This window comes from Methylocystis borbori, assembly GCF_036576025.1.
GTDB lineage: Bacteria > Pseudomonadota > Alphaproteobacteria > Rhizobiales > Beijerinckiaceae > Methylocystis > Methylocystis borbori.
Window position 1 is genome coordinate 1 of the sequence record NZ_JAZHYN010000004.1, and the last position, 107,825, is coordinate 107,825.

Consider the following 107,825-nt stretch of genomic DNA (forward strand, 5'->3'; position numbering starts at 1 on the left):
CGCGACGTTCTCTCGCCAATCGACGGCGGCGCGATCGGCCGCGTCGTCGAGGCGGACGCCGACGCCGCGCGCGCGGCGATGACGGCGGCGGCGCGTGGCTTTCCCCAATGGGCGGCGACGCCCGTCGAGGAACGCGCCCAAATCATCGAACGCGCCGCCGATCTCCTCGAAACGCGGCGCGGCGTGCTCATCGCGCTGCTGCAGAGCGAAGCCGGCAAGACGCTCGACGATGCGCTCGCCGAAGTGCGCGAAGCGGCGGACCTCTGCCGCTATTACGCGAATGAAGCACGGCGCATTTGCGCGCCGGCCGCGCTGCCGGGGCCGACGGGCGAATCCAACATCCTGCGCCGCTCCGGGCGCGGCGTCTTCGTCTGCATCTCGCCGTGGAATTTTCCGCTGGCGATTTTCATCGGCCAGGTCGCGGCGGCGCTTGTGACCGGCAACGCCGTCGTCGCCAAGCCCGCCGAGCAGACGCCGCTCGTTGCAGCCTTGGCGATCGGGCTTCTGCGCGAGGCGGGCGCGCCCAACGACGCGCTGCAACTCGCCCCCGGCGATGGCGCGGTCGGCACGGCGCTCGTCGCCGACGCGCGAACGGCCGGCGTCGTCTTCACGGGCTCGGTCGAGGTCGCGCAGCGCATCAATCGCGCGCTCGCCGAACGCGACGGCCCGATCGCGCCGCTCATCGCCGAGACCGGCGGGATCAACGCCATGATCGTCGATTCGACGGCGCTGATCGAACAGGTGGTCGACGATGTTCTGACGTCGGCTTTTCGCTCGGCGGGGCAGCGATGCTCGGCCTTGCGGCTTCTATGCTTGCAGGAAGAGATCGCGCCCGCCTGCATCGAAGCGCTGATCGGCGCGACGCGCGAATTGCGCGTCGGCGATCCGCGCGACATTGGCGCGCATGTCGGCCCCGTGATCGACGCCGAAGCCAAGGCGAAGCTCGACGCCTATATCGCAGGGCAGGCGGCGGCTGGCCGGCTTCTCTATGCCAGCGACGCGCCGGCGATGGGAACATTCGTCGCGCCGCATATTCTGCGGCTCGACCATGTCGCCGATCTGCGCGAGGAGATTTTCGGCCCCGTTCTCCATGTCGCGACCTGGCGGGCAGGCGGTTTCGCGCGTCTGCTCGCCGACATCGCGGCCTCTGGCTATGGCCTCACCGTCGGGTTGCATACGCGCATCGAACGGCGCGTTCGCGATGTTTCCGAGGCGGCGCCGGCAGGCAATATTTACGTCAATCGCAACATGATCGGCGCCGTCGTCGGCAGCCATCCCTTCGGCGGGTTCGGCTTGAGCGGGACGGGACCCAAGGCCGGCGGGCCCGACTATCTGCGCCGTTTCCTGCGCGAGACGACTCTGACCATCAACACCGCGTCTTCTGGCGGCGACGCCGGCCTTCTGTCCCTCGACGAATGATCGCTGGCGTCGCGACAAATTGGCGCGAAGCTTGGCGCTTGAAGTCACATGATCGTGTCGCCACCTCAGTAACGTCTATGAACCGGCTGCCCGCGACGGCGTTGACGAAACGCCAGGTAATGCTGGGCGGCCGTCATTCGCGAGGGAGATGAACAATGGCCGATACCGAAAACAAATTGCCTGCCTCCAAGGAAGCGACGCCGCCCACGGGCATTTTCGACTGGAGCCCTTTGGAATCTTTCCGGCGTCAGTTCGATCGCTTCTTCGACGACTTTCCGTCGCGCCGCAGTCTGCTCGATTTGCACCCTCTTGAGCGCCTGACGTCGGCCTTTCCGGCGAGTCCGCCCGTCGATTTCGTGGAGAAGGACGGAGAATATGAAATCTCCGCCGAATTGCCCGGCCTCGACGAAAAGAGCGTCGACGTGAAGCTTTCCAATGGCGTGCTGACGATCAGCGGCGAGAAGAAGGAAGAAAAGGAAGAGAAGAAGGAAGGCTATTACTTCTCAGAGCGCCGATATGGCTCCTTCCGTCGCGCCTTCCGCGTGCCCGAGGGCGTCGATGCGGACAAGATCGCGGCCACTTTCGAAAAGGGCGTGCTGAAGATCACGCTCCCTAAAACAGCGGAAGCGAAACAGCAGGAAAAGAAGATCGAGATCGCGGCGAAATAGCGCCGCGTTTCTTCCCCGGTTAGGACCTCGAGCCGGCGCGCCTTTGCGGCGCGTCCGGCGCATCGTTTCTTTCAGCCGGCCGGCGCATCAGCCGCGGCAGGACGAGATGCGGCAGCACGCCTTCCCGGATGACGGCGCGGCGCAGCGGCCCGAGCGCGGTCATGGCGATGAAGCCCGCGCCGCGCATCAGATCGACCGGCAGATAGGGAATGATGAGCGAGCGGTTGAGCACGTCGACGCCATGGGTGCGAAAGCCGATGTCGGCGCGCCGATGGCGGTCGTAGCGGGCGAGCGCGCGCGAAAGCTCGCGCCCGTTGCGCAGATCGACGCTCGCGAGACAGTCCTCGAGATCGGCTACGTCGCGCAGGCTCAAATTCAGGCCCTGCGCGCCGATCGGCGGAAACACGTGGCAGGTCTCGCCGACAAGCGCCAGCCGGCCGGCCGCATGTTTCGACACCTGCATGCCGCCCATGCGAAACTGGCCGACCTCGCCCTCGATCTTCATCGCGCCGAGTTCGGACTTGTCATAGTCCTCGATTTCAAACTCAAGCTCCTCGCGAGGCTTCGTCAGCCGGCGGCGCGCGTCGGCGACGCTCATCAGCCAGACGAGGCTTGAGCGATTTGGCGCATTCTCGCGGCCGGGCAGGGGCACGAGCGTGAAAGGTCCTGAGCGCGTGTGATATTCCGTCGAAATATTTTCATGCGGAAATTCGTGACGGAGCATCGCGGTGAGCGCGACCTGCGGATAGGTCCATTCCTTCACGTCGATCCCGGCCATGGCGCGCGCGCGGCTGTTGCGCCCGTCGGCCGCGACGAGAAAATCCCCCTCGAGCCGGCGCCCGTCGGCGAGAATCGCGGCGACGCCGTCGCCGTTAAGCTCATAATCGGCGATGTCCGCGTCGACCATCTCGATCTCGGGATGCGCGCGACAGAGATCGAGCAGAATGGCGACAAGCTCGTCGTTGGAAATATTGACGCCGAGCGCCAGCAGGCCGATTTCGCGTGCGCGCAGCGTCAACTCGGGCACGGGGAGAAGCTGATCCGTATCGTCGATCATGCGGATCGCTTCGATCGGACAGCCTTTCGCCTTCACGCGCTCCAGCGCCCCCAGCGCATCGAGAAAGCGCACGGAGGCCTCGAACAGCGCCACGGTGCGGCCAGGAAGCGGCGGCGGCACGCGCCCGACGAGGAGGGTTCTCAACCCCGCGCGGGAAAAGGCGAGCGCGGCGGCGAGTCCCGTCGAGCCCGCGCCGGCGACGAGAATATTCGCTCTCTTTGCTTCTTGCGCAGCCGCCATTTCTTTCTCCGCTCCTAATCGTCTTATAGCGGGCGAAAAGGCGAAGCGCGAGCGGGCGCTTTGGCGCAGCGGCGGCGAGGGTGTAGGCTGCCTTCCGTTTCGCGCTTTTCCCCAGAGTTTCATGTCGCCGCGTCTCATCGGCTTTCTCATCCATCTCCTCACGGCGAGCGGCGCGACGCTCGGCCTCGCGGCGCTTTTCTGCGCGGTCGAGGGCCGTTTCGCGCTGATGTTCGCCTGGCTTGGCGCGGCGCTCGTCGTCGATGCGGTCGACGGACCCCTGGCGCGGCGTTTCAGGGTGACGGAGACGGTTCCCCATATCGACGGCGTCGCGCTCGATCTCGTCGTCGATTTTCTTAACTATGTCGTCACGCCGCTTGTCGCGCTCTGGCGCTCCGGCCTTCTGGAGCCCTCGCTCGCCGGCGCGGTCTGCGCTTTCGTCGCGGGGGCGTCGGCGCTTTATTTCGCCGACCGCCGGATGAAGACTCCCGACCTGTGGTTTCGCGGCTTTCCGGCGCTATGGAATGTCGTCGTCTTCTACCTCCTGCTGCTGCGGCCCGAGCCAGTCTGGACGCTTGTCGTCGCCCTGGGCGCAGCCGGCCTGATGTTCGCGCCGATCGTCTTCGTGCATCCTCTGCGCGTCGCGGTCATGCGGCGCGTGACGCTGGCCGTCACCGCGATCTGGGGCGCGGCGGCGATCGCGGCCGTCGCTCAGGACCTTTCCGCCGCCTCGCCCGCCGTCAAGGCGGCGCTCGTCGCGACGGCCTGCTATTTTATCGTTCTGCCGCTGTTTCGGGAGCGTTCGGCAGTCAATTTTGGAGGCGTTGATGGTTAAGGCGATTCGCGTGCATCGGCCGGGCGGGCCGGAGGCTCTGCAACTCGAAGAGGTGGAGCTGGCCGCGCCGGGGCCGGGCGAGGTCCAGATCAGGCACCGCGCCATCGGCGTCAATTACATCGATGTCTATCGCCGCACCGGCGCCTATCCGGCGGATTATCCCTTCACGCCGGGGCATGAGGGCGCGGGAGAGGTGATCGCCGTCGGCGAGGGCGTCAAGGATTTCAAGGTCGGCGAGCGGGTCGCCTATGTCGGCGCGCTCGGCGGCTATTCGGAGGCGCGCAACATCGCGGCCGACTCCGTGGTCCATTTGCCTAAAGCTTTCAGCTATGAGCAGGGCGCCGTGCTGATGCTCAAGGGCCTCACCGCACAATATCTCCTGCGGCGGACTTTTAAGGTGAAGAAGGGCCATCGCCTGCTCGTCCATGCGGGCGCGGGCGGGGTAGGGCAGCTTCTCTGCCAATGGGCGGAGGGGCTCGGGGCCAAGGTCATCGCCACCGTCGGTTCGCCCGAAAAGGCGAAGATCGCCGAGGATGCCGGCGCGAAACATGTGATTCTCTACCGGGAGGAGAATTTCGTCGAGCGGGTGCGCGAGATCACCAAGGGCAAGCTCTGCGACGTCGTCTATGACGGCGTCGGCCGCGCCACTTTCCCCGCTTCTCTCGATTGCCTGAAGCCCTTCGGCATGTTCGTGAGCTTTGGCTCGGCCTCCGGCCCCATCGATTCGTTCGACATCGGCCTTCTGGCGCTCAAGGGCTCGCTTTATGCGACGCGGCCCTCGCTCTTCACCCATATCGCGCGTCGGCGCGATTACGAGGCGATGATGGAGGATCTGGTCCATGCCGCGAAGCGCGATCTCGTTCGAATCGGCGAGCCGGCGCGCTATCCCCTCGCCGAGGCCGCGCAGGTTCATGCGGCGCTCGAATCACGCGCGACGACGGGCTCGATCGTGCTGATTCCCTAGATTCCCGGGCGCAGCCCCTAAGAGGGGCTCCGCGTCAACAAAACTCGATATCTGTTGCATTTGAGACACTCCTTCAAATAGATGATTAATAAGACATTGATATTTAGATGATTTTCTTCGCATCAATCGCTAAGGCATAGGTCGAAGCGGGCGGTTTTCCTCGCTTTTCCCACTGTCCTCAGCCCTTAACTCGAAATTTGCCTCTGCCATTCGCGCGCAAATCGATTATGCTGAGCATGTTCCGGCTTTGAGGTTCCTCCCGCCTCTCGATTGGCCCGAACCGCCTTCCAAAACCCGGCGATCGAGCCGGGTTTTTTTCTTTTGCGCGCGCGCAACCCCGCAGTTTCTATTGCAATCTCGCGCGAAGCGCCCCATCCTTGGGTCGCGGCCAGCCCGTCGCGGGCTTGAGGCCGCGAAGCATGAGGGTTGCAACGCTGTCGACAAGTGTTCATCCGGGGGCGGGCTCCGTCCTGTCCCGGCCGGCGATCGGCGCCAATGCGCCGCTGACCGGCATGATCGTGCAAAAGGTCCTCGCCAGCCTCGATGAAACCAAGGCTGAGGACGTCGTCACCATCGATCTGCGCGGCAAGACCGCCCTCGCCGATGACATGATCATCGCGACGGGGCGTTCCACCGTGCATGTCGGCGCCATCGCCGACAAGGCGATCAAGGCTCTGAAAGTCGCCGGCGTCGTCGCGCCGCGCGTCGAGGGCCTGCCCCAATGCGATTGGGTGCTGATCGACGCCGGCGACGCGATCGTCCACATCTTTCGTCCCGAGGTGCGCCAGTTCTACAACCTCGAAAAGATGTGGGGCGGCGACCGTCCGGTGGAGATGCGGCTCGTCTGACGCATGATCCCCAAAAGCGCCCAGCGGTTTTGGGACAAGTTTATGCGTGAAGACTAGCCTCGCCGGATGCGACTGGGACTGATCTGCGTGGGCCGGCTGAAGGCCGGGCCCGAACGCGAACTTTACGCGCGCTACGCGGAGCGCGTCGCCGCCTTTCGGCGGCTCGGCCTCGAAGGGCTGGAGCTCAAGGAAATCGACGAGAGCAAAGCTGCTTCGCCCGCCGAGCGCATGGCGCGCGAAGGCGCGGCGCTGCTTGCGGCGCTGCCTGCCGAGGCGCGTCTTGCGGCTTTCGACGAGCGGGGGAGGGCGATAGCCAGCCCCGGCTTCGCCGAATTTATCGCGGCTGAGCGCGACGCCGGGCGCAAGGCCCTCTGGTTCGCGATCGGCGGCTCGGAAGGGCTGGACGAGAGCGTGCGCGCGCGGGCCGCGGCGAGTTTTTCCTTCGGCGCGATGACCCTGCCGCATCAGCTTGTCCGCATTCTCGCCGCCGAGCAAATCTATCGGGCGATGACGATATTGTCGGGCCATCCCTATCACCGGGGATAGGCCTCATGAAGCCTCGGGCGTCCAGGCCGCTTCAATATCCGTGCGAACGAAATCCTCGCCTCCGTCGCCAAGCGACGGCGATCATTTCGGCAGGCCGAATTCGTCGTACATCTCTTCGTCGGTCAGAATTTTCGCCGGCGCTTTCGCATGCGCCGCCGCGACGGCTTTCATAAGCGTCCGGTAATTCGTCTCGGCTTCCGGCGCTGTCATGCAGGCGCTCGCGCCGCGCTGTTGGGCTTGATATTCCCGCAAGGCCGATAGAACGACGTCAGTCGTCGTTTTGCCGAGCCGCTGCGCAATTTCATAGCCTTCGTCGCTACGGATATTGAGTTGGCGAACCATGAAGCATCCTATTCATGTCTGAAGGCGCTCATATTCAGCCCGCTTTACCGACAAGACGGGGAGCGGCTTTGCGGGCGTTTTGGCGAAGGACAGCGATCCTCGCCCTCATGCTGAGGAGCCTGCGCAGCAGGCGTCTCGAAGCACGAGGGCGAATTCGAAAGGGTCGGACATGAAGGTTTCCTTGTCCTTCGAGACACGGCCTTCGGCCGTTCCTCAGGATGAGGAAACCTTCACCCAATCTCCCGGGTGGCTTTACCGCAATCCCGCCATGCGCTAAACCCTGCCGGTAACGAGCCCTGCGTTACCGCGCGGGGCTTTTTCTATTTGACGCCGCGTTCGGTTGTATCGTTCGGATGTCATTCCCGACGCGCGCTTGCGCGCGATCGGGAATCCAGGGCCAAGCCAGCGATGTTGGACCCGCTCTGGATTCCTGGTTGGGCCTTCGGCCTGCCGAGAATGACAGCCCCAGCGAACTGCCAACCCGGTTCCGTATGAAGGCAGAGAAACGGCCATGGCGAATGTGGCGGTGGTCGGCGCCCAATGGGGCGACGAGGGCAAGGGCAAGATCGTCGACTGGCTGTCGCTCGAGGCGGACATTGTCGTGCGCTTTCAGGGCGGCCACAACGCCGGCCATACGCTTGTCATCGACGGCGTGACTTACAAGCTCGCGCTGCTGCCGTCCGGCATCGTGCGGCCGGGCAAGCTCTCCGTCATCGGCAATGGCGTCGTCGTCGATCCGCATTTTCTTGTCGGCGAGATCGACCGGCTGCGGGCGCAGGGCGTCGCCATTTCCCCGATGAATCTCAAGATCGCCGAGAACGCGCCGCTCATCCTCTCGCTGCATCGCGAGCTCGACGCCGTTCGCGAGGAGGCGGGCGCCGGCATCGGCACGACGAAGCGCGGCATCGGCCCCGCCTATGAGGACAAGGTGGGGCGCCGCTCCATCCGCCTCATGGACCTCGCCGAACCCGATAAGCTCGACGACAAGATCGCGCGCGCGCTCGCCCATCACAATCCGTTGCGGCGCGGACTCGGCCTTCCCGAGATCGCGCCCGCGGCCTTGCGCGAAGAACTGCTCAGCGTCGCGCCGCGAATCCTGCCCTTCATGGATGCGGTGTGGGAGCTGCTCGAAGACAATCGCCGCGCCGGCAAGCGCATCCTCTTCGAGGGCGCGCAGGGCGTGCTGCTCGACGTCGATCATGGCACCTATCCTTACGTGACCTCGTCGAACACCGTGGCGGCGTCGGCGGCGAGCGGCTCGGGACTGGGGCCGGGCGCCATCGGCTATGTGCTCGGCATCGCCAAGGCCTATACGACGCGCGTCGGCGGCGGGCCTTTCCCGACCGAGCTGCATGACGCCATCGGCGAATTGATCGGCGACCGCGGCCGCGAATTCGGCACCAATACGGGCCGGCGCCGGCGCTGCGGCTGGTTCGACGCGGTGCTGACCCGACAGGCGGTGAAGACCTCGGGCATCAATGGCGTCGCCCTCACCAAGCTCGATATTCTCGACGGTTTCGACGAGATCAAAATCTGCACCCATTACATGCTCGACGACCGCCGCATCGAACGCCTGCCGGCGTCGCAGGCGGCGCAGGCGCGCGTCAAGCCCGTCTATGAGAGCTTTCCCGGCTGGAAGGAGTCGACGAGCGGCGCGCGCTCCTGGGCGCATCTGCCGGCGCAGGCGATCAAATATGTGCGCCGCATTGAGGAGCTGATCGAGGCGCCGGTGGCCTTGCTCTCGACGAGCCCCGAACGCGCCGACACGATCCTGGTGCATAATCCGTTTCAGGATTGAGCGGCGCCCGCTCTTCCCTCGAGGCCTGGATCGTCTAGCTTTGCGATGCGGAGCGGATCGCGTCTGCGCCTCGCCGCGGGGGCCGCCCCGAATTTTTGGGAGCACGATGATGGATGCGCCACGCCCTCCTTTCCCCCCATTCTCGCAGGAAACCGCGATTGAAAAAGTTCGTCTCGCGGAGGATGGATGGAACAGTCGCGATCCCGAGCGGGTGGCGCTCGCCTATGCCGTCGATAGCCGATGGCGGAACCGCGCCGAGTTCCTCCATGGCCGCGACGCGATCGTCGCCTTTCTTCGGCGCAAATGGGACCGCGAACTGGATTATCGGCTCATCAAGGAGTTGTGGGCCTTCCACGACAACCGGATCGCCGTGCGCTTCGCCTATGAATGGCATGACGACAGCGGCCATTGGTTCCGTTCCTACGGGAACGAGAATTGGGAATTTGACGAGAACGGCCTGATGCGTTTGCGCATCGCCTCCATCAATGACGCGCCGATCGAGGAGGCGGATCGTCGCTACCATTGGCCGCTGGGTCGGCGGCCGGACGATCATCCGGGCTTGAGCGATCTGGGCTTTTAACCGCCCGCGTCCGTCCTGGCTCCCCCGTCGCCCTTTCCGCGAGGCGTAAGGAGCCATCATACCCTCTTGAGGGGAGACGTGTGGCCTTGCGCGTCGCGCGTCGCTTCGCCATATCGGGCGCAGGAGGAGAAAAATGGCGTCACCGAGCCTGCAAAACGGCCAATCCGCCTTGCGCCTGCATGCGCTCGACAGCGAAGACCTGCCGTTTCTTTCCGCGCATTTGCAGGACACGCTGGTGCGCGTCGGCGACATCGCCTTTCTGCCGGCCAAGCGCCGTTTCGCGCTCATCGGCTCCCGGTTCGATTGGGCCGCCGAGCTTGAAGGGCGCTTGGAGCGCTGCCGTTCGGGACTCCATTTCGAGGGCGTCCAGCGCGTGCGCTGCCAATGCGTCGCCCGCGACCGGCCCGACGCCATTCTGGAGCTTCTCGCGGTCACTTTCGAACCGGGCCCCGAGCCGCCTTCCGGCGTGGTGCGGCTGATTTTCGCGGGCGGGGCGTCCATCGCCCTCGATGTCGAATGCGTCGAGGCGCAGCTCGCCGACCTTGGCCCGCGCTGGAAAGTCGCCGCGCGCCCCGTCCATGACCTCGGTCGCGAGCTTGACGAGAACGCTTCTCAAGGGTCATGACAGCCGGACTTCCGGCTGGAGAGGATCATGACCCTGCGTCTGGACGCCGCGGCGCCCGATTTCGAACAGCGTTTCGTTTCCCTGCTCGCCATGAAGCGGGAGGCGTCCCAGGACGTCGACGACGCCGTCCGCGCCATCATCGCCGAGGTGGCGGCGAGGGGCGACGCGGCGCTCGTCGACTATTCCAAACGCTTCGACCGCATCGACCTTGACCAGACCGGCATCGCCGTCTCGCGCGAGGAAGTCGCGGCGGCCGAGGCGAAGTGCTCGGCCGAGCAGCTCGCCGCGCTCGATCTGGCGATGGAGCGCATCGCCGCCTTTCACGAACGCCAGAAGCCACAGGATTTGCGCTTTCGCGACGCGGCGGGCGTCGAGCTCGGCTGGCGCTGGACGCCGCTCGACTCGGTCGGGCTTTACGTGCCCGGCGGCACGGCAGCCTATCCCTCCTCGGTGCTGATGAATGTCGTGCCGGCCAAGGTCGCGGGCGTGAAGCGCATCGTCATGGTCGTCCCAACGCCGGGCGGCCATGTCGAGCCGCTGGTGCTCGCCGCGGCGAAACGCTCCGGGATAGACGAGATTTACCGCGTCGGCGGCGCGCAGGCCGTGGCCGCCCTCGCCTATGGCACGCAAACGATCGCGCCCGTCGCCAAGATCGTCGGCCCCGGCAACGCCTATGTGGCGGCGGCGAAGCGCCGCGTCTTCGGCCTCGTCGGCATCGACATGATCGCCGGCCCTTCGGAAGTGCTGGTGCTCGCCGACAAGACCGCCAACCCGGACTGGATCGCCGCCGATCTTCTCGCCCAGGCCGAGCACGACGAATCCGCCCAATCGATCCTCATCACGGACGACGTCGCGCTCGCGGACGCCGTGGTCGCCGCCGTCGAGCGGCATCTTGCGACGCTTTCGCGCAAGGACATCGCCGGCGCCTCCTGGCGCGACTATGGCGCCGTGATCGTCGTCAAGAAGCTTGCGGACGCGCTGCCGCTCGCCGACCGCATCGCCGCCGAACATCTCGAAATCATCAGCGAGGACGCGGAAGACCTCGCGGCGCGAGTCTCTAACGCCGGCGCGATCTTCATCGGCGCCTATACGCCGGAGGCGGTCGGCGATTATGTCGGCGGCTCCAACCATGTGCTGCCGACGGCGCGCTCGGCGCGCTTCTCGTCGGGCTTGAGCGTGCTGGACTTCGTCAAGCGCACCTCGATCCTGAAATGCGATGCGGAGTCGCTGCGCGCCATCGGCGCCGCCGCCGTGACTCTCGGCGACGCCGAAGGATTGCAGGCCCATGCGCGCTCGGTCTCGATCCGTCTCAATCAGTTCGGGGCGTAAGAGTGGGATCGAACGGGCTGAAGCGCCTGATTTCCATTACGCTCGATGAAAATTCGATCGGCCGTGGCTCGCCCGATCAGGAGCATGAGCGCGCCATCGCGATCTATGATCTTCTCGAAGAGAACAGTTTTGAGCCCCTTGGCCATGAGGGCGGTCCTTATGCGCTGTGCATTTCGCTCGTCGACGCCAAGCTCGTTCTCGACATTCGCGACGCTGAGGGCGCCCCCGTCGTCACGCATATTCTTTCGCTGACGCCCTTCAAGCGCATATTGAAAGATTATTTCATGGTCTGCGAAAGCTATTACGCGGCGATCCGCCACGCCACGCCAAGCCGGATCGAGGCGATCGACATGGGCCGCCGCGGCATGCACAATGAAGGCGCGCAGCTTCTTCTCGAACGCCTGAAGGGCAAGATCGAGACTGATCAGGACACGGCGCGCCGCATCTTCACGCTGATCACCGCGCTGCACTGGAAGGGTTAGCGGGCGTTTACGGGTTTTTGCCGCCGTGTCACGCTGCGTCACGCTTCTTGCTACGCATTGATCAACATGGACCTCCTCCGTATGTCCAAGCCACATAATCCGGAGCATCTCGCCGAGCTGCGGCTGTCGATGGAATCGGACGGCGGCGACCTTGTCCGCGCCTTCATACGCGAAGCGGCGCTTGCCGACGGGGTTTCCCCGACGATATCGAGCCTGATCGCCGCCGACGCCCAGGAAACATGGCTAGCCCTCTGCCAGTCTCACCCAGGTCGGGAGCGCGCCTCGGTCGTCCTGTCCTCTTCCCGAGGCGAGGTGCGGGCGCGGATTCAGCTCAAGGGACATTCCCGATTTTCCGCCATCGTCGCGTCGCTCGGCGACCGTATGCGACGGGACGCCGCACTGTCCTACCGCGAGCGCGGCGTCGACGGCTGGGAGATCACGCTGCACCGCGGCCTGGACCCGTCCAACGAACCGGCCGGACCCCTCGCGGAGCCGCCGGAAAAAGCCGCGGCGCCGACGGACGCGGTGCGGATCGACCTGCCCGAGGAGCGCGACTCGGCGGCGATCGCGCGCTGTTTCCTCGCCGTTTACGGACATAATTACCTTCATCCGGAAGTGTTCTCCCCCCGCCGCTACTGGCGGAAAGTCGAGAGTGGGGAAGTGATCCCGGTGGTGAGCCGGGACGAAACGGGCGACGTGATCGGCCATGTCGCGCTCGAACGCGAGCCCGGCGCGGCGATCGCCGAGCGCGGCGAAGCCGTCGTGCTCCCCGCCTATCGCGGGCGCCATTTGCTGGAGCGGATGACGGAGAGGCTGACGACGGAGGCCCTCAGGCTCGGGCTCGTCGGCATATACGCCGAGCCCGTCACGACTCATATTTTCTCACAGCGCAACGACGAGCGGGCCGGCATGCCGACATGCGCGATCCTGCTCGGCGCAAGTCCGGAGACGTCGCACGCCAAGGACCTCCCCGCGCCGCCGGCCGGCCAGCGACAGAGTTTCCTGCTGACGTTCCGATTTCTGGGAGCGGCGCCCAAGCGCGAGATCGTGGCGCCGAAGGAATATCTCGAGGTTCTTTCGGAGATCTATGCGAGCCTTGGCGTTGACGTTTCCATAAGCGAAGGCCGAACGCCGACGGCGGCTCAGTCGATGACGAGCGTCACGGTCAATGACCGGGGGTTTGGCAAGCTGCGCTTCGAAACGATCGGATCGAACATCGGGATCGAACTGACCCAAGCGATGAGCGACCTCGCCGGCCTTGGCGCGCGCACTGTGCAGCTCTCCGCGCATGTCGACGACCCAGGCTTGCCGCTCCTGACGGAGAGCGCGCGGCGCTTGGGATTTTTCTTTTGCGGTCTCGGACCAGCCTTCTCCGAAGGCCGCGACCTGCTGTTCATGCAGCGATTGAGCGAACCGCTCGACATCGAGGAACTCCAACTTTTCACGGATCGGACGAAGGAGCTTGCGGCGTTTATCGAACGCGACCGGCGGTCGGCGGCAAGCCAGCGATGAAACCGCGTTAGCGAAATGGCGAGCGTCGCGGCGCGCCCGCAATCCGTGCTTTTTGCCTGCACGCTGAACACGGTGCGTTCGCCCATGGCGGAGGCGATCGCCCGCCATTATTTCGGCCGCGAAATCTATTTCGCTTCGGCCGGCCTCAAACGCGGGGAGGCCGACCCGTTCGCCATCGCGGCGATGGAGGAAATCGGCGTCGATCTGACGCGGCACAAGCCGCATACATTCGAGGATCTCGAAGACTCCAATTTCGATCTCATCGTGACGCTGTCGCCCGAGGCGCATCACAAGGCGTTGGAGTTCGCCCGCGCCATGGCGGTCGACGTCGTCTATTGGCCGACTCCCGACGCAACCGCCGCGCAAGGCTCGCGCGAGGCGATCCTCGACGCCTATCGCGACGTTCGCGAGCGGCTGACGGCGCGCATCATGGAGCTGCTGGGACGCGCCCGGTCGCCGAGCGCATAAGTCGCAGGCTTACGTGGGGGATTGCTCGGCGCGTTTATTCCTCTCCCCGCGGGCAGGGAGAACGAGGCGACCGGAGCCGCGCGAAACGCCCCGCATGACGCGAGACGTTAAAGCGTCTTCTTCATCTGCGCGCAAAAGCGCTGCGCGAAGGCGATGAGCGCGCGGTCCGAGCCGCGCCGGCCGATGAAGGAGAGCGCCACGGGCGCTTCGGTCGTCGGCAAGGGCAGGCTGATCTGCGGGAGGCCGAAATAGCTCGCGATGAGAAACAGCCGCATCATCTGATAGCGTTTGGCGTCGAGCGCCTCTTCGCTTTCCGTCAGCAACGGCGCGCGAAAGGGCGTCGTCGGCGTCACAATGAAGCCGCGCGATCCGAGGATCGCGTCGATCCTCTCTCGCGCCTCGTCGCGAAAGGTTTCAGCGGCGCGCTTCTGTTCCGCCGTTACTTTGGCGGCGTATGCGAAGCGCTCCTCGACGCCCTTGCCGAAGGTGGGTTTCTCGGCGCCGATCCAGGCGCCGTGAGAGGCCCAGGCCTCATGCGCCTGCAAATTGCGAAAATGCGCGAGCGCCGTCTTGAAGAATTCCTCGTTAAGCGTCGCTTCGCTCCAGGGCGCGAAAATCTTCAAGGCGTCGATCGCCTCCGCCGCCGGCGACGCGAATTCGGTTTCGACCCCGATAAAGGCGTCGGTGAGCAGCACGGCCTCTTCGACGCCGCCGTCGGAGTCTGGCGGCAGCAAAGCCTCGCCGACCGAGGCCATGACGCTAAGATCGCGGGCGAACCACCCGATGGCGTCGAAAGAAGGCGCGAGCGGAATGACGCCCGTCATATCGATTGCGCCATGCGACGAGCGAAAGCCGTAGACGCCGCAAAACGACGCCGGCGCGCGGCAGGAGCCGGCGGTATCCGTGCCGAGCGCGAAATTCACGAGGCCGGCGGCGACGGCGACGGCGGAGCCCGACGAGGAGCCGCCCGGATGGCGATCCTGCGCGGCGGGATTGATCGGCGTGCCGTAATGCGGATTGGCGCCAAGAAGGCTGTAGGCCATCTCGTCCATATGCGTCTTGCCGACGAGGCGCGCGCCGGCGGCGAGAAGCCGGTCGACGGCAGGAGCGTTGTTATCGGCGGCCGGGTGGCTTGCCGCCCATTGCGGATGGCCGTTGGTCGAGACCTGTCCCGCGACGTCGATATTTTCCTTCACGACGAAAGTCGCGCCGGACAAGCGTCCCGGCGATTCCGCGTCCTGATTGAGAACGACGGACAGCGCGCCGAGATCGTCCTTCATCGCGGCATCCTTCCTGTGGCGAGTGTCAAGCGGCAGGGCGCCGGCTGGAATATTCTCGTAGAGCGCCTAGCCGAATATATAGCGAGATTGTGGCGAGGCGAGAGAGAAGGCGCCGCAAACGGCTGTCGCCGAGCGCCTGGATGGGCGCGATGCGGCGATGCTCAATTTTACGTCGCGCGGGCGTGGCCGTCTCTCTCTTGCCGACGCGCGACGGCGTCAAGGCTCGCGCCTATTGCCACGCCGCGCGGCCTGCGCCAGATTGTGCGCGCGGCGTCGGAGGGGCGGGAAATGGATGAATTCGGCGGCGGCTTTCTGCGCAACGCTCTGATCGGCTTTGGCCTCGCCATCGCTTTTTCCATCGTCTACGTCTGGTTCAAGTGATGCGCGTCTGCGTCGCGCTTTGATGGCGGACGACGAGCACCGAACATTTGGCGTGCCGGACGATGACGCCGGCGTTGGAGCCGATAAGAAAGCGGTCCATTCCCGGCCGGTGCGATCCCAATATGATCACATCGGCGCCCCAGTTCTCCGCTTCCGCCAGAACGTGCTGATACACCGGCCCAAAGACCACGACCGTTGAAACCCGTTCGGGCGGATAGTCTATTTGCGCCGCGACGGCCGCGAGCTCCTTTTCCAGACCGGCGCGAATTTCCTTATCGAAATCGTCCGGGACGTAGTCCATAAGCGTGATCGGCACGAGCGACTGCACATTGACGAGCCGCAATTCGCCGTCGAAGGCCCGCGCCAAAGGAGCCGCCTCCTCCAGCGCCCATTTGGTCATCGCCGCGTCTGTGAGATCGATCGGGAGCAGGATTCTCTTAAGCATGAGTCCTCCTTCGCCGCCGCACAGCAAGTTCCGAAAAAGTTGATCGACTTTCGATTAGAAGTTGCTCCAGCTCAATGATTTGGCGCGATCTCTGATCGATCAGACAATTCCGTCGGATCGGAAAAGCCCGCTAAAGCCTATCTGAGGAGACTTTGCTCTCCGGCAATGCGGGGCGCCGTGATTGTGAGGCGCTTATGCAAAAAAAGGCGGGGGCGCTTGAGAACGGCGCATTAGCTTTTTTTTAACGATTCTTCTTATCCGTTAGGAGCTTACAAGAGCAGTCGTTGCATACCTCAATGATTTTTTGTGATTATGTCGACTTTTGGCCGGATTCTTGAGCCAAGAAAGGTCTATATGACGACGCTCGACCAAAAGGAGGAGGGCGGGCGCGATGGCTGGAGGCAAGGCAATGGATGCACTCAATCTTGACCAGGTGCTGGACGAAATCGTCCCTCGCGGCGACGCCGTTCCGGCGCCGGCAGGCGACTTGACGCGCCAGCCCGGCGGCGAAAGCGATGACGCCGCGGCCGCGCTCGGTCTGGTTTCGGAAGCGGCGGCGGCGATCCGGGAGCTTGAGCGAGAATCGGCTCAGGCGGTGGCGCGCGCCCGCAATGTCGCTACTGCCGTAAAGGAGAAACTGGAGCGCGCCGAGGCTCGCGCCGATCGCGCCGAGACGGCGCTGCGGCTGGCCGAGTCCCAGGTTGAAGAGTTGAGCGCGGCCGTGGAGCAGACGCGCAATGAGCTTGAATTGCTGCAATCGCGACTGGCCGCGCGGGAAGAGGAATTGGCCGTCTCGATGCGCCGCGCCGACGACGCGGAAACCGCGATGCAGAGAGTCGTGGAAGCGATCCGCGCGCAGCTCCCCGTTAAATTAAACGTCCCGGGCGAATAAGCCGCGCGCCCGCGCCGGTTTTTCAAGCCGCTCACGACGCCCCGTACGCGCTTTCGCGGCGGGGCGTTTTATATTTGAGCGGGTCTCGCGTCTTTTCGGCGCTAAGCGCTGACCGCCGACGGCGGCTTCCGGCGCAAAGCGATTTAAGAGGAACTGTTCCTGAAGACGGGGCATGAAGGCGCGTCTCCCCGAAAAGCCGTGGACAGGATGCGCCAGGCCATTTGATCGCCCATAAATGAGAAATCGCCGTCGTCGCTATACTCAGCGGCGAGTTCGGCGACTTGCCGCCATTCGGCGCGCGTCGGGCTGCGCCAAATCGATTCCGGCGTCCGATCATCGCTGGAAAGCGAAAGAATCGCATGCACAATGACCAGATTGGTTTGGGGGTGTTCAGCCCACCACGCCGATGATGCAAATCGGGTCGTCGCTTTTTCGGTCATCGCCGCCGCTCCTTCGGCTCGCGCTTGCCGCCCGTGAAGTCTATTCACGACATGGCGTCGCTCGCAACGAAAACAATCTCTTTATTGGATTTACTTTTATCTCGATTGTTGAGGCTCAAGCCTGTCGCTGGCCAAGCCTTCGATTTGAAGAGGAGGAAGTTTGGCTTTTCGTCCTGAAGCTCGCGCGATGTCAGCCCTGCTGACGCTTGCGCGTCCCCCTACGGCGCAAGCCAAAGCGCGGATATGGCGAGAGCGCTTTAATCCGCCGCACCAATCGACGCGGCTGCTTGCAGGAAAGATATCTTGTAATTCGCGTAATATCCTCCTATCTATCCTTTATCGAACTTCGGCCGAACGATCTTGCTTTCTCGCCCTTGGGCGGTCGGCTCCTGACTTCCTCTCCAGAACTTCGATCCTCGAGCGCCCTGCAATTCCGTGTGGCGTCGAAAACTTGTTCTTGAAAGGACATGTCATGCAAACCGGCATCGTAAAATGGTTCAACGCCCAAAAAGGCTTCGGCTTCATTCAGCCGGAATCGGGCGGCGCCGACGTCTTCGTCCATATCAGCGCGGTTGAGCGCGCGGGCCTGCATGGCCTCGCGGAAGGCCAGAAGATCAATTACGAGATCGTCGTCGATCAGCGCAGCGGCAAATCGTCTGCGGACCAGTTGCAGGTCGCGGCCTAATAGCCGTTTTCGCCCCTGACGCGTCGTTGGCGGATTCGCCGGCGCCCGCCAGGGGCGACAGCCAATTTTCTTTTCGTCAATTTCTATTTGGAGAGTTCGAACGGCTCTCTTGACGCTATGCGGGGCGACGCCGTCGCGAATCCGGAGCGTCGCCCGTTCATAACGAGGACACCGACATGGCCAAAGGCCAACGGCGCGGTAATCGTGAAGTAAAAAAGCCCAAAAAAGACAAGCCGCATGACGTGGCGGCGACGGATAAGGGCTCGTCCTGGCTGACGGTGGAAAAGCTCCAGTCCCGCGAAATCGAAGCAAAGCGTCGGAAGTGACAGGGGATACGGCCGCGCCGGCCGCATCAGGACCGCGGCCGCCGATCCAATGAGGAGCGTCTCCACATGACGAATGATAACGACGCAAGACGACGCGTTCGCCAAAGAGTGCAACCGCTGACGCATAAATTTCCCATTGGCGGTCGCGTGATTCAAAAGTTCGGCGCGCAAATGAGCATGGACTTGTTTCGCGTAACGGGCCATCTGCCCGACGGAGGCTCGGGGCTGCAATATCGGATCAAAAGAGATCGCGATGGACAGGAGCGGGTTGCTGGCGAATCCACTCTGGCGCGCGCCGCGCAGGACGACCAGTTCCTATAAATTCAGGAGTCGGACGATGGACGCGAACGACTATCGGATAGAGGCCGCGCTCTTTTTCTCCAAGACCCCGAAATCGAGGGGCAAATCGCTAGTTTTTAGGCGTTTTCCCCGAGCGGCCGACGCTATTCAATACGCCGTCGAAGAACTCGCGCCAGCGGCGCTCGACAGTTGTTCGCTGGAAGTGAATGAGCAGCATTTTTTCGGCCGCGAGATTCGTCCGCTTTACGATAGCGCCGCCTATCCCTTGCGCCGGCGGTCGATAAAGGCGCGCACGCATAATGCGTGACCCGTCACAGCGAAAAGCTTTTATCTCGCATTCGAATAAGAATGAGGCGGGGCACGATAATTGCTGAATAAATCCGCCTGATCTCGAGCTGCGATCCTCACGGCGTCCCGACGACAGAAACGGCCTCCTCGGTCGGACATGCGCCATGAAGTCATTGAATCGCAGTCGCTCTATGTGTGAGTGGGAGCATTTTACCGATTCGGCTCCTCACATGCGCGCGCTCCTGGCGCGGAACGAAGCGGACAAGCTCCCGCCATTCCTGCTCCTCGCCGAACCGGGCATGTCCGCGCGCGAGCAGTTCGCCTGTTCCGAACTGTGGACGAGAGATCGTCTGGCGGCTAGCCGGATCAAGCGCGAACGTCTCGACTTTCGTTTCGACTTGGCGTCCCGAGAGAAAATCCGCGTCGGATATCTGTCGAGCGATTTTCATGACCATGCGACCGCGCTGCTGTTGATCGAAATGCTGGAAGCGCATGATCGCGCGCATTTCGAAGTTCACGCCTTTTCATATGGCGCCGACGACGGAAAACTGATGCGCGGCCGAATTCGCAGCGCCGTCGACGTATTTCACGACCTTTCCGCGATCACGGACGTCGACGCGGCCTGCGCCATCCATCAGGCCGGCATCGATATATTGGTGGATCTCAAAGGCTACACCCAAGGCGCCCGGACCGGGATCCTCATGCTGCGCCCAGCGCCGGTGCAGGTGAATTATCTCGGCTATCCGGGAACGCTCGGAGCCGGAATTTGCGATTACATCATCACCGACCCTTTCGTGACGCCATTGGCGAGCGCCGCGGATTATTCCGAATCCTTCGCCTATATGCCGAACTCCTACCAGCCGCGGGGGCGCAAGGGGACGATCGGCCCAAAGCCCAGCCGCGCCGACGTCGGCCTGCCGGAGACGGGCTTCGTTTTTTGTTGCTTCAATCAAGCTTTCAAGCTGACGCCGGACGTCTTCGACTCATGGTGTCGCTTGCTTGGAGCGACGACGGATAGCGTGCTCTGGTTGTTGCGGTCGGAATATGCGGAAGGCAATCTCAAAGGAGAGGCGCTCAGTCGCGGGATCGCCGGAAGCCGTCTCGTCTTCGCGCCCGACATGGGTCAGGAAGGCCATCTTGGTCGCTTGCAGCTCGCCGACCTCGTCCTCGACACGGCTCCCTATGGCGCGCACACAACAGCGAGCGACGCGCTTTGGGCGGGCGTTCCCATCGTCACGAATCCGGGAGAAACCTTTCCGTCGCGCGTCGCCGGCAGTCTGCTGCGCGCGGTCGGATTGCCGGAGCTCATCGCCTGCGGCGAGCAGGATTACTTCGACATCGCCTCGTCGCTCGCCGCCGATCCGACAAGACTTGAGACCTTCAAGGCGAGGCTTCAACAGGATCGCTTCACCGCGCCGCTGTTTGACGTGGCGGCTTATACGCTCGCGTTGGAAAATCTCTACGAGACGATGTGGCTGCGACGCGTGGCGGATCTGCAGCCCGCCGCTATTTGGGCCCGGACCCCTAGGCCTCACGCCTTTTGAGCAATTGCAGAACGGTCGGCGCGAGCTTGCGCTAACTTAGCCTCTACCGTTGTTTTATAACCTGTTTTCTGATGTTTAGAGCGTCATTATAGCTTCCGCCTTCCATCGCCGTCCGCTACAATCCGCGTCTTATTGTCCACTGGATCGGATGGCGGCGCTGTCGTAGCCTTTGTCACAACGCATAATATCGCGGGCGGACATCCTTCGTTTGGTCCCGTCGCAAAACCCCAACTTGTGGGCGTTTTGAAAGAAAACAAAAAAGTAGGAGGAAATCCATGGCCAATGTAACCTTCTCCTCTCCAGTGATGTCAAAGGACGTTACGGTGTACGCCGTCGCGGGCGACCGCGGGACGCTGCTGGCGGTGGCCAAAGCTCACAAGATTCCCATTCCCTTCGATTGCCAAGACGGCGAGTGCGGCTCCTGTCTTGTCGAGGTGCAGCACCTCAGCCGCAACAAATATGCGATCGCCTTGACCGAGAAGGAAAAGGAATTGCTGAAACAGCTCGGCAAGATCACCAAGGCGGAAGTAACCGACGCGGAGGTTAACGACATGCCGCCGCACTATCGGCTGGCTTGCCAATACTTCGTGCGCAACGAAGAGATATTGGTCACTTTCGAAGGCGATCAGACTCTCCCGCCTCAAGGGCCGCATATCACGCATGCCGCCAGCCGCTACACCGGGGGAATAAAAATCGGCTCGGTGGACGAATTTCTCGGCTATGCGGTGAAAGTCGAAGAGGACGCCGCCGTCCATTACGAGCAACTCGCTGCGGCGATGGATGACTGCGGAAACGAACGCGCCGCGGCGCTGTTTCGTCAGCTTGGCGGCTTCTCGCGCCTTCATCTCGCTGAAGCGAAATCGCGCGCCGGCTCGATCGACGTCACAAAGCACGTTCCGCCGGATTATGTCTGGCCCGATCACACGACGCCCGAACGCGCGTCTGTTTGGGCGGCCGATCCCTCGCTCTCGCGGCTCGACGCGTTGAAGGCGGCGCTGCAGGGCGAGCGGCGGGGTTACGAATTCTACTGCGCCGCCGCCGCGACCACCAACACGCCCGAAGTCGCGGCGATGGCCAAGGAGTTCGTCAAAGAAGAAGCCGAACATGTCAAAATTCTTGAAGCTTGGGTCACGCGGGAGGAATGGGATATGAAGCATTCGCCTGTGGGCGGGAGCGCTTGAGGGAAATGCGAAGGGCGGAACTGAGCGCCATGACGGTAAGCAGGGAATCGGGCATGCAATCAGTCGAGGAATTTCTTGCTTACGCCACCAAACTCGAGCAGGAAGCCGCGATCCGCTACGACCAATTGGCCGACGCCATGGAATCGTGTGGCAATCGCGAGGTCGGAAAGCTGTTTCGCCGCTTGGCGGATTATTCCAGATTGCACTTGGCGACGTCGCGAGCCAGATCAGGATTTCGCGACGTTCCCGAGATGAAACCCGAGGATTTCGTTTGGCGCGGGTTTGAAAGTCCGGAGACGGCGGCGATCTGGGCCGCCGATCCATTCATCGGGCGCGAGCAGGCTCTTGAGATCGCGCTCGACGCGGAAACCGCAGGGCTTGAATATTATCGGGACATTCGCGATACGACCGCCGATCCCGAGATCAAGGCGCTTGCGGCGGAGTTCGTCGCCGAGGAAAGCGGCCATGTGGCCCAACTTCACTATTGGCTTGCGGCGCACAAAGCCGGAGAGGCTCTGCCGGTCGAAGAATTAAATCTCGGCGCCCCAACTAACCAAGCGAGATAAATTCTCCGCGAACGCCACAGGAAGCTGCGACGCTTTGTTGTGACGCGCTGAGTTGGAAGCACGACGCGCTTGGCGCAGAGCGGGGGCCGCTTCGTTTTCGCGAACGAAGGCGCATTGCGCCTGCCGCCGTTAGATTAAATTTACCATAAAATTTACAAATCCCTGGTCGCGGGCGATCCGCGCCATGTTCGCCCACAATCCGGCCTCAACCCGAACCGACCCTGTTTTAGGGGCGCTGTTGAGGTAGGAAATATCAAAATGAGTGCGGTTCCATCGCCATCTCAGAAGGTCGCCGACGAAGTCGGGAAACAGCTCCGAGAACATTATGATGAGGTTCTTCGTGAGCCGCTTCCCGAAATGATGCTCGCGCTCTTGGACAAGCTACAAATGGACAAAGCCTTGCATTACGAGTCGAGCGATCCCTCGACGCCGGGCCTCTTCTCGAGGAGGACAATGCGTTGAGAAAAGCTATCGCCGTTCTCTAGGGAATGCTTCAGCATCCGCCGTTCTGATCGGCAGGCGTCGATGACGAGCGTTAGCCCGACCCAGATCAGCTGACGCCGCCTTCATTCTCCAGGGCGTCGACGACTTGCCAAGTCTGCGCGCCTACGACGCCGTCTATGCTGAGGTGAAAATCCTGCTGTAATTTTTTGACTGCAGCTTCAGTCACGGCGTCGAAGCGCCCGTCGACTCCGCCGGTGTTGTATCCGACTGCGCTCATACGGCTTTGCAGACGCCGGACGGGGAGGCCGGCCGAGCCGATCTTCAGCGCCGGGTGGCTTTGATCAGCTTCATCGATGTTGATCCACGTGATTCTGCCAACAACGCCGTCGACCGCGATCTCTTTCGCCTGCTGAAATTTCTTGACTGCGCTCTCAGTTTTCGCCCCGAAGACTCCATCAACTGGACCGACGTCATATCCGAGAGCTTTGAGCGCTTCTTGCAGGTCGCGCACAGCGGGATCGTTAGACCCTTGCTTCAGTATCGGTTCCGCCATAACGCGCTCTCCTGCCAAAAAACATGAGTACGATCTTGCGAAATGACCGCGTTGAAGCGGTCGCTAAAAAGAAAGCATGCCGCTCACCAGAGCTTGCCAAGTAACTGGACCAACGATCCCGTCCACCTTCACGGAAGGAATGTCGAGCGAAAGCGCTTGCTGAAAACCGCGAACCGACGCGTCTGTCACCGGTCCGAAAATCCCATCGATCTGCGGTCCCTTGCTCGGATCGCCAGACAGGTTGCGGAATTGAAACTCTTCTTGCACTCCCCTTACGGCATCGCCTTGACTGCCTTTTTTTACCTCCACGACAAGAGCCGTCCAGGTCTTAGGTCCGACAATCCCGTCCGCCGTCAGCCCCTGGCTTGCCTGAAACGCTTTAACCGCAGCTTCCGTCTTGGCGCCGAACGCGCCGTCGACGACTGCGTTATGTCCCCGCGCTCGAAGCAGATATTGCAGCGTCTTGACGGGATGCTCCTTCGAGCCGGTTTGGACTACGGGCCAAGGGCTTATGCCGCCAGACATGGATGACTCCCTGCGATGTCAATGGGCGTAAAAATCGATGAGTCTTCGGCGTGCGCGAAGGTTAAAGGATAAGACCGGAAAGGCTCTCGAGCGTCGCGCCGGCGGCGCCTGCGGGAGCCATCCAGGTCCGCTCGTCCATGATCCCGGTCATTGGAAGACCGGAGTTCTTCTGATACTGACGAACCACGTTCTCGGTAGCGGGGCCAAAAACGCCGTCGATCGCGCCGGCGTGACCGAAACCGGTCTTGAGCACGCGCTGCAGCATGGCCACCACGGGCCCAACGGCTCCGGCCTGAAGCGTCGGCGACGCCTCGCGATATGGATGGACATGGCTCCATGTGACCGGGCCGACGACGCCGTCCGCCGCCAGCGCGTTCGATTGCTGGAAATCCTTCACGGCCTGTTCCGTGCGTGGTCCAAAGACTCCATCTACGTCGTCCGGCCCCAAGACCTTGTTGCGCGCGAAGACCCGTTGAAGTCGCTTCACGTCATCTCCGCTATCGCCTAACTTGATCGTCGCAGGCATGTCGCGTTTCCCTCGTTCATCGATTGCTCGCGTTTAGAATTCCTGCTCGATGAGCTTTCTCCAGGTCAGCGGGCCCACGATGGCGTCCGTTGCGAGATGGGCCGCCGTTTGGAAGGCGAGCAGCGCCTGCTTGGTATTCTTGCCGGCTGTCCCGTCCAAAATCAGCGGCGCGATCGGACTGCCATCCTCGCCGACATCGCCGGCGGTGAGGAAGAGATTCAGCAACGCTTGCAGCGTCTTGACGTCATCGCCTGCGACTGGCTGAACTTCAGCTTTCCGGAGGTCGATTGTTTTCATATTCACTGCGACCTGCGTCATGATTTTCGCAGTCCTCTTATTTGCGCGCCGCTCATTAGCCGCTGACACAGCTTAGGCCGCTCAGCGCGGCTGTGATCATGCAAATTGGTGAGGCTTGACGGAAATGGCGCGTGATTGTGTTTTTCCCTGTCCGCTACGATCCGCGTCGTATCGCGAGACCAGACGCCGCGCTGCGATCCAAGCCTCTACTTGGCGCGATCCGCCATGCGCTCTTCGCGCTCCAATAGCCCGGTTAAGAAGCCCGTCTTCGGGGTTGCGCGCCGCGAGGCGGCGTCGGCGCGGAACATCCAGCGCAACGTGGAGTTTATATTGCGCCTTTCGTTATCCGGGGCTCGCACATGAACGACTTCTTCACGCGCTTTGCGACGGCCGCCGCTTACTGGTGCGGCCATGCGTCCGCTTTCATGATCGCTCTTGTCGCAGTGCTGCTGTGGGCCGCGACGGGGCCTATGTTCGATTACTCCGACACCTGGCAATTGATCATCAACACCTCTACGACGATCCTGACCTTTCTCATGGTTTTCTTAATCCAGAATAGTCAAAATAGAGATTCTGCCGCGATTCAGGCCAAGCTCGACGAGCTCATACGCACCAGCCTCGCCGCCAACCGATACATCGGCATCGAGCGGCTGAGCGAGGAAGAGCTGGAGGCGTTGCGCGAAAAATGCCTTCAACGCGCGCAGGAGCCGTCCGGCGAGCGAAATGCGGCGGAGTAAAAGTCGCGCGCCGCATGGGCGCCCGGAATTTTATGAGTCTTGGCTAGGGGCGCAGGAATCGAAGTCTTGATTGCATGGCGCTTTTGGATTGTAGATGGCGTAGGCGTAGCTGCAACACGGATTGTGAGTTTTTTTCTCGGCGCCATAGTCGGCGTTGAAGGCGACCTCAGCGCCGACAGGAACATAGGCCCCGCTGCTTTGTGGCGGAAGATTGGGTACGGTGTCGGCCGTATTCACTAGGCGGAAGGTCACGACCTTTAAGCTTGCGTAATAATCCCCGAAAGATTGTAGTCCAACCTTTGGACTCGCCGAATTGTAGTGCAGCGCCGCAACATTGTGAGAAACCGCCAGCGGCACGGCAAGAGTGGCGAGCGCCGAGCCAAGACTATGGCCGGTGACGATGAGAGGTCTGCCGCCAATTGTTTTGAGCTCGGCGTCCAACGCTTTGACAAGTCCGTTAAACACCGCATACCAGCCTCTCGCGACGAACATGCCGGGAGGGGGATTGGGGGTAGGCGCGCTATAGGCGACCGGTTTGAATTCAGCGTCGACAAGAAAGTCGTCCAAACTCTTACTGCCCCGGAAGACAAGAAAAAGGCTGCCGTCGATCTTGGATTTAACGAGGCAGCCGAAAGGTTCGGTGACCGTTTTTTTGATTTCGAGCGTGAAGGTGCTCCAGATAAGCTGACCGAAATTATAGTCTTCCACCTTGAAATCTTTGGTGATGGGGCAAGCGTTCTCCGGGCGCCAATCGAAATTGAGCGGCGAGCCGGCCTTTACCCACTGGTCGTACATATGGCTGAGCACATTCACGAGAAATGTGCAGACTTTGAAGGTTTGCTGAGATGAGGCGCCAAAGTCTAGCGGTTGAGAGGATCGGCAAGTCGTGAGGGTCATAATGCTCTCCTAATGATGAATGACGATGAATGTGACTTGATTAGATTTGCGTATCGGCTCAGCAATGTTTGGCAATTGCCAGCTGCTGCCGGCCGGCCCACCGGGGATCCAATTGAATATTGCGTAAGTGACGGACTGATTTTTCTCCGACGTTCGACCGGCTTTGCCGGATGCACCCGATTCATCCGCTCTACCGGCGGGCCATAACGAAACTCGCCCAGCGTTCCATTGCCGATCGAACTGGGAGGATGCGTATAACTACGGTCGCACCGAGCTTCGCATGGTTGGCGCGCCGCGTCGAGACTGAAGAACCGCGTCATGGCGCGAGGCGACCGCCGCATTCGACGACGGCGGCGTCGCAGAGATCTGCGGCGCCCGTCGACGCAGATCGCGCGCCCGCGTCGGGGGCCGCTGTGGTGGCCGCCGAAGCGTTCTGATGTCTTAAGTTATTGAGTTATTGGTCGGAGTGAGAGGATTCGAACCTCCGACCCCCTCGTCCCGAACGAGGTGCGCTACCAGGCTGCGCTACACTCCGATTGAAATGGCCTAACGCCGCTTTCGGGCCGTTTTATAGCCACAGGCGGCCGGCGCCGCAACTGCTCTTTCTGGCCGCCTAATCTCTCCGGCGCTTGAGCGTCACATAGGCGAAGTCGACCTCGTCCTTTGGTCCGCGCAGGCCGTTTTCGCGCGCGGCCTCGCGCCAATGCGCCATGTCGAGCGGCGGAAAATGCGCGTCGCCCGGCGTATCGAGCGCCACTTCCGTCAATTCGATCACATCGGTCAGATCGAGGAAGGCGCGGAAAATTTCTCCGCCGCCGGCGATGATGATTTCATCCGCGCCCATCAGGTCCGCGAGGCGGCGCGCGGTGGCGAGCGCCTCGGCCGGGCTCGTCGCGACATGCGCGCCCTCGGCCGTAAAGCCGGGGTCGCGGGTGAGCACGACGCTGGCGCGGCCGGGCAGGGGGCGCCCGATTGATTCGAAGGTGCGCCGCCCCATGATCATCGGCTTGCCCATGGTGAGCGCCTTGAAGCGCTTGAGGTCGCTCGACAGCCGCCAGGGCAGGCCATTGTCGAGCCCGATGACATTGTTGCGGGAGCGCGCGACGACCGCGACGAGTTTGGGGTTCATGCGTCAGACCGCGATCGGCGCGGCGATCGCCGGCCAGGAGTCGTAATTCTCGACGACGACGTCTTCATATTTGAAATCGAAGAGCGAGGTCACGGCCGGATTGAGCTTCAGGCGGGGCAGGGGTTTTGGCTCGCGCGACAATTGCGTCTTCGCCTGTTCGACATGGTTCAAATAGAGATGCACGTCGCCGAAGCTGTGCACGAAGTCGCCCGGAACGCAGCCCGTGACCTGCGCGACCATATGGGTGAGCAGCGCATAGCTCGCGATATTGAACGGCACGCCGAGGAAAACATCCGCCGAGCGCTGATAGAGCTGGCAGGAGAGGCGTTTCACTCCGTCGATTTCGGCGACATGAAACTGGAACAGGCAATGGCAGGGCGGCAGCGCCATGTCGTCGATCTGCGCCGGGTTCCAGGCGGAGACGATCAGCCGGCGCGAGAAGGGATTGCGCCTGATCTCCTCGACGACATGGGCGAGCTGGTCGATATCCCTGTCGCCGTCAGGCCAGCGCCGCCATTGCATGCCGTAGATCGGACCAAGGTCGCCGTCTTCATTCGCCCATTCGTCCCAAATGGTGACGCCATTGTCGCGCAGATATTTGACGTTGGTATCGCCCTGCAGGAACCACAGCAGCTCGTGAATCACCGATTTCAGATGCACGCGCTTCGTCGTCGCCAGCGGAAAGCCCTGGGCGAGGTCGAAGCGCATCTGATGGCCAAAGAGCGACAGCGTCCCCGTGCCGGTGCGGTCTTCCTTGCGCACGCCCTCGCGCAGCGCTTTGTCGAGAAGATCGAGATATTGACGCATGTCGTGGATGTAGCGCGTTTAGGGCGGGGATACATCCCTTGGGAAGTCGGATCGCCCAGAGGAGGGTTGCTCCGCGCGCGCCCGATGCGCTGGGGCAGCTTGCGCGCCCCGATCAAGCGGGGCGCGAAGCTTTCTCTAACCCCTTCTTGAGAAGGCGCTTTGCGAAACGGCGAAAGGGGTATCCGTCGCGGGCGAGGCGCGTCGGATTCTCTCCCCGAGCCTTTGCGGGGGCGTCATGCGGCCCCTATATATTGCCTTGCTTGGGAAGCGTCGCGCTTTCCGCAGATTAGGGGAACGAACAATGTCGCGTTTCTTCGCGCTAAGGCGCGGATCGCTGATTTCTCTCGCTCTCGCCGCGCTTCTCGCGCTGGCGCCGGCTATGGCCGAGGCGCGCATGGGCGGCGGCGGCAGCTTTGGCAGCCGCGGCTCGCGCAGCTGGTCGGCGCCGCCCTCGACCCGCACCATGCCGGGACAGGCCTCGCCCTTCGAGCGCAGCGTCGCGCCGCGTCCGTCGCCGGGCATGGCGGGGCCGATGTCGCAACAGGGCGCCTTCGGCGGCTCCTTCGGTCGCGGTCTGCTCGGCGGTCTCGCCGGCGGCCTGCTCGGCGCCGGCCTTTTCGGCCTGCTGACGGGCCATGGCTTCCTCGGCGGCATGGGCGGCTTCATGTCGATCATCGGCCTGCTGCTGCAAATCGCGCTGATCGTCTTCCTGGCGCGCCTCGCCTTCAACTGGTGGACGCGCCGCAATACCGCCATGGCGGGCGCGGGTCAGCGTCCGAGCCCGGGCTTTTCCTCGCCCTTCATGGCGCGCGCGCCTTTCGGGGCGGCGGGCTTCGGCTCCGGCGCCTCGCCGCAGGCGGCGATGGCGACGCCGATCAAGATCGCGCCCGAGGACTTCAACGCCTTCGAGCGCCTGCTCGGCCAAACGCAGGCCGCCTATAGCCGCGAGGACATCGGCGCGCTGCGCGGGATGTCGACGCCGGAAATGGCCTCCTATTTCGACGACGAATTGGAGCAGAACCGCCGCAAGGGCCTCGTCAACCGCGTCTCGGACGTGAAGCTCTTGCAAGGCGATCTCTCCGAGGCGTGGCGCGAGGGCGTCGACGAATACGCCACGGTCGACATGCGCTTCTCGCTCAAAGACGAGATGGTCGATCGCGCCACCGGCAAGCCGGCGCCCGGCTGGGAAGGGCAGAGCGAGACCACCGAGGCCTGGACCTTCCGCCGGCCGGCGGGCGCAGGGCCGCAGGAGTGGAAGCTCTCCGCGATCCAGCAGGCCGCCTAAGCGCCGCTCTCACGACGATATGGCCCCTCCCGCAACGGAGGGGCTTTTTTATTGAGAGACGAGAGCATTTTCCGCCGAAGTGGATGCCTGTTCGGCGTAGAAAATGCGTCAATTCAAGAAACGGGCGCGCGTCTATCGCCGCTTCTTCTTTAACGGCGGTTTCTTTGACGGCGGCCGGATTTTTTTAGCCGCGCGCGCTGGCGCGCCGGCGCCTGCGCCCCTCACGACTTCGAAGCGCAGCGCCCCGGCGATAGGCGCGGCCTCGATCAGCTTCACCTCGATTACATCCGCGAGTCGATAGCTGACGCCCGAACGCGAGGTGAGCGCATGTCCCGCTTCGTCATAGGCGAAATATTCGCGCCCCAGCGTCGCCGCCGGCACGAAGCCGTCGGCGCCGGTCTCGGCGAGGCGCACGAAGAGGCCCGAGCGCGTGACGCCGGAAATGCGCGCCTCGAAACGCGCGCCGATCTGATCGGCGAGATGATGCGCGATGAGCCGGTCGACGGTTTCGCGCTCCGCCGCCATGGCGCGGCGCTCGGCCGCCGATATGCGCGCGGCGATTTCGGCGAGTTCGCCCGCCGCCATGTCGGGCATGGCGCCTTCGCCGAAATTCAAGGCGCGAATGAGCGCGCGATGCACGATGAGATCGGCGTAGCGGCGAATGGGCGAGGTGAAATGCGCATAGCGGCGCAGATTGAGGCCGAAATGGCCGTAATTCTCATGCGTATATTCGGCCTGCGCCTGCGTGCGCAGAACGATCTCATTGACGATGTTCTCGTGCTCGAGGCCTTTCACGCGCGCGAGGATCACGTTGAAATGCGAAGGGCGCAGCGCTTGCCCCTTGGCGAATTTGACGCCGATCGTCGACAGGAACTCCGCGAGCGCCGACACTTTCTCGCGAGAGGGCTCGTCATGGGCGCGATAGATCAATTGCTGGCGATGTTCTTCCAGCGTCTCCGCCGCCGCGACATTGGCGAGGATCATGAATTCCTCGATCAGCCGATGCGCTTCGAGACGCGGCGGCAGGATCACGCGATCGAATGAGCCGTCCTTTTTCAAGAGGATTTTGCGCTCCGGCAGATCGAGATCGAGCGGCGCGCGGAGATTGCGCGCGTGTTGCAGCGCCTCATGCGCCGCATAAAGCGGGCGCAGCACGTCCTTCAATAAAGGTTTCGTCGTCTCGTCGGGGCGCCCGTCGATCGCCTCCTGCGCCTGCTGATAGGCGAGCTTCGCATGCGAGCGCATCATCACCCGATGGAAATTGTGGCCGATCTTCCGGCCCTTGCTCGTGACGCGCATGCGCACGGCGAGCGCGGGGCGGTCTTCGTTCGGGCGCAGCGAGCAGAGATCGTTGGAGATGCGCTCGGGCAGCATCGGCACGACGCGGTCGGGAAAATAGACGGAGTTCCCGCGCTCCAAAGCGTCGCGGTCGAGCGCCGAGCGCGGCGTCACATAATGCGCGACATCGGCGATGGCGACCGTGAGAATAAAGCCGCCCTCATTGTCGGGCGAAGGATCGGGCGCCGCATGCACGGCGTCGTCATGGTCCTTGGCGTCGGGCGGATCGATCGTCACGAGCGGCAATTCGCGCCAGTCCTCGCGGCCTTTGAGCGTTGCGGGTTGCGCGCGTTCTGCCTCGGTTGTCGCTTCGGCCCGGAAGACGTCGGGAATGTCATGGGCGCGCAGCGCGATGAGGCTCACCGCCTTTTCGCCCGTCACCGAGCCGAGCGTCTCGCGCACGCGGGCGCGAGGCGCGCCAAAGCGCGTCTTGCCGACGAGATCGACGGAGACGAGATCGCCGTGCTTGCCGTCGCCGACATCCGCCGCCGCGACGATGAGTTCGCGGCCCGCCTGTTTCTTGTCGATGGGCTCGATGCGCCCGGCGCCGTCCGGCGCCACATGCAGCACGCCCAGCACGCGATGCCGCGCGCGCGAGAGCAGCTTCACGACGCGCCCGACATAGGGCGGCTCGTTCGGTCCGGCGTCGCGATCCGGCTCGGCGCGCACAAGCGCGCGGTCGCCGACGCCCGCCAGAGGCTCGCCGGGCCGGGCGCGGCGCGGGGCATGGATGCGGATGCGCGGCGCTGGTCCCAGTTCGTCCTCGTCCCATTCGACCGGCGCGGCGATCATCTCGCCGTCGCGGTCGCGCGAAACGATATCGACGAGCGCGACGGGCGGCAGCGCGCCCTTGCGCGTCACGCGCCGGCCACGTTTCTCGATCGCGCCTTCTTCCGAGAGTTCGGCGATCATGCGCTTGATCGCGAGGCGATCGGCGCCCGTCGCCCCGAAGGCGCGGGCGATCTCGCGCGCGCCGATGTTGCGCGGGCCGCCGGCTTCCTTCTCGCGGGAAAGAAAGCTGAGAATGTCTTCGCGCGAGGGCGCGCCTTTAATTTTATCGTTCTTCTTCGTCAAGGACTCGCTCAAAAAGCGGAAAATGCGGACCTATGCCGCCCATATCATAGGGAGCCCTGTCGAGTCGTTTGCACAAATGTCATTCCCGGCAGGCCGAAGGCCTGACCGGGAATCCAGCGCGACATTCAAGATTTTGTCGTGACTCTGGGTTCCCGATTGCGCGCAAAGCGCGCGTCGGCAATGACATCCGGGCATTTCGACCGGACTCGTTGTCACACATATAGGATGCGGGCGCGGAAATCGAAACGTCGCGCCAAGCGCCTTGCTATTTCGCCGCCGTCTTTTTTGTTACGGGCTTTTTCGCGGGCGGCTTTTTGGCCGTCGTCGCCTTCTTCACGGCGGTCTTCGCCGCCGCCTTCACAGGCGTCGAGTCGTCGAAGGGCGTCTCGTCGCTGTCTTCGATTTCCTTCTTGGCTTTCGCCGGGGCTTTTTTCGCTGCGGCTTTTTTTGCCGGCGCTTTCTTCGGCGCGCCGCCCTTGGCTTCGATGAAGCGCAGCGCCTCTTCGAGCGTTATCTCGTCCGGCGAGGCGCCTTTGGGCAGGGTGGCGTTGATCTTTCCCCAATTCACATAGGGGCCGAAGCGCCCGGCGCGCACCGTGATCTTGCCGCCGTCGGGATGATCGCCGATGACGCGCCCGCCCGCCGCGCCGCCGCCAGCGGCCTTCGTCGCGATCAACTCCAGCGCTTGCTCCAGCGTCAGCGATGCGGGGTCGGTTCCCTTCGCGATGGTGGCGTTGACCTTGCCCCAGCTCACATAGGGACCGAAACGGCCGGCCTTGACGCTCACCGCGCCGCCTTCGGGATGATCGCCGAGGACGCGCGCCGGCTCGGCGCCCCCGCGCGAGAAGCGCGACCCGCCGCCGCCCGACTCTTTCTGGACGATCAGGTCGATGGCGCGATTGGCGCCGATCGAGAGCACATCATCGTCGCGGCCGATATTGGCGTAGGTCTTGCCGTGCTGGACATAGGGGCCGAAGCGGCCGATGCCGGCGATGATCGGCTCGCCGCTCGTCGGGTGCTTGGCGACCTCGCGCGGCAGGGAGAGCAGCGCCAGCGCCTGCTGCAAGGTGAGTTCGTCGGGCTGGATGTTCTTTGGCAGCGATCCGCGCTTGGGCTTCTCGCCGCCTTCCTCCTGCTCGCCCTCCTGCACATAGGCGCCAAAGCGCCCGTCGCGCAGCGTGACTTCCGCGCCGGTCTCGGGGTTCACGCCCAAGACCTTCACGCCCGGCCGCGCCGCGTCGACGGCGTCGCCCGTGGGCGGCGAGAGCGTACGCGTATAGCGGCATTCGGGATAGTTCGAGCAGCCGACAAAGGCGCCGAATTTGCCGATCTTGAGCGAAAGCTGCCCATTATTGCAGGAAGGGCAGAGGCGAGGGTCGCTTCCGTCTTCCTTGGCGGGGAAGATATGCGGGCCGAGCAGTTCATTGAGGCTGTCGAGCACCTCGCTGACGCGCAGCTCCTTCGTGCCGTCGACGGCGATGGAGAAATCCCGCCAGAAATCGCGCAGCACCTGTTTCCAATCGATCTCATTATTGGAGACGAGATCGAGCTTTTCCTCGAGGTCCGCGGTGAAGTCGAACTCCACGTAGCGCGAGAAGAAGCTTTCGAGAAAGGCGACGACGAGCCGGCCCTTGTCCTCGGGAACGAGGCGCTTCTTGTCGAGCCGCACATAGTCGCGGTCGCGCAGCACGGCGAGCGTCGAGGCGTAAGTGGAGGGGCGCCCGATCCCCAGCTCCTCCATGCGCTTGACCAGCGTCGCCTCGGTGAAGCGCGGCGGCGGCTCGGTGAAATGCTGCGTCGCGTCGATCTTCTCGCGCGCGCAAGGCTCGCCCTTGGCCATCGCCGGCAGGCGGCCGCCGTCCTCATCGGCTTCGTCGTCGCGGCCCTCCTGATAGACTTCGAGGAAGCCGGGGAAGCGCACGACCTGGCCGGTGGCCCGCAGGTCGAGCAGACGCGACCCGACTTTTGCGTCGATCTCGACCGTGGTGCGTTCGAGCTCGGCCGACTCCATCTGGCTCGCAATGGTGCGGATCCAGATCAGTTCATAGAGCTTGGCCTGTTCGGGCTCGAGATATTTGGCGACCTGCTTGGGCAGGCGCGCGGCGTCGGTCGGGCGGATCGCCTCATGCGCCTCCTGGGCGTTTTTCGCCTTGGCGGTATATTTGCGCGGCGCGCCAGGCACGAATTTCTCGCCATATTCCTTGGCGATGACGCGGCGCACGCTCGTCACGGCCTCGGGCGCCATGTCGACGCCGTCGGTGCGCATATAAGTAATGAGGCCAGCCGTCTCGCCGCCGATGTCGACGCCCTCATAGAGCCGCTGCGCGATGCGCATGGTGATGGCCGGCGCGAGGCCAAGCTTGCGCGAGGCCTCCTGTTGCAGCGTCGAGGTGGTGAAGGGCGCGTAAGGGTGGCGCTTGACGGGCTTCGCCTCGACGGAGCGCACCTGGAAGGCCGCCGTCTCCAGCGCCTTTTTGAAGTCCTCGGCCTCCTGGCCGGCGCCGATGTCGAGGCGCTGGATCTTCTTGCCGTCCGCGCCCACGAGCCGCGCCGTGAAAGGCTCCCCCGCCTGCGTCTTCAGATGGGCGACGAGTGACCAATATTCGCGCGCGACGAATTTCTCGATTTCGAGCTCGCGGTCGCAGACGAGGCGCAGCGCCACCGACTGCACGCGGCCCGCCGAGCGCGCGCCGGGGAGCTTGCGCCAGAGCACCGGCGACAGGGTGAAGCCGACGAGATAGTCGAGCGCGCGCCGCGCGAGATAGGCGTCGACCAGCGCCTGGTCGATCTGGCGCGGATGCGCCATCGCCTCCTTGATCGCGTCCTTGGTGACGGCGTTGAAGACGACCCGCTCGATCTTCTTGTCCTTGAGCGCGCGCTTCTTATTCAGAATATCGAGCAGGTGCCACGAGATCGCCTCGCCTTCGCGATCGGGGTCGGTGGCGAGAATGACCTTGTCGGCGCCCTTGACGGCGTCGGCGATGGCCGAGACGCGCTTGGCGCCCTTGGCGTCCATCTCCCAAACCATGGAGAAGTCCTGCTCGGGATCGACCGAGCCGTCCTTGGCGGGGAGGTCGCGGACATGGCCGTAGCAGGCTATGACATTGAAATCTTTTCCTAAATACTTATTGATCGTTTGCGCCTTGGCCGCCGACTCGACGATAACGACATTCATTCGCGAAACATCCAGAGAAGGGCGCCTAGCCGGCGCGAGCGGCGGGAACATGGTCAAATTGGCCGCCGCCTGTCAAATTGGCGCCTGTCGGCCCTGCTGAAAGGCGCGTCATGAGCGATAATATAAGACGCCGGTGCGGCGCGATCGAGGCGGCCCCGCCGCGCGCATGAACCGGCGCCAGACGCGACTTCGACAATTTGGAGCGACGCGGCAGGCCGCCCCGACAAGAACCTTGTCGTCGAACTTGGTCTTGACGGCCGCTGGACTTTTGACGCGAGGGCCTGGCGTATTGAAATTATACAGAAGCGCGCGCCCTTGCCGGCGATGGCGCCCTCCTGTAAGAGCGGGCGCGAGCGGTTCGCGCCGCTGTTGGGCCTCGTGGCGGAGTGGCTACGCAGAGGACTGCAAATCCTTGTACGGGGGTTCGATTCCCTCCGAGGCCTCCATAACGTCGACCATCCGTTCGCGCCGCTTTCGTAAATTGTCCGCAAGGTCGCGCCGACGACCGCTCTCGAACCTTGGAGTTGGAAAATGCCGAAATTTTCGCTTGGACGCATGCTTTGCGCGACTTCCTTTTTATTCGGCCTCCCGGCGATGGCGGCGGCCCAGACGGCGCAGGTCGGCACCCTGCAGTGCCATGTTTCGGGCGGCGTCGGCCTGATCCTTATCGAGAATCAGGCGCTGGACTGCGTCTTCCAGGATGTTCAGGGCGATCCGCCGGCGCATTACATCGGCCGCCTGACCAATGTCGGGGCCAATATCGGGATCAGCGGCCCTGGCCTCCTCATCTGGAGCGTCGTCGCGGCGTCAAATACGCTCGCGCCGGGCGCGCTCTCGGGCGATTATGTCGGCGCTGAGGGCTCTGTCGCGGTCGGCGCGGGCGCTGGCGCCGCCGTGCTCGTCGGCGGCTCCAACAAGACGATCTCCCTGCAGCCGGTTTCCGTTTCGCTTGGAACCGGCCTCAACGTGTCTGCGGGCATTGGCAATGTCAGCCTCCAATATATGCCCATCACGCCGCCGCCGCCCTATCAAGGCCCGGCTCAGCCGTCGAAGAAGAAGCACAAAGGCAAGCACTAATTCCGCGCTGCGGCGCGAAGAGTCGGGGGACGCATGTTCGCGAAATCCTCAAATCGCGAACATGCGCCCCACGCGCCGTTCCCCATGCGGCGGGTTGAAAAAAGCGCCGCTCCCTCTGTAAACCATGCGTCGCGAGCGACGGCCCGCCGTCGCTGCAAGGCTGCGAGTCGTACCGGGAAGTAAAATGTTGCATGCTCTGATTGCGGATGCGCAGGCGCGGCTGGACCAAGCGCGGCGCGAGTTGAAGTCCGCCGTTCTCGATTTCGACGTCTCCGACGAGAAGCTGCTCGAGATGCGCGTTGCGGCGCGCAAGGTCTATGACGAACTGAAACAGCTCGACCGCAAGAAGCTGAAGAGCGGCCTGTTCGGCTTTCTCAAATTCTGGTGAGCCGCCGCGGCTTCTGCACGCTCTGGCCCCGGCGCCTTCTCGCTCCATAATTCCTTATGCGCGCCAGGCTCTCCTGGCGCGCTTTCCGATCAGACGGAATCCTCTGATCGGAAGGAAATCGCGGAGCAGGTTCTGATCGAAAAAGTCTGTCAACTTTTTCGGAACTTGCTCTGGGGTCAGGAGGTTGCGCCATGATCAGCCGCGATACGCCTCCAGGCGCCGAGATCGTGTGTGTGGACGCGACTGACGGCCCTTATGGAGAGTGCGGGCTGACGCGCGGGGCGATCTACACCGTCGCCCGCATCGTGCGCGCGATCGACGGCGGCCATGCCGTCATCCTCGAGGAGGTTTCGCCCTGGAGCATCTATGCCTATCCATGGGGCCTCGTCGAAGTCGGCTTCGAACTCAGACGCTTCCGCTATCTCGACATTCCCGACGAATTGACCAGCCTGCTGGAGGAAGCGCGGCTGGAACCGGCCTGACGCGCGGCGAACGCCCGTTCGGTCGGCGCGGAAAGCCGCCTTCGCTCCTATTCGAGCGTGGAATCCTTGTCGCCGATTGGCTCGGCGGGCGGCAAGAGGGGCGCGGCGGCGTCGGAGCGGCGAATGAACGCCTGCGCGTCCGAAGTCAGGGCCAGTTCATCCCAGCCGCCGGAAATGTCGAAGGAGATGCTCACGCCTTTGTCCTTCGCCTTGCCGGCGTCGTCCGCCTCGCGCGCCAGGGCCTTCAACGCGAGGCCGCGTTCGGGGATTCGCGCGACGCCGTCGAAGGCGAGGGTGAAGCCCGGACCGCGCGCGACGCCCTCGTTGATTTCGGCGACGCCTTTTTCGATCTTGATCGTCGCATTGGCCTGATCGAGCGTCGAGCGGCCGGCGTGAATGTCGAGGGCGCTTGAAAGCGGGCGTTTCTCCAGGCGTCGCAACGCGCGCTCCAGATCAATGCCCGCGATGTCTCCAGTCGCGAGGGCGACGCTGGCGCGGCCGTCGAGGCTTCGCATCAGCGCCGTCGCGCCGTCGCCCTCGGCGTTAAGCGCGATCGTCGCGTCGAGCGCGCCCGAGAAGGCGGGCTTGCCGAATGCGTCCCAAAGCAGGGGGCCGGCATCGACTCCCGAGGCTTGCGCATTGGCGCGCAGGGCGAGCCCGCTCCCAGACGGCGCGAAGGATGCGCGGAGCTTGAGTTTCCCCCGATAGGCCTGAGCTTCGTCGATCGCGAGTTCAAGCGCGCCGTCGCGCAGGGCGACCGCGACCGCGGCGTCTTCCAGCTTCAGCCGGCCGAGCCGCGCATGGGCGACGGCGAGATGCAGATCGACGTCGACCCCGGAAAGATCGGGGAGTTCGAACGTCTCCTTGGTCCATTGGCCGTCGGGGCCGACCAGCGCCGGCGCGTCGACGAGAAGAGGCCTTAGCGAAAGGAATTCGCTTTTCAGCTTCGCTGTCAGGCAGGGGCGCCCGTCTTCCGTCTGGAAGGCGAGTTCGCCCTGGAATTCATTGCCGTCGACGAATATCCGCGCATTCTTGAATTGCGCCTCTTGCGGGCCAAAGGTCGCCTCCGCGGAGAATTGGCCGTCGTCGAAACGCCCGGGCAAAGGCGGCTGGAGGCCGAAGAGGCCGAGCGTCTGACGCACGAAAGGCGTCGCCGCTCCGATGCGGCCTTCGAAGCGCGCATTGGCGCCAAGCTGCGCCAGCCCCTGCGCGTCGAAGCGAAGGCTTTCGCCGTCGAGCCGGCCGGCCACGATGGATTGTTCGCCGCGCAGCAGCGCGATCGGACGCGCCGCCCAGAGCATGGCTTCCAGGCGTTCGCCCCCGAAATCGAAGGCGCCCGTCAAAGTCGCGGCTTCTCCGATGCGCCGCCACTCGAACGTCGCGTCGATCTTGTCCAGCGCATAGTCGCGGCCGCGATAGGCGATCCGCGCCGCGCCATCGACCACGGAGACCACGCCAAAACGCAATTTGTCGGCGGCCGCCGCCTGGGGCGTCGTCGGCTTTGCGGCGGCGGCGCGGGCGGCCGCGCCCGGCGCGTCGATCCGCTTCTCGTCGAGGTTGAGCGTCGCGCGCGGACGGACCAGCGTGACGGCCGCGACATTCAGCCGGCCGGCGACGAGGGGCAGGAGATCGACGTCGCCGCGTAGCGCGTCGGCATCGATGAAGAGGGCGCCGTTGCGGTCGGCGAATGAGACGCTGTCGACTGCGATGGTCGGCCGCGGCAGCAGCGAGAAGCGCGCGCGCCCGCGCGCCGAGACGTAAAGGCCGGAAGAGCCCTGCAATTGAACGGCGATAGCGTCGACGAGGGCGGTCGGGGAAAAGAGCCAGGGCGCGACCGCCGCCTCCAAACCGATGAGACCGGCTGAGACGATGGCCGCGAGCGCCAGCCAGCGCGCGGCGGCGCGGGCGCGCGAGCGGGCGGGAGAAGGCTTTTCGGTCACATTGGGCGACGGCAAGCCGTGGACGCTCCTGGACAGGTCTCTTTCTGAGCTTTTCTCGGGGAAGCGCGGCAATAAAGTGGCGTTGGAAGGATAAGATGCGGCGGGCGGCAAGCCCGGGCTATTGGCGCGGGGCCGCCCGCTTATCCACGCAGTGGTCCTATCGGAGCAGTTTCTCTATCGCGAAAACCACTCCGGCGATGGCCAGAACGGCGCCAAACAGCCAACGCGCAAGGTCGGTCTTCAGATTGGCGAAATCGGTCCGGATATCCGCTCGCAGCAGGTCGATATCGGTCTTCGTGGCGACTGACTCCCGCAGCGCGGCGTCCAATGCGTCGGCTTGCGCACGGGCCTGCCTATCATCGAAGCCGGCTTCCTTAAGCCGGTCGATATAAGCAAGCCGGTCGAATGTGAGGGCGGGACTCGTCATGTCAAAAGGATAGGCGTCGGAGGCCGGTGAATCAATCGGTTCGGCTTCTCGTCCTTATTCTCCGCGAGAAGCTCGAAACTCCAATTGCCGAGGCGGCGCGTTGTCGCCAGGGCTGCGGCCGAAGGAATTCAGCGCGCGCCGCCGCGGGAGACCTCATTGCGCAGCGCCGTCAGGATTTCCTCGACGTAAAAGGGCTTTTCGACCATGGCGTGATGCAGATGCGCTTCCGGCAGGCCGGCGCGTCCGCAGCCGGTCGTAAAGACGAAAGGACAGCCTTTCGCCGCCAGCGCGTCCGCGACGGGGTCGATCGTCTCATGGCCGAGATTGACGTCGAGCAGCGCGAGATCGACGCCGTCGGCGCGCGCGAGCCTGATCGCTTCGTCGACGCTGCGCGCCATGCCGGCGATCACCAGCCCATATTCGGTCAGGGTCTCTTCGAGCGCCAGCGCGATATAGGGATCGTCTTCGACAATCAGAACCCTTCGCCCGAGCAAGGGATCGCTCGGTCGTTGCGGCTCATCGCTCGGTGAGCCCTTTGGGGTGAGGCCCGGGGCGCCAGAGACCGACATTTTTTTATGGTGGGGCTCTTTGCCGCGCTTGTCTACCTTTCGCGTGGCGTTTCCGTCGAATTCGCGCGCCAAATGGCTAACGCCGCCCATAGAGCGAGCCAAAGCCAGCTCAGGATCGTCAGCCCGCCGCCGATCGGCGCGGCGAAGGGAAAGAGCTTTCCGGCAAAATAGACGCGGGCGGCGAGATCGGCGGAAAAAAGCGTTGTCCCAGCCTGCAGCGAGAAGGCCGCGGCGGCGAGCCAGAAAGAGGGCATAGCGCGCAGCAGCGCGGCGAGCCCGAGGCCCGCCGCCGCGTGGAGCGTCAGGAACTGGCTCGCGGTCCCGAGCAAGGGGTTCGCCTCAAGATGCGCCGCGGCGGCCGCGAGCGCGACGCCCGCCGCGCCCTGCAGCGCCGCGATCAGCGCGACGAAAAGGCTCGATTTCATGGATTGGCTCCGCTTTGAAGACGCGGCGCGGCAGGTTCTTCGGCTGTAGCGCCGCGAAGGGCGTCGGCGCGACGATACAGACGTCGGGATGGATCCGCCACTTCGCCGCGCCGTCTTTACTCCCCGGCGCCGGCGTGCGCGGCCGAGCCAACCTCGCAAAGGCGCGGGCCGCGACCTATATTGCTCCGACGAGTCCCGATGGAGCTAAGAATGAGCGGAATAGGCGTCGTCATCTGCATCGCCATCGCGGCCTCGGCCGCGCTTGGCGTCTATTTACGTCTGCGGCAAATGGCGACGGTCGCGGCGCATCGCGACAGCGTGCCGGTCGATTTCGCCCGCGACGTGACGCTCGACGAACATCGCCGCGCCGCCGACTACACGATCGCGCGCACGAAATTCTCGATCGTCGAGAAAGTCTTCGACGCGGCTTTTTCGATTCTGTGGCTCGCCTTCCTGCTCGCGCCGCTCTACGCCGCGATCGCAAGCTTCATCGAGCCGGGACTGACGCGCAGCGTCGTTACCGTTCTCGCTTTCGGCTTTATCGGCGATCTCATGGACATGCCCTTTTCGGCGGCCAAAGCCTTCTGGCTCGAGGAGCGGTTCGGCTTCAACCGTCTCACGCCCGCGAGATTTCTTGCCGATGAAGCGAAGACGAGCGCGCTGGAGCTCGCCATCACCGCCCCGTCGCTTTTCGCCATGTTCGCGCTGCTGCGCGCCACGCCGCAGACGTGGTGGCTTATGGCTTATGTCGCCTTCATGGCGCTGATGATCGCGATGACGATTCTCTATCCGACGCTCATCGCGCCGCTCTTCAATAAATTCGCGCCGCTCGACGAAGGCGTCCTGAAGCGGCGCATGGAGGCGCTGCTCGCCAAATGCGGCTTCGAGTCGAAGGGTCTCTTCGTGATGGACGCATCGAAGCGCTCCACTCACGGCAACGCCTATTTCAGCGGCTTCGGCAAGGCGAAGCGCATCGTCTTTTTCGACACGCTGCTCGAGAAACATTCTCCGGACGAAATCGAGTCGATCCTCGCCCATGAACTCGGCCATTTCAAATTCGGCCATGTGCGTCAGATGCTGCTGCAAGGGGCGGCGCTCGCCTTTCTTGGCTTCGCGGCGCTCTGGTGGGCCTTCGGCTCCGACGTTTTCGCCGGCTGGTTCGGCCTGCCGAGCGATCCCGGCCTCGTGCTCGTCGCGCTGTTTCTCGTGAAAGAGCCGATCGCGCATGTGCTGTCGCCGCTCTTCGCCTGGCGGTCGCGCCGCGCCGAATTCGAAGCCGACGCCTTCGCGCGCGACGTGGTCGGCAAGGAGCCGATGATCTCGGCCTTGACGCGGCTGACGCGCGACAATCTCGCGACGCTGACGCCCGACCCGCTCTATGCGAGCTTCTACTTCTCGCATCCGCCCGTGCCGGTGCGCGTCGCGCGTTTGCGCATGGCGTCATAGAACATGTCCGTGAGTCGCTTCACGAACATGCTCTGATTTTCGAGAAGGCTTACCAATAGACTTGGGCGCGCGCCTCGAAGAGGTCGGGATGCGCGCCGTTGAAATAAGCGCCTTGGCGCGTAGGAACGCCGGAGGAGAAGAGCGCGTAGTCATTGAGCGGCGCCGAGGCTTGCAGCACATGCGTCCAGTTGAACTGGAAGTGGAATCCGTTATCGGGATACCAGTTGATGCCGAGCGTGGCGTTCTGCTGGCGGCCGCCGACGACGCCGGCGTTGGCGATATAGGACGTCGCCGCCGGATTGGGCGCGATCAAGGTCGTATAGGCGAGCATATTATAGAGGCCTGAGCCGGAGTAAGGGCCGCTATTGAGATTGACCTCGCTGTAGCGCGCGGCGACGCCGAGCGCGCCGAAGCCGCCTTCGCTCAGCGGATGCTTGATCTTGATCTGGTTGAAATTCGCGCCGATCTTATTCGTCACGTCATAGGCCGCCGCGCGCTCTTCGCCCGTCAGATACCACTGGCCGTAGACATAAAAGCCGCTGAAATATTGCGAGCCGCCACCGGGCGCAAAGGCGCCGGCGAGACGCGCGAGCGCGATATTCGTCGTATTTCGGTTGACCTGCTGCCCGAGATATTCGGCTTGCAGCGAGAAGGGTCCATGCGCGGCGGAAAGTTCGACGCCGAAAGACTCGACATTGTTGACGCAATGCGCCGAGGAGGCGGACGACCACACCGGCAGGATGATCGAACCGCAAGAAAGATCAGGCGTTCCGAGCAGGCCCTGATTGAGGATATAGGCTTCCGAACGGATGCGGTTGCCGACACGCAGAACGCGGTCGTCGGACAAGCCCGTCGCGCTGTTGGGCTGATGATAGCGGCCCGAGACGCCGACATGCAGGAGATCATGCTCGGTCAGGATCGGCGCATAGGTCGCGCGGCCGGTGAATTCGAAATATTGGCCCCCGCCGGTCGAAGCCCACCCCGTCTTGGCCGGAATGAAATAGGGGACCGAAACGGCCGTCGAAGGATTGGTATTCAGATCCTCGAAACTCGTGGTGAAGACGCCGCCTTTCGCGCTCCAATTGTCGCCATAGGCGCCGATGGCCGCGCCGAGATGGCGGCTGGGCGCGATGGTTTCGACGGCCATGGCGCGTTCGATGAAGTCGCGGAAGCGCGATGATGTGGTGAACTCCAGGCTGAACGGCTCGAAATAGCTGCCGATATGGATGAAGGCGGGGTCCTTGGTGAAGGGCAGGGAGAGGATGGGATGCTGCAGTCCGAGGTAGAAATCGCGAATGCCGCCCTGCACCGGCGCGTTGAAGGGCGTTCCATATTGCGAGCCGGCGAAATCATATTGCAGCTTGTAGAACCAATATTTCGCCGCCTTGCCTTCGATTTCGAGGCGCACCTGACGCACGCCCGCCTGATCGGACCAGCCGTTGAGCGGCTGAGTAATCCCGCCGCCGTCGAATTGCATGCGGCCGCCGATCTTGAAATTATAGGCCTTGTCCGCGGTCTCGACGAACAGCCCGTTCTTGAAGGAAACGAAAACCGGCGGCATCAGCGGCGTCGAGGATTGTTGCTTCGCGGCGGCTCCCGAAGCTTCAGCCGCTGTTCGCGCGACGCCTGTGGCGTGCTGCGCCTGCTCTTTCGCCTCGCGCGATTGACGCCGTAGCTTCGCGACTTCCGCTTCGAGCGGCCGCAGCTTGGCGATCTGGGCTTCGAGCGCGCGCAATCTTGCTTCCATGGCGTCGTCGCTTGAGGCGGCGTTCGCCGCCGTGGCCGCCAGAAGCGCCGCGAGCGCGCTCCCCGCGGTTATATGGCTCCTCGCAGAGAATGCCGGTTGTTTCACTGCATTTGCTCCTCAATCGATGGCGACGCAAAAGTGTCATGTCGCTGTAACAATAAGTTGCAACTTTATATTTTCTTGTGTTTTTCTGGCGGCAAGAATTATTGCTCGCACACGTCTCAATGGCGCCGTGCGCTGGCGCGCGCCGCGACAGAGCGGCATGCGTTTTTTCGCGCAAAGCGCCCTTTGAACTTTTGGAATCGATTACGTTATCCGCGTTTGGGCGATTGCGCCGTTATGCGGCGCGATCTGGCGCGAATCGTTCGAAAGCACGGCGCGACTGCGTCGACCGCGAGGCAGGACTGGCGAGGGGGTGTGGGTATCGGCGGCCGGGGCCGCTTATCGATTCGTCGCTTCGACGAAGCCGATGAGCCCTTTGAGGAGCGTAACGGGATCGGGCGGACAGCCGCGAATATGGAGATCGACCGGAACGACCGCCGCGACGGAGCCGACGCAGGCGTAGCTCTCCGCAAAAACGCCGCAGCCAAAGGCGCAATCGCCGACGGCGATCACCCATTTGGGATCGGGCGTCGCCGCATAGGTGCGCTCCAGAGCTTCGCGCATATTCTTGGTCACCGGGCCGGTGACGATCAGCGCGTCGGCATGGCGCGGCGAGGCGACGAAACGCAGGCCGAATCTTTCGATATCGTAGTAGGCGTTGTTCAGCGCGTGAATCTCAAGTTCGCAGCCGTTGCAAGAGCCCGCGTCCACTTCGCGGATGGACAGACTGCGCCCCAGTTTCTGGCGGATGGCGCGCCCCAGCGTATAGCCGAGCTCGGCGACCGAGGCCGCCTCGGGCTTTGGCGGCGACTCGGTCAGAGCGCGGCGGAGCAAACCTTGAAGCAAGAATTTCTGCATGGCGCGGCGGTCTTAAAGGTCGGGCCCCGAATAGGAGCAGTTGAAGGACTTGTTGCAGAGCGGGAAGTCCGCGACGATATTGCCCTTGATCGCCGCTTCGAGCAGCGGCCACTGGAACCAGGAGGGATCGCGCAGATGACAGCGCGCGACTGCGCCGTCCGCGCCGATGCGCAGCCAGACGAAAATATCGCCGCGAAAGCCTTCGACGAGCGCCGCGCCCTCGCATGGCGCGTCTTTCGTCGGCTCCCAGTCCTGCATGATCGGACCTTGCGGGAGATGGTCGAGAATATGCGCGACGATTTTCAAAGAGGCCCTGATCTCGTCGAAGCGGACCCAGACGCGCGCGTCGACGTCGCCGTCGGTCGAGAGGCCGATTTCGAAATCGAACTCGGAATAGGGGGCATAGCCGACGGCTTTGCGCGCGTCGAACTCCCGTCCCGACGCGCGGCCGACAAAGCCGCCGCAGGCGTATTGTCGGACGAGTTCCTTGCTGACCACGCCCGTTCCCACCGTGCGGTCCTGCAGCGAGGTGGTGTCGCCAAAGAGCGCGATGAGGCGCGGCGTCATCAACTCGATCCAGTCGAGAAGCCCGCGCAGCGCCTGCTTCCCGTCTTCGTCCAGATCCGCAACGACCCCGCCGGGCGCGATGCGGTCCATCATCAGTCGATGGCCGAAGCAGCCTGAGGCGGCGCGCAGGATTCTTTCGCGCACGATCGCGCAATGCGCATGCATGAGCGCAAAAGCGGCGTCGTTGCAGATCGCGCCAATATCGCCGAAATGATTGGCGAGCCGTTCGAGCTCGGCCATCAGCGCGCGCAGATGCAGGGCGCGCGGCGGAGCCTCGAGGCCGAGCGCCGCTTCCACCGCCTGCGCGAAGGCGAGGCCATAGGCGACCGTGCTGTCGCCGGAAACGCGCGCCGCGAGATTCGCCGCGCGCGCGATCGACGCGCCCGCCATCAATTGATCGACGCCTTTATGGGTGAAGCCGAGCCTTTCCTCGAGGCGCACGACGGTCTCGCCATTGGCGGAAAAACGGAAATGTCCGGGCTCGATGATCCCCGCATGGACCGGGCCCACGGGAATCTGATGCAGCGGCTCGCCTTCCGCCGCGAGAAAGACATAAGGGTCGCTTGTCGAAGCGATCTCCTCGCGCGCGCCGCCGGGATGGCGCAGCCCCCATCTTCCATGATCGAGCCAGCGCCTGTCGTCGGGCGCGCCTTCGGCCTTGAGGCCGTAAAGATCGGAGATCGTCCGCTCCAGCCGCAGCGCCGGCGGATGTACGCGTCCGACCGACGGAAAGCTTCCTTTCGGGCAATCCAGGGTGACGATGCGGATGCGCGGCGTCTCGCGCTCCAAGATCGCCATGTGAACCTGGGCGCTTTCGCCCCAGAGGCTGACCAGGTCGAGCCGGCCTTTCGCGAGTTCCTCGGCGACGGCGAGCCAGCCCGCCGCATCGACGCTCTCGCGCGGCCAGGGCCGGCAACCCGCATCGGGCGAAGGGGGCGTTATTTCCTTAGGGGCGATGTTCATCGTTGCGACGCTCATCCGAGGAGCCGGGCTACGTTCTGGAACCAGGCGACGATATGGGATGGAAGATAGAGGCCTGCGAGCAGGACCAGCGCAAGATGCGCATAGAGCGGAATGACGGAGGCCTTCACTTCGGCTTCGCGTCCTGTCGGCTCGCCGAACGCCATTCCGGTGAGCCGCAGCAGCAGGGCGCCGAATGCGAGGAGCAGGCCGAACACGAGGGGGATGGCGAGCAGCGGCTGACGAGCGAAGGTGGAGCTCACAACCAGAAACTCGCTCATGAAAATGCCGAGCGGCGGCAGGCCGACGATCGCCATCACGCCGGCGACGAGGCCCCAGCCGAGTATGGGCTGGCTTTGCGTCAGTCCCCTGATGTCGGCGATTTTCTGCGTGCCGGAGACCTGCGTGATATGCCCGACGGCGAAGAAGATCGCCGATTTCGTCAGGCTGTGCATGGTCATGTGCAAGAGGCCCGCAAAATTCGCGAGCGGCCCGCCCATGCCGAAGGCGAAGGCGATGATGCCCATATGCTCGATCGAGGAATAGGCGAAGAGCCGCTTGATGTCGTCGCGACGGTAAAGCATGAACGCCGCCAAGATCAGCGAGAGCAATCCGAGCGTGATCATCAGCGGCCCCGGCGCGATCGCCGCGGCATTGGCGGTCAGCAGCATTTTGAATCGCAGCACCGCGTAAAGCGCGACATTGAGAAGAAGGCCGGAAAGAACCGCCGAGATCGGCGTCGGGCCTTCCGCATGGGCGTCGGGCAGCCAGGCGTGCATGGGCGCAAGGCCGACCTTGGTCCCATAGCCGAGAATGAGAAAGACGAAAGCGACATTGAGCATGCGCGGATTGAATTGCGGCGCCTGCTCCATGAGCGTCTTCCAGACCATGGCGTCATAGCCCTGGCCGATCGCCGGCTCCGCCGCCATATAGACGAGAATCGTGCCAAAGAGGGCGAGCGCGATGCCGACGCTGCCGAGGATGAAATATTTCCAGGCGGCTTCCAGCGCATGCGGCGTGCGATAAATGCCGACCATCAGCACGGTGGTGAGCGTCGCGACTTCGATCGCGACCCACATCAGGCCGATGTTACTCGCGAGCAAGGCGAGATTCATCGCGCACATCAGCGTCTGATACATCGCGTGATAGAAGCGCACATTGACCGGGCCGAGCTTGCCCGTCTCGATCTCATGTTCGATGTAGCTCGCGCTGTAGATGCTCGTCGTAAAGCCGATGAAGGTCGACAGCACGATGAAGACGATGTTGAGATCGTCGACAAAGAGATAGGTTCCGGTTTCCGGCTCGGTCAGCAGGAGAATGAGCGCGAAGAGAAAGGTCGCCCCCGAAGCGCAGAGATTGATGATCGCCGAGCGCCGATATTCCGACTCGAAGGCGAGAACGCAGGCGGCGATAGCCGGGATCGCGACCAGCATATTGGAGACCAGAAAGAGGTTGGAATTCATCTGCGCTCTCCCCGGAGGCGATCAAGCTCATAGAGATCGACGGTGTCGAAGCGCTCGCGAATGCGAAACAGGAAGACGCCGATCACGATAAAGGCGATGAGAATCGAGAAAGCGACGCTGATCTCGACGACGAGCGGCATGCCGTTGGCGCCCGCGGCGGCGAGGATCAGTCCATTCTCCAGGGACATGAAGCCGACGATCTGGCTCACCGCATTGCGTCGCGTCACCATCATCAGGAGGCCGAGCAGCACGATCGCCATGGCGAAGGCGACGTCTTCCCGCGCCATTGGATCGGCGCTCGCCGTCGCCGGCAGCACGACGACAAGCGACAGCGCCATCAGGAAGATGCCGATGAGCATCGTCACGCCGACGCCGCCGATGACTTCCACCGTGCGGTGAATGCCGAGCCGCCTGATGATGGCGCGAAGGCTGAATGGGATGATCAGCGCCTTGAAGATCAAGGCGATGGCCGCCGTCACGTAAAGATGGGGGGCGTCCTGGTAATAGGCCTGCCAGGCGACCGACAGGGACAGGATGACGGCGTGCAGGGCGAAGATGTTGATGAGCCCCGACAGCCGGTCCTGATAGAGCAGCATGAAACTCGTGAGCACCAGCGCGCCCGCGAAAAGATGCGCGATGTCGAAGGTTAAGACGTCCATTACAGGCTCCGGGTCACGAAGACGAGCAGAGTCGCGAGGAGACCCAGCATCAAGCCGGCGCCAAGGAAATCCGGCACCCGGAAGACGCGCATTTTCGCGGTCGACGTCTCGAAAAGGGCGAGCAGGCCGCCGCCGATCGCAAGCTTGAGGACATAAGTCGCGGCGCCGATGGCCATGTCCTGCGCGCCGGCGTCGCGCGGCGCCAGCCCGAAGGGGAAGAAGACGCAGCCGATGAGCGAGATGTAGAGGAGCAGCTTGAGCGCCGAGGCGAGTTCGATCAGCGCGAGATAGCGTCCGGAATATTCGAGGATCATCGCCTCATGCACCATCGTCAGTTCGAGATGCGTCGCCGGATTGTCGACCGGTATCCGCCCATTTTCGGCGATCGCCACGATGATGAGGCCGATGAGCGCCATGCCCACGGAAACGCGCAGCTCGAAATTCGAGACCATATATGCCGCGATTTCCGAGAGCTGCGTCGTTCCGGCGATGAAGGAGACGGTGAAGACGATCATGATCATCGCCGGCTCGGCGAGCGAGCCGAACATCGCCTCGCGGCTCGAGCCGATGCCGCCGAAGCTCGTGCCAATGTCCATGCCCGCCAGGGCGAGGAAAAAGCGGGCGCTGCCGAGAAGCGCGATGATGGCGATGAGATCCGCGGTCCAGCTGAACATCAGCCCCGTGGCGAATGTCGGCACGAGCGACGCCGCGACCCAGGTCGTCGCGAAAATGAGATAAGGCGCCGCGCAATAGAGCCATGAGGCGTTGTCGGCGACAACGGCTTCCTTGCGCATCAGGCGGATGATGTCGCGCCAGGGCTGAAGGATCGGCGGCCCCCGCCGGCGCAGCAGCCGCGCCTTGAACTTGCGGATATAGCCGATAAGCAGCGGCGCCAGCGCCAGCACGAGAATCATTTCGGCGGCCTGCGCGAAGAGATCGAAGATGAGCCTCATAGCGCCACCATCACCAGCAGGAAGACGAGCGCGCCGAAGACGAGCGCCAGATATTCCTGGATCGTCAGGAAATTGAGGCCGTTCAATCCCGAGGCGCAGGAGACGACCGCGCGCGTCATGGGCGCATAGAAATAGTCGTAGATGCGATCCTTGATTGTGACGGTCAGGCGCGCGGGGCGCATCTCTCCCGGCAGGGGCATGTCGAGACGCTCGCGCGCCGCGAAGGCGATGACGCCGAGCGTGCGCCGGATCGGCTGCGCGAAACTGCTCGCGCTATATTGGGTCGCGGGACTCGGTTCGATATAGCCGCAGTCCCAGGCCGGCGCGCGCCGCGCGCCGCGCGGCCAGTATTTCTGAATGACATATCTCGCGCCGAAGGCGGAGAAGAGGATGAAGGCGAAGACCAGAAGCCCGTTATAGGAACTGCGGCTCTCGGCGACGGGCGCGATAGAGAGCCAGGAGATTTCCGACTGCGCCGGCATCCGGCCGCCGACGAAGTCGAGCGCGGCGGGCGAAATCGTATCGATGAGGAGGCTTGGCAGAAGGCCGGCCATGAGACACAGCGTCAGCAGGCCGGCCATGGCGCCGATCGACCAATCGTCGGCGTCATGCGGCGTTTTCGGCGTCGACGCTCTGGCGCGGCCGAGAAAAGTGATGCCGAAAGCGCGAATGTAGCAGGCCGCGCCGAGCGCCGCGCTCAGCGCCAGCGTCACGCCGACCGCGGGCACGAGCAGCTTCAACAGCCATTGCGGCAGCGACGGGCTGAGAAGGATCGCCTGGAAGACCATCCATTCCGAGACGAAGCCATTGAGCGGCGGCAGAGCGGAGATGGCGATCGAGCCCCCCAGAAACAGGAAGGCGGTTTTCGGCATGGCGTGTATGAGGCCGCCAAGCCGCTCGATGTTTCTCTCTCCCGTGGCGTTGAGCACGGCGCCGGCGCCAAAGAACAGGATGCTCTTGAACAGGGAGTGGTTGAAGACGTGAAACAGCGCCGCCGTGAAGGCGAGCGCCGCCGGCACCGCGAGGCCGTTCGCCTTGAACGCCAAGGCCAGGCCGAGCGCGACGAAGACGATGCCGATATTTTCGATCGTGCTATAGGCGAGAAGTTTCTTGAGGTCGCTCTGGATCGTGGCGAAAAGGACGCCGATGAGCGCGCTCGCGGCGCCAAAGGTCATGGGCTCTATGCCCCACCAGAAGGCCGGCGGCCCGAGCAGATCGAAGGCGACGCGAATGAATCCATAGACGGCGACTTTCGTCATCGCGCCGCTCATCAGCGCGGAGACGTGACTGGGCGCGGCGGGATGCGCAAGCGGCAGCCAGACATGGAGCGGCGCGAGGCCGGCTTTCGAGCCCATGCCGATCAGCGCGAGCGCCAGCACAAGGCCAGACTTCCAGCTCTCTTTCGATGAATCGCGGATGGAGGCGAAGTCATAGGCGCCGCCGACGCCGCCAAGAACGCCAAAGGCCATGAGCAGGGCCAGCGCGCCAAAGCTCGCCATCAGCAAATAGACGTAGCCCGCTCTTCGGTTCTCGGCGTCGTGATGTTCGGCGAGCACCAGCGCCCAGGAGGCGAGCGACATGAACTCCCAGGCGACGAGAAAGGTAAAGGCGTCGTCGGCGAGCACGACGACGTTCATCCCCGCGAGAAAGGCCGGATAGAACGGCAGCACGCGCATCGGATTTTTTTCATGCGCGGCGTAGCCGATCGCATAGGCGCTCGCCGCGACGCCCGCGAGATTGATCACGGCGAGGAAAAAGGCGCTTAAGACGTCGATGCGGAAATGCATGCCGATCCAGGGCAGGCCAAGCGGCGCCGTCGTCGTCAGCACATTGGCGCCGCGTGGAATGACCGCTGCGATGAAGAGAAGCAGACAGAGGCCAATGCAGGCGCGATAGACGATCCGACTGATGTCGGGGCGCCGTCCGTTGAAGATCGCAAAGGCGCTCACGCCAACGAGCGCGGCGATGCAGGTCAACGCCAGATAGAGCGGCATATTTCGTCACATTCCCTTCTACGCGAGGGCTCGCATGATGATTGCGTCGGTCGTCGCGACGGAATGTTCTAGCCGTGGGCGCTGCGTTTGCGCGGCGCCAGAGGATGTTTCGACGTCGCAACGTGCTGATCGAGTCCCCGAATTTCCGCGCGTCCGCCTTTGCCCTCATAGTCCTCACAGAAATGGTGGAGATTTTCCATCACCGTGTGGTCGATGCAGGAGGAATTGGAGAGGTCGAAGACGACCGTCTTGCCGGGAGGCAGTTTCGCGAGCTCGCTCTTGAGGAAAAGATAATTGCCGAAAAAGGCCGCGCCGCCGATCTTCACATGATAGACGCCCGGCTCCGTTTCGACGATGTCGCGGCTCACCTTGAAAACCTCGTTCCAATTCACGCTTCGCCAGAAGTGGAAGATGAACTCCGCGGCGATGCCGATGGCGACGCCGATGAGCAAATCTGTGGCGAGCACGCCGGCGATGGTGATGACGAAGACGCAGAGCTGATCCCAGCCGATCGCCAGAGTCTTGCGAAACTCGCGCGGAGACGTGAGCCGGTAGCCGGTAAACACCAGCAGCGCGGCGAGCGACGTCAAGGGAATTTCGTGGATCACTCTTGGAAAGAGGACGACGAAGATGAGCAGGAAGAGGCCATGGAAGAAATTCGCCCAACCGGTTCGCGCGCCATTGGTGACATTGGCCGAACTGCGGACGATTTCGGCGATCATGGGCAATCCGCCGATGAAGCCGCAGATGATATTGCCGAGGCCCACCGCGGCGAGGTCGCGATTGAGGTCGGACGTGCGCCGAAAACGATCGAGCTTGTCGACCGCCGCGGCGCTGAGCAGACTTTCGAGGCTCCCGACGAGACAGATCGTGACGACCTGTTGCCAGAAAACCTTATGGCCGATCAACGAGAAGTCCGGAAAGGCGAAGCCCGCAAGGAAGTTTTGAGGGATCGACACCAGAAATTTGGGACCGATGGTGAATTCGTGATGCGGCAGGAACTGGGTGTCTGGAAGGAAGAGGTAGATGTGCTCGTCGTCGAGATCGAAATATTGCCCGAGCGCCATGCCGACGATGACGACAAGAATCGGCGCCGGCACCATTCGAAGATAACGATTGCGAACGACCGACCAGGCGATGAGGATCGCGAGACCAAGGCCGCCGATGATGGCGACCTCCGGATTCATATCGCGGATGCTCGAGGGGATCGCGCCGATGGTCTGAAACAGCGTGTCGGCGTCGGGCTTCACGCCGAGCATGACGTGAATCTGCTTGGACATGATGATGACGCCGATCGCCGCCAGCATTCCGTGGACCGCCGACGACGGAAAGAAGGCGCTCATCTTGCCGGCTTTCATCACGCCCATGAGCGTCTGAATGACGCTGGCGCAAACGATGGCGGCGAGAGCATAGCGGTAGCCGGCCTGCGCATCGCCCTGGCCAAGTTCATGGACGGCGTCGAGAACGACGACGATCAGGCCCGCAGCCGGCCCCATGATGGTGACGTAGGAGCCGTTGATGCGGGACACGAGCAGGCCGCCGACGATAGCGGTGATGATGCCCGCCTGGGGCGGAAAGCCGGAGGCCATCGCAATGCCCAGGCAAAGGGGCAGGGCGATGAGAAAGACGAGGAAGCCGGAGAGCATGTCCGCCCGCCAGTTTTCGGCAAGACCTGCAAGTCCGCTTTGGGGGATCGCTCGCGCGAGAAGCCTGTTCGCCATGCTGTCCTGATCTCTTCGAGAAACTGGGAGCGCCCCCGTTTGCGGCGCTTGCCGCTGCGGCGACGCGGAATCGCCTTGCGTTCCGCCGCGAGGGCGACGCAAACTCAATCTGCCATCTTATGCGATTAGCCGCCGGCGCGGCGTGAGAAGAGCTTGAGCGTCGCTCTTCACCGCGCGTCGGCGCAAGGTCTTAAGGACTCTGACGGGAGGGGAGTTTTTGACGGCAGCGTCGCTCGCGTCATTCATCGTCTCCTCCATCATGCAGCGCACATTAGAACAAGCCGTGGACCCCGATATTTCTCGTTTTTTTCGCCGGACTGGCTCTTGTTTCTGGAAGATGTCTCCTCCGCGGCGTCAGTAAGAATGCGCCGTTTTCCGCAGTATCGCGATGAATTTCCGTCTAGAAAGATGGAGCAAAGGCTGCATTATAGGTTCACGAACACGGAGCGATTGCAAACCCCTTGGTTACTCCTCTTTCAATTCTCCTCGTAGAGGACGACGCCGAAATCGGCGAGTTCATCTCGCTCTATCTGGCCAATCACGATGCGCGGACGACCGTCGTTCCGAACGGCGCGGAGATGGACGCGGCGTTCAAGTCCGGGTCGTTCGATCTCCTCATTCTCGATTTGAATCTCCCCGGCGAAGACGGGCTTTCGATCTGCCGGAGAGTGCGGTCGGAGAGGCCGATTCCGATCATCATCCTCACCTCCAAGGGCGAGGACATCGACAAGATTCTCGGGCTGGAAATGGGGGCGGACGACTACATTGTGAAGCCCTTCAATTCGCGCGAATTGCTCGCGCGCATTCGCGCCGTGCTGCGACGCAGCGACAATCATCATGCGCCCGACGATGGCGCGCTGCGGCAGGCCTATCTCTTCTCGGGGTGGCGCGTCGATATTCTCTCGCGCCAGGTCGTCGCGCCCTGCGGCATGAGAGTGGCGATGACCGGCGCCGAATTCGACCTTCTGCACGCGCTTTGCGAAAATCCCAATCGCGTATTGACGCGGGAGCAGCTTATCAACATGACGCATGGCCCGACCTCCGGGCCGTTTGAACGGAGTATAGACGTGTTGATCAGCCGGCTTCGGCAAAAAATTGAGGCCGACGCAAAGAAGCCTCTGCTCATTCAGACGGTGCGCTCCGAGGGCTATATTTTTTCCGCGCAGGTCACTCGGGCATGACCTCACGGGTCTTTTCCTGGCGGCTTCCGCTCAAGCGTTTAGCCGTTCAGATTACGCTTCTTATTCTCGTCTCCATCGTCGCCTTCCAGACGATCGTGATCGTGATGTTTCATGTCCTCGACGTCGAAGGCAGGCGGCACATCGTCGATCAAAGCGATTTCATCGCAAGCGTGATCGTCGCCATTGACGTCGCCGATGTCTCGCAGCGCGCGCATGTGCTTTCGGAGTTTTCGCGCGCCGCGCCCTACGCGAATATTGCAATCGTGGAGGCCCGCCCTCCTTTCGTCGATCCTTTGGACGATGATAGCGAGGACAGTTTCGATAATGAGATCAAACAGGTCGCTGCGCTGCTGTGGGACGACGCCGATGTTTTTCGCGCGGTCAGCCCGCAGCATGAGTTGCTGGCGGTCGGCTTGCGCAAGGGCGGCTACGCCCTCATCTCGATCGCCCAGCATCGAAAGCCGCCGCGATCCGTCTGGCGCTGGCTATGGCAGGACGAGCCGGGCGAGCCCTTCATCCTTACGCCCTGGGCTCGCGCCGCGCTGTCTTTCTTCATGTTTGCGGCGATCTTCGTTTTCTGGACGTCGAATGCGATCATGGCGCCGCTGAAGAATCTCGCGAAATATGCGGAAGGGATTCCAAACGACGTCCAGAGCGACACGCAACTGGCGGAAAGAGGCCCGCAGGAAGTTCGGGAGCTGACGCGCTCGATCAATCGGATGCAGGCGCGCATTCGCCAGATGATTGCGGCGCGCGCACATGTCCTCGCGGCGGTCAGCCATGATTTGAGAACGATCATCACCCGCCTGAAACTAAAGGCCGAGTTCATGTCGGACCGGGAGCTGCAGCAAAGAATGCTGCGCGACATCGATCTGATGGACGCGATGCTCTATAAAAACCTTCAATATTTGCGCGCCGAGGGCGACGATACGTCGGACATATCGCTCATCGATCTCGACAGCGTGCTGCAGACGGTGGCGAACGAATTTGGCGATCTCGGCTATGACGTCAAATATGATCGCGGTCCTCGCCAGATGATTCTCGGCTCGCTCAGCGACGTCCAGCGCATCTTCAATAATCTGGTCGAGAACGCGACGCATCATGCGAAGACGGTCGAAATTTCCATGGCGGAACTCCCGGGCGAGCGCATTCAGGTCGATGTCGTCGACGACGGGCCGGGAATCCCCGCGGAGGCCAAGGAAAGCGCGTTTGAGCCCTTCGTGCGCGGCGAGCCGGCGAGAACGATCAACAAGCACAGCGGATTCGGGCTCGGCCTGTCTATCGTGCGCTCGCTCGTGGAGCATCACGGCGGGACCGTGCAGCTTCTCGATCGCGCGCCGCATGGGCTGATCGTTCGCGTGGTTTTGCCGCAAGCCGTCGAGGGGAGCGAAAAGTCAGCCGCGGCCCGCTAGAGCAGGATCGTTTGAGAGGAGATCGTTTGCGATCCCGTCGCAAACGTGAATCCTGCTCGATCTGCTTAAATTAGAGTGAGATTCACGTTCTTCCTGGAGGCGCGTCGCGCTTCCATGAAGAACGATCTCGCTCTCAGCGTCCCTCGTCGCCAGCCACGCTCACATGATTCGCGCGAAGGCCGCCGCGCCGGCGCGATCCTGCTTGCGCGGCGCCTCGGGGGATTCGCCGGTTTTGGAAAAGGCCGAGGCGATCTTGGCGTCCATGTCGTCGCCAAATACCGCTTCGATGCTTTTGACGCAGATGACGACCTGGTCGTTCGCCAGCCGGTAATAGATTTGTTTCGCGGCGCGGCGGGTGTCGACAAGCTGCGCGCGCCGCAATTCCGCGAGCTGCTGGCTGAGGGCCGGCTGCCCGATCATTGTCAGCTTCTCGATCTCGCCGACGGTGCGCTCGCCCAGCAGCAGGCAGGAGAGAATCATCAGCCTCTGCGGCTGCGCGAAAATCTTGAGCTTTTCGGCGGTTTCATTCGCGCGTTCGCGCGATTCATAGATCGCTGTCATTTAGATCGCCGTCACTTGTCCTTGCGCGTCTTATAGAACCAGTCGTACGGCGCGCCGGGCTTTAGCGCGTGCTCGAGGTTCGTTGGCGGCGGCGCCAGGAGATCGTCGCCCGGCCGCCAGCCTTCGGGGGTCAAGACGTCGCCGGCATGCGCGCGTTGCAGCGCGGTCGCCAATCGCAGCATTTCGTCGACGGAGCGGCCGACGGTGAGCGGATACCAGGTCATGGCGCGAATGACGCCGTCTGGATCGATGAAATAGCTCGCGCGCATCGCTGACGAATCCCTGGCGAATTCGTCGAGCATGCCGTAGGCGCGGCCGATCACCATCGACGGATCCTCGACGATGGGGAAGGGCACGACGACGTCGAAAATTTCCTGAATCGCGCGCACCCAGGCCATGTGCGAGAAAAGACTGTCGACCGAGAGGCCGATCAAGGCGCAGCCGATCGCCTCGAATTTTGGCGCGGCGCGCGCAAGCGCCACGAATTCGCTCGTGCAGACCGGCGTGAAGTCCGCCGGATGCGAAAAGAATACGACCCATCGCCCCCGATATTGGTCGAGGCGCACGTCGCCCCACGTCGAACGCGCCTGAAAGACCGGCGCCAATTGGCCGATCCGCAAGCCGCCCCCGACGGGCGGCGCGGGAAGATTCGATTCTTTTTCCATTGCAACCATCTGCGGCCTCGCGTCGCTTGACACAATCAATTTATATAATTACATGATTTATGAAAATATGTATCTTATAAAAGGGAGCGCTCCAATGGAAGACGCCAATCTGGCCGCCGCGGCCGAGCAGATTCTGCGCGCAGGAGGTCAGCAACACCTTGTCGTCAAAAGCTTTTTTGACGAACCGACCTTCACCGCCAGCCATGTCGCCTATGATCCCGCAACCAAGCGCGCCGCCATTGTCGACAGCGTGCTGAACTTCGATGCGGCCTCCGGCCGCACCTCCACCCATTCCGCGGACGCCATCGTCGAATTCGTCAGCGCCGAGGGTCTCGGCGTCGACTGGCTGCTCGAGACGCACGCCCACGCCGACCATCTTTCCGCCGCGCCCTATCTTCAGCAAAAGCTCGGCGGCAAGCTCGCGATCGGCCGCGAGATCACCACCGTTCAGCGCCTGTTTGGCGGGGTGTTCAATTTCGGAACGGAATTCGCCCGCGACGGCTCGCAGTTCGACAGGCTGTTTGACGACGGCGATCGGTTTTCCGTCGGCGACATTCCCGCGATCGCGCTGCATGTTCCCGGACACACGCCGGCCGATATCGCTTATGTGATCGGCGACGCCGCCTTTATCGGCGACACGCTTTTCATGCCCGATTACGGCACGGCGCGCGCGGATTTTCCCGGCGGCGACGCGCATCAGCTCTATCGCTCCATTCGCCGGCTTTTGTCACTGCCGGAGAAAACGCGTCTCTTTCTGTGCCACGACTACAAAGCGCCGAACCGCAACGTCTTCGTCTGGGAGACGACGGTCGGCGCGCAGAAGAAAAGCAATGTGCATGTGCATGACGGCGTCGCCGAAGAGGCCTTCGTCGCCATGCGCCAGAGCCGCGACGCGACGCTCGATCTGCCCGATCTGATTCTGCCGTCGGTGCAGGTCAATGTGCGCGGCGGCAGGCTTCCGCCGGCCGAAGACAATGGCGTGCGCTACCTCAAACTTCCCATCAACGCCTTCTGAGGCGCTCGAAAGACCGCAGCTCCTCGCGCGCCTGTTGCGGCGCCGGTTCGCGCGATCGAACGATGAAAGAGGACATTATGAGCTTCAAACAGCTAACGCCCCTGTTTTCCGTTTCCGGTCAGATCGCGGAAGAAGACGTCGCCACGGCGGCGCGTTCGGGATTTCGCGCCCTCATCGACTGCCGCCCCGATGGCGAAGAGGCGGGACAGGCGAGTTTCGCTGATGTATCGGCCTGGGCGGCGAAACACGGCCTTAAGGCTTTTCATACGCCGGTGACGCCGAGCGACGTCAAGGACGCCGACGTTGAAAAATTCGCGGGCGCGCTCGACGCCGCGGAGGGGCCGGTTCTCGGCTATTGCAAGAGCGGCAAGCGCGCGGCGACGCTTTGGGCGCTGTCGCAAGCGGGCAAGCTCGACGCCGCCGCCATTCTCGGCGCGGCGCGCGGCGCCGGCATGGACCTGTCGGCGATCGCGCCGCGGCTCACGGCATGCGGCTCCGGTTCAGGCGGCGAACAGAAAACATATGACGTCGTCATCGTCGGCGGCGGCAGCGGCGGCATTGCGGCGGCGGCGAGTCTGCTGAAACGGCGCCCGTCGCTCTCCATCGCGATCGTGGAGCCCGCCGATGTACATTATTACCAGCCGGGCTTCACGCTTGTCGGCGCCGGCGTCTTCGAGCCGGAGACGACCAAGCGCCCGATGGCCTCGGTAATGCCCGACAAGGCGAATTGGATCAAGCAGTCCGTCGCGAGCTTCAATCCTGAGTCGAACGAACTGGCGCTCGCCGACGGATCGATTCTGCGCTATCGCGCGTTGATCGTTTCGCCGGGGATCAAGCTCGATTGGGAGGCCATCCCCGGCCTCGTCGAGACGCTCGGCGAGAATGGCGTGACCTCCAACTACCGTTACGATCTCGCGCCGCGCACGCATGCGCTGGCGCAGGGCCTGAAGCGCGGGCGCGCGCTCTTCACCCAGCCGCCGATGCCGATCAAATGCGCCGGCGCCCCTCAGAAGGCGATGTATCTCTCCTGCGACACATGGCGGCGCAATGGCGCGCTCGATAATATCGAGGTCGAGTTCCACAATGCGGGCGCCGTGCTCTTTGGCGTCCCCGCCTATGTGCCGGCGCTGATGCAATATGTCGAACGCTACGACATAAAGCTCTGCTTCGAGTCGAAGCTCGTCGCCGTCGACGGCAAAAGGCGCGTCGCGACCTTCGAACAAAAGGACGCCGAAGGAAAGGCGACAGGCGTCGAGCGCGAATTCGACATGCTGCACGCGGTGCCGCCGCAGCGCGCGCCGGACTTTATCGCAAAGAGTCCGCTGGCCGGCGAGACGGGCTTTGTCAGCGTCGCGCCCGATACGCTTCAGCATACGCGCTACCCGAATGTCTTCGGCCTCGGCGATGCGATCGGCACGACAAACGCCAAAACCGCCGCCGCCGCGCGCAAACAGGCCCCAGTGGTCGCGATCAATGTTCTCGCGACGCTGGACGGCAAGAAGCCGCATGTGGGCTATGACGGCTATGGCTCCTGTCCGCTGACGGTCGAGCGCGGCAAGATCGTGCTCGCCGAATTCGGCTATGGCGGCAAGCTTTTGCCGAGCTTCCCGAAATGGATGATCGACGGCACGAAGCCTTCGCGCATGGCCTGGTTCCTCAAGGATCGGATGCTGCCGCCGATCTATTGGCGCTGCATGTTGAAAGGCCGCGAGTGGCTTTGCGATCGCCATATGATCGAAGAGAACGCCGAACCGGCGTCGAAGTGACTGCGTAACGTGACGCTGCAACTCCTCCAATATGCCCTTGGCGCGGGGAGCGGCGTCGCGGCCGGATTCGCGCTCGGCCTCATTGGCGGCGGCGGCTCCGTTCTCGCCGTGCCGCTGTTGGTGTATGTGGTCGGCGTGCGCGATCCGCATGTCGCGATCGGCACCAGCGCCATCGCGGTGGCGGTCAACGCCGCCTTCAGCCTTCTCAGCCATGCGCGCGCGGGCCATGTGAAATGGCGCTGCGGCGGCATGTATGCGTCGGCCGGCGTCATCGGCGCTCTTATCGGATCGACAATTGGAAAGAGCGTCAATGGTCAGAAGCTGCTCTTCCTCTTCGCGCTGGTGATGATCGCGATCGGAATTTTGATGCTGCGCCGGCGCGGCAATCCCGGCGAACCAGGCGTCGAATGCACTTTGGAAAAGGCGCCTAAGGTCTTGAGCTTCGGCCTTGTCACCGGGCTTTTTTCAGGTTTCTTCGGCATTGGCGGCGGCTTTCTCATCGTGCCAGGGCTCGTCGGCTCGACCGGCATGCCGCTGCTGAACGCCGTCGGCACGTCGCTCGTCGCCGTCACCGCATTCGGTCTGACGACCGCGGCGAATTACGCCTTTTCTGGATTGGTGAACTGGCTGCTCGCCGCCGTCTTCATTTTCGGCGGCGCCCTTGGCGGGCTCTTGGGCTCCATCGTCGCCAAGCGCCTCTCGGGAGAGTCTGGCCATTTGTCGATCGCCTTCGCGCTGATCGTTTTTTCCGTCGCCGGCTATATGCTGTTCAGGTCGGCGGGATAACCCTTGGTCTTCGGCGAGATCGTTCTTGACGCATGCGCGTGCGGAGCGGAGGGCGCGCCGAGGCGACGATCGCGGGGAACGTCGAGACAAAGTCCCCCGCAAGAGCGTCAGCGCCTTTTACAGACGCCTACTGTCGCGTGAAGCTGTCCGCGCCGGCGTTGATCGACGCCCATTCTTGACCGACTTCAACCTGATTTGTCATTTGCCACAGCGTGTTGATCGTCTGTTTCGGCGCGCTGGGGTTGAGCTGGCCGACCCACGCGGTGATCGCCTGGAAACCTTGCCAATGCACGACGAAGGCGATCAGGTCTCCATTCACGTATCCGCTGAGAACGCCTTTGGCCTTCTTTCCCTCGCTGCTGACGGCGCTCACATATTCTCCGAGAATGATAAATCCGTCCTGCTTCAGCGTCATTTCGGATTGCAGCTCGTTTACCCAGCGTCCTGAAAAATCAACGACCGGGCCGGTTCCTGCCTGCGCATGCGCAAGCGCAAATTCATGAGACATATCGTTCTCCTTGGCTAATGAAGTTTTTCGGCAAGCACATATGAAACGCCGCGAGAGGGCGCCGAAGGCGCCGCCTCGAAGAGGATTATATCCCTTGCTCCGAATATCACTATAGAAATTTGTGTAAACGCGCCGATCCGCGAAGCCCGCGGGATCTTTAAGCGATCTTTCCACCGCATATAATGAACGTCCGCCGCGTTCTGTAGCTACGCTGATCCCGAGCGGCGGCCTTCATGCGTCGCTGACGTTCGATGCGCCCCGACCCTGGATGTGGCGGCGGGGCGCCTGTCTTTCCTAAACGAAAGCCATCCGCTCACTTCTTCTTTGCCGCTTCCAGATGAGTCAGCGCCTCCGCGGCATGTTCAGTTGCGCCTTGGGCGTTCGATTTCTTGCCTTCTGCAATCGCCGCCTTTAGGTGCGAGACGCCTTGCTCGACATGAATATTGTAGACGCCCTTCTGAGCGGCCTCTGCATGCGTGAGGGCGGATTCAGCATGCGTTACGAGCACCTCCGCCTGGCCTTGTTTGCCGTGATCGACTGCCGCTTTCGTGTGCCTGACGGCTTCGGCCAAATGATCCTCCGCCCACGCGGCTTGAGGCGACGCCAATGCGGCGAGGCCGAGCCCAAACGTAAGCGCAAACGCTCGACGATTCATCTGCGAATCCTCCTGTCGTGAAACAATCGATCGCCAGCTAAGCGGCGGCCATTTTCGCTTTCATCTCCTTTTTGCGTTTGGCGAGCTGAGCTCCGAGCGCCATCAGGTCAACGCCGCTTTCCCGCGCCTCGGGAAACATCTCGTTCTCTTCCTCGCCGACATGATGCAGCACATATTCGCCCAGCACCTTGATTTTGGCGTCGAAGAGTCGATCGTCTGGCGTCATGGCCTGAATTTCAGCAATGAGCTGTTTGGCGCTTCCATGTTCGACTTCGGCTTCGTCGAGCAAATCATCGTCGTCGATGGCTTTGCGAAGAGCGGGATAGAAGATTTCTTCCTCGATCTGCGCATGGATCGCTAGCGCTTGGCAGATTTTTCGGGCAAACGCCGCTTTCTCGGCGGCGTCTTCAAGCTTCTCAAACTCCTTGAACCAGGTCTTCACCTCGCGGTGATCGTCTTTTAGCAGTTTGATCGCATCGGCGGGTTTGGCGGAGCTTCTGGCCGCCGCGCGGCTCATCCTCGAGCCGGTCCGTTTGGCGCTGGTCTGTGTGTTGGGCATGATGTTTCTCCTTTACATTTGACGGCGCGCCCCTGCCGGAATCGGCGGAAACGCCGTCGATACGATTAGGCGTCCAGCTCAACCGCGAGCTCGCGAACCCAATGGCGTAGCTTCGCGCATGTTTCGACGAAGGCGGCCGCATCCGCGTCAGTCGAAATTGAAACGCAACCTTCGTCGAGACTCTCGGCGATTCCCGCCTTCTGCAACAAAGGCAAGGCGCCGTCGGCGTAGCCAATGAACTTGCAATGCGCGAATGCGTCGCTCGCAAAATCCCGCGCCGCCGCGTCCTTCGCGAGTTCGTGGCCGCCCGCGTCGGAAGCGACGATCGCGACGGCGTCGTATAAAACCGACGGCCCGCCGCCGATTTTCTGCGCCGCTGGAAGCGTGCTTCCGTCGGAGAGAATGGCCCCGCCGATGTGTGGCGCGATGACTTCATAGACGGCGCCCGCCTTGCCGACGGCCGCGATCAACGAGCGGATCAATTCGGCATTCGCATCATCGGTCACGAGAATGCCGAGCTTTCGGCCCTCGAATGAAGTCGGATGCTTGAGGATGCTTAAGGGATCGGAAGCTGGAAGCCGCAGCGTCGGCCGCGCAGCCTTCGCGGGTTCTGGAAGATCGAGGCGCAAGCCTTCCGCCACGCGAGCGGCGAGCGAATCGTCTATGTTAAGGAGGTGTGAAACCACCCGCGCGCGAATATCGGGGCGCTCGCATTTGCTGAGTTCGAACACGAGCGCGTCGCGGATATGTTTCTGCTCGACAGGCGTCTGGCTAAGAAAGAACAGCCGGGCCTGACTGTAATGATCGGCGAAACTTTCCGGGCGAAGCCGGACTTTGGTCTCGCTGACCTCTGCGGCGAAAGTCGGAAAGCCCTTATCGGGGGCCTCTCGCGGACCGCCCATCGCCCCCCAGCTATTGGGTTCGTAATTGACCCGTCCCTTGGGATTTTTCATCGCCATATGCCCATCCTGTTGGAAATGGGTCATAGGACAGCGCGGCGCGTTAACCGGAATATGCGTGAAATTGGGGCCGCCCAGCCTTTTCAGCTGCGTATCCAGATAGGAGAAATTGCGACCTTGGAGCAGCGGATCGTCGCTGAAGTCGATGCCGGGAACGACATTTTGCGTGCAAAACGCGACCTGTTCCGTCTCGGCGAAGAAATTGTCTACCGTGCGGTCGAGCACAAGGCGGCCGACAGGCTCGACGGGAACTTGCTCTTCAGGAATGAGCTTGGTGGCGTCAAGCACGTCGAATTCGAAGCTGTCGGCGAATTTCTGATCGAAGAGCTGCACGCCGAGCTCCCATTCAGGGAAGTTTTCTCCCTTGATCGCATCCCACAGGTCGCGCCGATGAAAATCGGGATCGGCGCCGTTGATTTTGACCGCCTCGTTCCACATGACGGATTGCAGCCCGAGCTTCGGCTTCCAGTGGAATTTGACGAAGGTCGACTCGCCTTTCGCGTTGATCAAGCGGAAGGTGTGGACGCCAAATCCCTCCATGAACCTGAACGAACGCGGAAGAGCGCGATCGGACATGACCCACATGATCATGTGGAGGCTCTCAGGCGTAAGCGAGATGAAATCCCAGAAATTGTCATGCGCGGATTGCGCTTGTGGGAAATCTCGGTCCGGCGCCGGTTTCACCGCATGGATAATATCCGGGAATTTGATCGCGTCCTGGATGAAGAAGACAGGAATGTTATTGCCGACCAGATCCCAGTTTCCTTCATTGGTGTAGAGCTTCACGGCAAAGCCGCGGACATCGCGCGCAAGATCGGGCGAGCCCTTGCTGCCCGCGACTGTCGAGAAACGCACGAAGGCGGGCGTCCTGTCGCCCTCACGCTGGAACAAATCGGCGCGCGTCACCTTGGAAAGTGATTTGGTCAATTCGAAAAATCCGTTCGCGCCGTAGCCGCGCGCATGAACGACGCGCTCGGGAATGCGCTCATGATCGAAATGAAAAATCTTCTCCCGAAAGTGAAAATCTTCGAGAAGCGCGGGTCCCCGCGCGCCAATGCGCAGCGTATTCTGATCGTCGGCGACGGGAACGCCCTGCTGAGTCGTCAGGACGCCCGTTTGCTGCGTCGCCGTTTGATGGGTTTCTCCGCCATTTCCCTGAGGTTCGGAATAAGAATTCTCGAATTGGGCGGACGCCATCTCCGCCTTAGCGGCCTTGCTCTTTCCGCGATCAGCGGGAGATTTGGCCGAAGCGGGCGCGCGTGGCTTTGACGCCATATGGAGAACTCCTGACATTAAGAAAAGACTTGCAGCGCGCGCAGAGAAATTGCGCGACACGAGACTTAACCAGCGTCGGCGCGACTTGTTCCCCCCTCGCCAAATAGGAGCGGCAGTGAATCGAGGCCTGTAGCTCGTGCGCGGCGCGCGCGACCTTGTCGCGGCGTTATGGCCACGCTCTCGCGGCGCGTCCGATCGATGCGCCGATGTGGGCGCGCCGTCTATTTTATGAAGGGGGCAGTCCGGTCGAAAAGCGCCCGGCTTTTTGACGTGGGCTTAATCGCTCCTACTTAATGTCGCAGACGTTACGGTTAGGGCGGAGCGCCATGGATAAAAATAAGACAACCCTGGAACATGCCTTCGAACTCGCCCGCTCGGGCCAATGCAATTGCGTCCCTGATCTTATCAAACGCCTCAATCAGGAAGGTTATCATATTCATCATATACAAGGCCCGCTCCTTAAGAAGCAGCTTGCGCTCTTGATCAAAGAGGCGAAGAGCGATGCGTCTCATCCAGCTCCGACAGGCCCCTTCGCCGAGAACTAGGGCTCGGCCAGCGGCGGCAAGAGAAGAATGAGGCCGTCGAGGCGCCCCACGCCCCCACTTTAGTCAACGCCGCACCCCTGAAACCAGTGAGTTTTGCCGTTAGCGTCTCTCTTCGCGCGGCGGCGTACGAACGGCCTGGGAGGATCGGAAATCGTTCCAACTTTTCCGGTTGCTCGATCCTTATTATGTCTGATATCCCGTCAGAGCGAGCAAAGGCGCGGCAGCAAGGATTAATGACCTGCCGATTGTATTAGGGAGTAAAGCCTTTGCTGTTGCAAGTTTAATTCACGAAACGTAATGTCAACCCAAAACAATACAAGGCGTTTTCAGTGAATTTCGAGTAAGCGTGAGGATGACGGGGTGGCGCCTCTCGGCTTAAGAGCAACCTTGAAAAATAGATCGGGCGATTTTGGGGTTCGGCGCCGAGCCGCAACGCCCGGGCGGAATTTCGGCTTTCTGAATCACTTTCACATGGCCGCGCAGATGCGCGCCTATGGCGTTGTAGAGCCTGCCCCTAAAGAACAGTCTGAGGGACGTAATTGAGCTCAGTTCGACACTGTATCGTCACGGAAGAATATTCTGGCGTGAACCGCAGCGGAGGGATTGGAGCCTGCTCAAATGGACTCGCCGGGCTGCTGATCCGTCAAGGCTTGACGGTAGACGTTCTGATAACGGATTTATCCTGCTCGTCCCAAAACGCGATCAACGCCAAAAAAACGTCTGTTCTCCCCAATTTCATTTTTCTTTCCGATGTCTTCCGACAAGACCGGGCTGTCGACGCCCCCGTCGACGCGATATCTAAAGCCTTTTGCGTCTATCGCTTCCTGAAAGACAAGGAATATGAAGTTCTTCATTTCAACGAATGGATGGGCTCCGGATTTTTCTGCGCGATGGCGCGTCGCCAGGGCCTGCTCAAATCGCGAATTGTCACGCATCTGCATGGCAGCTCGGAATGGGTGCGGCGGCACAATCTGTATTTTCCGGAGATAGAGGATTACGAGCGCGAAGGCATTGAAAACTCGCAAATTGAGAACTCGGATATCATCATATCGCCGAGTAATTATTTGCTCGAATACTATAGAAATTCAGGACTGTCGTTGCCCACGGCCAGGAAGATCAATTGGGTGTTGCCGCAATGGGTTTGCGGTTCGGACGTCCTGCCCGGAACGCCATTCTCCACCCGGGCGGTTTCCCCCCAGACGATTTCGGAGCTCATTTTTTTCGGGCGTCACGAGCGCCGCAAGGGTTTTGATCTTTTCGTCGACGCCGTCGCTCGTATGCCAAAGTCCTACCAGCCCGACCTCACCTTTATCGGACGGTTCGACCGCGTAGGCCAGGAGTTCAGCGGCTCTTACGTTTTTCGCAAGCTTCCTGGTTATGCGGGACGCATCCGTTTTTATGACCATCTCGATCAGGAGCAGGCGCTGTCGCGCATTCTTCATTCGAGGGCGGCGCTCTGCGTAATGCCGTCGCTGATCGAAAACAGCCCTTGCGTCATCGGCGAATGCTTGACGATCGGCGCGCCGTTTCTGACGACCGACGTTGGCGGCGTTTCCGAACTCATTGCGTCCGAGTGTCAAGCGCACTGCATGACGCTTCCAACGCCGCAGGCGCTCGCCGAAGCGCTGTATCGTTGTTGGACAGACGGGCTGCCGTCCATACGATCGTCGTTTATCCCGAAGACCATCGCTCAAGATTGGCGGGAATGGCTCGGATCGCTCGACAGCGGACCTGTCCCTTCTCCCGCCGAGGAGCCGATGCATCCGCTCGTCTCGATCTGCATGGCTCATTACGAACGCCCGGCGACGCTGCGCCACGCTCTCGAGGCGTTGATGTCCCAGACCTACGATAACATCGAGATTATCATCGTGGACGATGGCAGCGAACGTCCCGATGCGCACGCCTACCTCGACTCGCTCGAAAGCCGGACGCACCGTTTTCCCATCAAGGTTGTCAGATCAAAGAACAAATATCTGGGCGCGGCTCGAAATCTCGCTGCGTCGCACGCCAAGGGCGAATATGTGCTGTTCCACGACGACGACAATTTCGCAGAGCCGACCGAGGTCGAGACCTTTGTGGCCGCCGCCCAGCGTTCCGGATGCGACATTCTGACAAGTCAATATTGGGTTTTCCGCGCCGGCGAGGAACGTCTCCCGCAGACTCGTAAAAAAATGAAGTTCTTCCCAATTGGGATCGGGGGCGTATTTTCTTTCTTCCGCAATCGGTTCGGCGACGCAAACGCGCTTATCAGGCGCAGCGCCTTCGAAGCGCTCGGAGGCTTCACCGAACTCCACGGCGTCGGCTGGGAAGATTGGGAGCTGTTCCTCAGGGCGTTCCTTCGCGGCGTCAAAATGGGGATCGTTCCCGAACCTCTTTTCAATTACCGCCTGAGCGCGAGCGGCATGCTGGCCACAGGCAACGTCCTGCGTAATCACGAACGGCTCTTTGCTCTGGTTGACGAGGAGAAGCCGCGATTGAATGCGGATTTGCTGCGCTATGCGCAGCGACGCAGCGTCGGGCAGCAGGTTCTCGATCAGCTCTGGTCCGACCTTGAAAGAAGCCCCGCATCCGACATTCATCAGCAGCTCATCCCGCTTGATCCCGCTTCAGTGGAGGCGCGCAGGAAATTATCCGACCTCGCGTTTACGATTGGCCGAGTCGCTGACGCCATCGAGATCGGCGTCATGGATTATAATCAACGCGAAAAAATGTTGGCCCTGGCCTCGGGATTGGCTCGGCCCTCCGCGCAAAAGGTGCGGGAGAAGATTTTCGTTACGCCCTCGCGCGAGGCGTCGACTCCAGCGGTGGCGTTGAGAGGGTGGGCCTATGTAAATGGAGGAAAGCCGATCATTCCCCGATCATTCGTCGTGGATGAGGAAGCCTTCGAAACGATTGCGTATGTGCGCAGCAAAAGACCCGACGTTATCGAGCATCATAACCTCTCGGTGGACGAGCCGCTCGGTTTCACGCTTTTTGGGATACAAAAGGCCAGGGGGTGGCGCGGTTTCGGCCCTCGCAGGGAGAGACGGCGGCGAATTCCGACGACAACGAATTTTAAAGTCGCCCTGCTGGACAATCATAGCGACATAACCGCGCATATCGATGAGATCGAATGGTGCTGTGAAGTCACAGTTCGGACGCCAGAACATTCATCCGTCGCGTCGCGCGTCTCTGTGGATAGCGCTCGCCCAACCCACGTCCTGCTAAAAGGCGGCGACGGGTCTTATGCTTTTGGAGAACGGCTCTCGCCGACGATCGTATGCTTCGACATTCGTTGGCCTTCGGATACGCTGACTTTTATTCTGCCCCGCGACGAGAAATCCGACATAATCTTCGAAACGCTCGAGTAGCGGCGGGTCGGCTCGATATGGTTGTCGAGCCGCCTCTAGTCCTGAAGCTCCGCCTCTCTCGCGGGTCATGGCGTCGATGTTAGTAGTCGCCGGATCCGACCAAGGGATGGATGCCGCTGCCGCTACTATTGCGGCCGCTCCGCTGCGTCGAAGTCTGGCGATTGCGCTTCGCGATCTGCGCTATCGGATCGGCCTTCGACGCCGAGACCGGATGAAGGCTGATCGGGGGCGTGGCCGCTGCGGGCAGGGAGGCGGAGCAAACAAAGATTGCGGCAAGAACGTAACGCATATGGTTACCCCTTTTGGCCGATGGCTATGCCGCGAACATATAGCACGTTTTTCTTTCGCCTGGGAGGACCAACGCCGCGCCAGCGAACGCCTTCGGTCGACTCTCTAAAGTCCGGCATTGCCGGATTGAGGGAGCGCTCGCCCGGCGAGGGGCTCGGCGGCGGCCGGGGAAATCATTTCGCCCCCGGGCTCGTCTCACGAAAGAAATCCTAATAGCGCCTTTATGTCCTTCGCCCGCATGTTTCGCGTCGTTCGATCCGCTTTGGCGAAGGCGAAGGCGCGACCGCGACAGCGATGGGAGAGGCAAACATGCCTGAATCTATCCTCGGCCTCGGCGTCGTGGCCTTCGTCATTCTAATGGCGAACGGCCTCTTACATAATCACGGACGCCGCGGGCTCCTCGGGATTTGTTGCCGGCTGCGAAAGTAGGAAATGACCATGTTAGACCTTGTGTTTGTCGGCTTCGGCGTCGTTCTTTTCGCGATTGTCGGCGCCTATGCGCGGGCGTGCGGGCGCCTCTAGCGCCTTTCCCGGCTAGGCGGAATCGTCCCATCGACGGAAATCCCGCCAAAGCAATTTACCGGAGCAAGCTCCGAAAAAGTCTGTCGACTTTTTCGGAACTCGCTCAGAGGAGAGATGGGCATGTCCGAACCCGTCACGGGCCTGATCGTCGCCGTACTTCTCGGCGTTTATCTCGCCTATACGCTGCTTCACCCCGAAAAATTCTAATTATGGAGGCCCGGCGCAGGCCGGGTATTAGCCATGACCGCCATTGGGCTGGCGCAGATCGCCATCGTCCTGATCGCCGTGATCGTCGCGGCTGCGCCGCTCGGCGGCTACATATCGCGCGTCCTGAACGGCGAGCGCAGCCTGCTGACGCCCGCGCTCGCGCCCGTCGAGCGCGCCTTCTATAGATGCGCTGGCGTCGATCCCGCGCAGGAGCAAAGCTGGCTTGCCTATACGATGGCGATGCTCGCCTTCAGCCTCGTCGGATTTCTTTCGCTATTCGCCTTGCAACGTTTGCAAGGCGTTTTGCCGCTGAACCCGCAGGGTTTCGGCGGCGTTCCCGCCGATCTCGCCTTCAACACGTCGATCAGTTTCGTCACCAACACCAACTGGCAGAACTACAGCGGCGAGACGACGATGAGTCATCTCACCCAGATGCTCGGCCTCACCGTGCATAATTTCCTCTCGGCCGCGACCGGCCTCGCCATGGCCTTCGCGCTGGCGCGCGGCTTCGCCCGCGCCGAGTCGCCGACGGTCGGCAACTTCTGGGTCGATCTGACGCGCGCAACGCTCTATGTGCTGCTGCCGATCTCGATCGTCGTCGCGCTCGTCCTTGTCGCGCTCGGCGTTCCGCAGACGCTCCAGGGCTCTATCGAAGCGAGCACCCTGGAAAGCGCGAAACAGGTCCTTTCGATCGGGCCTGTCGCCAGCCAGGAGGCGATCAAAGAGCTCGGCACCAATGGCGGCGGCTTCTTCAACGCCAATTCGGCGCATCCTTTCGAGAGCCCGAGCGCCTTGTCCAACATGCTGGAGATTTGGGCTCTACTTGTCATCCCCTTTGCGACGGCCTTCGCCTTCGGGCGCTCCGTCGTCGATTTTCGCCAGGGCCGCGCCATCGCCATCGCCATGCTGATCGTGCTCGTCGCCGGCGTTCTGGTCGCCTATTGGGCCGAAGCGAGCGGAAACCCTTTGCTGACCGATATCGGCGTCGATTCGTCGCCCGGCAATATGGAAGGCAAGGAAGTCCGCTTCGGCGTCGCGACGAGCGCGCTTTTCGCGGCGTCGACGACGGGCACGAGTTGTGGCGCGGTCAATGCGATGCACGACTCCTTCATGCCGCTCGGCGGGCTCATTCCGCTGTTCAACATGCTGATGGGCAGCATCGCGCCGGGCGGCGTCGGCGCCGGCCTCTATGGCTTCTTATTGCTGGCGATCATCGCGGTTTTCGTCGCCGGCCTCATGGTCGGACGCACGCCGGAATATCTCGGCAAGAAGATCGAAGCGCGAGAGATGAAGCTCGCAATGCTGGCGGTGCTGATCTATCCCTTGAGCGTGCTTTGCTTCACCGGCGCTTCGGTGATGCTCAAGACCGGCCTCGACAGTCTGAACAACGCCGGGCCGCACGGGCTCTCCGAGATCCTCTACGCCTTCGCCTCCGCGACCGACAATAACGGATCGGCTTTTGCCGGACTGACGGGCAATACGCTCTGGTACAATACGACGCTCGGCGTCGCCATGCTGCTTGGACGCTTCGCCTTCGTCATCCCCGTATTGGCGATCGCAGGCTCCTTCGCGGCGAAAAAGAAGGTCGCCGCCTCGGTGGGAACCTTCCCGACGCATGGGCCGCTCTTCATCGGCCTGCTGCTCGGCGTGATCATCATCCTCTATCTGCTGCAGTATTTCCCGGCGCTCGCGCTCGGGCCGATCGTCGAGCATTTCCTGATGCTCGCCGGCAAGACCTTCTAAGGAGCAACTCCAATGTCGCATAAAGTCGCCGCTCCCGGCTTGTTCGACGCCGCGATCATAAAACGCGCCGCCGTCGACGCGCTGAAGAAACTCGATCCGCGCCGTCTCGCGCGCAATCCGGTGATCTTCGTCACGGAAGTCGTCTCGGCGGTCGTGACCGCCTTCTTCCTGCGCGATCTACTCGCGCAGAACGGCGCCGCCTTTTTCTCCGGGCAGATCGCCGCCTGGCTCTGGTTCACCGTGCTTTTCGCGAATTTCGCGGAGGCGGTGGCCGAGGGACGCGGCAGGGCCCAGGCGGACGCGCTGCGCAAGACGCGCAGCGACACGCAGGCCCGACGGCTGATCGATCCCGAAAACAAAAGCGGGATGAAAGAGGTCTATGAGGGGGTCTCCGCGCTCGACCTCAAGCCTGGCGATGTGGTGCTGGTCGAGCCGGGCGACCTCATCCCGAGCGACGGCGAAGTCATCGAGGGCGTCGCTTCCGTCAACGAATCCGCGATCACGGGCGAATCCGCGCCGGTCATTCGCGAGGCGGGCGGCGACCGTTCCGCCGTAACCGGCGGCACGACGGTTCTCTCCGACTGGATCAAGGTGAAGATCACCGCCGCGCCCGGTTCGACCTTCATCGATCGCATGATCGCGCTCGTCGAGGGCGCGCAGCGACAGAAAACGCCAAACGAGCTCGCGCTGTCGATCCTCCTCTCCGGACTGACGATCATTTTTCTGATTGTCTGCGTGACCCTGTGGCCGCTCGCGGTCTATTCCGGGGCGACGCTTTCGATCACGGTGTTGATCGCGCTGCTTGTCTGTTTGATCCCGACCACCATCGGCGGTCTCCTGTCGGCGATCGGCATCGCCGGCATGGATCGGTTGATCCGCTTCAACGTCATCGCCACCTCGGGCCGCGCGGTGGAGGCGGCGGGCGACGTCGACACGCTCCTTCTCGACAAGACCGGCACCATCACCTTCGGCAATCGCATGGCGGACGAGTTCGTTCCCGTCCAGGGCGTTTCGGAGCAGGCCTTCGTCGAAGCCGCTCTGCTCGCCTCGCTCGCGGATGAAACGCCGGAAGGCCGGTCGATCGTCGCACTGGCCAAGAGCGTCGTAGGCTTTACGACGCCCAAGCTCGGCCCGGAGGCGCAGATCGTGCCCTTTTCCGCCCATACGCGCATTTCCGGAGTCGATCTTCCCGGCCGGACGCTGCGCAAGGGGGCAGTGGATGCGATCGCCGCGCATGCGCAGTCCGTCCCCGTCGATTTCGAGCGCGCCGTCGAGCGTATCTCGCGCGCCGGCGGCACGCCGCTCGCCGTGTCGGAAAACGGCCGGCTATTGGGCGTCATTCATCTCAAGGACATCATCAAGCCCGACATAAAGTCGCGCTTCGCCGCCCTGCGCGCCATGGGCATCAAGACGGTGATGGTGACTGGCGACAATCCGATTACCGCCGCGGCGATCGCCGGCGAAGCGGGAGTCGACGACTTCATCGCGCAAGCCAAGCCGGAGGATAAGCTCGCTTATATTCGCAAGGAGCAGCAGGGCGGCCGCCTCATCGCCATGTGCGGCGACGGCACCAATGACGCGCCGGCGCTCGCGCAGGCGGATGTGGGCGTCGCGATGCAGACCGGCACGCAGGCGGCGCGCGAAGCCGGCAATATGGTCGATCTTGACAGCGATCCAACGAAGCTCATCGAGATCGTCGCCATCGGCAAACAGCTGCTCATGACGCGCGGATCGCTGACGACCTTTTCGATCGCCAATGACGTCGCCAAATATTTCGCGATCATTCCGGCGCTCTTCGTCGTCGCCTATCCCGAATTGGAGGCGATGAACGTCATGAAGCTCGCCTCGCCGCAATCGGCGATTCTCTCGGCGGTGATTTTCAACGCCCTCATCATCATCGCGCTCATACCGCTCGCGCTGAAGGGCGTCGCATACCGCCCGGTGGGCGCCGCCGCCCTGTTGCGCCGCAATCTCCTGATTTTCGGGCTCGGCGGCGTCGTCGCGCCCTTCATCGGCATCAAGCTCATCGATCTCGCCGTCTCGGCGATGCATCTCGCGTAAGGAAGTCGTCCGATGCTCTCCCATCTCCGTCCGGCGATCGTCATGATCGTTCTTTTCACCGCGCTCACCGGCGTCGCCTATCCGCTTGCGATCACCGGCGTCGCCCAACTCGCCCTGTCGACGCAAGCGAACGGCAGCCTGATCGAACGCGACGGAAAAGTCGTCGGCTCGGCGCTGGTCGGCCAGAACTTTACTTCCGACCGCTATTTTCACGGCCGGCCTTCGGCGACGACCGGCTCCGATCCGGCCGACCCTTCGAAGATGGTCGACGCGCCCTATAACGCCGCGAATTCGATGGGCTCCAATCTGGGGCCGACCTCGAAAAAGCTTGTCGATCGCGTCAATGCCGCGATCGAGGCTGAATTCGCCGCCGGCCGCATCGATATCGTTCCCGCCGACGCCGTGACGACCTCCGCCTCCGGGCTCGATCCGCATATTTCGCCGCAATTCGCGCTGGCGCAGACCCCGACCGTGGCCAAGGCGCGCAACCTCAGCGAGACGCGGGTGCGCGCCCTTGTCGAAGCCAACACAGAGGGGCGCTTTCTTGGCGTGATCGGCGAACCGCGCGTAAATGTGCTCTTGCTCAATATGGCGCTGGACCTCTTAGAATGAGGCTGAGACTCGGAGGGTAGCCGTCTTTGCCGCGCGACGAGGGAGACTTCGACCGCCGACCCGACCCCGACGCGCTCCTTGCCTTGAGCGACAAGGAGGGCCGAGGAAAGCTGCGCGTCTTCCTCGGCGCGGCGCCCGGCGTCGGCAAGACCTATGCGATGCTGGCGCGCGCGCAAGCCGCGAAGGCGGATGGCGTCGATATTGTGGTCGGGGTCGCGGAAACCCATGGGCGCCTCGAAACGCTGGCGCTGCTCAACGGCCTCGAGACGCTGCCGCGCCGCAAATGCGAATATCGCGGCCGGATCATCGAGGAATTCGACATAGACGAGGCCCTGGCGCGCAAGCCCCAGTTGATCCTCGTCGACGAACTCGCCCACACCAACGCGCCCGATAGCCGTCACCCCAAACGCTGGCAGGACGTCGACGAGCTGCTCGACGCGGGCGTCGACGTTTGGACGACCCTCAACGTCCAGCATCTCGAAAGCCTCGCCGACGTCGTCTCGCGCGTCACCGGCGTCGCCGTGCGCGAGACGGTGCCGGATCGCGTCCTTCAGGACGCGGCGGATGTCATTCTGGTCGACATCACCCCGGGCGAACTGCTCCAGAGATTGAAGGAGGGCAAGGTCTATGTTCCCGAGACCGCGCGGCGGGCGACGCAGAATTTCTTCACGCCGCGCAATCTCACGGCCTTGCGCGAACTTGCGTTGCGGCGGACGGCCGAACGCGTCGACGACCAAATGGTCGATTTCCTGCGTCAGGGGGCGATCGAAGGGCCCTGGGCGACGGCGGAACGCTTACTGGTTTGCGTTGGCCGCGACGCAGCGTCCGAGGCCGTCGTTCGCGCCGCCGCGCGCCTCGCGACGGGCCTCAACGCCTCCTGGATCGCGCTTTATGTCGAACGCGCGAGCCAAGGGGAGCCATCCGCGGAGGCTGTCAGAAACATCGACCGGGCGCTCCGGCTGGCGGAGCGGCTCGGCGCCGAAGTCGAGCGCCTCTCGGGAGACGATCTCGCGGGCGAGGTGCTCCGTTTCGCGAGACGCGAGAATATAACGCAGATCGTTCTCGGTCGTTCGCGCGCCGCCCCGCTCTCCAGATGGTTTCGAGGGTCGCTGACCGACGACATCGTCCGGCGGTCGACCGACATCGCCGTCCACATCGTCATTCAGGAAGAAGGCGCGCCGCAAGCCGAGCCGGCGCGATGGAAATTGCCGAGCCTGCCGCAGACGTGGCGAGCCGCCGGCATGGCCGCGCTCGCCGTGACGATCACGGTTTTGATTGGATATGCGCTCGACCAATGGCTTCGCCCGCCCAATCTTTCGGTGATCTTCCTGCTTCCCGTCGTTCTTTGCGCCGCCGGCTTTGGAATTTGGTCGGCCATCATCGCGGCGGTTCTTTCCTTTTTCGCCTGCGACTTCTTCTTCTTCGAGCCGCGTTATGAATTCACGATTTCGCAGCCGCAGGAGTTTCTCGCGCTTCTTGTCGCGCTCGTCGTCGCCGTCATCACCGGCATGCTCGCGAGCAAAATGCGCGACTATGCGCATTACATGCGCCTGCGATCGCAAGCCGCGCAGTCGCTCTTTGAGTTCTCGCGCAAGCTGTCGATGATAACGGCGCTCGACGACATTCTCTGGGTGTCGGCGCTTCAGATCCAAAAGGCCGGCGAGGCGACTTCGGTCATCCTGCTGGTTCCCGATGAAGCCGGTCTGAGGCTGGCCGCCGCCTGGCCGCCGATGGACCAGTTGGACGCGGGCGAGGCCACCGCCGCCCGCTGGGCGTTTGAGAAGAACGAGCCGGCGGGATGGCGGACGGATACGCTGCCCAATGTGCGTTTTCAGTTCCGGCCTCTCGCCACGGCGCGAGGAGTCGTCGCCGTTTGCGGGATCGAGCCCAAGACGCGCGACGAACCTTTTTCCGCTGCGGCGGAAAGCACGATTGCTTCGCTCATCGAGCAGACGGCGATCGCCATCGATCGACAGATGCTCGTTGGCGAGTCGGTCAGGGCCGCGGCTTTGGAAGAAAACGAAAAATTGCGGACGATTCTGCTCTCGGCCCTGTCGCATGATCTGCGCACGCCGCTCACCTCGATCACCGGCGCCGTCACCAGCCTGCGTCAGCTCGGCGAGAAGCTTTCGCCGGAGGATCGCAAGGATCTGCTCTTATCGATCGAGGAAGAGGCCGGGCGCTTGTCGCGCTTCATCGCCAATCTGCTCGACATGTCCCGCATCGAGTCGGGGGCGCTGGCGCCGCGCCGCGACCTCGTGGATGTGGCGGAGGTGGCGCGCGGCGTCGTCGAAAGATGCAAAAAGACATTTCCCGGACGGAAGACGTCGATCAGCATCGCGCCCGACTTGCCGCCCATTCGCGGCGACGCCAATCTACTCGGTCAGGTTCTCTTCAATCTAGTCGACAACGCCCATAAATATGGCGGGCCGACCGGCGCAATCATCCACGCTCGCCGCGAGGGGGCCGATGTGATCGTCACCGTGACCGACGAAGGGCCCGGCGTGAAGACCTCGGACCTCGAGCGCATCTTCGAGAAATTCTATCGTAGCGGTCGCGTCGACGGCCGCAAGGCGGGAACCGGCCTCGGCCTCTCGATTTGTCGCGGACTGGTCAACGCCATGGGCGGAACGATCGTCGCGCAAAGTCCCGCAGTCCGGCGCCGGGGGACAAGGATCGTCATGCGCTTTCCTGCGGCGACAGAAACGAAACAGGGAGAAGCGGCGTGAGCGGCGAGGCGGTGCTTGTCGTCGACGACGAGCCGCAAATCCTGCGCGTCTTGCGCCCGTCCTTGGTCGCGAGCGGCTATGAGGTGCGGGAGGCGGCGACCGGCCGCGAGGCTTTGGCCGCGGCGGCGGCGCAGCCGCCAGATCTCATCATACTCGACCTCGGCCTTCCGGATATCGACGGCAAGGAAGTCTTGCGCAAATTGCGCATTTTTACGCCTACGCCGGTGATCGTCCTGTCGGCGCGCGACCGCGAATCCGAAAAGATCATGGCGCTCGATCTTGGAGCCGACGATTATGTCGAAAAGCCATTCGCGATGGGCGAGCTATTAGCGCGCATGCGCACGGCCCTGCGCCATTCGCGGGATACGGCTTTGGAGTCCGAGCGCGTGGTCGCCGCGGACGGCCTCGTGGTGAATGCGGTCAAACGCCTCGTGACGAAGAACGGCGCGCCGATCAAGCTGACGCCGAAGGAATTCGACCTGCTCGCCTTTCTCGCGCGCCATGCGGGAAGGCCGCTGACGCATAGGGAAATCCTGAAGGCCGTCTGGGGGCCGGCGCATCAGAACGACAGCCAATATTTGCGCGTCTTCATCGGCCAATTGCGGGCGAAGATTGAGGAGAGCGCGTCGACCCCGAAAATCATCCTCACCGAGCCGGGCGTCGGCTATCGATTCGCCGATTCGGAATGACGCATTCTCTATTTCACGGCGCCGGCGGGCGCGCCGCCGCGCCGCGCCCGCTGAAGCCGCGAAGGCGCTATCTTACGCGCCGCCCGGCTCGCCGGTGAATTTCACGAGAATGTCCTGATCGCGCACGACATATTGACAGGCGAGGCGAAACTTCGGCGCGATGTCGTCCACCTCGGCCACGCGGATTTCCTCGGCGGTGATTTTGCCGAGCGATTTGAGCAGGCTCTTCTCTTTCTCGGTGAGATGCGAGCCCATGGTCTTGCCAGTCAGAGTCACGACTTCAATCAGGCACGAGCCGCATTCTCCGTCCTTGCAATCATGCGGGATCGGAACCTTGTGCGACTCGGCGACGGCGAGCACCGTGGATGTATCGCCGGCGATCGCATAGACGGTCAGATCCTTGTGAAGAATGGGAGAAGAGAACGTCACATTGGGCATAAAATATTCCCTCGTTTCGGCGCCGCTCGACGACCTTCATACACAGCCGAGGCGCCGCAGGCCATGTGGCGCGAACTCGGGGGACTATTTGCCGCAGGAAGGAGACCGGATTTCATCTGTCCCGGTCCGGGCCCCGCCAGTTCGGGGCGACCGGGCCGCGGCGCCCATGCGCTCTTGTGCGAGACTTCGGAACGTCAAAGGCCCCCGACCGCGAATGCGAGGGGTTACATCTCGATGCCTAGATAATGTTCAATAGGCAGGATTTGCTTGCCCGCCAAAATCATGTGGCCTATCCCGAATCGCGGCGCCGATTTAAAAACAGGACTTCCGCCATTTATTTTGCCGCTCAGATCAGCGATGCAGCAACTCAAAATACTGGGCCTAATTACATGTCCATCAAGCTTGAAACACTTCATCCGGCGCAAGAGTTTATAGACCGGACGCTGTTGATCACCGGTGGAACGGGCTCATTCGGGCGCGCGGTTCTTCGCCGGTTTCTCGATACGAACATCGGCGAAATACGCATTTTCAGCCGTGACGAGAAAAAGCAAGATGACATGCGGAAGAAGTACAATAGCCGGAAGCTCAAGTTCTATATCGGGGATGTTCGGGATCGGACGAGCCTTACCGTCGCGATGCGCGGCGTCGATTTCGTCTTTCATGCGGCCGCGCTAAAGCAGGTTCCATCTTGCGAGTTTCACCCGATGCAGGCGGTTCTCACCAACGTCGTCGGCACGGACAATGTCCTCAATAGCGCTATCGCCGCCGGCGTCAGTCGCGTTGTCTGTTTGAGCACCGACAAAGCCGTCTATCCCATCAACGCCATGGGCATCAGCAAGGCGATGATGGAGAAGGTTATGGTGGCTGCAAGCCGCAACCTCGAAGGCGTCGGCACAGTGATTTGCGGCACCCGCTACGGCAATGTCATGGCCTCTCGCGGTTCGGTCATTCCTTTGTTTCTCCAGCAAGCTCTTGAGGGCGCGCAGATCACCATCACTGATCCGGAAATGACGCGGTTCATGATGACATTGGAGGACGCCATCGACCTGGTTCTTTACGCCTTCGCCAATGGCAAGAACGGCGACATGTTCGTTCAGAAGGCGCCGGCCGCCACCGTCGACACCTTGACCAAGGCGATACTCTGCCTTTTGGGAAAGCCGGACCATCCGGTCCGGATTCTCGGCTCGCGCCATGGCGAAAAGCTGCATGAAAGCCTTCTGAGCCGGGAAGAGCGCGCGCGCGCGGAAGAGCTGCCGAGTTACTTCCGCGTGCCTCCCGATAGCCGGGACTTGAATTACTCGAAGTTTATCGATGAGGGCGAGAAGCGGCTGACACGCGCCCTGCATGACGACGACTACAGCTCTTTCAACACGACGCGCCTCGATGTCGACGGCATGAAGGAGCTCCTCCTAAAGCTTGAGATCGTCAGCAATGCGGTCGCCGGCGTTCCTTTGTTGGAGGATGATCAGTGAAGGTCCTCGTCACCGGCGCGGATGGATTCATTGGCCGGAACCTGAGGCAGCGCCTTTCCGAACGACGCGATGTCGAGGCGGCGCCCATGACCTCCTCCAATAGCGCCGGCTGGACGCCGGAGGTTCTGGGCGGCGTCGATTTCGTCATGCATCTGGCCGGCGCGAACCGCCCTGACGACCCCGCGGACTTCATGCGGGTGAACCGCGACTTCACGGCGTCGCTCTGCGAAGCCGTGAGTCGCGAAAGCCGAGCGACGGGTCGTCGGATTCCGATCCTCTTCGCGTCGTCGGCCCAAGCGGATCGGAACGACAGCCTATATGCCCAGAGTAAGCGGGCGGCGGAGGCGGTTCTCGCCAAGGCCGCGCGCGAGAATGGAATCCCCACTCACATCTTCCGGCTGCCGAACGTCTTCGGAAAGTGGTGCCGTCCAAACTACAATTCGGCGGTCGCCACCTTCTGCTTCAACACGGCCCGAGACTTGCCGCTGACCATCCATGATCCCGCCGCGTCTCTGACCCTGGTTTACGTCGACGATGTCGTGGAGCGCTTTATCCAGCTACTGGACGGCGCCGCCTCCAACTTGGACGCCAATGGCTTCGAGGCGATCGCGCCCCAGTATCATACGACCGTCGGCGCCGTGGCGGACGAAATTCGTCGATTCAAGGAGAGCCGCGGCGCGCTGACGCCGGGCAGGGTCGGCGCGGGGCTCCTTCGGGCGCTGTACTCGACTTACCTGAGCTACCTGCCGCCCGAAGACTTTTCTTATCCGCTTAGGGAGCACGTCGATCGACGCGGCAAGTTCGTTGAATATTTAAAGACGCCCGATTGCGGCCAGCTCTCCTATTTCACCGCGCATCCGGGGGTCACTCGCGGCGGACACTATCATCATACCAAGATCGAGAAATTCCTGGTCGTCAAAGGGCGCGCGCGCTTCAAATTTCATAACGTCCAAGATGGCCGCAACCATGAGATACAAACGAGCGGCGACAAGGCCGAAGTGGTCGAGAGCATTCCCGGCTGGGCGCACGACATCACCAATATCGGCGACGACGAGCTTGTTGTGATGCTTTGGGCGAACGAGGTCTTCGATCCGGCGCATCCCGACACCTATTCTCATGCCACCAGCTAGGCGCATTGCATGACGAAGAAACTTCGGGTCATGACTGTGGTCGGCACGCGGCCCGAGATCATCAGGCTATCTCGGGTGATCGCCGCGTTGGACAGGAACTGCGACCACATCCTGGTTCATACGGGCCAGAACTACGACTATGAACTCAACGAGGTCTTCTTCAAAGACCTCGAGCTCAGGAAACCAGACATTTTCCTCGCCAGCGCGGAAGAGGGCGCCGGTCCCGCGCAGATGATAGGCAATCTGATCATCAGCATTGATCGCGCCCTCGCCGAGCGCCAGCCCGAGGCGATGCTGGTGCTCGGCGACACCAATAGCTGTCTGGCGGTCATACCGGCAAAGCGGAGAAGAATACCCATATTCCATATGGAGGCCGGCAACCGGTGTTTTGATCAGCGCGTCCCTGAGGAGATCAACCGGCGAATCGTCGATCATACGGCCGATATCAATCTGACCTACAGCCATATCGCGCGCGAGTATCTGTTGCGCGAGGGGCTGCCTCCAGACCAGGTCATCAAGACCGGCAGCCCGCTGTATGAGGTTCTTCACTACTATCGGCCGCGCATAGACGCCTCGCCGATTGTCGCGGAGCTGGGCCTTGCCATCGGCCAATATTTTGTCGTCAGCGCGCACCGCGAAGAGAACATCGATTCAGACCGAGCCTTTAGCCAATTGACGGAAGCGCTGAACGCGCTCGCCGAGCAATATCGGCTTCCCATCATTGTCTCGACGCATCCGCGCACGCGCAAACGTATCGAAGCGAAGAAGGTTGCGTTTCACGCCAACGTCCGCCTCATGAAGCCGCTGGGCTTTTTCGACTATGTGAAACTTCAGATGTCCGCGAAGGCCGTATTGTCGGACAGCGGCACCATCACCGAAGAGTCTTCGATATTGAATTTTCCCGCGCTCAATTTACGCGAGGCGCACGAACGTCCTGAAGGGATGGAAGAGGCGGCCGTGATGATGGTGGGACTCAATATCGATCGTATCCGTCAGGGCCTCGCCATTCTCGACGGCGAGCCCCGCGGCGATCTTCGCGCGACGCGCGAGGTCGCCGACTATTCAGTCGGGAACGTGTCCGAGAAAGTGCTTAAAATATTGCATAGTTACACTGATTATGTGAAGCGGGGGGTTTGGAAGGAATATTGATCTCCCTTTAGCGCGCGGTCGCGGCGCTTCCCGTCGAAAAACGAGCAGGTTTCCGCATGACGTCAACGGCAGAATTGTGGGTCGCTGCGGACAAGGCGATCTTGGCCAACGACTCGAAAGCGGCCAATGAGATCTATGATATTATTTCGCGTCGCGAACCTTCGACGCCGGACGATTTTCTGAGCGTGGGTCTGGCGGCCTATCGCACGGGAAATGTGTCACGAGCGTTGGAAGTCCTGGAGGCCGGGCACGCTCGATATCCTGGAATGCCCGCCCTTGCGGAAAATTTCCTGCGGGTTGGCGTCGAGGCAAACCAAGTCGACCGGCTGCTCAAATCCTTGCAGCCAAGCGCGGGCAAGGAGGCATGCGAGCGCCTGAACGCGCTACGGACAAATTGGAATACGCAGGTCGGCCTGATCCACTACGCCGCGAGGGCTGGCTTTTGGCAAGTCGCCAATGCCGGGATCGAGGCAATGATCAGCGCCTGTCCCGACACGATACCGCTCTGGAGGTTGTCCGACATATTGCTAACGCTTGGCCGCAAGCCGGACGCCGACCGGATTTACCGGAGTCTCGCCGCCCGGCCGGCGGAGAATTCGGAGTTGGCTCTTTACAAAGCCCTTTCCTTGGAGCGCCTTTCCAACCCCGAGGGGGCGGCGGACCGCCTTGAGGCTGAATTGTCAAAGTGGCCCGGCGCCGCATATCTACGCGAGCATCTTTTCCGCATCTCTTTGGGCATGGGGCAAATTGAACGGATCGTGCGGTTGGTCGATCCCGGCGGCGAGGCCGATCCCCTGGCGGCCGAAGCGCTATTCTCGCAGTTTTCGGACAATCTCCATCACTTGCAGCTATTCGACTACTTCCTCGCGAAGGGGAATCTTTCCCTGGTCATGCGCAGGCTAGATCTGGGCGGCTCCAGCCCATATGGCGGAAGCATCCTCTGGCAGCTCGCCGACAAGATGGACAGGTACGGGTTTGCTTCTGAATCCCGCGAAATTCGTCAGACCCTCATCGACAGGCCACGCCTGACGGCGCTTGACGCCTTCTTTGCCGCGGCGGCGGCGCTCAGGCTCTCGGGCGTAAGCGTCGCCCTCGAAATATTGGAGGACGCCCAGAGGAAATTTTCGCCCCACGTCGAGGTGCAACGCCTCTATCTGCAACTTTGCGCCAATCAAGCAGATTACGAACGGTATTCTAGATTCACGAAGAGCTTGGGCCTTGAGGACGACAAGACCGCCAACTCAATCGCCGATTTTTACAGCGTGGCGGCAAGAAATAAAGCCACCGGGTCATTTGTTCTCAAGTACAAAGTCGTCCAGCGCATGTGCGCTCCGCGCGAATTCGAAGCCGTCAAGGCTGCCTTTCTGGATGCGGTCGCGGAGGCCGAGACGCCAAGCAGCCAAGCGAACGCGCTCGTCTTCTCCAGCAGATATTTGGACTTGGACGAGCCGTTCTCTTCGCAGCTATGGGAGACGCTTCGCGGCAAGGCGGCCGAGGAGGGCGACACAGGCGGCGCCACACTCGAGCAGAAGCAACGGGCCTTGGAGATGTTGTTTCGGCTGACGCCTCCCATAATCCAAGCAGGCGCGAAAGGGTCAGCGCGGCAAATCGACGAGTTCACAGAGGCGTGTCGTACACTAGCGCTTCGGCCGATCCAAATGCGCGAGCCGATCCAGGACATGACGAGAGATTGGACTCCCTGGCAGTATATTTTTTGCTCCGGCGCCATCGACCGATACAACTCGGCAATCGCGGCATTGGAGAACCTGGCCTTTAAGACATGGCCGCGGCTCAATCAGACGGCCGCCCATGTTTCGGCCGGCCTCGCCGGTCCGGGCCAAGGCAGGAGGATACGCATCGGCTTCATTACGCATGACTCGATGCCGATGATGTCTGGCCTGCTGAATGGATTCGACCCGGCCGTCTTCGAGACAGTCTATCTCCGCCCTGGACTGAGGGGTCAAAGTCGGGCGGCGGCTACTTGGATTGAGCGAGCGGAGCGTATAGTCGCATTTCCGGACGATGACAGCTACGCGGCAATCGACGCAATTGCGAGCGAGCAACTCGACATCGTGATTTCCGGTCCGTCGATGGCGAGCATGTTCTTTCCGATGATGGCGCGTCTTGCCCACCTCCAGATGGTGTTGCTTGAGCCGAACTGGACCGACGGTCTCACGAACGCCGACTACTATATCTCCTGGAAGCCCGCCGAGCCGAACGACCCGCGCGCGTTCTATCGAACCAAGGCCGCTTTTCTCGATCACCCGCCCTATTTCATCGAAAGACCTGTCGTCGAACCCCATATTTCCCGGCAGTCAAGAGACGAGGTGAGGAAACGCCTCCTCGGGGTCGGCGCGAGCGACCGCGTTTACGTTTGCGCGAACACGCCCCCGAAGATTCACCCCGACATGGACGCCATCTTCCGCAGGCTGCTTGAGGCCGATCCCGATGGCGTGCTTGTGATTCTCCGCGGCGACTTTCCCCCTAGCGAGACGCTGAGAACGAGACTTCAACAAGAGCTTGGCGCTTTAAGCGAGCGGGTGAAATTCCTACCGGGCTTGAAACAGGAAGAGGCCCATCGCCTCTTATTGTCGGTCGACTGTTGCTTGGACTCATTTCCGCTGTGCGGCATGTCGTCGAGTTTCGACGCGACCATGCTGGGGGTTCCTCTCGTGACGCTTCCGTCGAGCATCCCGTTCGGGCGATGGACCGCGGCGATTTACGACTACATCGGAGTCTCGGGCCTTACCGCAAGGGACCGTGACGAGTATCTGGAGATCGCCCTCCGGCTCGCGAAAGATTCAGCCTGGCGGAGCCAACTGGCCGAAGAGCTGAGGGAAAAAGCCGCTCGCTTTGTTGAAAGCGCCGACAGCTCGACCGAATTTCGATGGTTCATCGCCCAGGCGTGGCAGCGCCATTTAATTGGCCTTCCCCCCGCGGATTGGATTAACAAAGAGTGGCGATCGTAAGCGCTGCTTTGGCTAGCGCTTTCGAAGGCAATAGAGCCCGAAGACTATTTGCCGCCGCCGTACGGACAGTCTTTAATCCGGCTTCGAAACGCCATGGGCCGTGACCTCGGGAATCCTCCCGTTCAGGCGCGCGACACAAAGCCAAGGCGCAGGGGACCATATGCTGTCGCGTCGATCCGCCCTGTTCTCCGCCTTCGCCGCCTGCGTCGCCTTACCTCATCGCTCGCGGGCGCAGGACGGCGCGCCTCTCGGGGAAAAACCCGAGCCGGTTACGATCCTGCGCGTGCAGCGGCGCAATATCGAAGTGAACGGAAAAGCGGCGTCTGTGCTCGGCGTTCGCCAACCCGACGGCGCGCCGGGGCTTGTCACCGAAGTGGGAAGGCGGTTCCGCGTTCGCGTCGACAATGAACTCGATGCGCCAACCCTTATCCACTGGCATGGCTTGGCGCCTCCCTGGCGCCAGGATGGCGTGCCCGGCATTTCCGGGCCGCCCATTTCGCCCGGCGCCAGCGCCGAATATGACTTCCCGCTGCGCTTTGGCGGCACCTTCTGGATGCATTCGCACGAGGGGCTGCAAGAGCAATCTCTGCTCTCCGCCCCGCTGATTATTCGCGATGGACGCGACCCGCCGGGTCGGCAGGAAGCGACGATTATGCTGGCGGATTTTAGCTTCACGCCGGCCGCGCAAATTTATGCCGAGCTGCGGAAGCGAAACGGGAGGCCGGCGTCGCTGACGCCGAGCGGGGCGGCCAAGAGCGGGACTTCGCCGTCAAAAGTGCCGCGGGTCGATGGGGTCGACAAGAGAGGCGAGGCCAAGGGCCCGGACCTGAACGACGTGAGATATGACGCCTTCCTCGCCAACGAGCGTACGCTCGCCGACCCCGAAACGATTCGCGTCGAGCCCGGCGAGCCGATACTGCTGCGCGTCATCAACAGCTCGTCAATGAGCGCCTACCACCTCGATCTTGGGGCTCTTAGCGGCGAGCTTGTCGCAGTTGACGGATTCCGCGTGCGGCCGGTTCCGGGACAGCGCTTTCCGATCGCGGTTGCGCAGCGCCTCGACATTCTCGTCAAAGTTCCGCGCCGTCCCGCCGCCTTTCCCGTACGCGCGATTTTGGAGGGCGAGCGTCGGCAGACCGGCGTGATCCTTGTTGCAGGACGCGCGCCGGTGAGCCGCGTTTCAGAAAATGCGCTTAAGCCATCGCCTGCGCTCACCCTCGACTTGGAAAGGCGGCTGCGGGCTGCCGCGCCGCTCGCCAGCCCCAAGCCAGATCGCACTCACCAAGTTGATCTGACCGGCGAAATGAATGGCTATGTCTGGTCGATCAATGGCGTCAGCTGGAACAAGGACGTTCCGCCGCTGGCCGTCGCGGAAGGGGAGCGCGTCGAACTCGTGCTCCAGAATAAGACTCGCATGTCTCACCCCATGCATCTGCATGGGCACCAGTTTCAAGTAGTGGAGATCGACGGCGAGCGGTTTTCTGGAGCAGTGCGCGATACCGTTCTGGTGACGCCCGGAAGCCGCGTCGTCGTCGAATTTGACGCGAACAATCCCGGCTGGTGGGCTTTCCACTGTCATCTCCTGTACCATCAGGCCGCCGGCATGTTCGCGACGGTGCGTTACATATGACGCCGCTGACAGGAGATCATCTCGGGCGTCGGAACGATGCTCGGCGAAGGGGTCGATTGTCGCTTTTGGCGTTTTCTCGCCCTGAAGTTTAGCGCGTGTGGATTTCGACGGACAAACGAGTCCCGCCTCCGGGAATGATTTCGAGCGCCCCGCCAAGCTGAGTGGCGAATGCCTCCATGATTTTCATTCCAAGGGAAGGCTGCTCTTTGGAATCATTCAGCGAGACGATCCCCGGTCCGTCATCTTCGATTAGAAGACGTAACTGCCCGCGTCCAGGATTCTGGCAAAGCGTGACGGAAAAGACCGAGCCAAGCCCGCGTGAAAAGGCATACTTCACGGAGTTCATCGCCGCTTCGTTCACAAGCAAGGCGACCGCCGTCATCTGCTCGATTGAGAGGTCGCCGGCGCCTTCGAGTTCCAATCGAACCGTTACCGGCAAATCCTTAAAGGAGTTCTGGAGCATCTCGCGCAGAGCCGGTTCAAGACCATTCGCGAATGCCGTGCCGTCATTCAGATGACGATGCAGTTGAGACATCGCCATGATGCGCGCTTCGGCCTGATCCAGGGTTTCTGCCGCGCGAATAGGGTCTTGCAAATTACGTTGGGCTATCCGCAAGAGGCTGACGACCAATTGCAGGTTATTTGCGACCCGATGTTGCAGGTCCTGAAATAGCGTCTCTTGCACCTTCTTTGCATATTCGAGGCGGTGAACAGCCCCACGCAAAGCCGCGACCAGGACGAGAATAAACCCGGCTACGAATATAAATCCGAGTAGTTGGGCAATCGTTGTGCTGCGGTTAAGAGCGAAAGAATCGAATGGCTCCATGAACCAATACCATGCCGCCAACGTAGAGAGTAACAGCACAACGAGGCCATGCGGCCAACCATAGAGCAAACCGGCCGCGGCGACCGCCGGATAGAAGGTCAGGAACTTGATGCCTTCGAAAACCGGCGAGAAAGCAAAACGAATTGCAAGGCTGAGAGCAAATAGCGCTAACGTGGCCGCCCAAGCGGTCAGCCCGGTCTTCTGATTGGATATGCGAGCAATCTTACCCGCCCAAGCCATTAGCCGACATTCCCCATTTGGGCGCTCGCCACCTAAATGGCTGAGTCGCTTTCTTAAATATTTTCACTTTCGCCGATCTTGAAGCGAAATATTCACGACTGCGCGCCGCAAGCGGTCACTTGCAGGTAAAGGCCGCCGTCGTCGCCGGGACTCTTGAAAGACTTCGCTGTCTGTCAGTTCGCAGCCGCCATATCGCGCTCCGACTGCGTGATTCACCTTCGAACCTTGCCGGCGCATTGGCTTGGGGGCAACGGCGAGAAATACTTTGATCGGTCCAGTTTGCCATAAACACCCGAATTAGCCACGTAAATGTGGATTGTCAGCAAAATGTTTTGAAGGAGAGGCTTGGCGCCGCAAGAGGGATTCGAACCCCTGACCCCATCATTACGAAATCTGGAGTAATACTTTCCATACTAAATATTGATGTTCAATTATATTGAAACAATTGGGGATTGTGATATTAAAAGAGTCAGTAGTTGTCCGCTAATTCATTTTGGGGGCCACCCGGGCGTCCGATGAATGTCTCGGAGCCGAGCAAAAAAGCCCTGCGTTCGAAAGATCGATGAAAGCGAGCTTGAAGGGCGCTCCGATCGCTGCGAAAGAGCGCGACTCCACAGTACTGGGCGGGTTGGCGAAGCGACGACTCGCTGGCCACCGAGACAGATTTTCCTCCCTTTCCGTGGCCGCCGCCTTTCCCGCTAAGCGTGGGGCCAGCGGCGTTCGCGGAACCAGTTGCGATAGTCCGTCATCTTCGCGCGCTGCATGGCCGGCGCGTGACGGCTGCACGTCGCCGCCTCGGCGCTCCCGTCCGCCGCGCCCCAGCGCATTTCGACGCAGTCGTTGGGATTGTAGCCCATCTCAAGGTCCGCCGCGCGGTCCATGACGTCTTTGAGTGAGAGCGTCCAGGCCGAGCCGTCGCTGCGCGTATAGGAAAACGTGCGGGCCGCGAGTTCGCTCGCAAGCGCGCTTTGCAATTGCGCCTGCACGCCCGCCGGACTTCCGCCAAAAGGCATCGCGTAACGCTCGCTGCGGCGAGCGACGCGATCGGGGAATCCGCGCACCACATCGATTGCGATCAGCAGGCGCAGATCGCGCGCCGGCGTCGAGAAATCCTCCCAGGCGCCGGTGGTCGCGAAGATCGCCGGACCGTCCGGCATGGATGCCTCGCCGCGACCGCCGTTCTGGAACTTTCGACCGTTTTCGACCGCAACCGCGCGCGTCTTCACCTGCTCTTCGAGCGCCGTGATGGCCGCCATCATCGCACGGGTGGGATCGAGAGGCTCAGGCGACATCACCTCATCCATGCGATCATAGAAATCCTCGGCGCTGAGTTGTGATTGCTCCAGTGAGAAATCGCCATATTCGGGATTTTTGGAGATCTCCGCATTCGTGAGCGCCCGCAACGAGCCGCTCTCGCGCACGAGCGGCCGGAAGCGCTTGAAGCCCGGGCTGCCGAGCGTAGGTTCGTTTGCGAACAGGAAATTGCCGCGCCAGAACCGCTTGCGGGTGACGGTGCCATCCGGCTCGGCGTCGACGGCAAGAAAGACGCCCGCCGCGCCCGCCGACTGCGGAACGCGTTGCACGAGCATCATGACATGCCCATACGGATCGGCGTAGGCAGTTCCGGGACGCAGGGTCTCCTGCGTCAGCGGGATGGTGTAAAAGTCGGACTTGTCGCTGTTCGCCGATGCGCGCACCGAGCCGGAATGGACGACGTCGCCCACAGCCCGCAAATATCCGGCAACGCCCGCCGGCCGCTTCGGGGCGGGCGGTTTGGCGGGAGCGACCGCCGGAGCCGGGGCCCCAGGCTGGACCTGCTGAGGCTGTGAAAACAGTTGCTGCAAGATATTCGTTGGCGCCGCTGCGGGCGTCGGAGCCGGCGCAGCGACGGCCGACGCCGTAGCTTGCTCCGGCGGCGGCGCGGGTCGTGTCACTTCGGGATGCAATATATCGAACCGCTCATTGCATCGCGGCGGCGCGCCGCCGGCCCCGCGCGAGCAATTCGAATAGGCGAAAGGCAGCCCCATCTTGAAGGCAAAATAGGCGCGCAAGAAATAGACGAAATCCGCGCAGTCGGGTTTCAGCGAGAGGGTGATGCTGTCTTCGCCCGTTCCGAGATGATTGAACAGCGCATTGCGCGACGGATTACGCAGCACCTCATGCCACGTCTTCCATGACTGTTCCGCTTCGAGCGGCGCGTCAAAAAGCTTGGCGACCCACGCCGAATACAAATTCTCCGTCGCGCGACTCCATGTGTCGCGCAGCTGCCAGACTTTGCCTTCCGCCGCATGCGACGTCGACGTCTTGTGCGCGCTTACGGCGATTTCCTTCGTAATCGCGCCGCAGGAGAGCGAAGCGGCGTTAAGCGTCGCATGCCATGCGCCAGGCGCTGGCGACGCAACTTCGGCGAACCAGACATAGGGCGGTCCGCCGCGTTGTCCGCGCGATCTGGCGGCGACCCTTCCATCAGGCGCAATCAGCGAAAGTTCGCCGTCGAGCGGCTTTTCCGCGGCGACGAGAACGCGCAACGGCGCGCCCGTCCAGGGCGACGCCGGCGACGGCAAAACGGCGACCTCAGCCGTTTCTTCACAAGCGCCCGAGAAAATTTGGGCGTGGGCTTGCGACAACGGAAAAAACAAGGCGAAAAACGCGCCTGCGACAGGCAAGGATGCAGCAGATCGGCGCGCTGGAATCATTTTCGATTTCCTCTTTTCGGCTTCCAAGTTTTTCGTCAGCGGAACCCGCTCAGCTCTGGCTCTTCTCGTGCGCTGTAGATATCTTTGTGCCACCTGTGACTGTGGCGCGTCAGTAGAGTCCGTCGGCGCTGCAACGCTTCAACGATAGAGAGATTGTTCGTAGCAAAGATTGTTCTTATTAGGGCTGAGCTAATGGTAAAGATACCCAAGCTTCCAAGCACATCCTTATGCAAAAGTTTTTCGGACCAAGCCATCGTCATTTGGACTCAACTTGTACGAGCTCATAGCCTAGGTATTTTGAGAGACGAAGAGACAATCACAAACGATTTGCTTCTAACCTTGCAGTCCGCTCATCCGACCGAGATCGCTACATTTCAATTCCGAAAGGTCGAGGAAAAATTCACAGGAGCCGATTGGGAATGGTGGATAACGGACGGGACTCGGTGGGTTGGGTTTCTTGTTCAGGCCAAAATCCTGAACAGGAACTCCGGCAAATACACGACCTTGCATCACAAGGTTGGAGCATTCCGCACACCCCAGATTAAATTATTGATCGCCGAGGCAGAAAGAAAACGCGTTGTCCCAATATACATTTTCTATAATTACACTTGGAGTACAGTAATAAATTGCTGTGATCCTGGTATTGATACACGCCAGTTCGGCTGCACCGTCGCTCACGCCAATGTTGTACAGAACCACGTAGGTCAAGGCGGGGCGGGGCTTCCAACTCTTGCTGATATTTCCTTGCCGCTGCGGTGCATGGTTTGTTGCGATGAAGGATCTATTTCCCTTCCCGATAGGGCAGCGCGCGCCGTTGCCCGGGCTGCTCGCGTATCGACAACTTTCAATCCATATGCTCCAGACAAGGCTGGAATGGCCGGACCGGGGTCTGACATACGTGAGCCAATTTTCTTGGACTCTCCGCCGCCCTATGTCGAGCGCCTATTAAAATCAAAAAATACAGAAGAACGCCGGCGGGTAATTAGGGAGGTACTAAACGAAGTTGGCGCAGTTCGATCCGTGGTGGTTATGCGCCAATCTCCGCGCCAATCCCCATAGGCATCGCCTTTCGCTTTGCTTCACTTGGCGTGCATGCATCGGACAAAGAGATTGTCGACATGCATCAAACATCAGGAGAGACCCAGCGCACTCGTCCTAAGTATTGGGATGCAGAGCGGTTATTTTAATATCAGCTACCATTTTTCAATTTTACTGGTGCCGCAAGAGGGATTCGAACCCCCGACCCCATCATTACGAATGATGTGCTCTACCAGCTGAGCTATTGCGGCGATCGCGTTGCGCCAACGGCGCGCGGCGCGTCACTCTTATCGACGCCGGGCGGCTTTTTCAAGCAGCCTGCGGGCGCTTGCGGGAAGCTTCGAATATAAGCGGCAAGGACGCCTCACCCGCGCAGCGCCGCAAAGCGCCTATAGGCTTCGGCGATGGCGTGGGCGATCGCCGGCGTGGCGTTCATCGGTGCTGCCGGCCAGTCCTCCAGCGCGCCGGCCCATATGCGGATGGCCCCCGCTTCGCGAAGCGCGCCAAGATAGGCGTCGATCCGGCGGGCGCGGCGCGGCGGCGCGACGACATGGACGGACGCGCCGGTCGCGACGGCTTCGCCAACCATATTCACGCTGTCGCCCGTAACGACGATCGAATCGGCGTTGGCGAGGATCGAGAGATAGGGATTCTCTCCTTCACCGTCCCAGAAGAACCCCCCAGGGGCCACAAGAACCCGTTTCAGCGCCTCGCGCAGCGCCTTAGGCGTACGGCGCGAGGCCGTCGCCATCACGCCATATCCGCCCGCAAGGAGCGAAGCGGCGATATGCTCCAGCTCGGCGATTTGCCCCGCGCCATAGGCGCCATGCCGGCTGTCGCCGCCGATGAGAAGCGCGACGCGGGGGATGGGCAGGGCGGCGAGGCGCGGATCGGGCGCCGCGCGCGCCCCTGCGAGACGCTCCAGCGTGATGCGGTTGGCGGGCGTCAGCGGCGCCACGACATTGTCGCCGGGAAGGGCGTCGTGGCGCGGCGCGACGATAAGGTCGGCCGCGCGCCGGCCCGTCGCGGGGGCGTTGACATAGACGGTGAAGGTCCGCTCGCCGGAGGCGCGCTTCAGCCGCCGGAGCAGGGGGAGCGTCCGCCGGCCCGCGGCAAGCGCGATGTCGGGATAGGGCGCGGCGAAGGCGGCGCCGTCCCGCGGATCTGGCGGCCCGAAGGGCGCGAGCGCGGCGAAGAAGGGACGCGGCGCGATGCGGCGAATATCGGGCGAGAGCCCGAGCGCTTCGGCTATGCCCAGCGTCTGCGCCTCATGGCCGGCGCGGCCGTCCGAGAGGATACGCAGCGTCGTCGCGGCGGGGAGACGCCCCCCGCCTAGCGCCTCAGCCAAAGGCGACCTTCAAAATCTCATAGCTCTTGCCGCCGCCCGGCGTCTTGACCTCGACGGTGTCGCCGACGGTCTTGCCGATCAGCGCGCGGGCGATGGGGCTTGTGATCGACACGCGGCCGCTTTTCACGTCGGCCTCCGATTCGCCGACGATCTGATATGCTTTTTCTTCCTCGGTGTCCTCGTCGACGACCGTCACCGTCGCGCCGAATTTGATCGTCGAGCCGGTAAGCTTTGATACGTCGATGACCTCGGCGCGCGAGAGCTTGTCCTCAAGCTCGGCGACGCGGCCTTCGTTGAGCGACTGGGCCTCTTTGGCCGCATGATATTCGGCGTTTTCCGAAAGGTCGCCATGCGCGCGCGCCTCGGCGATCAGCTGGATGATGCGGGGGCGGTCTTCCTGCTGTCTGCGGCGTAATTCTTCGCTCAGCGCGGCGTAGCCGGCGGCGGTCATGGGCACCTTGTCCACCATTGCTCTTGCTTTCTCGCCTCTCACTAGAACAAAGTCGCCTGCGATGGAATCGCAACGCGAATTCCATCCCAAACGCGAATTCCGCTCTATTCCTTCGATCGGAGTGAGACTCGTATTCTTGATGGACGCATGCGGCGTTCCATCAATTACCGCCCCACTCTATGATCTCCCTCCCGGGCGGGGCGCATCCGCCACGCCCGCCGAAGAGAGTCCCAAACTATCCGCCAAGATCGGGCCGCAAAATGGCGGCCCTGCTTTCGCATCCCGCCCCGAGCGCTTTCCGGGGCGCAAACTCCTCAGATGTCAACCGTCCGTCGGCTGCGGAAAATAATCCTGCAGCGCCCGGACCTTGAGGTCTCCCGACACATAGGCCCGAATCCCCTGGGCGGCCGCGACGGCTCCGGCCAGAGTCGTATAATACGGAACCTTATGCAGAAGCGCCGCGCGGCGCAAGGAGCGCGAATCGGCCATCGCCTGGGCGCCTTCGGTGGTGTTGAAGACGAGCTGAATCGAGCCGTTTTTGATGGCGTCGACGATATGGGGCCGGCCTTCCGAAACCTTGTTGAGCTTCTGCGCGGCGATGCCCCGCTCGACGAGATAGCGGGCGGTCCCCCCCGTGGCGACGACCGAAAAGCCGATGTCCTTCAGGAGCCGCACCGCCGGGATGATGCGGCCCTTGTCTTCGTCCTTCACCGAGACGAAGAGGACGCCCTCGCGCGGGGCCTTGGTGCCGCCGCCGAGCTGGCTCTTGACGAAAGCGGCCTCGAATGAGGCGTCGATCCCCATGACCTCGCCCGTCGAGCGCATCTCGGGGCCGAGCACGGTGTCGACGCCGGGGAAGCGGGCGAAGGGAAAGACCGCTTCCTTGACGCCGACATGGCCGGGCCGCGTATTGGGCGCGGGAAAGCTCGCGAGCTTTTCGCCCGCCATCACCCGCGCCGCGATCTTGGCGATGGGACTGCCGATGACCTTGGCGACGAAAGGCACGGTGCGCGAGGCGCGCGGATTGACTTCGAGGACGTAAATCTCGCCGTTCTTGAGCGCGAATTGCACATTCATCAGTCCGACGACGCCGAGCGCCATGGCAAGGCTTTTCGTTTGCGCCTCCAGCGCCGCGATCGTTTCCGGCGCGAGCGAGCGCGGCGGCAGCGAGCAGGCGGAATCGCCCGAATGAATGCCCGCCTCCTCGATATGCTCCATCACGCCGGCGACGATCGCCGTCTCCCCGTCGGCAAGGCAATCCACGTCGACTTCTATGGCGTCGGTCAGATAGCGGTCGAAGAGCAGCGGATTCTTGCCGAGCACCATATTAATCTGCCCGGTCTTGTCGTTGGGATAGCGCGCTTTGACCTCGGACGGCACGAGGCTTGGCAGCGTGCCGAGGAGATAGTCGTCGAGTTCGTTCTGGTCGCGGATGATCGCCATGGCGCGCCCGCCCAGTACATAGCTTGGCCGTACCACGAGCGGCAGGCCGAGTTCGCCGACGATGATGCGCGACTGCTCCACGGAATAGGCGATGCCGTTTTTGGGCTGCTTGAGGCCGAGCTTTTCGATGAGGCGCTTGAAGCGGTCGCGATCCTCGGCGAGGTCGATCGAATCGACGGGCGTGCCGAGGATGGGCGCGCCCGACTGTTCCAGCCCATGGGCGAGCTTGAGCGGCGTCTGGCCGCCATATTGGACGATGACGCCGACAAGATTTCCGCTCGATTTCTCGACATCGAGGATTTCGGCGACATCCTCATTGGTCAGCGGCTCGAAATAGAGCCGGTCCGACGTGTCGTAATCGGTCGAGACCGTCTCGGGATTGCAATTGATCATAATCGTTTCGAAGCCGGCCTCGTCCAGCGCGAAACAGGCGTGGCAGCAGCAATAGTCGAATTCTATGCCCTGGCCGATGCGGTTGGGGCCGCCGCCCAGAATGACGATCTTGTTCCTGCCCGAAGGCCGCGCCTCATTCGCGGGAACGCCGGCGAAGGGCGCTTCATAGGTTGAATACATATAGGCCGTCGGCGACGCGAATTCCGCCGCGCAAGTGTCGATGCGCTTATAGACGGGGCGCACGCCCAGCCGATGCCGCGCTTCGCGCACGGCGGCCTCCTCGACGCCCGTGAGCGTCGCCAGCTGCGAATCCGAAAAGCCGGCGAATTTGAGCTGGCGCAGATTTTCGGCGTCCTGCGGCAGGCCAAATTTCCGCACCTTGTTTTCGAGCGCGACAATCTCGGCGATGCGCTCGATGAACCAGGGGTCGATCTTGCTCGCCTCGTGGATCTCCTGCGGCGTCATGCCGAGGCGCAGCGCCTGTCCGACGACGAGCAGCCGGTCGGGCGTCGGTATGCCGAGCGCGCCGCGCAGCACATTCATGTCGTCGCCCTTGCCGAGCCCCTCGATCTCGATCTCGTCGAGGCCGGAAAGGCCGGTTTCGAGCGAACGCAGCGCCTTTTGCAAGGACTCGGCGAAATTGCGCCCGATCGCCATGGCTTCGCCCACCGATTTCATCGCGGTGGTGAGGATCGGCTCGGAGCCGGGAAACTTCTCGAAGGCGAAGCGCGGAATCTTGGTGACGATATAATCGATCGTCGGCTCGAAGGAGGCGGGCGTCGCGCCGCCGGTGATGTCATTGGCGATCTCGTCGAGCGTATAGCCTACGGCAAGTCGCGCGGCGACCTTGGCGATGGGAAAGCCCGTGGCCTTGGAGGCGAGCGCCGATGATCGCGAGACGCGCGGATTCATTTCGATGACGATCATCCTGCCGTTTCGGGGATCGACCGCGAATTGCACGTTGGAGCCGCCCGTCTCGACGCCGATCTCGCGCAGAACCGCGATCGAGGCGTCGCGCATGATCTGATATTCCTTGTCGGTGAGCGTCAGCGCTGGCGCGACGGTAATGCTGTCGCCCGTATGCACGCCCATCGGATCGATGTTCTCGATCGAGCAGATGATGATGCAATTGTCCGCCTTGTCGCGGACGACCTCCATTTCATATTCCTTCCAGCCGAGCACGCTTTCCTCGACCAGAACCTCGTTCGTCGGCGAGGCGTCGATGCCGCGCTCGACGATCTCGATGAACTCGGCCTTGTTGTAGGCGATGCCGCCGCCGGTGCCGCCGAGCGTGAAGGAGGGGCGGATGATCGCCGGCAGGCCGATGTCGTCGAGCGCCTCGAGCGCCGCGGGCAGCGTCTTAACGTGATGCGAGCGCGGCGTGTCGAGGCCGATTTTCGTCATCGCCTCGCGAAACAGCTCGCGGTCTTCGGCCTTGTCGATGGCGTGCGCCGTCGCGCCGATCATCTCGACGTCGAATTTCTTCAGGACGCCCATTTTTTCGAGGCTGAGGGCGCAGTTGAGCGCGGTCTGGCCGCCCATGGTCGGCAGCAGCGCGAAGCCGCCGAGCGCGGCGTAGCGCTCCTTCTCGATGATTTTCGCGACGATCTCGGGGGTGATCGGTTCGATATAGGTGCGGTCGGCCATGTCCGGATCGGTCATGATCGTCGCCGGATTGGAGTTGACGAGGACGATCCGATAGCCCTCGGCTTTCAGCGCCTTGCAGGCCTGCGTGCCGGAATAGTCGAATTCGCAGGCCTGGCCGATGACGATGGGGCCGGCGCCGATGATCATGATGGTCGAAATGTCGGTTCTTTTCGGCATGTGATCCTATTGGGCGCCCACAGAGCCGGGGAGCGCGCATAAAAAAGGGCCGCGCTTCCGGCCCTTGGACCGGAACGCGTCCCAAACTTGCCCGTCATATTGTCTCGGGACGCCCGTCGCCGGCGACAGGCTATGCGGGCGGCGAGCGGGGCGCGCGCGGCTCGAAAGTCGCCGCCTGTCTAGACGAGAATGACGCGAGTGTGAACCCCCGGCGCAGGGATTACCCCCGCCGAACTTGTCCGTATTGCCCGCTTCATGCCAAATCGCGCCATGAAGGGAGCGCCTGCATGCCGGTTTTTCGCCTTTTGATTGCGGCCTTCGCGGCGACCGCTTGCGGCTTTGCCGCCGTTGCGCAGGAAAGGCTTGGCCTTTCCGACGTCATCGCCCAATGCGCGGCCTGCCATGGCGCGGACGGGATCGCCAAAAGCGCCGACGTTCCGCATCTCGCCGGGCAGCAGGAGCTCTATCTCTTCAACCAGATCAAGGCGTTTCGTTCCGGCAAGAGGCCGCATAAGGAGATGCGCTATATGAGCCGCCAGCTCTCCGACGCGGAGATGCAGGAGATTTCGCATTTCTATGCCGCGATGCGGCGCTAGGCATGTCGACGGCGCGGCAACTTGCGGCCTATGCCTCGGTCGGCGCCGTCGCGACGGCGGCGCATTACGCCGTTCTCATCGGGCTGGTCGAAGGCGCCGCCTGGCGCCCCGTCCCGGCGACGCTCTGCGGCTATCTCGTCGGCGGGATCGTCGCCTATGTTCTCAACCGCCGCCATGTTTTTGCGAGCGACCGGCCGCATCGGGAGGCGGCCTGGCGCTTCGCGCTGGTCGCCTTTGTCGGCTTTTGCGTCACTTATGTTTTGATGAGCCTCTTCGTCGAGCGCTGGGGCGCGCCCTATCTGCCGGCGCAGCTTGTCACGACGGTGGCCGCCATGTTCGCGACCTTCGCATTGAACCGGCGATGGACGTTCGGGTGAGGGCGCCCTCCGCGCCATAGCGGGGCTTTTCGCGCGTCATGGCCGGGACAAGCCCGGCCATGACGGGACTGTTATTGCACGGCGCGCGCTAGGGCCATTTCACCGCGGGCGGCATAGAAGAGAGGATCGAGTCGACATTGCCGCCGGTCTTCAGTCCGAAGATCGTGCCGCGGTCGTAGAGCAGATTATATTCGACGTAACGGCCTCGCCGCACGAGCTGCTCCTCGCGCTCCGCCTCGCTCCAGGGCTTGGAAAAATTGCGCCGCACGAGTTCGGGATAGATCGCGAGAAAGCTTTCGCCGACATCGCGCGTGAAGGCGAAATCAGCGTCCCAGGCGGAATTCTCCGCGTCGCCCGCGCTGTTGAAATAATCGTAGAAAATGCCGCCGATCCCCCGCGGCTCCTTGCGATGGGCGAGGAAGAAATATTCATCGCACCATTCTTTGAAGCGCGCGTAATCCGCGACCTCATGGCGCGCGCAGGCGCCGCGCATGGCGGCGTGGAAGTCGATCGTGTCGGGGTCTTCCTGCGTGCGCCGCGCGTCGAGCACCGGGGTGAGATCGGCGCCGCCGCCGAACCACGTCTTGGTGGTTACGACGAAGCGCGTATTCATATGGACGGCGGGAACATTCGGGTTCCAGGGATGCGCGATGAGCGAAATGCCGGTCGCGAAAAAGCGGGGGTCTTCGGCGGCGCCGGGAATTTGCTTGGCGAATTCGGGCGCGAAGGCGCCGAAGACCGTCGACACATGCACGCCGGCTTTCTCGAAGACGCGGCCCCGGAGCATGCCCATGTGTCCGCCGCCGCCCGACGCGCCGCCGATGTTTCGAGCGGCGCTTCCTAAAGTCGCGCCGCTAGGGTCCTTGCGATCCCACGGGGTGAGCGTGAAGCGTCCCGGCCTCATCGCTTCAGGCGAGAAGGGCCCGGGCGCCTCCTCTTCCAGCGCCTCGAAAGCGGCGATGATGCGCAATTGCAGCGCCTCGAACCAGTCGCGCGCGGCGGCTTTGCGGCTTTCGAGCTGATCCTGCGCGGCGTTCATGGCTGCCTCTTCTCAGAGCATTTTCCGCCGAAGTGGATACCGGTTCGGCGCAGAAAATGCGTCAATTAAAGAAATTAGAGCGCATTCATGAGTCGATGACTCATGAATGCGCTCTTGAGGCCGCTTCATCACGCCGAGGGCCGCGCCTTGTCAAATCGGCGCGGGCTCGTCCCCTGGGGCTTCAGCGCGGCGCGACGCCCGCCATTTTCATCTTCTCCGCCCCTCGCGCTTCCGATTTGCCGGTGGCGGCGACCGAGAAGCCTTCGCGCAGGAATTGCACGAGCGCGGTTTTGACGTTGCGGCCGCGTTCCGTGAGCTGGGTCGCGTAGCAGGACTTTGGCTCGCCGATCGTCCATTCCTCGCCCTTCGCCTTGGCGTCGCGCATCTCCTTGAGGACTTCGGCGCGAATTTTCGGCGCGTCTTCTATTCTGATCAGCCCGTCGGCGGCGAGATGGAGGTCGGAATTGCGATTCTCGATCATTTTTTTGTCGGGGAATGAATAGTCGCAGAGCTTTCCCTGATCGCCGACATAGAGAATCCGCTCCACCCAGCTCGGCCTGAGCGAAAGAATGTCGGCGGGGAGGAGCTCCTTCATTTCCGCCGGCAAGGAGGCGTAGATCGCCGTCGACTCCACGATCTGGTCGACCTTGAAGGCCGCCTTCACATTGAAGGCTTCGAAACTCTGGACCTGGGTGATCTTGTCGAACAATCGGCGAACGCCAGCGCTCATCTCGGCGAAATTCGTTGCGACGGCGTAAAGGCCAAGGAGCAGCAAAGCCGTGAAAATCGCAGCGTTCAAGGATTTGAGAAGGCGCTCCCAAATGACGAATGAGAAACGAATGGCTTGATGGGACATGGGGGTCCTCCAAGGAATTATTAACAACGCCTTAACATATGGCGCATTTTGGCACGCTAGGAGGGGGGATCGGCTATTTCTGTGCGGGCGCGCACGTAGCGATTTGGGCGATCTGGCGCAGCGCCTCGCCCATCGCCATCGCCGCCGCCGCCGCGACATTAAGCGAGCGCGCTTCGGCGCGCATGGGAATGCGCAGCGTGAGGTCCGCCGCCGCGAAGACTTCTTGCGGCGCGCCGGCGGATTCGCGGCCGACGAGCAGAATGTCGCCCGCCTGATAGGCGCAGTCGAGATAGGAGGCTTCCGCCCGCGTCGAGAGCAGGAGAAGCCGCCGCGTCTCGCCGGCGGCGGCGCGCGCCCTACGCCATTCCTCGAAGGCCGCGAAGGAGGCGTGTCGGTCGATCGTCACATGATCGAGATAGTCCATGCCGGCGCGGCGGAAGTCGCGGTCGCCGGTGGGAAAGCCGGCGGGGCCGATGATCGCCGCCCCAACGCCGAGACAGGCGCATGTCCGCAGCATCGTCCCGGCGTTCTGAGGGATGTCCGGCTGGTAGAGGGCAAGAGTCAGGGGAGTCATGCGCATGTTTGGTCGGGCCATAAGTGATGGAATTTGCGACATATCGCCGCGAAAGTCATGGCGGCGCCGCGCTGCGGGACAAATGGCCAAAATTCCTAGCCCCGGCTTGTGGACACTGGCGGCGATTCGCGCCACATATCTTCCCCGCCGGGCGGGTCCTGGCGTCGCGCCGAGCCGAATATCGCAAGCGCGCGCCGGATATTGAAGCGTTGAAAGAGGTTTGGGCGTGATGACCAAAGAGATGGCCGTCAAGGCGGCGGAGGCGCCGAGCCGGCGGGACATTCTTTACATTGCGACGGGCTCCGCGGCCGTCGTCGCCGCTGGCGCTGTGGTCTGGCCGCTCATCGCGCAAATGAATCCAGACGCGTCCACCCGCGCCCTGGCCTCGACCGAAGTGGATATTTCCGCCATTCCCGAGGGGCAGATCGTCACCGTCAAATGGCGTGGCAAGCCGGTCTTCATCCGTCACCGCACGGCGGCGGAAATCAAGGCGGCCGAGGATGTTCCGCTTGCCGATCTGCCGGATCCCGAGCCCGATTCCAAACGCGTTCACAAGCCCGAATGGCTGGTGGTGATCGGCGTGTGCACGCATCTGGGCTGCATCCCGACCGGCAAGGAGGGCGCATTCAACGGCTGGTTCTGCCCCTGCCATGGCTCCACCTATGACGTCTCCGGCCGCATCCGCAGCGGCCCCGCGCCCAGTAATCTGGAAGTGCCGCAATACGCTTTCATCAGCGACAATAAGATCAAGATCGGCTAGCCGGCGACGCCGCGGCTTAAAGATTCCGTCGCGCGACCTTCTTCAAAGAGCACGGACCCCCCATGGAAGGACATTCCGAATACACGCCCAAAAGCGGCTTCGCGCGATGGCTGGAGCGCAGGCTGCCGATATTGAGCTTCATGCACGGCTCCTTCGTCTCCTATCCGACGCCGAAGAACCTGAATTACATGTGGGTGTTCGGCGCGATCCTTTCTTTCATGCTGGTCGCGCAGATCGTCACGGGCGTCGTTCTCGCGATGCATTACACGGCCGAGACGACGCTCGCGTTCCAATCCGTCGAAAAGATCATGCGCGACGTGAACTGGGGCATGTTCTTGCGCTACGCGCATTCGAACGGCGCCTCGATGTTCTTCCTCGCGGTCTATATCCACATCTTCCGGGGCATGTATTACGGCTCTTATAAGGAGCCGCGCGAAGTCCTGTGGATTCTCGGCGTCGTCATCTTCATGCTGATGATGGCGACGGGCTTCCTCGGCTATGTCCTGCCCTGGGGACAGATGTCCTTCTGGGCGGCGACGGTCATCACCAATCTTTTCTCCGCCATTCCGGTCGTCGGGACCTCGATCACCACATGGCTGCTCGGCGGCTATTCGGTCGATAATCCGACGCTCAACCGCTTCTTCGCGCTCCACTATCTGCTGCCCTTCATCATCGTCGCCGTCGTCGCGCTGCATGTTTGGGCGCTGCATGTGACGGGGCAGAACAATCCGTCGGGCGTCGAGGTGAAGGACGTGAAAAAGGACACGGTTCCTTTCACGCCCTATGCGACGCTGAAGGACGGCTTCGGCATCGGCGTTTTCCTGATCGTCTATGCGTGGCTGACCTTTTTCGTCCCGAACTATCTCGGCCATCCCGACAATTACATCGAGGCCAATCCGCTGGTGACGCCGCCGCATATCGTGCCGGAATGGTATTTCCTGCCCTTCTACGCGATCCTGCGGGCGATCCCGAACAAGCTGCTCGGCGTCATCGCGCTCTTTCTGTCGATCCTCATCACGGCGGCGCTGCCCTGGCTCGACCGGTCGAAAGTGAAATCCGGCTCCTATCGACCGCTGTTTCGCAAAGAGTACTGGGTCTTTGTCGCGGTCTGCGTCGGGCTTGGCTATCTCGGCGCCCAGCCGGCGGAAGGCGCCTATCTTTGGTTCGCGCGCGTGCTTTCGGCCTATTATTTCCTGCATTTTCTCGTGATCTTGCCGCTCATCGGCAAATGGGAGAAGCCAGAGCCGCTGCCCGATTCCATCGACGCCTCGATCGCGCGGGAGGAAACTTCCCATGCGTAAAGCGCAAGCGAAGTCGCCGATGAAGCGTCTGGCGTCGCTCTCGATCCTTCTCGTCGGAGTCGCCCTCGCGCCTTTCGCGCCCGCGTCGGCGCAGGAACATGCGGACGCCAGCGAGAGCCCGCGTCACGAGGAAAAGCCCGTTCGTCACGATTGGAGCTTCGCAGGCGCCTTCGGCCGCTACGACAAGGCGCAATTGCGCAGGGGCTTTAAAGTCTACAAGGAGGTCTGCTCCACCTGCCATTCGATCAAGCTGCTCGCTTTCCGCAATCTCTCCCAGCCCGGCGGGCCGGAACTCTCCGAGCAGGAGGTCGAGGCGCTTGCGGCGAGTTATCAGATCAAGGACGGGCCGAACGAGCAGGGCGAGTATTTCAACCGCCCGGGGCGCGCCAGCGACACTTTTCCCCCGCCATTCCCCAATGAGCAGGCGGCGCGCGCCGCGCTCGCCGGCAATTATCCGCCCGATTTTTCGGTGCTTGCGAAGGCGCGCGGCTATTCGCGCGGCTTTCCGCTCTTTCTCTTCGATGCGCTGCCGGGCTTCTCCTATCAGGAACATGGCGTCGACTATATCGTCTCGCTGATGGAGGGGTACAGCGACCCGCCGCCTGACGTGAAGCTGCCGGACGGACAATTCTACGATCCCTATATGCCGGGTCGGCGCATCGGCATGCCGCCGCCGCTCTCCGACGGATCGGTGACGTATGACGACGGCGCGCCGCAGACGCTCGACCAATACGCCAAGGATGTCGCGGCCTTTATGATGTGGGTCGCCGAGCCGCATCTCGATGCGCGCAAAAGGATCGGCCTTGGCGTCGTCGGCTTCCTGATCGTTTTCGCCGCGCTGCTCTATTTCACCAAGCGCAAGATCTGGTCGAAAGTCGCGCATTAAGCGCGACGAACGCACATGTTGCGTCCGCCGGTCGCGAGCGCGATTGGCGGGGCGGCCGCGTCGCGAAAGCGTGCGCCCGGCGTTTCACGGCTGCGCTTCAATCCTATAAGGCCGCCTCTCGCGCCCTTCGAGCGGGTTTCTTGATCCCCTTGGCGAAATCGGGCACAAGGCCCGACACCTCATGGCCGCCGGCGCGGCTAGACTTTCCGGAAAGGTTTCAATGTCGGAGCTATTGCGTGTCGGCATCGCGGGGCTCGGCACGGTCGGCGCGGCCGTGGCGCGGCTTCTCCATCGCCAGGCCGAGGCGCTGACGGCGCGCACGGGGCGGCGCATTGTCGTCGCCGGGGTCTCCGCCCGCGACGCCGAAAAAAAGCGGGACGCCGATCTTTCGGGGGCCGAGTTTTTCCATGATCCGGTGAAGCTCGCCGCTTCTCCCGCGATCGATCTCTTCGTGGAGTTGATCGGGGGTTCCGAAGGGCCGGCCCGCGCCAGCGTCGAAACGGCGCTCGCGCATGGCAAGCCCGTCGTCACCGCCAATAAGGCGCTGCTCGCCGCGCATGGCCTGCATCTCGCCACGCTCGCCGAGGAACGCCACGCCGCGCTCGCCTTCGAGGCCTCGGTCGCCGGCGGCATTCCGATCGTCAAGACGCTGCGCGAGGGGCTCGCCGGCAATTCGATCGAGCGTGTCTATGGCATTCTCAACGGCACCTGCAATTACATCCTCTCGCGCATGGAGCAGGAGCAGCTTTCCTTCGAGGAATGTTTGAAGGAGGCGCAGCGGCTCGGCTACGCCGAGGCCGATCCGACTTTCGATATTGGCGGCTTCGACACGGCGCATAAGCTCGCGATTTTGACGTCGCTTGCCTTCGGCGCGCGCATCGATGCGAGCGCCATCGACATCGAGGGCATAGAACGCGTGAGCCTCGCCGACATCGACGCCGCCGCGGAGCTCGGCTATCGCATCAAGCTGCTCGGCGTCGCGCAGCGCACCGCGGATGGCGTCGAGCAGCGCGTGCATCCGACCATGGTGAGCAAGCATTCCGCCATCGCGCAAGTAATGGGCGTATTGAATGCCGTCACCATCGACGCCGACGCGGTGCATGAGCTGACGCTCGTTGGTCCCGGCGCCGGCGGCGACGCCACGGCCTCGGCCGTCGTCGCCGACATCGCCGACATCGCGCGCGGCGTGCGCTCCGCGCCCTTCGGCCTGCCGTCGGTAAAGCTCGCCGAACTCAAGCGCACGCCGATGCGCCGTCACGAGGGCGGCTATTACATCCGCCTGTCGGTGCGCGACGTCGCCGGCGCCTTCGCAAAGATCGCGACGCGCATGGCGGAGCGGCGGATCTCGCTTGAGAGTATCGTGCAGCGGGGCAAGCGCGGCGCGCCCGGAGACTGCGTCGACGTGATCCTCCTCACCCATGCGACGACCGAACAATCCGTGCGCGAGGCGCTGGATCTCGTCTATCAGGACGGCGTCATCGTCACGCGCGCCCAGGTCATCCGCATCGAGCGCGAATAGCTTTTTCGGTTCGGCGGCATTCGACAGCCCACTTCCCCGCAAGTGGATAAGAGGGACCTTTATGATTCCCGCCGCCCATGTCTCCGCCGCGATCGAGGTCCTCAACGATCTAGAAAGGCGCCGCCGGCCCGTCGCCGAAGCCTTAAAGGATTGGGGCGTCTCGCATCGCTTCGCGGGCTCCAAGGATCGCGCCGCCATTGCGAGCCTCGTTTTCGACGCTTTGCGCAAGCGCGCCTCGGCCGCCTGGGTCATGGGCGCCGAGACGCCCCGCGCCATCATGCTCGGCGCGCTGCGCGAGGCGCGCGGCCTCGACGCCGAAGCCATCGCGGCGCTGTGCTCCGGCGAGGGCCATGCGCCCGCGCCGCTCACAGAGGAAGAGCGCGCGAGGCTCGAAACGGCCACGCTAGACGCCGCGCCGGACCATGTGCGCGGCGACTATCCCGAATGGCTCGCCGAGCGTTTCGCCGCCGCCTTCGGCCCGCGCGCCGCGGAGGAGGGCGCGGCGCTCTCTGCGCGCGCGCCCGTCGATCTGCGCGTCAATCTTCTGAAAGCTTCGCGCGAACAGGCGCTGGAAAAGCTCGCGCATCTTGCTCCCGCGCCGACGCCCTTCTCTCCCATTGGCCTCCGCATCGAGGCGGGGCGGGGGAGAGGCCCGGCGCTTCCCGCGGAGACCGCCTATGTCAAAGGGCTGGTCGAGCCGCAGGACGAAGCCTCGCAGCTTGCGGCGCTGCTTTGCGCCGCCGCGCCCGGCGAGCAGGTTCTCGACCTTTGCGCCGGCGGCGGCGGCAAGACGCTCGCGCTCGCGGCGCAGATGCATAATCGCGGTCAGATCTACGCCCATGACGACGACGGGCGCCGGCTGATGCCCATTCACGAGCGGCTGGAGCGGGCTGGCGCGCGCAATGTTCAACTGCGGGCGCCGCGCGGCAAGGCGGATGTGCTCGCGGACATTGAAGGGCGCTGCGATCTCGTGCTGATCGACGCCCCCTGCACCGGAACTGGCGCCTGGCGGCGCCATCCGGACGCCAAATGGCGCCTCGCGCCCGGCGCGCTGGAGATGCGCCTTAAGGAACAGGCTGCGCTGCTCGCCCAGGCGACGCGCTTCGTGAAGCCCGGCGGGCGGCTCGTTTACGTCACCTGTTCGGTTCTGCGCGAGGAAAACGAGGATCAAATCGCGACTTTTCTTGCGATGCATCCGAATTTCACGGCGCTTTCCGCCGCTGAAATGGCTGAACGGGCGGGTCTGCCCGAACTCGCTCGCTTCGCCTCGCCCCATGGATCGGGCATTCGCCTCTCCCCCGCGACAAGCGGCGCGGACGGGTTTTACATTGCGGTGTTGAAGAGGATTTTAGGTTAGCGGTCCGCATCCTTTGTTCCCGTTGTCCGCAAAAAGACATCGGCAGGACTTGCGTGGCGTCAGATGAGATAGCTCGGTCTATATTATTGGCGCCTCGCTCAGGACTCGTCGATTTGCGATAGGCCGCGATGGCGGCTGCGATACAAATTGCCGAGAAGAAGGTGTGTGCGCAGCGCAGAGGTTCTCGATTGTGTGGCGCTGAGGATAAAGCGCCATCATCATCGAGCGGGTTCTTATTGCGTCCCCTATTTGCTGATCTTGAACAGCGTCGGGTCCGGGACTTTCGCCTGATCGATGTTGAAGACCGAGATCAGCGTCTCATAGCCCTGCGGGTCTTTGACCTGCCACTGCTTCAATTTAAAGGTCTCGGGATCGAAGATCAGGCGCACATGCGAGGTGCCGCCGAATGTCGCCTTGTCCTCGATGAAGATGGTGACGCCTGAATCCTCGATCTTGACGTCTTCGACGGTCACGTCCTTTTCGAGGTCGATCTTGTCCTTCATCAGGAATTTAAGCGGCGTCTGGGTGATGAAATAGAGGTCCTGCGTATTGAGCTTGCGGTCGCGGACGGCGACCTGCGCGCCGTCGGCGACGACCTCCATGGTCGCGGGCTGAGCGTATTCGAAACGCACACGGCCGGCGCGCTGCACGTGAAGCTTGCCTTCCGAACGCTTGCCGTCGGCGCCGATCTGCACGAAATCGGCGGTCATCACCGGCGACGCATTGAAGAAGGCGTTGGCGCGCTTGATGGCCTCGGCGCGATTTAAGGGCTTCTCCGGCTCGGGCGGGGGCGGCGGCGGAGTCACGGCGACCGGCGCCGGCGCGGCGGTTTTCGCGCCTTTTTTGCCGGCGGGCTTTACGGGCTCGACCGGCTTCGCCTCAGCGGCGGCTTTGTCTTCGGCGGCGGGTTTGGCCTCGGCGGGCTTGGCGTCGCCCGGCTTAGCGTCCGCTGGCTTGGCTTCCGATGGTTTGGCGTCGGTCGCCTTGGCTTCGGCGGGCTTCGCCGGGGCCGCTCCCTGCGCCGCAGGCGCGGGCTGGGTTTTTTCCGCAAGAGCGGGCGCGGCCAGCGAGAGCGCAAGGACAAGGGCGACGAAGGGGGAATATCTCACGGCGGCTTCCGATTCGGGAGTGCGGTTCTCCGTCTTTCCTAGCATATGTTGGCGGAAATGGGGGCGGGACCCGCTGTCGCGTTTCGACAAGCGTCCTTTGCGTCAGGGCGGGGCTTGGGGCCGCGCGTTCGCGTTATTCCGCCGCCTCAATATCGTAGGCGCCGCGGTCGATTCCGCCGCCGACCAATATTTCGCGCTTGCCCGCATGGTTCGGGGCGCTCACCACCCCTTCCTGCTCCATCCGCTCCACGAGCGAAGCGGCCTTGTTATAGCCCACTGACAGGCGGCGCTGGATGTAGCTCGTCGAGCATTTCTTGTCGCGCAGCACGATATTGACGGCGCGGTCGTAAAGGTCGCCGCCTTCCTCGGCGTCCATCGAGCCGGGCAGGGGCGCATCGCCCTCGTCCTCCGCATCCTCCTCGGCGGTGATGGCGTCGAGATATTGCGGCGCGCCCTGCCTTTTGACATGCGCCACGATGTCCTCGACCTCGCGGTCGGAGACGAAAGGCCCATGCACGCGAGAAATGCGCCCGCCGCCGGCCATATAGAGCATGTCGCCCTGGCCGAGCAGCTGCTCCGCGCCCTGTTCGCCGAGAATCGTGCGGCTGTCGATTTTCGACGTCACCTGGAAGGAGATGCGCGTCGGGAAATTCGCCTTGATCGTGCCGGTGATGACGTCGACGGAGGGGCGCTGCGTCGCCATGATGAGATGGATGCCGGCGGCGCGCGCCATTTGCGCGAGGCGCTGGATCGCGCCTTCAATGTCCTTGCCGGCGACGAGCATCAGATCCGCCATCTCGTCGACGATGACGACGATATAGGGGAGCGTCGAAAGCGCCATCTCCTCATGTTCGAAGACGGCTTCGCCGGTCTCGCGATCGAAGCCGGTCTGCACCGTTCGGGTGATGGTCTCGCCCTTAGCCTGGGCGTCGGCGACGCGCGCGTTATAGCCGTCGATGTTGCGCACGCCGAGCTTCGACATTTTCTTGTAGCGGTCCTCCATCTCGCGCACCGCCCATTTGAGCGCGACCACCGCCTTCTTGGGGTCGGTGACGACGGGCGTGAGGAGATGCGGAATATTGTCGTAGACCGAGAGCTCCAGCATCTTCGGATCGACCATGATGAGGCGGCACTCTTCCGGCTTCAGGCGATAGAGCAGCGACAGGATCATGGTGTTGATCGCGACCGACTTGCCCGAGCCCGTCGTGCCGGCGACGAGTAGATGCGGCATGCGCGCGAGATCGACGATCACCGGCTCGCCGCCGATGGTCTTGCCGAGCGCGATGGCGAGCTTGTGGTTCGAGCGCGAGAAATCCTCGCAGGCGACGAGTTCGCGAAGCAGGACCATCTCGCGGCGCTGGTTCGGCAGTTCGATGCCGATAGCGTTGCGGCCGGGCACCACGGCGACGCGAGCCGAGACCGCCGACATGGAGCGGGCGATGTCATCGGCGAGGCCGATGACGCGCGACGATTTAATCCCGGGCGCGGGCTCCAGTTCGTAAAGCGTCACGACGGGGCCGGGACGGACATTGATGATGTCGCCCTTGACCGAAAAATCCTCGAGCACGCCTTCGAGCAGGCGGGCGTTGTGGTCGAGCGTCTCCTGCGAGAGCCTGACGCCGGCCGCGGGCTTCTTCGGCTCGGCGAGGAGCGCCAGCGACGGCGGCTCGTAGCGGGCGGCGCGCTGTGGCGCGGCGGGACGCGCGGACGTGC

The 107,825-nt window shown here is 62.5% G+C and carries 98 protein-coding genes and 3 tRNA genes; 54 read left to right on the forward strand and 47 right to left on the reverse strand.

The genetic code is table 11. The features are described from left to right. Positions 1-1,419 (forward strand): L-glutamate gamma-semialdehyde dehydrogenase (locus V3H18_RS02055; protein ID WP_332080218.1); only part of this gene is annotated, 1,419 nt, incomplete at its 5' end. A 155-nt stretch (positions 1,420-1,574) separates the two neighbouring features. Then, on the forward strand, positions 1,575-2,087 hold the full coding sequence (locus tag V3H18_RS02060) for an Hsp20/alpha crystallin family protein (RefSeq protein ID WP_332080219.1): 513 nt from the start codon (positions 1,575-1,577) through the stop codon (positions 2,085-2,087). A gap of 19 nt (positions 2,088-2,106) precedes the next feature. Here the strand turns inward: V3H18_RS02060 and V3H18_RS02065 are convergent, their stop codons facing one another. After that, positions 2,107-3,384 (reverse strand): FAD-dependent monooxygenase, encoded by a 1,278-nt coding sequence (locus V3H18_RS02065; RefSeq protein ID WP_332080220.1) that lies wholly within the window; start codon positions 3,382-3,384, stop codon positions 2,107-2,109. Positions 3,385-3,505: 121 nt separating this feature from the next. Between V3H18_RS02065 and V3H18_RS02070 the strand changes: the two genes are divergently transcribed. The 4 genes from V3H18_RS02070 (at position 3,506) to rlmH (ending at position 6,574) form a co-directional block, all read left to right on the forward strand. Then, complete coding sequence (locus V3H18_RS02070) at positions 3,506-4,216, forward strand: CDP-alcohol phosphatidyltransferase family protein (RefSeq protein WP_332080221.1); 711 nt, start codon at positions 3,506-3,508, stop codon at positions 4,214-4,216. Further along, complete coding sequence (locus tag V3H18_RS02075) at positions 4,209-5,180, forward strand: quinone oxidoreductase family protein (protein WP_332080222.1); 972 nt, start codon at positions 4,209-4,211, stop codon at positions 5,178-5,180. The genes V3H18_RS02070 and V3H18_RS02075 overlap by 8 nt, the downstream gene beginning before the upstream one ends. Before the next feature lie 419 nt (positions 5,181-5,599). Then, entirely contained in the window at positions 5,600-6,028 is a 429-nt protein-coding gene (rsfS, locus tag V3H18_RS02080) for a ribosome silencing factor (protein WP_332080223.1), read from the forward strand. 66 nt (positions 6,029-6,094) lie between these two features. Continuing rightward, positions 6,095-6,574, forward strand: a complete 480-nt coding sequence (rlmH, locus tag V3H18_RS02085) for a 23S rRNA (pseudouridine(1915)-N(3))-methyltransferase RlmH (protein ID WP_332080224.1) — start codon at positions 6,095-6,097, stop codon at positions 6,572-6,574. 81 nt (positions 6,575-6,655) lie between these two features. Here the strand turns inward: rlmH and V3H18_RS02090 are convergent, their stop codons facing one another. Then, entirely contained in the window at positions 6,656-6,916 is a 261-nt protein-coding gene (locus V3H18_RS02090; RefSeq protein WP_332080225.1) for a hypothetical protein, read from the reverse strand. Positions 6,917-7,427: 511 nt separating this feature from the next. Between V3H18_RS02090 and V3H18_RS02095 the strand changes: the two genes are divergently transcribed. From V3H18_RS02095 to V3H18_RS02125, 7 genes are all read left to right on the forward strand, one after another. Beyond that, positions 7,428-8,714: an adenylosuccinate synthase gene (locus V3H18_RS02095; RefSeq protein WP_332080226.1), complete on the forward strand. Its 1,287-nt coding sequence runs from the start codon at positions 7,428-7,430 to the stop codon at positions 8,712-8,714. Positions 8,715-8,823: 109 nt separating this feature from the next. Then, positions 8,824-9,294 carry a nuclear transport factor 2 family protein gene (locus V3H18_RS02100; protein ID WP_332080227.1) on the forward strand — a complete coding sequence of 157 codons (471 nt, stop codon included), beginning with the start codon at positions 8,824-8,826 and terminating at the stop codon, positions 9,292-9,294. A 133-nt stretch (positions 9,295-9,427) separates the two neighbouring features. Beyond that, the gene (locus V3H18_RS02105) at positions 9,428-9,919 is read left to right on the forward strand and encodes a DUF2948 family protein (RefSeq protein WP_332080228.1); all 492 of its coding nucleotides are present in this window, start codon (positions 9,428-9,430) and stop codon (positions 9,917-9,919) included. A gap of 27 nt (positions 9,920-9,946) precedes the next feature. Beyond that, complete coding sequence (hisD, locus tag V3H18_RS02110) at positions 9,947-11,248, forward strand: histidinol dehydrogenase (protein WP_332080229.1); 1,302 nt, start codon at positions 9,947-9,949, stop codon at positions 11,246-11,248. Between the two features lie 2 nt (positions 11,249-11,250). Then, positions 11,251-11,730, forward strand: a complete 480-nt coding sequence (locus V3H18_RS02115; RefSeq protein ID WP_332080230.1) for a UPF0262 family protein — start codon at positions 11,251-11,253, stop codon at positions 11,728-11,730. A gap of 81 nt (positions 11,731-11,811) precedes the next feature. After that, complete coding sequence (locus tag V3H18_RS02120; RefSeq protein WP_332080231.1) at positions 11,812-13,242, forward strand: hypothetical protein; 1,431 nt, start codon at positions 11,812-11,814, stop codon at positions 13,240-13,242. Positions 13,243-13,257: 15 nt separating this feature from the next. Beyond that, positions 13,258-13,710, forward strand: a complete 453-nt coding sequence (locus V3H18_RS02125) for an arsenate-mycothiol transferase ArsC (protein ID WP_332080232.1) — start codon at positions 13,258-13,260, stop codon at positions 13,708-13,710. Between the two features lie 107 nt (positions 13,711-13,817). Here the strand turns inward: V3H18_RS02125 and V3H18_RS02130 are convergent, their stop codons facing one another. Both V3H18_RS02130 and V3H18_RS02135 read right to left on the reverse strand, forming a co-directional pair. Continuing rightward, positions 13,818-14,990, reverse strand: coding sequence for an amidase (locus V3H18_RS02130; protein WP_332080233.1), 1,173 nt, complete (start codon positions 14,988-14,990; stop codon positions 13,818-13,820). Between the two features lie 373 nt (positions 14,991-15,363). Next, entirely contained in the window at positions 15,364-15,816 is a 453-nt protein-coding gene (locus tag V3H18_RS02135; protein ID WP_332080234.1) for a universal stress protein, read from the reverse strand. Positions 15,817-16,225: 409 nt separating this feature from the next. Here V3H18_RS02135 and V3H18_RS02140 point away from each other — a divergent pair, with 409 nt between their 5' ends. Further along, complete coding sequence (locus V3H18_RS02140; protein WP_332080235.1) at positions 16,226-16,708, forward strand: ABC transporter permease; 483 nt, start codon at positions 16,226-16,228, stop codon at positions 16,706-16,708. A gap of 143 nt (positions 16,709-16,851) precedes the next feature. Here the strand turns inward: V3H18_RS02140 and V3H18_RS02145 are convergent, their stop codons facing one another. Continuing rightward, positions 16,852-17,148 carry a hypothetical protein gene (locus V3H18_RS02145; RefSeq protein WP_332080236.1) on the reverse strand — a complete coding sequence of 99 codons (297 nt, stop codon included), beginning with the start codon at positions 17,146-17,148 and terminating at the stop codon, positions 16,852-16,854. Between the two features lie 472 nt (positions 17,149-17,620). Between V3H18_RS02145 and V3H18_RS02150 the strand changes: the two genes are divergently transcribed. The 8 genes from V3H18_RS02150 (at position 17,621) to V3H18_RS16630 (ending at position 22,500) form a co-directional block, all read left to right on the forward strand. Further along, entirely contained in the window at positions 17,621-17,833 is a 213-nt protein-coding gene (locus V3H18_RS02150; RefSeq protein WP_332080237.1) for a cold-shock protein, read from the forward strand. Between the two features lie 176 nt (positions 17,834-18,009). Beyond that, on the forward strand, positions 18,010-18,159 hold the full coding sequence (locus V3H18_RS02155; protein ID WP_332080238.1) for a hypothetical protein: 150 nt from the start codon (positions 18,010-18,012) through the stop codon (positions 18,157-18,159). 171 nt (positions 18,160-18,330) lie between these two features. Then, on the forward strand, positions 18,331-18,480 hold the full coding sequence (locus V3H18_RS02160; protein WP_332080239.1) for a hypothetical protein: 150 nt from the start codon (positions 18,331-18,333) through the stop codon (positions 18,478-18,480). A gap of 16 nt (positions 18,481-18,496) precedes the next feature. Further along, positions 18,497-18,766, forward strand: a complete 270-nt coding sequence (locus tag V3H18_RS02165) for a hypothetical protein (RefSeq protein WP_332080240.1) — start codon at positions 18,497-18,499, stop codon at positions 18,764-18,766. A gap of 172 nt (positions 18,767-18,938) precedes the next feature. Next, positions 18,939-20,291 carry an O-linked N-acetylglucosamine transferase, SPINDLY family protein gene (locus V3H18_RS02170; protein WP_332080311.1) on the forward strand — a complete coding sequence of 451 codons (1,353 nt, stop codon included), beginning with the start codon at positions 18,939-18,941 and terminating at the stop codon, positions 20,289-20,291. Positions 20,292-20,566: 275 nt separating this feature from the next. Beyond that, on the forward strand, positions 20,567-21,472 hold the full coding sequence (locus tag V3H18_RS02175; RefSeq protein WP_332080241.1) for a 2Fe-2S iron-sulfur cluster-binding protein: 906 nt from the start codon (positions 20,567-20,569) through the stop codon (positions 21,470-21,472). A 53-nt stretch (positions 21,473-21,525) separates the two neighbouring features. Continuing rightward, positions 21,526-22,038, forward strand: a complete 513-nt coding sequence (locus tag V3H18_RS02180) for a ferritin-like domain-containing protein (protein ID WP_332080242.1) — start codon at positions 21,526-21,528, stop codon at positions 22,036-22,038. Between the two features lie 258 nt (positions 22,039-22,296). Then, positions 22,297-22,500 carry a NepR family anti-sigma factor gene (locus tag V3H18_RS16630; RefSeq protein ID WP_408631746.1) on the forward strand — a complete coding sequence of 68 codons (204 nt, stop codon included), beginning with the start codon at positions 22,297-22,299 and terminating at the stop codon, positions 22,498-22,500. An 88-nt stretch (positions 22,501-22,588) separates the two neighbouring features. Here the strand turns inward: V3H18_RS16630 and V3H18_RS02185 are convergent, their stop codons facing one another. The 4 genes from V3H18_RS02185 to V3H18_RS02200 all read right to left on the reverse strand — a co-directional run bounded on the left by V3H18_RS02185 (position 22,589) and on the right by V3H18_RS02200 (position 24,404). After that, entirely contained in the window at positions 22,589-23,035 is a 447-nt protein-coding gene (locus tag V3H18_RS02185; RefSeq protein ID WP_332080243.1) for a peptidoglycan-binding domain-containing protein, read from the reverse strand. Positions 23,036-23,098: 63 nt separating this feature from the next. Next, positions 23,099-23,560, reverse strand: a complete 462-nt coding sequence (locus V3H18_RS02190; RefSeq protein ID WP_332080244.1) for a peptidoglycan-binding domain-containing protein — start codon at positions 23,558-23,560, stop codon at positions 23,099-23,101. A gap of 61 nt (positions 23,561-23,621) precedes the next feature. Further along, positions 23,622-24,086: a peptidoglycan-binding domain-containing protein gene (locus V3H18_RS02195; RefSeq protein ID WP_332080245.1), complete on the reverse strand. Its 465-nt coding sequence runs from the start codon at positions 24,084-24,086 to the stop codon at positions 23,622-23,624. A 33-nt stretch (positions 24,087-24,119) separates the two neighbouring features. Beyond that, the gene (locus V3H18_RS02200) at positions 24,120-24,404 is read right to left on the reverse strand and encodes a peptidoglycan-binding domain-containing protein (protein ID WP_332080246.1); all 285 of its coding nucleotides are present in this window, start codon (positions 24,402-24,404) and stop codon (positions 24,120-24,122) included. Positions 24,405-24,742: 338 nt separating this feature from the next. On the opposite strand from V3H18_RS02200, the gene V3H18_RS02205 reads away from it, so the two are divergent. After that, on the forward strand, positions 24,743-25,120 hold the full coding sequence (locus V3H18_RS02205; protein WP_332080247.1) for a low affinity iron permease family protein: 378 nt from the start codon (positions 24,743-24,745) through the stop codon (positions 25,118-25,120). A gap of 30 nt (positions 25,121-25,150) precedes the next feature. Here the strand turns inward: V3H18_RS02205 and V3H18_RS02210 are convergent, their stop codons facing one another. The 4 genes from V3H18_RS02210 to V3H18_RS02225 all read right to left on the reverse strand — a co-directional run bounded on the left by V3H18_RS02210 (position 25,151) and on the right by V3H18_RS02225 (position 27,953). Then, positions 25,151-26,017 (reverse strand): lipase family protein, encoded by an 867-nt coding sequence (locus V3H18_RS02210; RefSeq protein WP_332080248.1) that lies wholly within the window; start codon positions 26,015-26,017, stop codon positions 25,151-25,153. Between the two features lie 458 nt (positions 26,018-26,475). Then, positions 26,476-26,552 (reverse strand) — tRNA-Pro (locus tag V3H18_RS02215). Positions 26,553-26,630: 78 nt separating this feature from the next. Next, positions 26,631-27,146, reverse strand: a complete 516-nt coding sequence (locus V3H18_RS02220) for a dihydrofolate reductase (protein WP_332080249.1) — start codon at positions 27,144-27,146, stop codon at positions 26,631-26,633. Between the two features lie 3 nt (positions 27,147-27,149). After that, on the reverse strand, positions 27,150-27,953 hold the full coding sequence (locus tag V3H18_RS02225) for a thymidylate synthase (RefSeq protein WP_332080250.1): 804 nt from the start codon (positions 27,951-27,953) through the stop codon (positions 27,150-27,152). A gap of 301 nt (positions 27,954-28,254) precedes the next feature. Between V3H18_RS02225 and V3H18_RS02230 the strand changes: the two genes are divergently transcribed. Beyond that, positions 28,255-29,238 (forward strand): TIM44-like domain-containing protein, encoded by a 984-nt coding sequence (locus V3H18_RS02230; protein WP_332080251.1) that lies wholly within the window; start codon positions 28,255-28,257, stop codon positions 29,236-29,238. Between the two features lie 132 nt (positions 29,239-29,370). Here V3H18_RS02230 and rnr read toward each other — a convergent pair whose 3' ends face one another. Continuing rightward, positions 29,371-31,650: a ribonuclease R gene (gene rnr / locus V3H18_RS02235; protein WP_332080252.1), complete on the reverse strand. Its 2,280-nt coding sequence runs from the start codon at positions 31,648-31,650 to the stop codon at positions 29,371-29,373. Between the two features lie 265 nt (positions 31,651-31,915). After that, entirely contained in the window at positions 31,916-34,825 is a 2,910-nt protein-coding gene (gene topA / locus V3H18_RS02240) for a type I DNA topoisomerase (RefSeq protein ID WP_332080253.1), read from the reverse strand. Between the two features lie 372 nt (positions 34,826-35,197). Here topA and V3H18_RS02245 point away from each other — a divergent pair. The 4 genes from V3H18_RS02245 (at position 35,198) to V3H18_RS02260 (ending at position 36,772) form a co-directional block, all read left to right on the forward strand. Then, positions 35,198-35,271: transfer RNA gene (locus tag V3H18_RS02245), tRNA-Cys, on the forward strand. Positions 35,272-35,356: 85 nt separating this feature from the next. After that, positions 35,357-35,902: a DUF992 domain-containing protein gene (locus V3H18_RS02250; protein ID WP_332080254.1), complete on the forward strand. Its 546-nt coding sequence runs from the start codon at positions 35,357-35,359 to the stop codon at positions 35,900-35,902. A gap of 184 nt (positions 35,903-36,086) precedes the next feature. Further along, positions 36,087-36,290: a hypothetical protein gene (locus V3H18_RS02255; protein WP_332080255.1), complete on the forward strand. Its 204-nt coding sequence runs from the start codon at positions 36,087-36,089 to the stop codon at positions 36,288-36,290. Between the two features lie 191 nt (positions 36,291-36,481). Next, entirely contained in the window at positions 36,482-36,772 is a 291-nt protein-coding gene (locus V3H18_RS02260) for a hypothetical protein (RefSeq protein ID WP_332080256.1), read from the forward strand. Positions 36,773-36,819: 47 nt separating this feature from the next. Here V3H18_RS02260 and V3H18_RS02265 read toward each other — a convergent pair whose 3' ends face one another. The 4 genes from V3H18_RS02265 to V3H18_RS02280 all read right to left on the reverse strand — a co-directional run bounded on the left by V3H18_RS02265 (position 36,820) and on the right by V3H18_RS02280 (position 40,133). Beyond that, positions 36,820-38,727, reverse strand: coding sequence for an AsmA family protein (locus tag V3H18_RS02265; protein ID WP_332080257.1), 1,908 nt, complete (start codon positions 38,725-38,727; stop codon positions 36,820-36,822). A 142-nt stretch (positions 38,728-38,869) separates the two neighbouring features. After that, entirely contained in the window at positions 38,870-39,139 is a 270-nt protein-coding gene (locus tag V3H18_RS02270) for a hypothetical protein (RefSeq protein WP_332080258.1), read from the reverse strand. A 128-nt stretch (positions 39,140-39,267) separates the two neighbouring features. After that, a complete protein-coding gene (locus tag V3H18_RS02275) occupies positions 39,268-39,633 on the reverse strand; it encodes a response regulator (RefSeq protein WP_332080259.1) in 366 nt (121 codons plus the stop codon). 107 nt (positions 39,634-39,740) lie between these two features. Next, a complete protein-coding gene (locus V3H18_RS02280) occupies positions 39,741-40,133 on the reverse strand; it encodes a DUF423 domain-containing protein (RefSeq protein WP_332080260.1) in 393 nt (130 codons plus the stop codon). Positions 40,134-40,343: 210 nt separating this feature from the next. Here V3H18_RS02280 and V3H18_RS02285 point away from each other — a divergent pair, with 210 nt between their 5' ends. Beyond that, a complete protein-coding gene (locus V3H18_RS02285) occupies positions 40,344-41,579 on the forward strand; it encodes a M48 family metallopeptidase (protein ID WP_332080261.1) in 1,236 nt (411 codons plus the stop codon). A 49-nt stretch (positions 41,580-41,628) separates the two neighbouring features. Here V3H18_RS02285 and V3H18_RS02290 read toward each other — a convergent pair whose 3' ends face one another. From V3H18_RS02290 to V3H18_RS02325, 8 genes are all read right to left on the reverse strand, one after another. Further along, positions 41,629-43,431 carry an OprO/OprP family phosphate-selective porin gene (locus V3H18_RS02290; protein ID WP_332080262.1) on the reverse strand — a complete coding sequence of 601 codons (1,803 nt, stop codon included), beginning with the start codon at positions 43,429-43,431 and terminating at the stop codon, positions 41,629-41,631. Between the two features lie 336 nt (positions 43,432-43,767). Then, on the reverse strand, positions 43,768-44,286 hold the full coding sequence (locus V3H18_RS02295) for an NADH-quinone oxidoreductase subunit B family protein (RefSeq protein WP_332080263.1): 519 nt from the start codon (positions 44,284-44,286) through the stop codon (positions 43,768-43,770). 12 nt (positions 44,287-44,298) lie between these two features. Further along, entirely contained in the window at positions 44,299-45,816 is a 1,518-nt protein-coding gene (locus V3H18_RS02300; protein WP_332080264.1) for a hydrogenase large subunit, read from the reverse strand. A gap of 11 nt (positions 45,817-45,827) precedes the next feature. After that, entirely contained in the window at positions 45,828-47,276 is a 1,449-nt protein-coding gene (locus V3H18_RS02305; RefSeq protein ID WP_332080265.1) for a hydrogenase 4 subunit F, read from the reverse strand. Then, the gene (locus V3H18_RS02310; RefSeq protein WP_332080266.1) at positions 47,273-47,935 is read right to left on the reverse strand and encodes a hydrogenase-4 component E; all 663 of its coding nucleotides are present in this window, start codon (positions 47,933-47,935) and stop codon (positions 47,273-47,275) included. Before V3H18_RS02310 ends, V3H18_RS02305 begins: the two co-directional genes overlap by 4 nt. After that, on the reverse strand, positions 47,935-48,888 hold the full coding sequence (locus V3H18_RS02315; RefSeq protein WP_332080267.1) for a respiratory chain complex I subunit 1 family protein: 954 nt from the start codon (positions 48,886-48,888) through the stop codon (positions 47,935-47,937). The genes V3H18_RS02310 and V3H18_RS02315 overlap by 1 nt, the downstream gene beginning before the upstream one ends. Further along, positions 48,885-50,882: a hydrogenase 4 subunit B gene (gene hyfB / locus V3H18_RS02320; protein WP_332080268.1), complete on the reverse strand. Its 1,998-nt coding sequence runs from the start codon at positions 50,880-50,882 to the stop codon at positions 48,885-48,887. Before hyfB ends, V3H18_RS02315 begins: the two co-directional genes overlap by 4 nt. A gap of 68 nt (positions 50,883-50,950) precedes the next feature. Beyond that, positions 50,951-52,603, reverse strand: a complete 1,653-nt coding sequence (locus V3H18_RS02325) for a SulP family inorganic anion transporter (RefSeq protein ID WP_332080269.1) — start codon at positions 52,601-52,603, stop codon at positions 50,951-50,953. Between the two features lie 461 nt (positions 52,604-53,064). Between V3H18_RS02325 and V3H18_RS02330 the strand changes: the two genes are divergently transcribed. Together V3H18_RS02330 and V3H18_RS02335 are read left to right on the forward strand one after the other, a co-directional pair. Next, positions 53,065-53,784, forward strand: a complete 720-nt coding sequence (locus V3H18_RS02330) for a response regulator transcription factor (RefSeq protein WP_332080270.1) — start codon at positions 53,065-53,067, stop codon at positions 53,782-53,784. Continuing rightward, positions 53,781-55,196, forward strand: a complete 1,416-nt coding sequence (locus V3H18_RS02335; RefSeq protein ID WP_332080271.1) for an ATP-binding protein — start codon at positions 53,781-53,783, stop codon at positions 55,194-55,196. Before V3H18_RS02330 ends, V3H18_RS02335 begins: the two co-directional genes overlap by 4 nt. 159 nt (positions 55,197-55,355) lie before the next feature. Here V3H18_RS02335 and V3H18_RS02340 read toward each other — a convergent pair whose 3' ends face one another. Together V3H18_RS02340 and V3H18_RS02345 are read right to left on the reverse strand one after the other, a co-directional pair. Next, entirely contained in the window at positions 55,356-55,757 is a 402-nt protein-coding gene (locus tag V3H18_RS02340; protein WP_332080272.1) for an ArsR/SmtB family transcription factor, read from the reverse strand. Positions 55,758-55,768: 11 nt separating this feature from the next. Next, entirely contained in the window at positions 55,769-56,422 is a 654-nt protein-coding gene (locus tag V3H18_RS02345; RefSeq protein WP_332080273.1) for a peroxiredoxin, read from the reverse strand. A gap of 94 nt (positions 56,423-56,516) precedes the next feature. On the opposite strand from V3H18_RS02345, the gene V3H18_RS02350 reads away from it, so the two are divergent. The 3 genes from V3H18_RS02350 (at position 56,517) to V3H18_RS02360 (ending at position 59,989) form a co-directional block, all read left to right on the forward strand. Then, positions 56,517-57,437 carry an MBL fold metallo-hydrolase gene (locus tag V3H18_RS02350; protein ID WP_332080274.1) on the forward strand — a complete coding sequence of 307 codons (921 nt, stop codon included), beginning with the start codon at positions 56,517-56,519 and terminating at the stop codon, positions 57,435-57,437. Between the two features lie 77 nt (positions 57,438-57,514). Further along, positions 57,515-59,203, forward strand: coding sequence for a bifunctional protein tyrosine phosphatase family protein/NAD(P)/FAD-dependent oxidoreductase (locus tag V3H18_RS02355; protein ID WP_332080275.1), 1,689 nt, complete (start codon positions 57,515-57,517; stop codon positions 59,201-59,203). 9 nt (positions 59,204-59,212) lie between these two features. Then, positions 59,213-59,989 (forward strand): sulfite exporter TauE/SafE family protein, encoded by a 777-nt coding sequence (locus V3H18_RS02360; protein ID WP_332080276.1) that lies wholly within the window; start codon positions 59,213-59,215, stop codon positions 59,987-59,989. A gap of 127 nt (positions 59,990-60,116) precedes the next feature. Here V3H18_RS02360 and V3H18_RS02365 read toward each other — a convergent pair whose 3' ends face one another. The 5 genes from V3H18_RS02365 to V3H18_RS02385 all read right to left on the reverse strand — a co-directional run bounded on the left by V3H18_RS02365 (position 60,117) and on the right by V3H18_RS02385 (position 64,457). Beyond that, positions 60,117-60,497, reverse strand: coding sequence for an avidin/streptavidin family protein (locus V3H18_RS02365; protein WP_332080277.1), 381 nt, complete (start codon positions 60,495-60,497; stop codon positions 60,117-60,119). 313 nt (positions 60,498-60,810) lie between these two features. Continuing rightward, positions 60,811-61,152, reverse strand: a complete 342-nt coding sequence (gene smbP, locus V3H18_RS02370) for a small metal-binding protein SmbP (protein WP_332080278.1) — start codon at positions 61,150-61,152, stop codon at positions 60,811-60,813. A gap of 37 nt (positions 61,153-61,189) precedes the next feature. Then, positions 61,190-61,711, reverse strand: a complete 522-nt coding sequence (locus V3H18_RS02375; RefSeq protein WP_332080279.1) for a hemerythrin domain-containing protein — start codon at positions 61,709-61,711, stop codon at positions 61,190-61,192. Between the two features lie 65 nt (positions 61,712-61,776). Next, the gene (gene katE, locus V3H18_RS02380) at positions 61,777-63,945 is read right to left on the reverse strand and encodes a catalase (protein ID WP_408631747.1); all 2,169 of its coding nucleotides are present in this window, start codon (positions 63,943-63,945) and stop codon (positions 61,777-61,779) included. A gap of 311 nt (positions 63,946-64,256) precedes the next feature. Beyond that, positions 64,257-64,457: a hypothetical protein gene (locus V3H18_RS02385; RefSeq protein ID WP_332080281.1), complete on the reverse strand. Its 201-nt coding sequence runs from the start codon at positions 64,455-64,457 to the stop codon at positions 64,257-64,259. 572 nt (positions 64,458-65,029) lie between these two features. Between V3H18_RS02385 and V3H18_RS02390 the strand changes: the two genes are divergently transcribed. Next, entirely contained in the window at positions 65,030-67,840 is a 2,811-nt protein-coding gene (locus tag V3H18_RS02390; RefSeq protein WP_332080282.1) for a glycosyltransferase, read from the forward strand. A gap of 79 nt (positions 67,841-67,919) precedes the next feature. Here V3H18_RS02390 and V3H18_RS02395 read toward each other — a convergent pair whose 3' ends face one another. Continuing rightward, entirely contained in the window at positions 67,920-68,129 is a 210-nt protein-coding gene (locus V3H18_RS02395; RefSeq protein WP_332080283.1) for a hypothetical protein, read from the reverse strand. A gap of 635 nt (positions 68,130-68,764) precedes the next feature. Between V3H18_RS02395 and kdpF the strand changes: the two genes are divergently transcribed. From kdpF to V3H18_RS02425, 6 genes are read left to right on the forward strand one after another with little or no spacing between them, the layout of a single operon-like run. Further along, positions 68,765-68,857 carry a K(+)-transporting ATPase subunit F gene (kdpF, locus tag V3H18_RS02400; protein ID WP_332080284.1) on the forward strand — a complete coding sequence of 31 codons (93 nt, stop codon included), beginning with the start codon at positions 68,765-68,767 and terminating at the stop codon, positions 68,855-68,857. A 33-nt stretch (positions 68,858-68,890) separates the two neighbouring features. Then, a complete protein-coding gene (gene kdpA, locus V3H18_RS02405; protein WP_332080285.1) occupies positions 68,891-70,600 on the forward strand; it encodes a potassium-transporting ATPase subunit KdpA in 1,710 nt (569 codons plus the stop codon). Positions 70,601-70,612: 12 nt separating this feature from the next. Next, positions 70,613-72,661 (forward strand): potassium-transporting ATPase subunit KdpB, encoded by a 2,049-nt coding sequence (kdpB, locus tag V3H18_RS02410; RefSeq protein WP_332080286.1) that lies wholly within the window; start codon positions 70,613-70,615, stop codon positions 72,659-72,661. A gap of 12 nt (positions 72,662-72,673) precedes the next feature. Beyond that, complete coding sequence (gene kdpC, locus V3H18_RS02415) at positions 72,674-73,273, forward strand: potassium-transporting ATPase subunit KdpC (RefSeq protein ID WP_332080287.1); 600 nt, start codon at positions 72,674-72,676, stop codon at positions 73,271-73,273. A gap of 26 nt (positions 73,274-73,299) precedes the next feature. Beyond that, positions 73,300-76,002 (forward strand): sensor histidine kinase KdpD, encoded by a 2,703-nt coding sequence (locus V3H18_RS02420; RefSeq protein WP_332080288.1) that lies wholly within the window; start codon positions 73,300-73,302, stop codon positions 76,000-76,002. Beyond that, positions 75,999-76,691, forward strand: coding sequence for a response regulator transcription factor (locus tag V3H18_RS02425; protein WP_332080289.1), 693 nt, complete (start codon positions 75,999-76,001; stop codon positions 76,689-76,691). The genes V3H18_RS02420 and V3H18_RS02425 overlap by 4 nt, the downstream gene beginning before the upstream one ends. Positions 76,692-76,763: 72 nt before the next feature. On the opposite strand, the gene V3H18_RS02430 is transcribed toward V3H18_RS02425, so the two are convergent. After that, positions 76,764-77,129 carry a 2Fe-2S iron-sulfur cluster-binding protein gene (locus V3H18_RS02430; protein ID WP_332080290.1) on the reverse strand — a complete coding sequence of 122 codons (366 nt, stop codon included), beginning with the start codon at positions 77,127-77,129 and terminating at the stop codon, positions 76,764-76,766. Between the two features lie 389 nt (positions 77,130-77,518). On the opposite strand from V3H18_RS02430, the gene V3H18_RS02435 reads away from it, so the two are divergent. The 5 genes from V3H18_RS02435 to V3H18_RS02455 all read left to right on the forward strand — a co-directional run bounded on the left by V3H18_RS02435 (position 77,519) and on the right by V3H18_RS02455 (position 85,479). Next, positions 77,519-78,601, forward strand: a complete 1,083-nt coding sequence (locus V3H18_RS02435; RefSeq protein WP_332080312.1) for a polysaccharide biosynthesis protein — start codon at positions 77,519-77,521, stop codon at positions 78,599-78,601. Continuing rightward, positions 78,598-79,731 (forward strand): UDP-2-acetamido-2,6-beta-L-arabino-hexul-4-ose reductase, encoded by a 1,134-nt coding sequence (gene wbjC, locus V3H18_RS02440; protein ID WP_332080291.1) that lies wholly within the window; start codon positions 78,598-78,600, stop codon positions 79,729-79,731. The genes V3H18_RS02435 and wbjC overlap by 4 nt, the downstream gene beginning before the upstream one ends. Before the next feature lie 9 nt (positions 79,732-79,740). Continuing rightward, entirely contained in the window at positions 79,741-80,880 is a 1,140-nt protein-coding gene (wecB, locus tag V3H18_RS02445; RefSeq protein WP_332080292.1) for a non-hydrolyzing UDP-N-acetylglucosamine 2-epimerase, read from the forward strand. A 56-nt stretch (positions 80,881-80,936) separates the two neighbouring features. After that, positions 80,937-83,849, forward strand: coding sequence for a tetratricopeptide repeat protein (locus V3H18_RS02450; RefSeq protein WP_332080293.1), 2,913 nt, complete (start codon positions 80,937-80,939; stop codon positions 83,847-83,849). Positions 83,850-84,009: 160 nt separating this feature from the next. After that, entirely contained in the window at positions 84,010-85,479 is a 1,470-nt protein-coding gene (locus V3H18_RS02455; protein ID WP_332080294.1) for a multicopper oxidase family protein, read from the forward strand. An 88-nt stretch (positions 85,480-85,567) separates the two neighbouring features. Here the strand turns inward: V3H18_RS02455 and V3H18_RS02460 are convergent, their stop codons facing one another. Further along, positions 85,568-86,545 carry a sensor histidine kinase gene (locus V3H18_RS02460; RefSeq protein ID WP_332080295.1) on the reverse strand — a complete coding sequence of 326 codons (978 nt, stop codon included), beginning with the start codon at positions 86,543-86,545 and terminating at the stop codon, positions 85,568-85,570. A gap of 698 nt (positions 86,546-87,243) precedes the next feature. Beyond that, the gene (locus tag V3H18_RS02465; protein ID WP_332080296.1) at positions 87,244-89,241 is read right to left on the reverse strand and encodes a hypothetical protein; all 1,998 of its coding nucleotides are present in this window, start codon (positions 89,239-89,241) and stop codon (positions 87,244-87,246) included. 192 nt (positions 89,242-89,433) lie between these two features. Here V3H18_RS02465 and V3H18_RS16635 point away from each other — a divergent pair, with 192 nt between their 5' ends. Continuing rightward, positions 89,434-90,300 (forward strand): DUF6615 family protein, encoded by an 867-nt coding sequence (locus tag V3H18_RS16635; protein ID WP_408631748.1) that lies wholly within the window; start codon positions 89,434-89,436, stop codon positions 90,298-90,300. A gap of 154 nt (positions 90,301-90,454) precedes the next feature. Here V3H18_RS16635 and V3H18_RS02470 read toward each other — a convergent pair. The 4 genes from V3H18_RS02470 to carB all read right to left on the reverse strand — a co-directional run bounded on the left by V3H18_RS02470 (position 90,455) and on the right by carB (position 95,738). After that, a tRNA-Thr gene (locus tag V3H18_RS02470) sits at positions 90,455-90,530 on the reverse strand. Between the two features lie 113 nt (positions 90,531-90,643). After that, a complete protein-coding gene (locus tag V3H18_RS02475; RefSeq protein WP_332080297.1) occupies positions 90,644-91,627 on the reverse strand; it encodes a mitochondrial fission ELM1 family protein in 984 nt (327 codons plus the stop codon). Next, the gene (gene greA, locus V3H18_RS02480) at positions 91,620-92,096 is read right to left on the reverse strand and encodes a transcription elongation factor GreA (protein WP_332080298.1); all 477 of its coding nucleotides are present in this window, start codon (positions 92,094-92,096) and stop codon (positions 91,620-91,622) included. The genes V3H18_RS02475 and greA overlap by 8 nt, the downstream gene beginning before the upstream one ends. A 303-nt stretch (positions 92,097-92,399) precedes the next feature. Continuing rightward, positions 92,400-95,738, reverse strand: coding sequence for a carbamoyl-phosphate synthase large subunit (carB, locus tag V3H18_RS02485; RefSeq protein ID WP_332080299.1), 3,339 nt, complete (start codon positions 95,736-95,738; stop codon positions 92,400-92,402). A gap of 287 nt (positions 95,739-96,025) precedes the next feature. Between carB and V3H18_RS02490 the strand changes: the two genes are divergently transcribed. Further along, positions 96,026-96,334, forward strand: coding sequence for a c-type cytochrome (locus V3H18_RS02490; protein ID WP_332080300.1), 309 nt, complete (start codon positions 96,026-96,028; stop codon positions 96,332-96,334). A 2-nt stretch (positions 96,335-96,336) separates the two neighbouring features. Beyond that, the gene (locus V3H18_RS02495; protein ID WP_332080301.1) at positions 96,337-96,711 is read left to right on the forward strand and encodes a GtrA family protein; all 375 of its coding nucleotides are present in this window, start codon (positions 96,337-96,339) and stop codon (positions 96,709-96,711) included. 88 nt (positions 96,712-96,799) lie between these two features. Here V3H18_RS02495 and hemF read toward each other — a convergent pair whose 3' ends face one another. The 3 genes from hemF to V3H18_RS02510 form a co-directional block, all read right to left on the reverse strand. Continuing rightward, positions 96,800-97,750 carry an oxygen-dependent coproporphyrinogen oxidase gene (gene hemF / locus V3H18_RS02500; protein WP_332080302.1) on the reverse strand — a complete coding sequence of 317 codons (951 nt, stop codon included), beginning with the start codon at positions 97,748-97,750 and terminating at the stop codon, positions 96,800-96,802. Positions 97,751-97,931: 181 nt separating this feature from the next. Continuing rightward, positions 97,932-98,606 carry an rRNA methylase gene (locus V3H18_RS02505; RefSeq protein WP_332080303.1) on the reverse strand — a complete coding sequence of 225 codons (675 nt, stop codon included), beginning with the start codon at positions 98,604-98,606 and terminating at the stop codon, positions 97,932-97,934. A gap of 73 nt (positions 98,607-98,679) precedes the next feature. Beyond that, positions 98,680-99,180 (reverse strand): tRNA (cytidine(34)-2'-O)-methyltransferase, encoded by a 501-nt coding sequence (locus V3H18_RS02510; RefSeq protein ID WP_332080313.1) that lies wholly within the window; start codon positions 99,178-99,180, stop codon positions 98,680-98,682. Positions 99,181-99,409: 229 nt separating this feature from the next. Between V3H18_RS02510 and petA the strand changes: the two genes are divergently transcribed. The 5 genes from petA to V3H18_RS02535 all read left to right on the forward strand — a co-directional run bounded on the left by petA (position 99,410) and on the right by V3H18_RS02535 (position 105,003). After that, a complete protein-coding gene (gene petA / locus V3H18_RS02515) occupies positions 99,410-99,940 on the forward strand; it encodes a ubiquinol-cytochrome c reductase iron-sulfur subunit (protein ID WP_332080304.1) in 531 nt (176 codons plus the stop codon). Positions 99,941-100,002: 62 nt separating this feature from the next. Then, positions 100,003-101,241 (forward strand): cytochrome b, encoded by a 1,239-nt coding sequence (locus V3H18_RS02520; RefSeq protein WP_332080305.1) that lies wholly within the window; start codon positions 100,003-100,005, stop codon positions 101,239-101,241. A gap of 19 nt (positions 101,242-101,260) precedes the next feature. After that, positions 101,261-102,127: a cytochrome c1 gene (locus tag V3H18_RS02525; protein WP_408631749.1), complete on the forward strand. Its 867-nt coding sequence runs from the start codon at positions 101,261-101,263 to the stop codon at positions 102,125-102,127. A gap of 220 nt (positions 102,128-102,347) precedes the next feature. Next, the gene (locus tag V3H18_RS02530) at positions 102,348-103,646 is read left to right on the forward strand and encodes a homoserine dehydrogenase (protein WP_332080307.1); all 1,299 of its coding nucleotides are present in this window, start codon (positions 102,348-102,350) and stop codon (positions 103,644-103,646) included. A 61-nt stretch (positions 103,647-103,707) separates the two neighbouring features. Next, the gene (locus V3H18_RS02535) at positions 103,708-105,003 is read left to right on the forward strand and encodes an RsmB/NOP family class I SAM-dependent RNA methyltransferase (protein ID WP_332080308.1); all 1,296 of its coding nucleotides are present in this window, start codon (positions 103,708-103,710) and stop codon (positions 105,001-105,003) included. Between the two features lie 245 nt (positions 105,004-105,248). Here the strand turns inward: V3H18_RS02535 and V3H18_RS02540 are convergent, their stop codons facing one another. After that, the gene (locus V3H18_RS02540) at positions 105,249-106,112 is read right to left on the reverse strand and encodes an outer-membrane lipoprotein carrier protein LolA (protein WP_332080309.1); all 864 of its coding nucleotides are present in this window, start codon (positions 106,110-106,112) and stop codon (positions 105,249-105,251) included. A 133-nt stretch (positions 106,113-106,245) separates the two neighbouring features. Next, on the reverse strand, positions 106,246-107,825 hold a 1,580-nt coding region (locus tag V3H18_RS02545), incomplete at its 5' end, for a DNA translocase FtsK (protein WP_332080310.1).

What these genes read in the sequence shown, in the direction of transcription:
- V3H18_RS02060 (WP_332080219.1), top strand. Translation starts at nt 1,575, where the DNA reads ATGGCCGATACCGAAAACAAATTGCCTGCCTCCAAGGAAGCGACGCCG.
- V3H18_RS02065 (WP_332080220.1), bottom strand. Translation starts at nt 3,384, where the DNA reads ATGGCGGCTGCGCAAGAAGCAAAGAGAGCGAATATTCTCGTCGCCGGC.
- V3H18_RS02070 (WP_332080221.1), top strand. Translation starts at nt 3,506, where the DNA reads ATGTCGCCGCGTCTCATCGGCTTTCTCATCCATCTCCTCACGGCGAGC.
- V3H18_RS02075 (WP_332080222.1), top strand. Translation starts at nt 4,209, where the DNA reads ATGGTTAAGGCGATTCGCGTGCATCGGCCGGGCGGGCCGGAGGCTCTG.
- rsfS (WP_332080223.1), top strand. Translation starts at nt 5,600, where the DNA reads ATGAGGGTTGCAACGCTGTCGACAAGTGTTCATCCGGGGGCGGGCTCC.
- rlmH (WP_332080224.1), top strand. Translation starts at nt 6,095, where the DNA reads ATGCGACTGGGACTGATCTGCGTGGGCCGGCTGAAGGCCGGGCCCGAA.
- V3H18_RS02090 (WP_332080225.1), bottom strand. Translation starts at nt 6,916, where the DNA reads ATGGTTCGCCAACTCAATATCCGTAGCGACGAAGGCTATGAAATTGCG.
- V3H18_RS02095 (WP_332080226.1), top strand. Translation starts at nt 7,428, where the DNA reads ATGGCGAATGTGGCGGTGGTCGGCGCCCAATGGGGCGACGAGGGCAAG.
- V3H18_RS02100 (WP_332080227.1), top strand. Translation starts at nt 8,824, where the DNA reads ATGGATGCGCCACGCCCTCCTTTCCCCCCATTCTCGCAGGAAACCGCG.
- V3H18_RS02105 (WP_332080228.1), top strand. Translation starts at nt 9,428, where the DNA reads ATGGCGTCACCGAGCCTGCAAAACGGCCAATCCGCCTTGCGCCTGCAT.
- hisD (WP_332080229.1), top strand. Translation starts at nt 9,947, where the DNA reads ATGACCCTGCGTCTGGACGCCGCGGCGCCCGATTTCGAACAGCGTTTC.
- V3H18_RS02120 (WP_332080231.1), top strand. Translation starts at nt 11,812, where the DNA reads ATGTCCAAGCCACATAATCCGGAGCATCTCGCCGAGCTGCGGCTGTCG.
- V3H18_RS02125 (WP_332080232.1), top strand. Translation starts at nt 13,258, where the DNA reads ATGGCGAGCGTCGCGGCGCGCCCGCAATCCGTGCTTTTTGCCTGCACG.
- V3H18_RS02130 (WP_332080233.1), bottom strand. Translation starts at nt 14,990, where the DNA reads ATGAAGGACGATCTCGGCGCGCTGTCCGTCGTTCTCAATCAGGACGCG.
- V3H18_RS02135 (WP_332080234.1), bottom strand. Translation starts at nt 15,816, where the DNA reads ATGCTTAAGAGAATCCTGCTCCCGATCGATCTCACAGACGCGGCGATG.
- V3H18_RS02140 (WP_332080235.1), top strand. Translation starts at nt 16,226, where the DNA reads ATGGATGCACTCAATCTTGACCAGGTGCTGGACGAAATCGTCCCTCGC.
- V3H18_RS02145 (WP_332080236.1), bottom strand. Translation starts at nt 17,148, where the DNA reads ATGACCGAAAAAGCGACGACCCGATTTGCATCATCGGCGTGGTGGGCT.
- V3H18_RS02150 (WP_332080237.1), top strand. Translation starts at nt 17,621, where the DNA reads ATGCAAACCGGCATCGTAAAATGGTTCAACGCCCAAAAAGGCTTCGGC.
- V3H18_RS02155 (WP_332080238.1), top strand. Translation starts at nt 18,010, where the DNA reads ATGGCCAAAGGCCAACGGCGCGGTAATCGTGAAGTAAAAAAGCCCAAA.
- V3H18_RS02160 (WP_332080239.1), top strand. Translation starts at nt 18,331, where the DNA reads ATGAGCATGGACTTGTTTCGCGTAACGGGCCATCTGCCCGACGGAGGC.
- V3H18_RS02165 (WP_332080240.1), top strand. Translation starts at nt 18,497, where the DNA reads ATGGACGCGAACGACTATCGGATAGAGGCCGCGCTCTTTTTCTCCAAG.
- V3H18_RS02170 (WP_332080311.1), top strand. Translation starts at nt 18,939, where the DNA reads ATGTGTGAGTGGGAGCATTTTACCGATTCGGCTCCTCACATGCGCGCG.
- V3H18_RS02175 (WP_332080241.1), top strand. Translation starts at nt 20,567, where the DNA reads ATGGCCAATGTAACCTTCTCCTCTCCAGTGATGTCAAAGGACGTTACG.
- V3H18_RS02180 (WP_332080242.1), top strand. Translation starts at nt 21,526, where the DNA reads ATGCAATCAGTCGAGGAATTTCTTGCTTACGCCACCAAACTCGAGCAG.
- V3H18_RS16630 (WP_408631746.1), top strand. Translation starts at nt 22,297, where the DNA reads ATGAGTGCGGTTCCATCGCCATCTCAGAAGGTCGCCGACGAAGTCGGG.
- V3H18_RS02185 (WP_332080243.1), bottom strand. Translation starts at nt 23,035, where the DNA reads ATGGCGGAACCGATACTGAAGCAAGGGTCTAACGATCCCGCTGTGCGC.
- V3H18_RS02190 (WP_332080244.1), bottom strand. Translation starts at nt 23,560, where the DNA reads ATGTCTGGCGGCATAAGCCCTTGGCCCGTAGTCCAAACCGGCTCGAAG.
- V3H18_RS02195 (WP_332080245.1), bottom strand. Translation starts at nt 24,086, where the DNA reads ATGCCTGCGACGATCAAGTTAGGCGATAGCGGAGATGACGTGAAGCGA.
- V3H18_RS02200 (WP_332080246.1), bottom strand. Translation starts at nt 24,404, where the DNA reads ATGACGCAGGTCGCAGTGAATATGAAAACAATCGACCTCCGGAAAGCT.
- V3H18_RS02205 (WP_332080247.1), top strand. Translation starts at nt 24,743, where the DNA reads ATGAACGACTTCTTCACGCGCTTTGCGACGGCCGCCGCTTACTGGTGC.
- V3H18_RS02210 (WP_332080248.1), bottom strand. Translation starts at nt 26,017, where the DNA reads ATGACCCTCACGACTTGCCGATCCTCTCAACCGCTAGACTTTGGCGCC.
- V3H18_RS02220 (WP_332080249.1), bottom strand. Translation starts at nt 27,146, where the DNA reads ATGAACCCCAAACTCGTCGCGGTCGTCGCGCGCTCCCGCAACAATGTC.
- V3H18_RS02225 (WP_332080250.1), bottom strand. Translation starts at nt 27,953, where the DNA reads ATGCGTCAATATCTCGATCTTCTCGACAAAGCGCTGCGCGAGGGCGTG.
- V3H18_RS02230 (WP_332080251.1), top strand. Translation starts at nt 28,255, where the DNA reads ATGTCGCGTTTCTTCGCGCTAAGGCGCGGATCGCTGATTTCTCTCGCT.
- topA (WP_332080253.1), bottom strand. Translation starts at nt 34,825, where the DNA reads ATGAATGTCGTTATCGTCGAGTCGGCGGCCAAGGCGCAAACGATCAAT.
- V3H18_RS02250 (WP_332080254.1), top strand. Translation starts at nt 35,357, where the DNA reads ATGCCGAAATTTTCGCTTGGACGCATGCTTTGCGCGACTTCCTTTTTA.
- V3H18_RS02255 (WP_332080255.1), top strand. Translation starts at nt 36,087, where the DNA reads ATGTTGCATGCTCTGATTGCGGATGCGCAGGCGCGGCTGGACCAAGCG.
- V3H18_RS02260 (WP_332080256.1), top strand. Translation starts at nt 36,482, where the DNA reads ATGATCAGCCGCGATACGCCTCCAGGCGCCGAGATCGTGTGTGTGGAC.
- V3H18_RS02270 (WP_332080258.1), bottom strand. Translation starts at nt 39,139, where the DNA reads ATGACGAGTCCCGCCCTCACATTCGACCGGCTTGCTTATATCGACCGG.
- V3H18_RS02280 (WP_332080260.1), bottom strand. Translation starts at nt 40,133, where the DNA reads ATGAAATCGAGCCTTTTCGTCGCGCTGATCGCGGCGCTGCAGGGCGCG.
- V3H18_RS02285 (WP_332080261.1), top strand. Translation starts at nt 40,344, where the DNA reads ATGAGCGGAATAGGCGTCGTCATCTGCATCGCCATCGCGGCCTCGGCC.
- V3H18_RS02295 (WP_332080263.1), bottom strand. Translation starts at nt 44,286, where the DNA reads ATGCAGAAATTCTTGCTTCAAGGTTTGCTCCGCCGCGCTCTGACCGAG.
- V3H18_RS02300 (WP_332080264.1), bottom strand. Translation starts at nt 45,816, where the DNA reads ATGAACATCGCCCCTAAGGAAATAACGCCCCCTTCGCCCGATGCGGGT.
- V3H18_RS02305 (WP_332080265.1), bottom strand. Translation starts at nt 47,276, where the DNA reads ATGAATTCCAACCTCTTTCTGGTCTCCAATATGCTGGTCGCGATCCCG.
- V3H18_RS02310 (WP_332080266.1), bottom strand. Translation starts at nt 47,935, where the DNA reads ATGGACGTCTTAACCTTCGACATCGCGCATCTTTTCGCGGGCGCGCTG.
- V3H18_RS02315 (WP_332080267.1), bottom strand. Translation starts at nt 48,888, where the DNA reads ATGAGGCTCATCTTCGATCTCTTCGCGCAGGCCGCCGAAATGATTCTC.
- hyfB (WP_332080268.1), bottom strand. Translation starts at nt 50,882, where the DNA reads ATGCCGCTCTATCTGGCGTTGACCTGCATCGCCGCGCTCGTTGGCGTG.
- V3H18_RS02325 (WP_332080269.1), bottom strand. Translation starts at nt 52,603, where the DNA reads ATGGCGAACAGGCTTCTCGCGCGAGCGATCCCCCAAAGCGGACTTGCA.
- V3H18_RS02335 (WP_332080271.1), top strand. Translation starts at nt 53,781, where the DNA reads ATGACCTCACGGGTCTTTTCCTGGCGGCTTCCGCTCAAGCGTTTAGCC.
- V3H18_RS02340 (WP_332080272.1), bottom strand. Translation starts at nt 55,757, where the DNA reads ATGACAGCGATCTATGAATCGCGCGAACGCGCGAATGAAACCGCCGAA.
- V3H18_RS02345 (WP_332080273.1), bottom strand. Translation starts at nt 56,422, where the DNA reads ATGGAAAAAGAATCGAATCTTCCCGCGCCGCCCGTCGGGGGCGGCTTG.
- V3H18_RS02350 (WP_332080274.1), top strand. Translation starts at nt 56,517, where the DNA reads ATGGAAGACGCCAATCTGGCCGCCGCGGCCGAGCAGATTCTGCGCGCA.
- V3H18_RS02355 (WP_332080275.1), top strand. Translation starts at nt 57,515, where the DNA reads ATGAGCTTCAAACAGCTAACGCCCCTGTTTTCCGTTTCCGGTCAGATC.
- V3H18_RS02365 (WP_332080277.1), bottom strand. Translation starts at nt 60,497, where the DNA reads ATGTCTCATGAATTTGCGCTTGCGCATGCGCAGGCAGGAACCGGCCCG.
- smbP (WP_332080278.1), bottom strand. Translation starts at nt 61,152, where the DNA reads ATGAATCGTCGAGCGTTTGCGCTTACGTTTGGGCTCGGCCTCGCCGCA.
- V3H18_RS02375 (WP_332080279.1), bottom strand. Translation starts at nt 61,711, where the DNA reads ATGCCCAACACACAGACCAGCGCCAAACGGACCGGCTCGAGGATGAGC.
- katE (WP_408631747.1), bottom strand. Translation starts at nt 63,945, where the DNA reads ATGGCGTCAAAGCCACGCGCGCCCGCTTCGGCCAAATCTCCCGCTGAT.
- V3H18_RS02385 (WP_332080281.1), bottom strand. Translation starts at nt 64,457, where the DNA reads ATGAGACGCATCGCTCTTCGCCTCTTTGATCAAGAGCGCAAGCTGCTT.
- V3H18_RS02395 (WP_332080283.1), bottom strand. Translation starts at nt 68,129, where the DNA reads ATGCGTTACGTTCTTGCCGCAATCTTTGTTTGCTCCGCCTCCCTGCCC.
- kdpF (WP_332080284.1), top strand. Translation starts at nt 68,765, where the DNA reads ATGGGCATGTCCGAACCCGTCACGGGCCTGATCGTCGCCGTACTTCTC.
- kdpA (WP_332080285.1), top strand. Translation starts at nt 68,891, where the DNA reads ATGACCGCCATTGGGCTGGCGCAGATCGCCATCGTCCTGATCGCCGTG.
- kdpB (WP_332080286.1), top strand. Translation starts at nt 70,613, where the DNA reads ATGTCGCATAAAGTCGCCGCTCCCGGCTTGTTCGACGCCGCGATCATA.
- kdpC (WP_332080287.1), top strand. Translation starts at nt 72,674, where the DNA reads ATGCTCTCCCATCTCCGTCCGGCGATCGTCATGATCGTTCTTTTCACC.
- V3H18_RS02430 (WP_332080290.1), bottom strand. Translation starts at nt 77,129, where the DNA reads ATGCCCAATGTGACGTTCTCTTCTCCCATTCTTCACAAGGATCTGACC.
- V3H18_RS02435 (WP_332080312.1), top strand. Translation starts at nt 77,519, where the DNA reads ATGTCCATCAAGCTTGAAACACTTCATCCGGCGCAAGAGTTTATAGAC.
- wecB (WP_332080292.1), top strand. Translation starts at nt 79,741, where the DNA reads ATGACGAAGAAACTTCGGGTCATGACTGTGGTCGGCACGCGGCCCGAG.
- V3H18_RS02450 (WP_332080293.1), top strand. Translation starts at nt 80,937, where the DNA reads ATGACGTCAACGGCAGAATTGTGGGTCGCTGCGGACAAGGCGATCTTG.
- V3H18_RS02455 (WP_332080294.1), top strand. Translation starts at nt 84,010, where the DNA reads ATGCTGTCGCGTCGATCCGCCCTGTTCTCCGCCTTCGCCGCCTGCGTC.
- V3H18_RS02460 (WP_332080295.1), bottom strand. Translation starts at nt 86,545, where the DNA reads ATGGCTTGGGCGGGTAAGATTGCTCGCATATCCAATCAGAAGACCGGG.
- V3H18_RS02465 (WP_332080296.1), bottom strand. Translation starts at nt 89,241, where the DNA reads ATGATTCCAGCGCGCCGATCTGCTGCATCCTTGCCTGTCGCAGGCGCG.
- V3H18_RS16635 (WP_408631748.1), top strand. Translation starts at nt 89,434, where the DNA reads ATGGTAAAGATACCCAAGCTTCCAAGCACATCCTTATGCAAAAGTTTT.
- greA (WP_332080298.1), bottom strand. Translation starts at nt 92,096, where the DNA reads ATGGTGGACAAGGTGCCCATGACCGCCGCCGGCTACGCCGCGCTGAGC.
- carB (WP_332080299.1), bottom strand. Translation starts at nt 95,738, where the DNA reads ATGCCGAAAAGAACCGACATTTCGACCATCATGATCATCGGCGCCGGC.
- V3H18_RS02490 (WP_332080300.1), top strand. Translation starts at nt 96,026, where the DNA reads ATGCCGGTTTTTCGCCTTTTGATTGCGGCCTTCGCGGCGACCGCTTGC.
- V3H18_RS02495 (WP_332080301.1), top strand. Translation starts at nt 96,337, where the DNA reads ATGTCGACGGCGCGGCAACTTGCGGCCTATGCCTCGGTCGGCGCCGTC.
- hemF (WP_332080302.1), bottom strand. Translation starts at nt 97,750, where the DNA reads ATGAACGCCGCGCAGGATCAGCTCGAAAGCCGCAAAGCCGCCGCGCGC.
- V3H18_RS02505 (WP_332080303.1), bottom strand. Translation starts at nt 98,606, where the DNA reads ATGTCCCATCAAGCCATTCGTTTCTCATTCGTCATTTGGGAGCGCCTT.
- V3H18_RS02510 (WP_332080313.1), bottom strand. Translation starts at nt 99,180, where the DNA reads ATGACTCCCCTGACTCTTGCCCTCTACCAGCCGGACATCCCTCAGAAC.
- petA (WP_332080304.1), top strand. Translation starts at nt 99,410, where the DNA reads ATGACCAAAGAGATGGCCGTCAAGGCGGCGGAGGCGCCGAGCCGGCGG.
- V3H18_RS02520 (WP_332080305.1), top strand. Translation starts at nt 100,003, where the DNA reads ATGGAAGGACATTCCGAATACACGCCCAAAAGCGGCTTCGCGCGATGG.
- V3H18_RS02525 (WP_408631749.1), top strand. Translation starts at nt 101,261, where the DNA reads ATGAAGCGTCTGGCGTCGCTCTCGATCCTTCTCGTCGGAGTCGCCCTC.
- V3H18_RS02530 (WP_332080307.1), top strand. Translation starts at nt 102,348, where the DNA reads ATGTCGGAGCTATTGCGTGTCGGCATCGCGGGGCTCGGCACGGTCGGC.
- V3H18_RS02535 (WP_332080308.1), top strand. Translation starts at nt 103,708, where the DNA reads ATGATTCCCGCCGCCCATGTCTCCGCCGCGATCGAGGTCCTCAACGAT.